The following is a 113101-nucleotide window of genomic DNA, read 5'->3' as shown; positions in this document are numbered from 1 at the left end:
GGGTGGGCTTCGGTATCGCGGCGGCGGCCGCCCGCCACCAGCGCGTCCGCCGCGCCCTGGTGCCGGTCGCGGCACTGCTGGCGGCGATGGTGCTGCACGGGGTGTGGAACGGTTCGGCGACGCTCGGCGGGTACGGCTTCCTCGCCGTCTACGCCCTGTTCATGGTTCCGGTCTTCGGGCTGCTGGTCTGGCTCACGGTCTGGTCCCGCGGCAAGGAGCTGGGGGTGGTGCGGGAGCAGCTCGGCGCGTACCAGGCGGCGGGGTGGCTCACACCGCCGGAGCCGGTGGCGCTGGGGTCGATGCGGGCCCGCGGCATAGCGCGGGACCTGGCGCGGCGCACCCGTGGCGCGGCGGCGGCCCGTACGGTCGCCGAGTACACCGCCCATGCGACCTCCCTGGCCTTCCTGCGGCGGCGTGCCCACCGGGGGCTGGCCGGACCGGACTTCGCGGCCCAGGAGAAGGCGCTGCTGGACCGGCTGTGGGAGCGGCGCGAGGTGGCGCAGCCCGCGCTGGCGCATGCGGCGCTCGCGGTGCCGATCCGGCGGCCGCGGCCGGTCCCCCGGCCGATGCCGGGCGCGGTGCCCCCGGCGTTCTGGCCCGCGGCGCCGTACGGCGGGTACGGAGTTCCGGGGCAGGCGGGTCCGGGCCAGGCGGGTCCGGGGTACGCCGGGCCGGGGTACGGCTACGGATACGGGTACGGCGCCCAGCAGACGTATCCGGGGCAGCCGCCGTACGGGGCACAGCCACAGCCGGGGGCACCGCAGGGTGCCCCTCCGCCGAATGTTGCGCAGGGGCACCCGACCTGGTCAGTTCCCTACGGATCCGGCGGTCCGCAAAGTCATGTGTAACCTCCGGCCCCTTTCAGACGTGCTCTTAGGTAGAAGCGGGGAGCACGCGGGGGGCGCGGGGGACACATGTCGGCACCAACACATCGATCACAACCATCACATCCACCGACACTGTCGGACTTCGACCAGTTCTACGCGGCCACCGCGAAGCGGCTGGTGTCCGCGGTCTACGCCACGACCGGCGACCTCGCGGAAGCCGAGGACGCGGTGCAGGAGGCGTATGCCCGCGCCTGGCAGCGCTGGGACCGGCTGACCGCCGAAGGCGATCCCACCCCCTGGGTGCGTACGGTCGCGCTGCGGCTGGCCGTCAGCTCCTGGCGGCGTGCCCGTAATCGGATGCGGGCCCATTTCCGGCACGGTCCGCCCACCGATCTCCCTGATCTCGCCCCGGACCGGGTCGCGTTGATCCAGGCCCTGCGCCGGCTGAAGCCGGACCAGCGCACCGTCGTCGTTCTGCACCATCTGCTGGATCTGCCCATCGAGCAGGTGGCCCGGGAGACCGGCGCCTCTCCGGGCACCGTCCGCACCCGGCTGAGCCGTGCCCGCAAGGCCCTGGGCTCCCAGCTCTCCGAGCCCTCCTCCGGCACCGGAGGTTCCGGGGGCGCCGCGGCCCCCGCGGATCCTCCGCCCCGTCCCTCCGCCCGCCGTCCGAAGGAGGTGCCCACCCATGGCTGATCTGGACGACCGGCTGCGCGACCTCGCACGGGCCGCCGAGCCCTCCATACGTCTGGCGGGCCCGGAAGCCGCCCGCGCGCGGGGCCATCGGCGCCGTATCCGACAGCGGCTGACGCTCGCGGTGAGCGCGGCGCTCACCGCGGCCGCGGTGGCCATCGGCTCCTGGCTGCTGCTTCCGGACCACAGCTCCTCGCATTCGCGGCCGGCCGCCCCGCCCGCCCCGCGGAAGTCGGTGTCCGCGGCGCGGATCCCGGCGAGCGCACTCCTCCCGTCGTCGGCCCTGCCGTTCAACGGGGAGATGCGGTGGAAGGCCGCCGGCTCCACCGCCGGGGGGCGGACCCCGCTGCTCGACCTCTCGGACAGCTGCCGCTTCGACGGACCGGAGCCGCTGACCCAGCGCAGCCGTGCCTACGACGCACAGCGACCGGGCCGCAAGGGCCCCGGCGCCCGTCACACGATCAATGCCTATACGAGCGAGCACCAGGCCACGAAGGTTTTCACCACCCTGGAGCGGACGCTGAAGAAGAGCTGTGTCTCGCGCAGTCTCACGACGAGCAAGGACCCGGCCGATCACGCTCCCGATGGGCAGACCGTGAGGACCTACACCTGGCCCGGCGGCGCCCCGAAGCACCACGCACAGGTCGTCCTGATGCGCTCCGGCACCGAGGTCGCCGTGCTCCAGACCCAGGGCCTCAGCGCCATGGCCGCCGAATACACCGACGGCCCGTCGGACTACTGCATGTCGGTCTCACTCTGGCGGCTCGACCCCTCGGCGTCCGCCTCTCCCGGTCCCTATGAGCCCAACCCCGAGGAAGCGCAGCGGCGTTGCTGACTCACACTTCCCACCACACCCACAAGAGGTTCACTTTGATCTCCGTACGCTCGCTCCGCATCGCCGCGGTGCCCTCTCTCGCCGTTGTCCTCCTCGCCGCCTGCCAGTCCGGCTCCTCCGATTCGGTGGACCCGGCCAAGACCAAGCCGGCCAAGATATCCATCACCCCGAACAGCGACTCCGGTGCGATAGCCCCGGACGCCAAGGTCAAGGTGAACGCCTCGAACGGCACCCTCACCAAGGTCCGCATCACGCCCGACGGCGCGGGTTCCCAGGCCGTCGCGGTCACCGGCTCGCTCTCCTCCGACAAGGACAGCTGGCGCTCCAACCGGACCATGACCCCGGGCACCACCTACACCGTGGAAGCCACCGCCACCAACGACGCGGGCCGCACCGCCACCCAGCGCTCCACCTTCCGCACCCGCGCCGCCCAGCAGTTCAACGGTGTCACCGTCACCCCCTCCAACAAGACCACGGTCGGCGTGGGCCAGCCGGTCTCCGTGGCCTTCGACCACCCGGTCACCGACAAGGCCGCGGTCGAGCGCCAGCTCTCCGTCTCCACCTCGCCCAAGACCGAGGGCTCCTGGGGCTGGACCAAGGACCCCCTCACCGGCACCGAGCGCGTCGACTGGCGCCCCGAGTCCTACTGGCACAAGGGCACCAAGGTCACCCTCCGCGCCCGCCTCAGCGGCGTCGACACCGGCAACTCCCGCTATCTCCGCCGCGATGTCTCCAGCACCTTCACCATCGGCACGGCCCGTGTCTCCAAGGTCGACCTCAACAAGCACACCATGACCGTCTTCGAGGACGGCAAGGAGCAGAAGTCCATCCCGATCTCCGGCGGCCAGCCCTCCTACCCCACCTGGAACGGCAAGATGGTCGTCCTCGACAAGGCCCCCATGGTCAATATGACCAGTGAGTCCGTCGGCATCGCCGACCCCTACAACAAGGACGTCCCCTGGGCCGTCCACCTCACCACCTCCGGCACCTACGCCCACGCCGCCCCGTGGAACGAGGGCCGCGGCTACTTCGGTCGCCAGAACATGTCCCACGGCTGCGTCGGTATGTCCGAAGCCGACGGCAAGTGGTTCTACGACCGCGCCACCCGCGGCGACGTCGTCGAGGTCACCGGCTCCACCCGCGAAACGGTTGCGACCGGCAACGGCATCGGCGACTGGAACCTGTCGTACTCCGCGTGGAAGAAGCTCAGCGCCCTGGACTGAGGCCGCACACAGCCCGTGCCCCTCTCTCCGCCTCGGCGGAGAGAGGGGCACAGCCCTGAGTCATTGAACAGACGGACCACGCGCGGGCAGGAGCCGCATGCGCAGCCGTCGTGCGCTCCGACGCCCGCGCCGGGTCGCACCGCAGGCGGATCCACAGTCGGTCGGGCAGGGAAACAGATCGCGGCGCGAAAGGACAGCGGGTCGTAGGACACTGGGATCATGCATGGAGCACACCCGTCCAGTCCCGAAGTATCGGCCCGAATGAGCCGGCAGGCCAGCCGGGACACTGGTACCGAACGGGCAGTGCGGCAGCTGCTCCATGCCTCCGGATATCGCTACCGGATCCACTATCCGGTGCCGGGCATGCCCAGACGGAAGATCGACATCGCGTTCACACGAGCCAGGTTGGCCATCCTCATCGACGGCTGCTTCTGGCACAGCTGCCCTGAGCATGCCACCAGTCCCAAGGCGAACGCGGAATGGTGGCGGCAGAAGCTCCACCGCAACGCCGAACGGGACCAGGAGACGAACGCGCAGCTGGAGGCCGAAGGCTGGATAGTACTGCGCTTCTGGGAGCACGAATCACCGGACACCGTCATGCGGCAGGTGGCGGCAGCTGTCGACCGGGAGAAGGCCGACAGAGGGAGACGACGCCGAGGGGGCGACAGCCGATGAGCGAACTGGGATTCGTCGATCTGTGCACGGGAGCAGGTGGACTGGCTTTAGGGCTGGAACAGGCGGGCTTCGCGCCCGTGCTGCTCCTGGACGAGAAGTCCGTGGCCTGCGACACACTGCGCATGAACCGACCGGCGTGGCAGGTTCTCCAAGCGGATCTGCTGGATTTCTCCCCTTCGCGGCACCAGGAGATCTACGACGTCGATCTGTTGTCGGCCGGGCTGCCCCGTGTGAAATCCAGCGCGACTGTCGCCCGGACCGAGACCGAGGCGGAACTGCGTTTGCTGGAGGCAACCATCTATCTGGCGCACGCCGTCCAGCCCCGAGCCCTGCTCATCGAGAACGTACCGGGGCTGGCGGAATCGCCCGACTACGAGCCGATACGGGACTTCATCCGCAAGGAACTCGATCACCTCGGCTACCGCTTCCGGTGGTTCGTCCTGAACGCAGCCGATTTCGGTGTGCCGCAGGAACGGAAGCAAGGGGTGCTCGTCGCATTCAAGAAGCGCCACTTCGACGCGTTCCGCCCACCGGAGCCGACAGTGCGCGAGCACCTGTCCGTCGGGCGAGCTCTCCGCCGATCCATGGCCATGGGCGGCTGGCGGGATGCCGACCGATGGGCAGCACAGGCAATCAGCGTGGCACCGACTCTCGTCGGTGGCTCGGACAGGCGAGGAGGCGCAGATCTGGGGCCGACAGGGACGAAGAAGGCGTGGGCACGCATGGGCGTCGACGGCGGCACCGTGGCCGACAAGGTTCCAGGTCCGGAGTTCGCCTGGGCACCGGAGGCAGGCCGGTACGGGATGGTCAGGATCACGACGGAACAGGCCGCACTCCTACAGGGCTTCCCGTCCGATTGGGGATTCGCAGGGAAGAAGACGGCCCGCTACCGCCAGATCGGTCACGCTTCACCACCGCCGGTGGGCAAGGCGCTCGGGCTGGCGATCCGAGCCGCGCTCGAGGCGCCCGCGGACCCGGTCGCTGGCTACACTTCAACCCCATGAACAACCCGGGAACGCATGCTCACCATCTCGACGATGTACGCATTTTGGACCTTTTCGCAGGTCCTGGCGGACTCGATGTGGCGGCGCACTTCTTGGGCTTCAAGAGCCTCGGGATCGAATGGGACAGGAACGCGTGCGAGACGCGTTACGCAGCAGGGCTGCCGACGATTCACGCAGATGTGAGCGTCATGCGTGAGACCCGCTTCGACGAAATCCCCAAATCGGTCGACGTGCTCGCCGGGGGGCCACCCTGCCAGTCCTTCTCCGTCGCCGGCAACGGCGCGGGACGGCGAGCGCTGGACACAGTGGAGAAATTCATCCACCGCCTTGTCGATGGAGAGGGCGAAGCCGGTATCGACGAGGATCTGCATTCCCTCGGCGACCCACGTACTGCGTTGGTCCTCGAGCCCCTCCGTTGGCTCATCAAGGCGATCGAAACCGAAGGACGCAATCCGTACAAGGTGATCGTCCTGGAGCAGGTCCCCGAGGTCCTGCCCCTCTGGGAGGTCTATGCGAAGCTCCTGCGGGGCGGCGAAGGGCGACTCGCGGGCGTCAAGTACGAAGCGGAATGCTGGAAGTTGAAGACTGAACAGTTCGGAGTGCCGCAGACACGCACACGCGCCGTACTCGTCGCCCGACTACCGGGCGAGGGAGCCATCGAACCGATCGAAGCGACCCACCTGCCCTTCGACCTGAACCGTGGGAAACGCAGTGCGGCACAAGCGGATATGTTCTCGACTGATTTCACGATCTCCGGGGTCAAGCAGCAGTGGATCTCCATGGCGGAGGCGCTCGATACGGCGAGCAAGCTGAAGGACTCCCCGGTGGATGCATCCCGGCTCCGAACGGGAAGTGAAATGAAGTTCTTCATCGTGTCGAATTACGGGTCCGGAGGCGACCCGAAGAAACGAGGTCGCCGCCAGTCCTCGGAGCCGGCCTTCACTGTCACCGGCAAGATCTCTCGAAACAAGATCTACAAAAGCCTAGATGACCATGAAGCCGACAGGTTCCACCGCTTCACCATTCCTGAATCCGGAGTCCTCCAAAGCTTTCCGCACAACTTCCCGTGGTCCGGAAACGATCAAGCCCAACAGGTCGGCAATGCCGTACCTCCGCGACTGGGCATGCACGTATTGAGCAGGGCGTTGCGGGGAGACAACCCTTCGGACGCAGAGTTGACGGCCTCAAGCACATGGCCGAGCGTGTCCCGAGCCACGACGGAAGAACTGCGTCGCCTGGGCTGCGGTGATCAGGGTCAATGCCCCCCGGAGTCACACAAGATCAGTCCCCTTCGCCGGAAGTCCGCCCCCTGACCTGCGCGTCCGCGAACAGTTCCGCGAAGTGACCCACCAGTCGCTCAACCGACTCGATCGGGGCTCGCTGCTCTTCCGGGCCTTCGGGCAGGTTGCTCCTGGGCGACGGAAGGGCTGACTCGGCGGCGGCGATCCAGTCCCGCAGCGGCTCTCCGTCACGTCCCACATCCGGGGCTATGACGTCGTACATCAGAGTTGCTGCGGCGGCGTTGATCGCGGGCGTCATGGCGTTCACTTCGCGGCCGGTCCGAACGGTCCCTCGCTCCATCATCCTGACGAGAGCGAGAGCGGTGGGGCGGTGGTCGATGACATCCAGCCGGAGAGCGGAGTTGAGCATGTCCTGATTGCCGCAAGCCACGACGACGGGGCGGTAGTCCGGGCCGTCGCGGAAGAGTTCGGCCGCCCACCAGAGCCGAGCGAACGTCTGCTTGTATTGCGGACCGACGAATCTGTCCCGTGCAACTCGTCCAGGCGAACCATCCGCCTTCGGTTCGGACAGGTGTCGCCAGACGACGTAATCCGGGGCCACCCCGAGGGCCATGTACGTCCAGAACTCCTTGTCGGCCGCCTCCTGACGAGTCAACCGAAGCGTCTCGTGCAGACGCGGCGCCAGCCACGCGTCCGCCGTCGTGGGACGTTCGTCGTGGAACCTGGTCATGGTGTCGTCGATCAGATCTCGTACCCGGTCCAACCGTAGCCGTGCCTCGTCGCCGGGCAAGGTGTCGGCGGACTTGTTCAGCGCGATGGAAGGGACGTCCTCGCTTCCTTCCAGCAGCCCTGAGGAGATGTACTCGGCAGCCTTCAGGTCGGAGATGAGAGCAAGCCGCTCCGGCAGGTACTCCGGGCGATGAGTCACGCGTGGGTCCCCTGGTCGATTCGTTCGATGTCACGGACGGCGCCGGCCAAGGTTTGGGCAACCTCGGCGCGACGGGCGGCCGCGTACTGAATACGCGCTTGGAGGTCGGTCCAGCTCCCCTCGCCGGTACGGCGGCTGTGCACCTCTCGGAGAGCGTTCTCCTCCGACTGTCCCGGAACGACGTCCGGGAGCATCTCGCGGAGCACCGCGCCCCGCCAGTCAGGCGGGAAGAGCGGGGTTCCGTCATCCTCGATCTCCAAATCGCCGATGGCGGTGTGGAAGACCGCTGTCCACACTTCGGAGGACATCTGGGCCAGGAGCATCTCGCGCAGGATGCCCTTCACCGTGGAGCCCTGGCTTTCCACGAGCGCTACAAGCCCCTCGAAATCCGAGTTCAGACGGACGGTCGGCATCCGCCCGGCAGTGTCCAAGATCCAGGGGGCGCCCTGGAAACTCCGCAACCGTTCGCCGCCACGGGTGAAGCTGACCGTGTTGACATCGAGTTCGCGATTTCTGAGCGGCTCTTCGGCCGTCACGTCGATCATCCACTCCTGGTCCGGATCGGTCGAGGCGATGATCCGCCCCTCTACTCCACCGACCGTGGCCACCACGTGCACAGCGAGGGAGGCACGATCCAGATGATCGTGCCGGTTCAGTTCGATCTCCCCCGTCCAGTCCTTGCCACCCTCCGGACCGGGCATCAACCGCGCGACAGTACGTGCATTGGTCGCACCCTCCGTCAGAACCGCGACAACCGCGACATCGGACCAGTGGCCCTTCTTCTCGATCTCAGAAGCCGGTACGGTCGCTTTCAGAGCAAGCCGCGCGCTCTGCCACTCTGTGCGCTCGGCCATTCCGAGCGCCACCACACGCTCGACAACCGAGCAGGCCTTGGCATCCAACTGCTCTCGGGCATCGCCCGGGCCGCGCAGCCGCACGCCCCCGATCCGGGCCGTCACCGGCCCGGTCAGACGGTGATACGGGTATGCCCTCACGCGGCACCTCCCTTGCTCTCGTGCAGTTCGACGAAAAGACCGGTCAGCGCGGCTCGCACCGGATGTGTGGCGACGTCGGTGACGCCTCGGAAGACGGCACGGTGGGCACCTGGCGGAAAGTGCAGAATTCCGTCGGCCAGTTCACAGTTCGCGACAGCGACGAGTTCGGCCCACTTGACCACTGGACGAGGACCGGATCGGACATCCAGCTTGGCGACCGGACTCATACGCCAGGGCCCTCCATCGGGGGACACCTTGACCTCGGCGGTGATCTCCCACGCACCGGAGGGGCCGATCACTGCCTCCAGATCGTCCAGTTTCGGAGGTGTCACCGTCCCTCTGATCTTGGCAGCGGGCCTACCCGAGATCGGGAGCCGCTTGCGCACCTTGCCCACGCCGCTCGGCTTCTTCTCCTTGGGGAGCGCGACAAGTTCGTGCACCGCCTTGTTGGTCTCCGACGTCAGCATCGCAATCCGTCGATGGGCCGAGGGCGAATAGCGCATCCGCAATTCTTCTGTCTGGCCCCACTTGTTGTGCTCCGGGGGCTCGGAGGATCGCAGAAACTCCTCTGCCTCGGCCGCGAATGGCGCGTCGTCTCCCGCCGCACGGCCCGCGAGCAGAACCGCCTGGAACGGGTTGGCCGACGTAGGGAGGCCGGGCACCCAGCTGGTCTTGACCGTCATGCGATTTCCACGCATCGCAGTCACCCGATTGATCTTGCCATCGGCATCAGTGGCCTCGGTGACCAGCAGGACCGCACGATGCTCGCCGTCCGTACCGGCAAGGCCGTCCCTCGCGGGAACCTTCAACGGCACAGTGATCCGTGCCACCTGCCCGGCCTGGGTGAGGCGGTCCACCGTTGTCCCACTCAGAAATGCCTGAAGAGCGCGCGATCGAGCGGGCTGGTGCACGTGTGGCTCGACGCGCTCGTCATCAATGATCTCCACGCCATTGCGCAGCGTGCGCACCGATGCCTCAAGCAACGGCTGGTGATCTCCACCTCCCGTCATCGCAGCCCAGAAATTGCGGCCGAGAGCGCGAACCAGCCTCTGGTGCATGCGCTCCAGGCTGTCTTCGTCGTCACCCGGATCGCCTTCTTGGTCCAGTCCGGCCTCGACGAGACTGGCCACGTCGTGCGCTCCGACGATCAAAAACGATGTTCCGGGATCATCGCTGTCACGGGTGAGATGCAGGTTCTCGACCGTCGCTTCGTCAGCCCACCAGGAGCGGACCACTTCCGCGTTGTCCGACGCCGCGTCCGGCCTGCCCAGCCAAGCGGGACCGGCGAATCGCCGGCCGTCCACCTCTCGCCAGGGCAGATCGAGCCGTCCGATCAGGCGCCGCCGAGTGCGTCCCTCGTGTGGCTCGGAGAGCGTGGAATTCATGAGGACGAGACCCAGCCGGCTGGTCGCCCACAGCGTGGCCTTTCCGAGGCCGTATGAACCGCCGGCCGAAACGTCCGACTTGCGGCTGTCGAGTTGGCGGCGCACCACGGCCGCGAAGCGGCCGTCCTCGTAGTCGTCACCGGTCAGCCCATTGGCGTTGTAGTCGTCGACGCGAAGAAGGACCAAGCGATCCCGTTCGAGCATCTCCCGCAGGCCGGCGCCTATGACACGTCCCACCTTCTGGTCCTGCGCGGCGGCCGCCTGGTAGTGCGAGTGGAGATCGTGCCAGCTGATCGCGGCGAGGAACCGGGCAAGACAGTCACCCGTCAGTTCATGCAGGGTGTAGCGAACCCTGACCGGCTCGCCGTTTCTCCTGTCGCGCTCGTCCAGACTGTTCTGGGTAGCCTCACGGGCCAGGACCTCCAGGTCGGCCTCGAAAGCGAAGGCCGCCGCGTTGCCGAACTCCCGGCCGCCGTCGTCGTGTCCGGGACGGTGGTACCACACCGCCGCTGTCCGACCGGCCTCCCGCTCATCCGACGGCGCCCCGGACTCCGGTGTCAGACCCTCGACAGCCAGGATCTCGCGCACCATGACCATGTGCTCCGGGCGCGGCTTCGAACGGTCATCGAGCCACGCTTCGACGGCCGCCGGAGTCACCCCCAACCGGTCCGCCAGTTGGCGCGCATCCATCCCCTTTTCCCTCATCCGCCCGGCCAGCCACCGACCGAGTTCCGTTTCCTGCGAGGTCACCGTTCCCTCTCTCCTGTCTGAACTGCCTTCCGCCCGCGGCATGCCGGCACTCCCGTTCGTCATCGACGCACCGGCCTTCTTGTGCTTCCGCTCTTCCAGGCCTCCACGACGCGTCATCGCTTCAGCGATCTTTCGAGTGGCCTGCGAGCGCCTGCGTTCCGCGAGGGCGTTGTCAGGTTCCAGCCCCAGGTGAATCCTCAAATCCGTCAGCGCATTCTTCTCGATCTGCCGGATGCGTTCACGCGTAACGCCGAATCGCGCCCCGATCCGATCCAACGTCCATGGTTCGCCGTCGATGAAGCCGAACCGCAACAGAACGATTTCCCGAACTCTGTCCGTGAAGGAGCACAAGGCGAAGAACTGGAACATCTCCTGGCGCTCAAAGGTGAATCGCAGCACCTGTTCCGGTCCCGGTACAGGACGAACTGTGTCGACGACCAGATCTCCGAGGGTCGTGTTCTCGCCGACCGGCTGCTCGAGCGACAAGAGCGCCCGGTGTAACAGGCGCATGTACTCCATCACCTTTGCGGGGTTGAGCTCGCATGCCAGAGCCAAGTCGTCGACGTTGGGATTCTTCCCTCGGTCAAGAAACTCCCGCTCCTTCTTCCGCAGCCTCTCCACGTCGGTCCACACATGTACCGGGAGCCGAATGGCAGACCCCTCGTTCATCACCGCGCGACTGATGTGCTGTCGAATCCACCAAGTGGCGTAGGTCGAGAACTTGCACCCCATGGAGACATCGAACTTCTCCACCGCACGCATGAGCCCGATCATCCCGTGCTGCGCGAGGTCCTCGTGCATGGGGCCGCCTACCCATCCCAGTCCGTGCAGGATCTTGAGGACGAGAAGCCGATTGTGGACAACCATCGCGGAGAAGGCCTGATACGCCTCGCCGTTCCGCGGAAGCGCCGCAACGTACCCATCGGGCAACGGCTCCGCCGGTCCTTCCGCTCCCCGGAACAAGAGGCAGAGCCCCACCTCCTCCTCGGCACTCAGCAGATATCGGTGCGGTGCGCCGCGACGCCTGTCGGCGACGAGTACCTCACGGGCGCTGCGCCGCGCCGCTTCCATGTCGTACACACGGACCGTCCCCCGAAGGGATTCGAGATCCGGAGCATCCTCCTCCGCAGAGTCCAGATCATCGAAGGTGAAGGCTTCGTCTCGACCCGCACCACCGTCGGGGGCCGCCCTCCACCGAGCGTCGGCCTCCTCATCGGCAACTTCCGTCGCGATCACGGCTTCGTACAGAGACTGCGTCTCCTGCTCGTCGAGACGCGCGGCCCTCATCACCTGCCGCAAAGCCGTACGGCGCTCAAGTCCTTCTGCGCTGAATCGCCGTATGAGGCGGACGAGCAGATCCCGTCCGGCGACGTTCATCCCCCAGCCGGACGCGCCACCCCGTTCCGCCGTCATCACGCCCCCCGCGATCCGTCTCCGCTCCCCATAGTTCATCATCCATCCGGCCGTCGCGGCCAGCTCCCGATGACGGGGGCAGGTGTCCTGATGATCCATCACTCGGTATTTTTGAAACCGGGTTGGCGTGACCATGGGGAGAGTCGATGCGCATCATTCCGAGCGAGATCTCGAACAGCACCAGGAGCCAGGCGGAGCGGAGCGTGTTCGCGGCGCTCAAGGCGATTCCGGATGACGAGAGCGTCGCGCTGCACACGGTTCATCTCCCCCGACACCACAAGAAGCGCGTCGGCGAGATCGACTTCGTCGTCTTCATGCCTGGCCTCCTGCTCTTCATCGAGGTCAAGGGTGGTGGGGTCCGCCAACGTGACGGGAAGTGGTACTACGGTCCGCCCGACCGCGAGGACGGCCCGAAGGAGAGCCCTTTCGCGCAGGCCAGCGGCAACATGCATGAATTCGAACGTGCGCTCGGTGAACAGATCGGCAACCTGAGGGACCACGGTGTCCCCAGCGGATACCTTGTGATCACCACGGATGTCGACATCCAACGCACGACCGAGTTCCAGCCCGACCAATATCTCGGTGCCACCGCGTATGCCGGTGGACGGGGCCTGGCACAGGGCATCGAACGTGCCACGCGCTTCTGGCTCAGGCGGAACAAGTGGGCCCGAACTCCCATCTCAGCCTCCCTCCGCAAGAAGATGGTCAACACCGTCCGCCCGAACTTCGACCGCGTACCCAATCTGCAGTCCCGGCTGTCCCACCTCGATGTCACCTTCGAGCGCCTGACGAATGAACAGTTGGACAGGCTGGACGAATTGGAGTCCAATCCACGTCTCATCTGGACCGGTGGAGCGGGCACCGGCAAGACGTTCCTGGCGGCCGAGGCCGCCCGTCGAAGGTCTGCCCACGGCAGTGTCCTGTTCACGTGCGCGAGCGCCACCCTGGCGACCCATATGGCGCGCATACTCGACGACGACGCGATCACCGTCCTGCCCTTTGACCGCCTCGATGAGGTTCGGGGTCGCTTCTTCGACCACTTGATCGTGGATGAGGCGCAGGATCTGATGACGCTCGAGAGTCTCGACACCCTGGAGGCTCTGGTCCCGAGTGGCCTCGCCGAGGGGCGATGGATCTTCATGCTGGATCAGAACAACCAGCTGCTGAATCCGGATACCTACGATCCGGACGCCTGGCAGTATCTGCAGTCGTTGGGTCTGGTGTACGGGCCCATGAGGCGTAACTGCCGCAATACGGTGCAGATCGTCAACCAGGTCCGTCTCTACACGGGTGCCGACCTGGGAGTCGCCTCCGCCGGTGAGGGCGGGCCTGTCCGCTTCACAGACGTGCGCGACGCCCAGGACGAGGCCGCCGCCCTCGACGCCTATGTGAATGAACTGGTGCAGGGGGGAGTCTCAGCTCGGAAGATCACCCTTCTCTCCGCCACCGGGGACTGGGACAGCAGCTCGGCCCGTCTGTCACAGCGGGCCTCCAAGATCGAGCGGTTTACCGAGGTCGTCGGCACCGATTACACGAAGCGGCGTCCCAACTGGTCGTCCATTGCGGACTTCAAGGGCCACGAGAACCACGTCGTGTGTCTGATCGACCTCGAGCCCGGACACCTCGAGGACGGCCTCGACGCGCTCTACGTCGCCTGGACCAGGGCTCGCGCCCAGCTCTGGGTCGCCTGCCGGCCCGGCACCCGCCAGACGCTGAAGGATCTGGGCATGGCCGCACTGAAGCGGGAAGGGCATCTCAAGTGAACGACACCGCATCGCCGCTTTCCGAGCACCGCGCCGGATTCGTTGCGTACCTGCGCCGGCAGTTGGTCGGCCCGGCGGACACCGAGGACGAGACGCTCGTCGACCCGCCCGATCGGCGTTATCTGATGGGCACCTTGTATCCGCGTGGCGCGCCCCTGCTGGAGCACGCACAGGACGATGGCGAACACGAAGTCAGCGAGACCGCGGCCGGAAACGGTGAGGAGGACACCTTCGCCGACGATCCCGTGGCCGAGGCCAACGCGTGGCTTCCGTCATCGCTCGGCTTCTCCTTCTTCACCGATGCCCGGAGCATCGAGGTGACGTGCGAAGCGTCTCGCTACGTCACACAACGCGAGGGGGGTCGCCGCAGTTGGCAACGCCAACCTCGGCTCTCCACGATGTCCACCGTGACCACGGAGCAGAGGGCCCCGATCCCCGTTCTGGACGGGCACGGTCGTCTCCACGTTCGTTGGCGTCCCTTCGCGGCGGGCCATCTCGTCACCTGCGTACTTGCCAATGCGCACGACGAGGAGGAGAGCGCCCACAAGGAGCGGGACCTGATGCTCTTCCAGGTGGGTGTTGCGGCAAGGACGATCGAGGGCCGGATCCTCGAGTATCCGAACAGCCGCCTCAACAGTCGCGACGAGGAGGAGCAGGAGCTACGCGTCCAATACCGGGACATCGTGACGAGAGCCGTCGGTCACGGATGCGCCGTCGAATGGGACGACGGGCACGACCAGGGCCAGGTCACCACCGTGCGAGCACAGGTCATGCCGCAGCAGATGGTGGCGCACATCAAACCGGATGGGCCCAAGGACCTGCCGGTACTCAACCTCAAGCACCTGTCACGGCCGGAGTTCTCGGCAGACGACCTCCGCCGAGAGCTGCAGTCGTTCGTCTCGGGGTATCGCGAGTGGTTCGATGTCCAGCAGGCGCAGCAGAAGGATCTGCCGACCTGGGCCGCAGCGCCTGCGGAACAGATTCTCAACCGCATCAAGACCGCGCTCTGCCGCATGGAGTCAGGCGTGGATGTGCTCACCGCGCCGACCTCATCAGGGGAGGCCGCACGTATCGCCTTCCAACTGGCCAATCGAGCCATGGCGCTCCAGATGCTCCACAGCGGTCCGGATATGGCGGGCCGCCGGCGCCGCAGGAACAGCGATGTCGTGGAACTGAGGGAGCCCAAGTCCGACTACGCCTGGCACCCGTTCCAGCTCGCCTACTTCCTGCTCGTAGTCGAGGGCCTGATGAACCCCGAGCACGAGGACCGGAAGACTGTCGACCTCATCTGGTTCCCCACAGGTGGAGGTAAGACGGAGGCCTACCTGCTCACCGCCTGCTTCGAGATCCTCTGGCGGCGCCTGCGGTTCGGTGCCGCAGGCGGCGGCACGGCCGTTCTGAGCCGATATACGCTGAGTCTGCTCACCACACAGCAATTCCAGCGCACGGCTACGGCCATCTGCGCCTTGGAGTACATCAGGCGAGGTGATGATGGGGCATTGCCCCACGATCTGGGACAGGAGCCCATCTCCATCGGTCTGTGGGTGGGCAAGGAGACGACACCGAACAAGATCTCCGATGCGGAGGACGAGCTCGCCACTCTGAAGCAGATAAGCGAGCCAGACGATCGATTCCTCTTGGAACGCTGCCCGTGGTGTGGAACCGAGATCGTTCCGGAACGACACGGCCAGGACAGGGACTTCGGCATCCGGGCGGACGGCGTCAGCACGTCGTTCTTCTGTCCGCGTGAGAGGTGTCAATTCCACCAACGGCTCCCGGTCTCCGTGGTGGACGAACAGATCTATGAGGAACCCCCGACGTTCCTTCTCGGGACCGTGGACAAGTTCGCGCGCCTCGCGTGGGAGCCGAAGGCGGGCAGCCTCTTCGGGAAGGACGGCAGGCGCGCACCCTCGCTGGTGATTCAGGACGAGTTGCATCTGCTCGCAGGCCCTCTGGGCACGACGGTCGGCTTGTACGAGTCCGCCATCCTCGAACTGTGCGCCTGGCGAGGCACCGCCCCGAAGGTCATCGCGTCGACAGCGACCATCCGACGGTCCCAGGACCAGATCCGGGGCCTCTACGGTCGGCCCGCTCAACTCTTCCCCCCGCCCGGGCTCACGGCGGGACAGTCCTACTTCGCCTCGCCGGACAAAGAGAAGCCCGGACGCCTGTACGTGGGCGTCATGGCTCAGGGGCACACCGCCTCGACCTCGACGGTCCATGTGGGTGCCGCAGCCCTGCAGGCACCGATGGACATCTGTGACGAGGAGGCCCTGCGCGACGCATACTGGACCACGGTCGCCTACCACAACAGCCTGCGCGAACTGGGTCGAACCATAACGATCGCCAGGGACGACATCCCCGCGCGTCTCGAGCATCTGACGAAGGACGCCAGCCGACGGCGCGAGCTCGACGAAGATTCCGTGGTCGAGCTCACCAGCAACATCCCACGCGCCGCACAACCGCGCCTGCTCGAGCGCCTGGGCAAGGGCTTCAAGGAGCGCGGCAGCGTCTCGTTCCTCGCCACGACCAACATGCTGTCCGTCGGGGTCGACGTGAAGCGGCTCGGCCTCATGGTCATGAACGGGCAGCCCAAGACCACATCCGAATACATCCAGGCGACCAGCCGCGTCGGCCGTAGTGATGTACCGGGTCTGATCATCACGCTCTTCCGCTCGACCAAACCGCGCGACCGTTCCCATTACGAGTCGTTCGGTGTCTATCACCGCGCGCTCTACCGGCACGTGGAACCCACCAGTGTCACCCCGTGGTCCTTGCCTTCTCGCAACCGCGCGCTGCACGCGGTGCTCGTCATCCTCGTGCGACACGGACTCGGGCTGAACGCGGAGGACAGCGCGGGAGACATCCTCGATCATGCAGAAGGAGTCGCGCGGATTCGTGACCTCATCGTGCACCACGTGCGACAAGCCGACCCGGAGGAAGCCGAAGCCGCGGCCGAGAGACTCGACCATCTGATCGAGACCTGGCAGCAAGAAGCCCAGTCCATGCGTGGCCAAGGTGACAGCCTCTATTACCGACCCCAAGGGCGCTCGTACACGGCGCTCCTCACCGACTTCGGCAAGCAGGGCGGTGTATGGGAGACGCCACAGTCGATGCGCAATGTCGATCGTGAGTGCTTCGTCCGGGTGAAGGGAACCTGAAAGCAGTGAAGGATATTCGCCGCAAGGTCCGCAGAGCACAGACCATCGTTCCCTTCGGCGTCGGGGGAATTCTCGACATCCGAGGCGAATCATTCGTTGCCGCCGATATCCGGAGCTGGGCAGCGAGCGCCGAACGGGTTGAATCACCTCGGCTCGCACAGAAACTGGGGGTCCAGGAATTCCGGGCGGCACCTGTCATCCCCTCCGGCAAGGCCGCCTTTGCAAGCCGCATCGGACCCACCTATGTCCGGTTTCCCAAGTGGCTCTTCTGCCCTCGATGCAGGAACATGCTGCTCTGGCACCCCGGTCGCGAGGTGCGGGACGGACAGCCTGCCTGCGGGCGTTGTTCGGAACGGCCGCAACTGGCACCGATGCGTTTCATCCAGCTGTGCAAAGCAGGCCATATGGCCGACATCGACTGGCATCGATGGGCCCATTCCAGGAGCGAAGGACATTCCCAGCGGCAATGCCAGGCTCAACGACTCCGCTTCCTGGCCAGTCCTGATTCGTCCGGCCTGGAGGCCCTGCGCGTCGTTTGTGCTATCTGCCCGGCGGGGCGCAGTCTGGCGGGGATCAGTCAAAAGAATATCCTGGCACAGACCGGTCTTTCATGCCCCGGAACTCACCCATGGGACTCAGAATCCGACGAGGCCGATCCCTGCGAGGAGAAGCCTCGAGCAGTACAGCGCGGCGCCTCCAATGTATACTTTCCAATCACACACTCCGCGATCGACATTCCCGCGCCCGAAGGTCTGTCCGAGGACGACGAAACCGTCCAGAAGATCGTCAACAATCCTCTCTGGCCACACTTCAAAGACGCGGACGGTGGGCCGGTATCCGATAACCTGAAGGCTGCGATCGCCCTCCAGTGCGACGTCCCGGAGGCGTTCGTGGAAGCCGTGCGACGTCGGCATTTTGATGAGGTCACAACGGTGTCATACCCCACCGACTTCGACCATGACCTCAGCATCGCCGAATGGGCTGCCTTCTCCGAGCCGGAATCGGTCACCAACTCGAAGACATTCTTCGTGCGCCGCGTCGATTTGGGGATCGGGCCCGACGATCCGGAATCCCTGCGGAAGCTGCGAGCGGGCTTCTCGGCAGTCGTCGTCGCGGACCGAGTGCGTGAAGTGCGGGCGCTCGAAGGGTTCTCGCGGTACGAGCCCGTCTCCGGCGATGGCGAAGAAGAGCAAGGCGGCCGTTTCGTGTCGGTCAATACGCACCGCCGAGCCTCATGGCTGCCCGCAGTCGAGACCTACGGTGAAGGCATCTTCATCGCCGTCGACGAGGAACGCGTAAGCGCTTGGGAGCAACTTCCGTCGGTGCGTGATTGGACCCGAAACATCGAGACCAATCTGGGCGCCTCTTTCAAGGCCGACCGACTGAGAGGCAAGTCGGGCCCGATTCTCCTGCCGCGCTTCGTGATGCTTCACACCCTGGCCCATCACTTCATCCGTCAACTCTCCTATGACAGCGGGTACAACGCGGCATCCCTACGAGAACGCGTCTACGCCCGAAGCCACGCCCCGGGTCTCGATCTGGCGCCCCAGGCCGGCGTGTTCATCTACACCGCCGCCGGTGATGCCGAAGGCACCCTTGGCGGACTCGTCCGCCAAGGGCAGCCGCCGAACCTGGCGGAGACTCTCATCAGGCTGCTCGAATCGGCACAGTGGTGCTCGCAGGACCCCCTGTGCGCCGACTCCACCGGCAGGTCTCTGGCGAACCTCAACCGTGCCGCCTGCCACGCGTGCACGCTGCTTCCGGAGACTTGCTGCGAGATCGACAATTCCCTCCTGGACAGAACGCTGTTGATCGGTGAAGGCGATGTCCCGGGTTTCTTTCGGGACGTCCTCCAGGCCGCCCTCGAGGAGTCGGCCGGAGCCGTCGATCCGTCATGAGAATCCCTTCACTCCTCGATCTCGAGACCGAGCAACACGCCGTCGCGGACCTCCCTTTCCACGGAAGCCACGTCATCATCGGAACACCTGGCTCCGGAAAGACCGTGATGGCCGTCTATCGCGCCTGGGCGCTGGCGACCGCCGGCCGTGACGTCACCCTTCTCACCCGCTCCCATCTGCTGCATCAGTACCTCGCACAGATGGCACCGGACCTCACGGAAGCTCTCCACACCACGACCTTCCACCGGTGGATCCGGGACTTCTGGCGCGGGCACTTCCGGATCGACCCCCCACACATCGACGATGAGGGATGGTGCTACGACTGGGCCGATATGCAGAGAGACTGCGTTCTTCGCGAGGTCAGATCCACCGCATCCCTCGTGATCGACGAAGGGCAGAATCTGCCTGTCGGCTTCTATCAGCTCTGCCGCCTGCTAGGTGTCAACGTCACGGTGTTCGCAGACGAGGCCCAGCGGATCGGCGACGAGGAGAGTACCGTATCCGAGATATCCCGATGCCTCGGAGTGCATGCAAATCCGCTCGCACTGTGGGGGAATCGCCGGAACAGCCGGGAAATCGCGATGCTGGCATCGGAGTTCCGAACCCGGAACCAGTGCGAGATGCCTGTCCCGACTCGCACCGGCAGTACCCCCACCGTCCTGAAGGTGCCTTCCTTGGAGTACCTCCTCACTGGAATCTCTCGGTACTTCGGCGCGCATCCGGAGCGGAGCATCGGAATCGTGTGCCGGTCGACTCGCTTGGTGCGGTATGTACAGAGCGGGCTGACTCGATTGGGGCTATCCCAATACACACAGGCCTATGTGTACGACGACCGTTACCGGAAGACCGTCGACTTCTCGACCCGCCCCATCCGGATCGTGAACACGGCGAGTATGAAGGGCTTGGAGTTCGACAGCGTCTTCGTCCCGGACATGGACGCGTACACGGAGGACCCGACAGGAGTGGACGCGCGTCTTCGTCTCTTCGTGCTGTGTACGCGCGCTCGCGAGGACCTTCACTTCGCCCACCGCGGGCCTCGCGAGCCCGCCATCCTGTCCAGCATCCCGGAGTCGTTGTTGGCCCGGCACGTCGGTTGATCTCGCAGCGCGCCGACGATACGGCCGTACGGCTGTACACCGTCACGCCGCCCGTACATGACTCGAAGTGTCCCGGCGCAGCCATGTCGGGACCCCCGCCCTCGTACCCGAGTGGAGCTGAGGTACAGCTCACCTGGGAGTTCTGGTGTCCGTGCCCGGCGTCACGGGGTGCTGCGTAGGGTCGGGGCAACGACGAGCGGGAGGTATCGGGATGGCTGGTGTTCCGGCGGGTGTGGTGGCCGCGGGTGGGTTGGTCGGCGGGTACGGGGTGGCCCGGTGGACCAAGCGGCGGCCGCTGGGGGGCGTGGCGTTGGCCGCCGCCGGGGCCGCGGCCGCGCGGGGGTGGCGGGAGAAGGCCGGGAACGGGACGGCGGCGGCGCTGAGCGGGATGTACGTCGCGGCGTTCGCCGGCTCGCATCCCCTGGCCAAGAAGATCGGGGCCTGGCCGTCGGTGTTCGCCGTCGCGGGTGGGGTCGCCCTCGCCTCCTGGGCCCTCGCCGACCGGCGTTCGTAGCGGGCGCCGCGGCGGCCGCGGCGGGCGGAGCCGTTTCCGCCCGCCGCGTGCGCGGCTCAGGCCGAGGCGCTGGTGAGGAGATCCAGCTCCGGCGGGGTCAGATGGAGGTCCGCCGCCGCCAGGAGGGGCGGGAGTTGGGCGAGGTTGCGGGCGCTGGCGATCGGGGCGACGACCGTGGGCCGGGTGGCGAGCCAGGCCAGGGCGACCGTGGCGGGTTCGGCTCCGTGGTGTGCGGCCACCTCGTCGAGGGCCGCGAGGACCTTCCGGCCGCGCTCGGTCTCCAGGTGCGCGGCCGCACGCGGGGAGCGCGCGCTGTCGACCGCGGTGCCGGGGCGGTACTTGCCGGTGAGGAAGCCCGCGGCGAGCGCGAAGTAGGGGACGGTCGCCACACCGTGCCGGATGGCCACATCGGCCAGCGGGCCCTCGAAGGTGTCGCGTGAGACCAGGTTGTAGTGGGGCTGGAGGGCGGCGTAGCGGGCCAGGCCCTCCTGGGTGGCGAAGGCCAGGAAGGAGTCGAGCCGTTCGGCGCTGACGTTGGACGCGCCGAGCTCGCGCACCTTCCCCTCCTTCACCAGTGCGTCCAGGGTGGTGGCGATCTCCTCCACGGCCACCGACTCATCGTCGTAGTGGGTGTAGTAGAGGTCGATGTAGTCGGTGCGCAACCGCCGCAGGGAGTCCTCGATCCCGGCCCGGATGGTGGCCGGGGAGAGTCCGCGGCGCTCCGGGGCGCCGCCGACCTTGGTGGCGAGGACGACCTCGGAGCGGTTGCCGCGGGAGGCGAACCAGTTGCCGAGGACGGTCTCGGACTCGCCGCCCTGGTTGCCGGGCACCCAGGCCGAGTAGACATCGGCCGTGTCGATGAAGTTGCCGCCGGCGGCGGCGTAGGCGTCGAGCACCCGGAAGGACTCGGCCTCGTCCGCGGTCCAGCCGAAGACGTTCCCGCCGAGGGAGAGCGGGGAGACGGAGAGGTCGCCGATCTTCTGCTTGTTGTCAGCCATGCGTTACTCCAACGCACCTGTGGGTGACGTTGTTCCAGGGCGGACGGCGGCGCGCACACAGCTTCCGGACGTGAACCGGCGGCCCTGGCGTCAAGGGGGGAGAGAGCGCCAGGGCCGCCGGAGTATGCGGATATCAGGAGTGCGTGGGCATCAGGGGTGCGTACGCATCACGGGTTCTGTCCGTGCTCGCGCAGCCACGGCATCGGGTCGATCGGGGAGCCGCCGCCCGGGCGCACCTCGAGGTGGAGGTGGGGACCGGTCACATTGCCGGTGGCGCCGACGCGGCCGATCACATCGCCGGTGGTCACCTTGCCCGAGGTGACGACCATGGACGACAGGTGGCAGTACCAGACCTCGGTGCCGTCATCGAGCTTGAGCACGATGCGGTAGCCGTACGAACCGGCCCAGCCCGCCTGGGTGATGGTGCCGCCGTGGACCGCCTTGACGGGCGTACCGGTCGGAGCGGCGAAGTCCTGTCCGGTGTGGTCGGCGGACCACATGTCGCCGGCCTGGCCGAAGCCCGCGGTCAGGGTGTATGAGGCGACGGGGAGGGCGTACGCGGCGGCCAGCTTGGCGCGGCGCTCGGCCTCGGCCTTGCGCTCGGCGGCCTCCTTGGCCTTCCGCTCGGCTTCCTTCTTCTTGGCCGCGGCCTCCGCCTTACGCTCGGCCATCTCGTCGGCGACCTTGTCCGCGGCCTTCTGGGCGGCGGCCTCGGCGGCGGCGGTGCGCTTCTCCTCGTCGGCGGAGTTCTGCTGGTTCTCGGCCTGCTGGAGGATACGGGCGCGCAGCGCCTCACCGGCGTCGGTGGTGCCGCTCGCCTCGTCCTGGGTGGTCAGCCCGGCCTGGGAGAGGGGGGCCGCGTCGGTGGTCGCGGAGCCGTCGTCGTCGGAGATCAGCGAGCCGATACCGGGGATGTTCCCGGCGTCCGGGAGCCGGTCCTTGACCTCGTCGGCGACGTGGGCGAGGTCGGGCATGGAAATCGGGGCCGCCGGACGGTCCTTGGCGCTGGCCATCCCGCCCGCGCCGACCGCGGCGATGACACCGACGCCGAGCACGGCGCCGCTGCGCGCCATCGTGCCGCCCCGCTGCTTCACCACGCGGTGCCGACCGCGTACGGAGATGGACTCCTCGGTGGGGTTCCACTCTTCCCAGGTCTCGCCGTCGGGCCCCGGGCCCGCCGGGCCCTCGGCGCCGTTCACCGCGTACTCCCCCTGGTCGGCGGCGAAGCTCGCCTCCTCGGCGAAGCCCCCTTCAGTGGCGAATCCGCCACCGGACCTCACGCTTCCACTCGCATCGAAACCGGGGCCATAGGCGGTGGCGGTGCCGGAACCGACGCCCGATGCGCGGTATGGAGCCTCGTCCAGGACAGACCTGTTGGACGCCACTGGGGCGCACTCCTTTCCTTCCCTCTCGCCTACCGGGTTAGCTGACGGGTTCGGAGCAGGAAGGTCTCCTACGGGTCAGGTTCGACCCGATTCACCCCAAGGTGGTGGTTCCCCGGTTCCCTTGGTGCTGTTGTGGTGCAGTGCTACTGCTGCCGCTGTGCGTTACGGGATTCGGCGACGGCGCACGGTGCCGCCCTTGCGACGGTTGTGACGACCGCGCTGCGTTATCGAACGTTAATAGAGAGCGCTATGTGATTCCAAGCTGTTCTGAGGAATCAGCACAGCTTTGGTCTGAACTTAGCCACCAATTCTGGACATAAAGGGGCGAGTTACCCCCCCAGGGAAAGGGTGTGCAAAACCCTGGAACCGCTGATCGTGCATCAATTGTTATGCGTAGAGGACATGGTCAACTACGGTCCGTGGCCGGGGTCCTTCACGAGTCCCTCACCATTGCCGTCACCACCGCCACCGCCACCACCGTTGCCGTTGTTGCGGTGGCGCAGTGCGAGCAGCGCCATGTCGTCCGACGTCCCGCCGCCGGTGTGCAGCTCGACATCGGCCACCAGCGCGTCCAGCAGCTCACCCGGTCCGTCGAAGCGGCGACCGCGCAGCCGGTCCTCCGGGTCGTAGAACACACCCTCCCGGTCGCGCGCCTCCGTCACCCCGTCCGTGAAGAGCAGCAGGGTCGCGCCCTCGGTGAAGCGCAGCTCGGTCACCCGGTCCGGCCAGCCGCCCAGTTCCCCCATCCCCAGCGGCAGCGCCGACGCCGCCGGGTCGACCCGGCGCACCGTGCAGCCGCCCCGGTCCGTCCGGCCGCCGTCGGCCCCCTCCAGCAGCAGTGGCGGCGGATGGCCGCGGTTGATCACCCGGAGGGTCGAGTCCCCGCGCGGGATCTCGGCCAGGACCGCCGTGGTGAACCCCTCGAACCCCTCGAGGTCCGCCCGCCGCGCACCCTCGCGCTGCAACGCCCGCTCCAGCCGGCCCGCCAGCCCCTCCAGCGTCGTCTCCTGCTCCGCGGCCTCCCGGAAGGAACCGATGAGGATCGCGACCGTCTCGACGGCCTGGAGCCCCTTGCCGCGGACGTCGCCGACGACCAGCCGAACGCCGTGCGGGGTGTCCTGCACCGCGTACAGGTCACCGCCGATCGCGGCGTACCGCTCGGCCGCCACATAACGCGCCGCGACGTCCAGCCCGGCCAGCCGGGCGGGCGGTACGGGCAGGACGGCCCGCTGGGCCGCCTCGGCCACGCCGCGCGCCGAGGCCAGCCGACGGTCGCTGCGCCGCACCAGGCGGTTGATCAGGAGCGCCAGCAGGGTGACGGTGGCGACGGTGATGATCTCGGACAGGGCCTGGCTGGGGTCCTTCACCCCGTGGAACTCGGCCAGCGTGACCGCCGCGGCGATCGCGAGGACCGCCGTGAGGACGGTCTCCCACAGCCCGAAGAGCGGAGCGGCGACCAGCGGGGCGGCGGAGAGGAAGGGGCCCGCGGTGTAGTTGGCCGGGGAACTGAGGTCGAAGATGATCCCGCCGACGATCAGCAGCCCGGGGATCCAGCGCGCCAGCCGCCGGCCCAGGGCCGCCCTGGGCGGCTCATCGGCCGACGCGCCGCCCGCGGTGGCCCCGGCGGGCCCGTTGGCGGCGTTGGTGTCGACGAGCATGTGGAGGCGGCTCCGGGGGCGCGAACGGGACCGGGACAGGCGCCCCGAGGTCGCTCCCCGCTCCGTACGGGCGCTCGTACGAGCCCCGTTCCCTCGCACCCGCACCGGTCTCTCTCGCTTTCGCTGGTCCGCAGCCGGAGCGTCCGGTCCTCACGGCCGCCGTCCGTCACCCCAGGCTTCCGGCTGACGGGCCGCCGGGCGAGCCGGTGTCGTCCATGTGGGTGGGCGGGTGGCGGACCGGTCCACGGGCGGCTCCGGTCGGTCCGGGCGGCCTTCCGCGGAGCCGGAAGGAGCGGGGAGGGGTGGGAAGACCCGAGGGCGGACGCGCGGGCGTCCGGTGGCCGGGGCGTGGGTCAGAGATCGACGCCGAGCGCGCGGGCGTGCCGGTCCGCCGCCAGTTCGGCGGACACCTCGTCGAGGTAGACCTCGCACACCAGACGGCCGTCGTGGGTCAGATTGTGCTCCAGCTCCCACAGCACGATCTCGTCCCCGCCGGCCAGCAGGAAGGCGTGCTCGTAGAAGCGGCACCAGGTGGTGTCGGGGCCGCCGGAGCGGCGGCGCGGCTTGGGTGCCAGCGCGATGTCATGGGCGAACGCGGTCTCCAGCAGCCGCTCGGTCTCCCCGCCCGGCCGGTCGGGGTTCTCGGCGCGGCGCAGCACCCGGCGGGCGTGGTCGGCGGAGTTGTCGGCCACATAGGTACGGGGGGACTCCACCGGCTCGGTGGCCTGGTGCAGCAATTGCTCGGGCAGCCAGAGGGGTAAGCCGTCGAGCTCGTCCCAGCGGGTGCCGCCGATGCGCTCGTGGACCCGGCGCTCGGCCAGCGCGAGGGCGTCCTCGTCGGCGTAGAGCTCGTGGTGGGGTCCGTCGCCCGGACCGGTGCTGTGCTCCAGCTCCCACAGCAGCAGGCTGCTGCCGTCCGGGAGCAGGAAGACATGGCGGTAGGTGCTGTAGCCCAGCGGGCCGGAGGGATCGTTGCACTGGCGACAGGAACGCAGCTCGGACTGGTGCATCAGGGCGCATCGCGCCCGGGTCAGCACCGCTTCGCCGATCTCGAACCCGTTCTGCGCGCGGGCGAGCAGCCCGTCCATCAGCTCGGCGGGGGTCCCGCCCGCTCGTGAGTGCCCCATGTCCGTCCTCCCGCCTCCCGGCCTTGATGCGCCGCGCCCCCCGGGCGACTGCTTCGCGCACTTAGCGTAGCGGCGTGAACACGGGCCGCGCTGCGGTTCGGCGAAGCTGTCGATGTGACTGTGCCTCACCTACGTCAGCGTCACCGCACCCGGATGTATCACTCGTCCGGCCCGGCCGCGGGGACGGCGGTCCGCGCCCGGTGATCGTGACCTCATGGCGCGGGCCGCGGTGACGGCGCCGGCCGAGCGGCTCGCGACCCTTTCTTTTATAAGGAGGCACCGGCGCTCCGCACTGCTCCAAATGCCACTCGTCCCGGTATCGATTGCGGGAATCACCGGGAACACGCACCGCAGAAGTCGCGCTATGCCGGACGGGTGAAGCTGAGTGGTGAACCGAAGCTTTAACTGATGAGCTTCGTTGAGTCAGACGTCCGTGAATTCGCGGAGCAACCCAGACGGAGGAATTAAGTGAACATCGGCAAGAAGGCAATTCTCCTGACCGCTGCTGCCGGCGCCCTGGTCATCGGCGGCGCCGGCGGCGCCCTGGCCCACGACGGTGGCGACGGTTTCGTCGCGCAGCTGAACCACTGCGACGTGGCCACCGGCACCATCGCCACGGTCGGTGGAGCCGCCCCGACCGGCGACACCAACGTCGGCGCCGACTGCATCAACTTCACCAACAGCTCCGGCCACGTCTTCCAGAGCAACGAGTGCGACACCGCGACCGGCCTCATCGCCCCGGTCGGTGGCCTCGCCCCGACCGGTGACGTGAACGTCGGCTCCAAGTGCACCAACATCGCCATCGACGACTGAGTCGCTGACCCGTTCGCGGTGTTCCCGCACCCAGCCGGAGCTCCGTGACACATCCCCCCGTTGGGACCCGCGGCCCTGGAAGCTCCCCTTCCAGGGCCGCTGCCACGTAAAAGGCTTTCAGCGACCGCCGTCTTTCGTCAGATGCTCGCTGAGATCGCCAAGCATCCACTTGGAGGCTCTTAATGCACATGCGCAAGAGGACGGCGCTTCTCGTAGCGGCCATGGGAGTGCTGCTCGTCGGCGGCGCGGGGGGTGCCGACGCCGCCGACAAACCGGCGCGCCAGGCCCTCCCCACTGACGGAGGCAGCCAGAAGAACCGCTGTGACACGAGTTCGGTCATCGGCGGGATCAACCTGGTGACCTCATCGGACGCCTCGACCGAGACCAATTGCGTCAACTACGCCGAATCCGGTGTCTCCGAGCAGAGCAACCGCTGCCGGACCCATTCGGTGATCGGCCCCGTCACCGTCAATCTGAGCGGTGAAGACGTCACGCATCGGACCAACTGCGTCAACATCAGCAAGTCGGGTGCCGTGTCCAAGCAGTCCAACGACTGCAAGACGACCTCGGTCATCGGCCCGATCTCGATCGGCCCCGGCGAGGTCACCCAGGAGACGAACTGCACCAACCTCGCCGGGGTCGACCCCGCGAACGGGAAGGCGAAGCAGAAGGCGGGCGCCGCGGCCGGCACACAGGGCCGCTGACGGCACCATCGCGGCTCCACCCGGACCAGGGCTCATCGGATCCGTCTTCTCACCTTTCTCATCATGAACGCGACCCCCGGGACTTCAATGCCGGGGGTCGCGTTCCTGTGTTTTTCCAGAACCCGGCCACCGGAAATCTGAATTTCAACCGCACACGCCGACTGAATATACCTTTACTGTGGCATTCGGGTGATGGGCCCGTACGCACCGGATCCTGCTGAACGCATATCTCGTTGATGGGAATGTCTGCGGATCACTCGCGGAGAACCTGATATGGAGGCACCAGCACGATGCAGATCAGCAAGAAGGTAGCTCTCATGGCCGCGGCGGCCGCGGGCACGATGGTCGTCGGTGGCGCAGGCAGCGCGAGTGCTTATGGTCTGTTCCCGCACAACGACGGGGTCCAGCAGTCCAACAGCTGTGAGCTGAACCTGGGCACCGAGGCCGAGCTGCCCCTGCTCTCGACCACCGGTGACTTCGACCCGAACCCGGACTGCGTCAACTTCACCAACCGGCACAGCGTGAAGCAGAGCAACGACTGCGACACCAACGCCGGCCTCGGCGCGTACGCCCCTGTCCTGGCCCCGACCGGCGATGTCGACCTGGGCCCGAACTGCACCAACGTCGCGGTCAAGCCGCCGGTGGTCCACAAGGACAAGGTGGTGCACAAGGACAAGAAGGTGAAGGTCAAGAAGGAGACCAAGGCCCCGGCCAAGAAGCACGCGAAGGCCAAGGCCAAGGTCGTGAAGGCCAAGGCGAAGCACAAGGACTGCTGAGCCCCGCCTCTCCACATGCGCGCCGCGCCCCTGGAAGCGATGCTTCCAGGGGCGCCTGGCGTTCGATGACCGGCCCTCGCGAAGACCTGGCCGTCGGATCAGGTCGTGCAGGTGCCGATGGACGGCTGGCAGTTCGCCGGGTTGTTGGCGAGCACCATGGTGGAGTTGAGCGTCACCGTACCGCCGTCCATGAAGATGCCGCCGCCGGTGCTCCCGGGGCCGCCGCTCGCCGTGTTTCTCGTGATGAAGTCCCCGGTGAGCTGGGTGGCGCCCGCGTGGTTGAACAGCCCGCCGCCGTTCAGGGCGGCCGTGTTGTCCCGCACCGAGGTGCCGGAGACGTTCAGCGTGCTGCCGAGGTTGGCGATCCCGCCGCCGAAGCTCCCGGCGGTGTTGTTCGCGATGGTGCTCCCGCTGATGGTGAGGGGCCCGGTGGACGTGACCACGCCACCGCCTTCGAAATTGGTCGTCTTGTTTCTCTCCACCGTCACGCTGCTCAGCGTCGTCATGCCGTAGTTCGCGACCCCGCCGCCGGTGTTCACGGCGGTGTTGTCGGAGATGTTCCCGCCGCTGACGAGGGCACTGCCCAGGGTATTGATGTGAATGCCGCCGCCGTCGCCCGCCGTATTGCCCGTCACATTCGTGGCCGAGAGTTTCATGGTGGCGCCCGAGGCGACCTCGATACCGCCGCCGAGGTTGCTCGCGGTGTTGCCGGTGACGGTCGCCCGGCTCATGGTCAGGTTGCCGAGCACGAGGACACCGCCGCCGTCCGTCGCTCCCATGTCCGTGGCGTGACCATTGGCCAGGGTGATGTTGTTGACGGTGAGCCTGCCCCCGGCGGCCACCTCGGCGATACGGAAGTTGTCAGCGGCCGCGCTGCGCTGGATGGTGGCACCGAGGCCGGTGAGGGTCACATTGCCGGTGATGATGGGCAGCCCGTCGGGGCCGTTGGCACCGGTGTCCGCCTCGTCGGTCAGCGTGTACAGGCACCCCGTACCCAGGGCCACGGTGCCGCCTGACGGCGCGCTGTTGGCGTCTTCGATGGCGGCGATCAGCGCATCCGTGTCGCCGCAGGGGACGGGGGGCTGGCTCGGTGCGTTGCCGCCGCCTCCGCCCCCGCCCCCCATGTCCTGGGCGGAGGCGGGGACGGAAAGCGCCCACGCCGATACGGCCAGTGCGATGACGGGGATGAAACCGCGGGTCGTTGTCACGCGTCGCACGAGGTGTCTCCTTAAGCGTTCTGAGCGAGCCGAGCAAGCAGAGATCAGCAGCTTCAGACTGTGCGGAGGGATCGCCTTCGGCATCCGCGCGGACCCCGGTCGGGCGATCACGACGTGCGGCGATGGCAGCCGTCCGCACCGGGACGGCCGTTCCTGACCGCGGTCGCGCGACCGTCTGGGGCATGGGAAAACCCCAGGTCAACGACTGAACCTACGGGCATATCGGACGGGTCGTCAGGTATGTGGAGCACACATCGGAAAATTCGCACCTCCGCGATAGGCCGATCGGGGCGGGCCGTTCCGGAAGGGGCGTCAGTTCTCGTTCATGACTGGGGGATGGCCGCCCGGGCCGGCCAAGGCGGCGTAAGCCGGACCGTCTTCAGCGGGACCCGCCGTCGTCCCCCGACGCGGCGGCACGGGCCTTGATCCGCTCCCACGCCTCGCCGGCCGTCAGATCGGTCAGGCCCTCGGTCAGCGGCAGGTGCGCGGCGCAGAACCACTCGGCGTTCTCCGGATGCCCGGTCCAGCCGTCCTCGTACCGCACGGTCGGGCGGAAGTAGACCACGGTGAATCCGTCGTAGCCCTCGTCGCGCGACGGTCTCGCACGGCACACCATGCAGATCGGTGGCATCACGGCCCGGCTCCCCCTGCCCGCTGCTGTCGTCCGCCCTGGTGACGTCCGAGGCCCGTGCCGGGTGATCCCGGCACGGGCCTCTTCGGTGGGTCATCAGGGGCTCGAACCCTGAACCAATGGATTAAAAGTCTGCGGTATTCCCATCGCGGGGTGTTCCGCCTCATCTCGTCCAGTGTCGCCCTGTGCCGAAGAGTCTCGGTTTCCGCTGGTCAGGATACCGCTCGTCATGCCGTCTCGTGCCGCACGGTCCGTCACGTATCGGCGTGTTCCGAAGCGTTCGGGCCAGCAGCGGGCCAGCAGAAAGGCCCCGCCACCTGCGGTGACGGAGCCTCGTTCGTTCCCCTTCAGGATACCGCCGGGGCGCCCCAACTGTCAGCGCCCGGCCGTACCGTGGGTCTCGTCCCTATCCACGCTGCGGGCTGCTGCGTGACTCGGGTGCGCGTACAAGGGCCGGACCTCAGCCGAGGTCCGGCCCTTCGCCGTGCTGGTCACCGCCAAGGGTGGGCACTGACGCCCACCCTTCACTGCTCGACGGGCGCCGGCGCCTTCCGGGCCCGCGGCACCACCGCGGCCGCCCTCTCCGTCAGCTCATCCTCGTACTCCTGGAACATCGCCATGTACGTGTCCGACGTCAAGGTGATCGTGGAGTGACGCAGCTTCACCTTCGCGTCGTGCAGGTCCCCGCCACCCGCCTTCACCAGCCCGGCCGCGCCATGCCGCAGATCTCGGAGGTTGATCGGCGGCAGGTCGGCCGCCTCGTAGATCTTCCGGAACTCCTTGCTGACGACGTCGGGGTGCAGCCAGGTCCCGTCCTCGGCGGTGAACACCTTCCCGGTGTCGGCCCAGTCCGGCGTGTCCCTGCCCGCTGCCCGCTCGCGTGCGGCCTGCTCGTTCCATGCTTCGCGCTCGGCGAGCTGGCGCACGCGGTGCTCGCGCAGCACCACCACCGTGCCGCTGTCGATCTTCACCGAGGACATCGAAGCGTCCGTCTTCGGCGCCGTCTCGATAGGCGTCCACCCGTCCACCACGATCTCGGCCGTGACGTCGATGCGCTTCTCCTCGAGGTGGGCGTCCGGCCACCCTTGGCCAACGCCCTCGCCGCGGCGGAACCCATGATGGGCAACCAGGTGATAGAAGGCGTACAGCCTGTGTCCCTCGGCCTCGTCGAGGAACGCGCCAAGCTGGGCCGGAGTCCAGACCATGACGGGGCTCGGCCTCTCGCCCGTCGCCCGCCAACGTCTCACCCGCTCGTCGGTCCACAGAAGACCCGTCGGCCGCTTCCCGCTCTCCAACTCGACATGCGCGGCCGGGTTGAAGGTGATGAGCTGCCGGGCGATCGCGGCGTTCAGCGCGGCCCGCAGCGTGCGGCGGATGCTCTGCCTCGTCGCCGCCCCGTTCGTCTTCCGGAACGGCTTCATCTCAGCGAGCCGCGCCCGCTCCTCGGCCAGCTGGGCGCGCACGGCAACCGGCGGCCGCCCCGGCTTGGACCAGCGGCAGCGTGCCTCCTGCTCGCGGCGGGCCTGGTTCTCTGCCTCGATGGTCTCGCTGTCCTCGGCGATGGCGTCGAACATCTCCACCAGGTGGCCGACGTTCAGCCGGTCGAGCCGTAGGTGCCCGATGCGGGGCTTCAGGTGTACCCGAATGTGTGAGCCGTAGCCGTTGTTCGTGGTGGGGCGCGTCTTCTTCGAGGCGATCCACACGTCCAGCCACTCGCCCACGGTCATCTTGCCGTCGAGCTCCACGCCCACGCCGAGCTTGCGGGAGACCTCGACCGGCTCGGGGATGGGTCCGCGGCTCTTCATCAGCCCGGCGAGCAGATCGCCGACGCGGCGCTGCGCGTCCTCGTCGTCACCGGCAAGGTCGAGGATGGCGCGGATGCGGTCGAGGTCGGCCTGCGCCTCCGTGACCCTGCCGTAGCCGGTGCGGCGGAAGGGGCGTCGCTTGCCGTCGGCGTCGAGCGGGAGTTCCTGGCGGACCTGGAGTGAGCCGTGGTTCTTCTTGGCCAGCTGGGGGCACGAGGTTCCGAGCAGCTTGCCGTCCGTACCGCGGCACTCGCAACGCTTAGTCACGCCACCGCCGCGCCTAGCTGTAGCCATGCCGCCGCCTCTCTACTCTGACCACTTCGTACTTCGTCAGCAATTCCTCTGGCGAGATCCCAACGATACGCGCAAATGCCTTAATGTACTCCTGCGCTGCCCGAGGGAACGAGTGCTTGAAATAATCACCCCGTTCAATCGCCGCGACGAGCGACGCGTCATGCACACGCATCATCTCTGCGACCTCTTCCACGGAAAGACTTGCTCGAATTCTAGCTTCGCGAAGTTGTTCACCAATGAAGCTAGCGGCAGCGACTGCATCGACGTTCTCGTCGAAAGCCTCGATCGCGTCTCGTCGCTTGACCTCAAACCTAGTTCTTGCCGCTTCCCCTCGCGCCCGGCGGTCCCATTCTGTCAGCAGATCTTGGTGGTCCCAGATTGCCCTGACCGGAGAGAAGGCCCGCTCAATCTCAGGCCAAACCCTGTGAGCCTCCGCTTCAAGCTCTCCCACCAACTCGCGAGTCACGTGCCCTTTCACACTCTGGAGCGCCCGCCCTTCAAACTCGCCCCTAGCGCTTGCTCGATGATCGCGCTCGTCAGCGATGGATCGCCCCCAGAGCCCTAGAGATAGGACCGAGACGAGCCCCCAACTTGGCGCCACCTCTGCAGGCAACTTAATTCGCTTCGCGATTTTTGCCACAAGTTCAGGATCTTGCATGGCCCCATCTTCGGCATCGCGGTATCGAAAGGATGGGTAGGTTCGGCTGAGGAAAAGATCCCACGCCAAGGCTTCCGCGTGCATTCTTGCAGACGTCAAGCTATCGGACGCCTCGTCCTCGCCGGACACCCTGACCCCAGCGACCATGCCGTCGAAAGGGTTGGTGTTGGGCAGAGTGCTAATTGTCAGACGTGAAGCACATGACGCGATCTGGGATGCGGGGATGAAGCGCGTTTTGGAGAGGGGAATTGCGGCCTCGGGCGGGAGGAGCGGTTGATCCCAGCCGCCCAGCTCAGAGACAACGAAGGGCAGCAGCAGCAGCTCCTCGACCGAGAGGTTGCGCGTTCCCGCTTCCAGGGACGCGATGCTTGAGCGACCCCATTTCAGCCCCCAGGCCGCCGCCGCGCTGGCGACGTCCGCCTGCCGCAGCCCGCGATCCTCCCGGAACTGCCTCAGTCGCTCACCAAGCGTCACGGCTAGTGGCCGTTGCTTGTCGTCCTTCGTCATGCGACCACCGTACGAGGAGTGCAGCGTCCAGCGCCAGACGCTCGAGGTTGCAGCGTTCGGTTCCGGACGCTTGACACTCCAGTCACGCCCGTGCTGTCGTTGCAGCGTCAGAGAACAAACTCTGGAGGACGGCAAGCAATGCCAACCAAGGAGCAGGCCAGAACTGTGGGCGTCGGCGCCTGCGATCACACCTGGGTCTCCGTCGACGATCTCGCCGAGGAGCTCAAGATCCCTAAGTCCACGATTTACGGCTGGAAGGCGCGTGGCCGGGGTCCCACGTGGGTCCGCGTCGGAAAGCACCTCCGAGCCCGACGCACGCAGGTGGACGCCTGGCTCAACAGCCTCGCTGAGGGGGCGGCGTGACTATGCCCGCTCGCCGCGAGGCGCTCTCGGTTACCGAGGTGCTGGCCCTTCCCGCCATGGTCGACGGCTGGCCGGACGCCGCCGCAGCGTGTGGCGGCATCTCCCGCACTACCTGGTACGAGCTCGTCGCCAAAGACGATGCGCCAGTGCCCGTGGTCCGGATCGGCCGAGCCATCAAGGTCCGCCGGGCCGACCTCTTGGCCTTCCTGAAGATCCAGGAAAACGACGACAGCGCCGGTGAGGCAACACCGACGCCATCTGTCGAGCACGTCAACGAATCTCAGCAGATCGGAACACGCTCATGAACAGCATGGCACAGGCCACGGACAGCGGGGCGACGACCGCGTTGGAACCGGCCACCACCGCCCCGGCTCTCCCGCCCTGCGTCTTCTGCAAGAAGCCCGGCGCCGACCAGCACACCAGCGAGCAGGGAACCCCCTTCACAACCTGCGCCGACTGCACCGGCGCCTACCTGATCAGCCTCACTCCGGAGTTCCGGCGGCTCTTCCGCAGCACCGATGTGAACCAGGTCCGCGTCACCGCGCCCGGCGCCACCGACTCCCTGATCGTCGCCGAGCCCTTCACCGGCGACGGCCCCAACCCGCGCACCGTCGTCTCCGTGTACAGCGAGGCCGACGCGGGCCGCGACCTCGACGCCGCCGGGCTCACCCAGCTGATCAGCCGCATGCAGACCGCGCTGCCCGGCATGCGTGCGCTGCGCGACCAGCTCGCCGCCATCGAGCAGGAGACGCCCGCTGTCCCGGCACTGCCCGTCGCGCCGCCCACCTGGACGATGCGCACGCACGACGGCGACGAGCACACGGAGACCTGCCCGGCCTGGTGCACCACCACAGAGATCCACCAGCGGGAGACGGAAAGCACCATCCACCCGTCCGACATCTGGCACCAGAGCGACCACGTCGCCATGCCACTGGTCCTCACCGAGAGCCGCGAGACGTACGAGGACCTGGTCCTCATCGCCGACGTCGCCGTGATCCCCCACTCCGACGAGCCCGAGCAGCGCATCCCTCACGTCAACGTGCAGATGATCGGGGACCAGGACTTCTGGACTGGCCCCATGGGCCCGGACGAGTTCGGCACTGTCATCGACCGGCTCGCGGCGCACGTCGACCAGCTGCGGGCCGTCCACGCCCGGCTCGTCCAGGCCCGCGCCGAATGGCAGGCCCGCGCGTGACTGGCCTGCGCACCGCCGACGCGGCCGGGGCGCGGTCCCCGGCCGCTCGGCCCATGTCCCCGCACCGGATCGGAGAGCAGCTGTGAACGAGCCCGACCCGCAGTTCCCGTATCCGCAGGTCACCCTCGCCATGGACATCGACCTCACCGCGCCCGGCTACTACTCGGGCCGCCAGGTCTCCGATGACCTGCGCGACCAGGCCCGGTACGCCGTCGAGGGCAGCGAAGTGGTGGTCCGGCTGGGCCGGTCAGCGCTGGACGCCCTGCCCCTGGAGTTCGGGCGTGCTGTGGCGGCCGAGTTCTACCTGACCGCCACCCGCATCACGGTCACCGTCCCGGGCGGGACCCGCCGAGGGGCGTGGCTCGCCGCCGACGTCCGGCGTCACGTCCGGCAGATGCGCGAGGACCACGCCCAGATGATCGCCCGACACCAGGCGAGTACCGGGTAGCACAGGGCGCGCGACCGAGCCCGGCCCTGACCACCAGCAGGCGCCGGGCTCGGCGCGCATCACGAACCCTCCCCTCTCCGGCACGACAGAAAGCCACCGTTCGTGAACCCCAGCGCTACCGGGCACCAGGTGCCCACCCTCCCCGGGCTCGACGAGGACACCGCCGAGCAGCGGCAGCGCGACGCCCCCGCCCCGGAGCAGCGGCCCGCCGGTCTCCGCCCGGCGGCCTCGCGTCTGGTCCCGACCAGCAGCCAGGACATGGCCGACCCGCAGCGGCGGCCGCTGCTCCACCTCGTCGTGGACTGCCCGTTCTGCGACCACCAGCACATCCACCCCGGCGGACACGTCGGGGCATCCCGGCCCTGCCCTCGCCGCTCACGCTGCGTCGGTCAGCCCGGCGGCATCTACTACTTCCCGGCGGTGCAGCCGTGACCGAGGCACCGTCCACCGAACGAATCGTCGCTGACGAGCAGCTCGTCCACGCCTCGCTGGCCTACCACTTCCAGGACGTGCCCGGCCTGGTCAGCATCTGCTCCGACGCCGACCGCTGGGCCGGACGCCGGTTCACCACGGACGAGACCGGGATCGCGGCCGCGACGCGGTACGCCATGGAGCTGGACTCCCGCGCGCCGAAGGGCATCTACACCCAGGTCACCACGCTGCGCGAGCACCCCGCCAAGGGGCGCGGCGGGAAGGACCTCGCGCACGGCCTCACCTTCCTCTGGGCTGACGGCGACTACGGCACGACCGGGCACAAGCCCGGTCTCGACGACATGCCCCACCCGGTCGACGCCGACCACGTCCGCGAGATCGTCACAGCGTCCGGGCTCCCCGAGCCCAGCGGCTGGTGGCACTCCGGCGGCGGCTACAACCCCATCTGGGCCCTGGCCGAGCCCCACATCATCGGCGGCGAGGACGACCGAGCGGCAACCGAGCGGCTCACCATGGCCGTGCAGGCCATCCTCGGCGCGTCCGCGTACTCCCACGGCTGCTCCTGGGACACCCAGATCGGCAACCTCGACCGGCTCATGCGCGTGCCCGGCACGGTCAACCGGAAGGCCGAGGCCCGGCCCACGGGCAGCTTCCCCGGGACCGGCGAACCCGTCGACCTGGCCCTCATGCGGGAGGCCGTCGCCCGCCTGGAGCCGGACGCCCAAGCCCTGCTGGAGAAGGCCGCCGCCGAGAAGCGCGCGCGGCACGACACACGGACCGGCCGCACCGCGGCGCCGCCCGCCCAGCGCCGCCCTTCCTTCCCCCGCTCCGGCGGCGGAACCAGCGTGTTCGACATCCTCGCCAGCGAGCTGGCGTTCCGAGACATCCTGGAGCCCGCAGGCTGGACGTATCGCGGCACCGCCGCCGACGGCCGCGAGAAGTGGCTCCGCCCCGCCGGGGCCGAGGGCCAGGCCGACAGCGAACACAGCCTCGTCTGCGACGACCACGTGGCCGTGAACTGGTCCGAGCGATCCGGCCTCCCCGTCGGCCAGCAGCCCGCCGGGCGGAAGCTCACCGTCCCCACCCTCTGGGCGCACGTCCACTACGGCGGCAACGAACGCGAAGCCACCCTCGACGTGCTCCGGGCCGCGTTCGACCAGGACGCCCACCCGGCCGCCCGGGGTCTGCCCACGGCCGTGCTCACCCGCGTGCGCCAGCACTGCCGGCCGCCCGCGCAACCACGCGCCACACCGCCCCCGCCGCCCGCCGAGGACATGTGGGCCGGTGACGCGCTCGAGGACTCCCCGCCCGGGGAGGAGACTGCCGATGACGAGGAGACACAGCGGCCGCGCGGCCTGCTGCCCGAGACCTTCTGGGCGCGGCGCCCGGTGCACCAGCACATCCGCCAGGCCGCGCACGCCGAAGGATCCAGCGGCGACGTGCTGTTCTACTCCCTGCTCGCCCGACTCTCCGCGATGATCTCCCACCACATCGCCGCCGTCTCCGGCATCGGCGGCCGCGCCTCGCTCAACACGTTCGCCGCCATCGTGGGCCCGTCCGGCGGCGGCAAGTCCATCGGCACCAAGGTGGCCCGCGCGCTGCTGCCGCCGCTCGACCCCGAGTTCCGTGACGGCCTGCCCATCGGCTCCGGCGAGGGGATCGCCGAGGCGTTCATGGGCACGGTCGACGAGGAGACCGGCGAGATTCACGCCAAGGGCCCGCTCAAGGGCGACCCGGTCACCCGCAAGGTCCGCAAGCAGGTCCGGCACAACGCCTACTTCTACGTGGACGAGGGCCAGACCCTGGCCCGGCTGGCCGAGCGAGCGGGCAGCGTGCTCGGCGAGACGCTGCGCCGCGCGGCGATCGGCGAGACCCTCGGCCAGACCAACGCGTCCGAGGAGCGCACCCGGTACGTGGCCGCAGGCTCGTACAGCCTGGGCATGGTGGTCGGCTTCCAACCCTCGACTGCCATGCCGGTGCTCGCCGACGCCAGCACCGGCACCCCTCAGCGCTTCCTGTGGGCGTGGTCCGCCGACCCGTCGATCCCGGACCGGCCCCCCTTCTCTCCGGGCCCCTTGCCGGTGAACCCGGCCGCGGTGCAGCCCGGCGACAGCCTCGACATCGTGCTGCCCGAGCGGATCCGCTCGGCACTGTGGGTCGAGCACGTGGCCCGGAACCGGGGCGAGCTGGAGATCAACGAGCTGGACGGGCACGCCAACCTGATGAAGGTGAAGCTGGCGGCGCTCCTGGCGCTCCTGGACGGCGGGCGCACCGACGTGACCGAGGAGGACTGGGAGCTCGCCGAGGTCGTCTGGAACTCGTCCTGCGCCGTGCGGGACACCCTGATCCAGCGGGCGGAGCGGGAGGCCGAGGCCGCGCGCCGGAGGGAGGCGGACGCCAAGGTCGCTCAGGAGCTCCGGGCGCACCAGGCGAAGACCGACACGGACCGCACGCTGGAGCGGATCGCCCGGTTGGTGAAGAAGCACTCGAGCGTGGTCGGGGGCATCACGTTCGGCGAGCTGAACCGTCGTCTCCGGAGCAGCGATCGGGACTTTCTGCGCCGGGCGGTTGAGGTCGCCGAGGCTCACGAGTGGGTGTTCGTGGAGGGCGACCGGGTCTGTGTCCAGACGGGTTGAGCGATGTGGACGTGTGGACATGTGGACGTGCGTCCACGTCCACCCGTCCCGCCATCGGGCGCACTCCCAATTAGTACTTAAAGGGACAAAACAAAGATCTATTTCACTCACGCGACGCGAGACAGGGGGATGTGGACGCCGTCCACGTTGTCCACGTCCACATCCCGCGTCCACATCCACACCCACCCGGAGGAAGCCCGATGGACTGCCAGCTGTGTGAGCGCGAACTGCACGGCGACGCCGCGGCGCACCTGTGCCCCGGGTGCACCCGGGCGACCGGCGAGCGGCTCGACCGCATGCCGAAGCTGTACGCCGCCCTCGCCGCATTCCTCGCCCCGTCCGGGCGCCGCCCCGAGCTCGGCCGCACACAGGCTGTGGACGCACCCCTGCCCGTCGCCGAGCCGGTGCTGAGCCTGCGCGGCCCCGGCGGGATCGTCGGAGTCCTCGAGGACTGGCGCAGCGCCCTGCACGCCGACCTCGGATGGAGCGAGCCGAAGCCGCGGGGCTCGATCGAGGACCGGATCACCGCGGCCGCCGCCGGGCTCCACACCAACGTGCTGTGGATCGCCTCGAGCTGGCCGATGGCCGGAGCGTTCGCCGAGGAACTGCGCGACCTGGAGCGGTCGGTGCTGTCAGTGGTGAACCCGCCGGAGCGGACGCGGCGGCTGGGCAGCTGCATCGCGCTGACGGCCGACGGCTCGCCGTGCGGCGCGGTGCTGCGGGTGGCGCACGGGGTGACCGAGGTGCGGTGCCGGTGGTGCGGGACGGCGTGGCCGCCGGATACGTGGGTGACGCTGGCACGCGCGCCGCAGCCGGTCGACGGCGAGGCTGTGGCATGAAGCCGCTGGCCATGGGGCTGGACGTGTATTACGCACGTCCAGCCCTCGACATGAGGGGCCTACAGCAGCTTGCTGCGCCCACCGGCCGCGGACGCGGGGCGGCGTCCGCGGGCCCGGCGGCCGGGCCGCGGGCGCCGGGGCTCCCCGTCGATGCCGGCCGCGCGGCGAGCCCAGCGGGCCATAACGTCCTCGGGCACGCCGACGCGGGCCACGGCGCCCTCGACGGCGCTCCGGCACTCGGGGAGGCTGCAATGCACGGGACTGGCCTGGTAGTCGAGCCGGGGGTAGGTCATGGACTCCGGCGGCAGGTAGAAGCAGGCGCAGTTGAGGCAGACGTACACGGTGCGCATGTGGGGCTCCTATCCGGTGGTGCCGGTGCCGTTGCAGGTGCCGCAGGGGCCGGTCCAGGTGCGGGTGACGGGCCTCTGCTGTCCATTCTGGTCGGTCTCGACGCTGTGTTCCGTGTGCTCGGTGACGCGGTCGCCGTTGCAGGCGGGGCAGGTGTCGGCCATGGCTCCAGGATGGCGCACTTGCGGGCTGTGCGTGAAGGAGTCGAAACAGTGCGTAGCGGATGGGCGGCCCACTCCTTGACTAGGACACACTGTCCTAGTAGGATCTCGGCTGTGCCAACCTCCGATTGGCGCGAACGTGTTGAGGCCGAGAACCGGCATCAGCGCGAGTTGCGAGCAGAGATCGCGGCCAGCGCCCGAAGACGAGCACAAGCGTTCGAGGACGGTGTCCAGGAGCTCGGCAGCAAGTCCGCAGTGGCCCGAGAGATCGGCCTCGACGTCCGCGCAGTACGCAGAGCGATCAACGAGTACGGACCGGCGACTCCACCGCCTACCGGCTCCACAACTGAAGAACCCAGCAGGTAGCCCCCTCGGCGAAGGCGACTCCACCGCCAGACCGAGGGGACCACCCGACACCCGGTAGGCGCGCGAACGCCGACCCGGGCACTAACCCACGAACGAGACAGGACCTCGTCATGGATCAGCGGCATCTTCCCATGCCCGCGCGCCCCGACGCGCCCCCGCCCGACCGGCGCCTCATCGCCGTCGGCACCATCCGCCACCACGGCGGCCGCACCATCACCGTGCGCGCCACCGAGGCCGGCGTCACCGGCACCAGCCGCCCGGCGGTGAAGCCGTGACCCACAACATCCCCGAGCCCACCGCCGACCTGCTGCGCGCGGTCCTCGAAGCGCTCGACATCCCGTACCCCGCCACCATCGGCGACGGCGAGATCCACGACCGGCTGATCGCCACCCGGGCCATGCACGCCAAGATCGCCCTGCACAACGTCCTCGACGACGGCCCGGACCTCGGCATCGAGTGGACCACCGCCTACCTGCGTGCCCGGCTCGCCGAGCACCCGCCCACCGGCTACCGCGCCGTCGGCGACCGCCGCCCGGGGGGTGAGCGGCCGTGAAGCTCCCCACCTACGTGCCCCCGCTGCACATCGCGATCGACACCGCCCGCGAGTTCCTCGCCCAGGCCGAGGCCGTCAACATCCACGACCACGGCCGCGTGATCGAGTCCCACGGCTCCCTCACCGTCAGCCTCGCCGCCCTGCTCGCCGCCCTCGACGCCGAGAAGAGCCGCGGATGAGCGCCCGGTCTTGCCCCGACTGCCAGGGTGACGGCGGGCGCACCGAGACCACCCGGGACGGCGGCGTGACCCGTCAGGCCTGGCGCACCTGCGCCACCTGCCGCGGGACCGGGAGCCGGTCGTGACCGGCCCGCGCACGGTCACCGTGCACACCCGCGACCACGGCCCCGTCACCCTCGTCTGCCCGGCCTGGTGCACCACCCGCCACGCCGAGCAGAACGGCGGCTACCGGGTCGACCTCTTCCACGAGGGCGACGAGACCGGCCTCACCCTCGACACCACCCGTGGCCGCGTCTACCTCATGCCGACCTTCCTGGAGCAGCGCCCGTTCATCGAGCGGCCCCCGGGCCGCGGCGTGTTCGTCAACGTCGGCTTGGAGGGCGACTTCTACCCGTCCGACCCCGCGCAGCTGCACGACATCGCCGAGGCCCTGATCCGGCACGGCGCCCAGCTGCACGCGCTCGCCGGGCACCTCGCCGCGCTCCTCACCGAGGAGGGCCCCTGATGCTCCGCCTCGCCGTCGGCGTCCTGCTCATCGCCGAACTCGTCCTGCTGGCCGTGGTCGTCGTCCTCCGCGCCACCGCCTGATCCACCCTGCCCCGGGCCTCGCCCCGCCGTAGGGGCGGGCCCGGCCTCCATCCGGAGACTCACGTGAACCATCTCGAACTTCCGCCGTACCCGGCCGTACCCGCCGTACTCGGTGGCGTACTCGTGGCCGTACTCGTCGGCGTACTCGCACGCCGCCGCCGCGCACCCAGGCGCGCCCCGGCCGCCGTCCTCATGGCCGCGCTCGGCGCCCTGCTCTGCACCGCGTACTCGGGCGACACCTCATGGCGTTTCGCCCGCGACCACCTCGACATGGCCAGTCGCGGCGAACGCACCATGATGTTCGCCGCCGCCGAGATCGGCCTCTTCGCCATGGCCCTCATGGCGCGGGCCAACCTCAACGACCCCGACAAGAACGGCCCCGGCGCACCCGGGGTACTCGTATGGGTCGTCACCGGAGTACAGGTCATCCCCGCGTACTCCGAGTCCGGGGCCGTAGCGGGTACGGTCCGCGCGTTCGTCGGCCCCGTCATGGCCGCCCTGCTGTGGCACCTCGCCATGGGCATCGAGCTGCGGCACCGCACCGACCGCACTTCCCAGTCCTTGCCAGCGATCCTCGCCCGGGAGGCACGCGTTCGGCTCCTCGCCCGCCTCGGCCTCGGGGTCCGCGGCCTGGACGCCCAGCAGATCACCCGCGACCGGTGGACCCGCATCGCCACCCGCCGCGCCGCGCGCCTCGCCGACCTGAAGACCGCCAAGGCCCGGTCCCGCCGCCTGGCCAGCGCCCGCACTCGACTGGCCCGCGCCGTGGACCGCACCGACGCGGCCGTACTCCCCGAGCAGCAGGCCGTACTCGTGGACCGCATCGCGGGCTACGTGCACGCCGAGGAGCTGGTGGCAGTCGCCGGGCGCTCCCCGTGGCAGCCGGTCGCCCCGGCGCCCGAGCGGGTCGAGCTGGAGCCCGTACCCGAGGCACCGGAGGCGTACCCGAGTACGCCCCGGCCCGTACCCCCGGCCGTACCCGCCAGGGCCCGCCTGCTGCCGATCATCGCCCGGCCGCAGCCGACGCAGTACCGCCTCGATGCTTTCGCCAGGCAGTGGGTGCCCGCCGAGCCGCAGCGCGTACTCGCCGCCGAACAGCCCCGTACCCGGCCCGAAGTACACGCCGAGTACGTACCCGATGAGCCCGAGTACGACGTACCCGACCCCGATGACGAGCCGGTGGACGACAGCCCGCCGCCCCCGGCCGAGGACCTCCTGACCGCCCGCGCCCGCGCTGACTTCGACGCCGAGCTGGCCAGCGGCGACCTCCCGACCTATCGGGATCTCAAGGAGCGGTACGGCATCGGCCAGAACCGCGCTACCCGCATCCGAGGCGAACTCGCGGCGGCACGATGACCGAGCCGCGCATCGTTCCGCCGCCGCCGGACTATCCGCCCACCGCAGGCCGCACCACCTGGTGGACCAACACCCCACCCGAGCCCACCGTCATCGTCATGACCCCCGAGGCCGCCGAGGAAGCGCCCCGCCGGCGCCTCCTCCCCGACTGGCAGTGGCGCCCCGGCGCGGCCGCCGCCGCCATCACCCCCGGCATCTGGTGGGCCCACACCCTCACCGACCCCGAACTCACCACCAGCGGCGCCTACGTCATCGCCGGACTGGCCCTCGCCATCACCGCGGCCCTCGACCACACCCGCGGCTGGTGGATCACCCGCACCGCCCTCTACGCCACCACGCTCGGCGCCACCCTCGCCCTGCCCGCCCGCCCCGCCTTCACCCTCGCCATCTACCTCATCACCGGAGCCACTTCATGAACGTCAACCTCACCGCGGGCGGCATCCTCGTCGGACTCGGCCCCCTCGTCTGGTACGGCTCCCGCTGGGCCAAGGCCAACATGAGGGCCAAGTCGAAGGACTGGAAAGCCCTCATCCCCCTCGCCTATGGCTTCGGCCTCGGCATCCTCGGCGCCATGTGCGTCGGCGGACTGCTGGGCAAACTGTTCGGCCGCGTCCGCCAGACCGCCAACGGCGTAGGCGGCAAGGCTCTCGGCGCCACCACCGGCACCGACACCACGACCATCGCAGGCGCTCACGTCCAGCCGCTCACCCAGGGCGGCTCCATCCTCGTCGTGCTCGCCTTCCTCGCCCTCATCGCCCTGTGGAAGAAGATCCACAAGGACGACATCCGCATGATCGGCGCAGGGTCCTTCTCCGGCTGCACCGTCGGCACCACCGCAGGCATCGGCGGCACCGGCGCCCTCGCCCTCGTGCCGTTCGTCAACAGCCTCGGCGACTCCCTGCTCCACAGCGTCTGATGGCCACCCTCCGCGAGACCGGCAGCCGCATCGAACGCGGCTCCGGCATCCTCGCCCGCCGCATCGGCCGCGCCCTCACACCCGAGGGCCGGCCGGTGCTGGCCACCATCCGCATCGGCATCGTCTGCCTCGCCGTGCCGCCGCTGTATGCCGCGATCGAACGCTCGCCCCTGATCCTGGCCCCGCTCGCCATCGGCATCTGGTGCCGCCGCGCCTGGCACGCCAGCGCCCCCGTCCCCCTCGACCAGGAGCAGACGCGCCGCCAGCTCGTCGAGGCCGTGCTGGAGATGGTGGGCGACCGGCCCGGCATCCACCTGTCCGAGCTGTACCCGCGGATGCTCGCCAGCCCGTGGGGCGCGCACCTCGACGAGACCCGGCTGCGCGCCGCCCTCACCGACGCCCGCATCACGATCACCCGGTCCATGCGCGTGGGGGACGTCGAGGGCTGCTCCGGCGTCAAGCGGGCCGACCTCGAGGCCCTCCTGCGCCCCGCTCCCCCCTCTCCGGAGCCCAGCCCCTCTCCAGCCGGTGGAGACGCAGGTCAGGCACCGCCGGAGAGCGCCGGAGAGCGGGCGGGAGAGCGGCTGGAGACCGCCTGAACCAGCCCCTCCCAGAAGGGGTTACGTGCGCCACTCAACTACCGAACCGGAGGCACCCCATGGAGTACTGCGAAGAGTGCGGCTGGTGGACCAAGCCGCACTGCGGACACTGACGCACTCAGGCTTTGAGAGCCAGCGCCGCGCTCACGAGAGCGTTGACCAACGTCAGCCACGCGATCCACTGCGTGCGCTTGTCGACCCCCAGGGCCAGCTTCCGCACCTCCGCGACATCGTTCCAAGTGGAGGGCCGAGCCGCTTCCCTGCGCTGATCGCGCACGCTGAGCACGCCGAGAACCGCAGCGACCAAGGCGATCAGCGCGGCGACGATTGCGATCAAAATAGTGACCTTCATCGGGCCAACATACGGGCGACGCACGGCCAATGACGCCGCCCGTCACCACGGAACGGCCAAGCCGCCCTGCCCGTTGAATGGTTGAGACCACAGACCCCGGCGGGTGCTGGTAACACCCCCGGGGCACGGCCGATCTGACAAGGAGATCGACATGTACGAGGGTAGCCCTCACATCTGGAGCGACGAAGGCGTAGGCCGCCTCGGAGACGACGCCCCGACCGCCCGCCTCGCCGACCTCATCGACCCCAACGACCCGGCCCTACAGCACATCAGCCAGGCCCTGACGAACTTCCGAGCGGCAGACGTCTCCCTGACCGAAGAGATCGTGAAGGCAGCGATCAAGCTCGGCCGTGCCGAGCACGCCCGCTGGAGTGCGGCCGATGGCAACGGATTCAAGGCCGCCCCACTCCCTCGGCAGGGGGCACACGCTCCCGTCGTCTACTACGTCCGGCGCGGCACCATGGTGAAGATCGGGACCACCACGAACCTCCACGAACGCATGCGCGCCATCCTGCCCGAGGAGATCCTGGCGACCGAGCCGGGCGGCCAGAAGACGGAGTTCGCCCGGCACCGGCAGTTCTCCGCGCTGCGAGTCGACGGCCAGCGCGAATGGTTCCACGCAGGCGCGGCACTGCAAGACCACGTACAGCGAGTCCGCGCGCAGCACGGCGCACCGGAACACTCCCTGCCCGTCCTGCCCACCTGAGCCACACTGGGGCCATGGAGTACCTGTCACTGCTGCCCGGCCGCCTCACCACCTCCATGGCCGCCATGGCCACCGGCAAGCAGCCCGCAACCATCCGCGACTGGGTCCGCCGTGGCATCCTCACCCGCTGCGGCGGCACCCCGAAGCGCCCCATCTACCGCCTCGACGACGTCATGGCGGCCCAGGAGGCAGCCAAGCCCAGTCGCCCCGGACAGCGCGCCGCTTGACACCGCTCAATCCACGCGCCACGATCTCGGTGAACAGCTGTGCCCGAAACATGGCTGACCTAGACATCGAAGGCCCCGACCAACTCACCCGGTCGGGGCCTTCGCCATTCCCCAGACCACCCGGGCCGGGTGGGTGCAGGGATGGTCACCCGGGCAGCGGGGCGCACCCGGGTGACCATCCTCCAGGAGGTGGCACCCAGTGGCAGCCAACCCCCGCAACGGACGCCCGTACAGACGCCTCTGCGCCATGCAGAAACGCCTGGGCCTACCCTGCTGGCTCTGCGGCCACGACATCGACCCCACCCTCGACCCACGCGACCCATGGTCCTGGACCCTCGACCACGCCGTACCCCTCAGCCGCGGCGGCAGGCTCCTCGACCCCACCAACGCCCGGTCAGCACACCGACGGTGCAACTCGGCGCGGGGCAACCGGCTCACCATCCCCCAGCCCCGAGCCTCACGACGGTGGTGACGATGACCCACAAAGCCACACTGCAGCCCGGCCGGGCACCCACCCCGCCGCCTCCACCATCGCCGCAGAAGTGCCCGTGCTGTACGTCGTGACCGGACCGCCGGCCGCAGGCAAGTCGTCGTGGATCGACTCGCACGCCAAGCCCGAGGACATCGTCATCGACCTGGACCGCATCACCGTCGCGCTCACAGGCCCAGGCGCACCCCACTGGAACCACGCCCCACTGCAGCAGCGCGTTGCCCAACGAGCCCGCTACGCAGCCATCGACGAAGCATGCCAGCACCTCGACAAGCTGGACGTCTACCTGATCCACACCTTGCCCAGCCCCAAGGCCCTCGCCAAGTACAAGCGGCTGAAGGCCCGCATCGTGGTGGTCGACCCCGGGCGGGACATCGTCGCGCAACGTATCGCCGCCATGCGATCACCGGAGATGGGGCGTGTTGCTGCCCGCTGGTACAACGCGCGACGGTCTCAGCCTCGGGGCGCCATGCCTCAGGCATCCCGGCGGTGGTAAAGCAGGACAGAAACGGACATACGCGGTCCATTCTTTGGATTCCGGACCGGGCGACCCAAACGCCCTTGTCGCCCGTTTTTTTGCTTGCCCTGTATGAGTCAAGATCAACTCGCGGGAGCGTCACCCTGAGTGACTTGACCTTGATGGTCTCCTCAACCGCGTGCCTTAACCATACCGCACCATGGGCCCAACTTGCAACCCTCTATTGGCGTTTGTGGTGATTTGTCTTGGGGGTTGGCATGGGGGCTGTCGCTGGTGCTGTCGCCGCCGAGGTCGATCAGCTGAAGGTCGCCCAGACGTCGCCCGGTCTGGCCGAACTCGCGGTGAGCCTTGCTGAGGCCGTCGACGATGCGGATGCTCCGGCGGCACGGGCCGCGGCAGCCCGCGAGCTGCGTGCCGTCATGTCTGACCTGCGGAAACTTGCTCCGGTGGAGTCGAAGGGGGATGCGGTCGATGACGTCAGTCGTAAGCGAGCCGAGCGTCGTGCCGCACTCCAGCAGCAGGCCGGTGGCTGACGGGCCGGCGTATGGCCAGCAGCGGCCCCGTCTCCTGGCCGTGCCCAGCACGTTCCTGTCGAGCGCCGGCATGGAGGCCGTCGACCTGGCGGCGAGCGCCGGGCTGCGGCTGGATCCATGGCAGCAGTTCGTCCTCGACCAGGGCATGGGCGAGAAGGCGGACGGCAACTGGTCCTCGCCCGAGGTGTGCGTCAACGTCCCGCGCCAGAACGGCAAGGGCGGGATCATCGAGGCCCGCGAGCTGTGGGGGCTGTTCATCGGCGGCGAGGAGTTGATCCTCCACTCGGCGCACGAGTTCAAGACGGCGAAGAACGCGTTCAAACGGATCGAGCGCCTGATCCGCGGGTGCCCTGACCTGCACAAACGCGTCAAGCGGTACTGGCAGACCGTGGGCGAAGAGGGCATCGAGCTGCACACCGGGCAGCTGCTGCGCTTCATCGCCCGCTCCGGGGGCAGTGGCCGGGGCTTCACCGCGGACTGCATCGTGCTGGACGAGGACATGATCCTGGGCGATGACGCCATGGCGGCGCTTGCGCCGACGCTGGCGGCGGTCGCCAACCCGCAGACCTGGTACCTGGGGTCGGCCGGGGTCGGCCATCAGTCGGTGCAGCTGGGCCGGTTGCGGCGCCGGGCGCTGGCCGCGCTGGAGAGCGGGCATGCGGATCCGACGCTGGCGTACTTCGAGTGGTCGATCAACGAGCATCGGGACGAGTGCGGCCCGCAGTGCCGGGAGCATGACGATGTGGCGGCCTCTGAGTCGGTGCTGAAGGCGAACCCGGCGGTCGGGTACCGGTTGACGCTGGAGAAGTGCGCGAACGAGCGGCTGACTCTGGGGGACACGCTGTTCGCCCGTGAGCGGCTCGGCGTGGGCGTCTATCCGTCCGATGGCACTGACACCTGGCAGGTCATCGCGGAGGACGTGTGGCGGGCCCTGGCGGACGCCAGTTCGCGCCCGGAGGATCCGGTCGCCTTCGCCATCGACACGACTCCGGAGCGGTCGCACAGTGCGATCGGGGTGGCCGGCGTCTCGGGGGCGGCGGTGCATGTCGAGGTGGTGGACCACCAGCCCGGTACGGGGTGGGTGGTGGAGCGCGCGGTGGAGCTGGACGAGCGGCACTCGCCGCGGTGCTGGGTGGTCGACGAGGGCGGCCCGGCCGGATCCCTGGTCCCGGCGCTGCGGGCGGCGGGGCTGCTGGTTGTCTCGCCGAAGGCGCGGCAGATTGCGCAGGCGTGCGGCCAGTTCTACGACGCGGTGGCCGAGCAGGCGATCGTGCACATCGACAACGCGCCCCTGGCCGCGGCTCTGGCGGGCGCGCAGCAGCGCCCCTTGGGGGATGCGTGGGCGTGGGCCCGGCGGGGCGTCTCGGTGGATATCAGCCCGCTGGTGGCGGTGACGCTGGCCAAGTGGGGGCTCGAGGCGGAGATGGACGAGGAAGAGCCGGCCGAGCCGCTGGAGAACATCTGGTGAGAGGGGACCCCATGACGTGGGCCAAGCGGGCCGCCGAGGCCCTGGCGGGGGCCGCGGGCGCAGCCACCGCCAGGCTCCCGGGCCTGGCCGGCGCCGGGCTGGTCTCCGCCGCCGGATGGATGGTGTACGAGCCGCTCGGCCTGGCGATAGCCGGGGCGTTCTGCCTGGCGATGGATTGGCGGATGCGATGAGCCTGTTCTTCCGCCGCCGTGAGCAGCGTGCCCCGTTCGCTGAGCCGCCGATTCCCCGGCCGTCCGAGGCTGCGTCGACGTTCGCCAGCATCAACCTGTCGCGGGCTGAGAGCAGCCTGCAGAAGGTCGCGGTGTGGGCGGCGGTGGACCTTCAGGCGTCGCTGTTGTCCACGCTGCCGCTGGATGTCTACCGGGGTGAGGGGGCGGCGCGGCAGGCGTTGCCCGCCCCGGCCCTGCTCACGGACCCCTCGGGCGAGGGCTTCGGTGTCGAGGACTGGCTGTACCAGTACATGATGTCGATGCTGCTGCGGGGCAACGCCTACGGCACCGTGGCCGCCCGGGACCCGATGGGCCTGCCGACCCAGGTGGTGCTGTACCACCCGGACGAGGTGCAGGGCTGGCGCGACACCGATGACGGCCTGCCCCGCTGGCGGGTGTCCGGCAGGGAAGCGCCGTCCGCGCAGATGTGGCACCGGCGCGCATACTCGGTGCCCGGCCGTCTGCTGGGGCTGTCGCCGGTCGCACACCACGCGCTGACGATCGGGCTCGGGCTTGCGGCTACGCGGTTCGGGGTGCAGTGGTTCGAGGACGGGGCGCACCCGTCGGGGCTGCTGACGAACGAGGAAGCGCTCGATCAGAAGCAGGCGACGACCGCGAAGCAGCGGTTCATGGCCGCATTGCGCGGCACCCGGGAACCGGTGGTGCTGGGCAAGGGGTGGAAGTACCAGCAGATCCAGATCGCGCCGGATGAGTCGCAGTTCCTGGAGACGCAGCAGTACAGCTCGGCGGAGTGCGCGCGCATCTACGGGCCGGGCATGCCGGAGATCCTGGGCTACGCCACCGGCGGGTCGATGACCTACGCCAACGTCGAGCAGCGCTCTTTGGACCTGCTGACGTACACGCTCGATCCGTGGCTGACGCGCACCGAGCGGATGTTCACGGCGATGCTGCCCGAGGGCGTGTACGTGAAGTACAACCGTGCGGCGCTCGCGCGCACGGACCTGCTGACCCGCTACCGGGCGCACGCGATCGCACTGCGCAACCGGTGGACGGTGGTCAACGAGGTGCGCGACATCGAGGACATGGGCCACGTGCCGTGGGGCGCCGAGCCGAACGAGCTGGCCGGGTCCGAGCCGGACCTGAGCGAGAAGTGAAGGGGGCGCGAGATGGGCGTCAAGAGCGACCGGGCGAACGTGTCCGGGACCGTGCGTCGCGCGTTCCCGGTCCGGCTGGAGGTGCGTGCCAAGCCGGGCGCCTCCGGCACCTCCAGCGTGACCGGCTACGCCTCGGTCACCGAGGAGCCGTTCGAGATGTGGGACTGGTACGGGCCGTACACCGAAGTGATGCGCTCCGGCTCGTTCACCAAGACGCTGGCGGAGACGCCGCAGGTGCAGCTGCTGCTGAACCATGGCGGGCTGGCCATGGCCTACACCAAGGCCGGGACGCTGCGCCTGGCGGAGGACTCGACGGGTCTGCATATGGAGGCCGACGTCAACGCCAAGCGGTCGGATGTCCAGGACATGCTGGCTGCGCTCGAGGACGGCGACGTCGATGAGATGAGCTTCGCGTTCCGGGTGACGCGCCAGCAGTGGTCCCCGGACTACGACCAGCGGGACATCCTCGAGGTGGACCTGCACCGCGGCGATGTGAGCGTCGTCAACTTCGGGGCGAACCCGGCGACGTCGGTCAGCGCGGTGCGCGCGGCTGACTTCGACCGCCTGGCCGAGGCGGACGCACGGGTGCTGTACGAGCGCCTCAAGCGGCGTCTGGAGCCCGCCCCGGCGGCGGTCCGGCATCCGCTGTCCCTGTACGTGGCTCAGGCCGACGCACTGTCCCTGTAGCCGACCCCTCCGCCTGCCTTACCTGACGCGCCGGAGCCCACGCCGGAGCGGCACTTTGTGCTGCCACCACCTGGGCCACCACCCGGACGGCCAGCAGGCGCGACCCAACCCGACACCCAACGACAAGGAGCGAGTGATGCTCGCATTCCTGCGTAAGCAGATGCAGGACCTGCTCGAGCAGCGGGCCGCGCTGAAGACCGAACTCGACGGTGTGCTGTCCACCCCGACGACCGAGCAGCGTGACCTCACCGATTCTGAGCAGGCTACGTTCACCGCCAAGCGCGAGGAGATCCGCGCGAAGGACGGGGAGATCGAGAAGCTCCAGGCGCGCATCGGCGAGCTGGAGGAGGACGAGCAGCGGGAGCAGCGCGCTGCCGAGCTGCTGGCCCAGAACGGGCAGGCCGGCGAGCGGCGCGAGCGCGTGCAGGTCACGTCCGAGCCGGAGACCTACCGCAAGGGCGGGCAGACCTCGTACTTCCGCGACCTGTTCCGGGCGCAGACGAAGGGCGACAGCTCCGCCGCCGAACGTCTGACCCGCAACGACCGTGAGGTGGCGAGCCGCCTTCAGCGGATCGCCCGCGGCGCTGAGAAGGCGCTGGAGGGCATGGAGGCCCGTGCCCTGACCACGACCGACGGTGCGGGCGGGGAGTTCGTCCCGCCGCTGTGGATGGTCAACGACTACATCGCGCTCGCGCGCGGCGGCCGCGTGGTCGCCGACCAGGTCCGCCCGATGGCGCTTCCCCCGGGGACCGACTCCATCAGCCTGCCGCGTATCGCTTCCGGCACGGCGACCGCCGAGCAGACCACGCAGAACACCGCGGTGCAGGACACCGACGCGACCACCGGCTCGGTGACCGCGAACGTCACGACCATCGCGGGTAAGCAGGTCGTCTCTCAGCAGCTGCTGGACCAGTCCCCGATCAACATGGACCAGATCCTGCTGGCGGACCTGGCGGCGGACTACGCGGTCAAGGCGGATGTGTTCGTCATCAGCAACAACGCCACCAACAAGGTCGGTCTGCTCAGCGTCTCCGGCGCCAACGCGGTGACCTACACCGACGCGTCCCCGACCGTGGCCGAGCTGTACCCCAAGGGCGCGGATGCGGTCCAGCAGATCCACACCGGGCGGTTCCTGCCTGCGGATAAGCACTTCATGCACCCGCGCCGGTGGGCGTGGATGACCGCGGCCGTGGACACCGCCGGCCGCCCGCTGGTGGTGCCCGCGGCGAACCTGCCGCAGAACGTGATCGCGGCGATGGGCGAGGTGGCATCGGAAGGCTTCGTCGGCACGTGGCACGGCCTGCCGGTCTACGTGGACCCGAACATCCCGGCCAACCTCGGGGCAGGCACCAACGAGGACCGGATCATCACTCTGCGGTCCAGTGACGTCATCTTCTTCGAGGGCACCCCGCAGGCCGAGGCGTTCCGCGAGACGAAGGCGGACCAGCTGTCCGTGCTGCTGCGGTTCTACAACTACGCGGCCCTGCACGCCTCCCGGTACCCGAAGTCCATCAGCGTGATCGCCGGTACCGGCCTGGTCACCCCGACGTTCTGACCCGCCCGGGCGCCGGACGGCACGCCGCTGCCCGGCGCCCCGCTGGAGGTACCCATGAGTCAGAAGCAGACAGCTACGAACGTGCGCACCGGGGAGAGGACCGAATCCGAGGTGCCCACAGCGGACGAAGCGTATGTGTCCGCCCTGCTGCGCGAGCGGGAGGGCTACGCCACCTACGGCCGCGAAGACCGCGTCCAGGCGGTGGACGAGGAACTGAAGCGGCTCGGGGTGACCCGGGCCGACGCCCACAAGGGCACCGAACGGGCTGTGACCAAGCCTCGTGAGCGGCGTGGCACCAGCCGGTAAGGAGACCCCGCCATGGCTCTGCTGACCCTTAACGAGGCCAAGGCCCAGCTGAACATCACCACCGCCACGCACGACGCCGAGCTACAGGCATACGTCGAGGCGGTCACCGCGATGGTCGAGTGGTACGTCGGGCCGGTGGAACCCCGGACGGTCACCGAGACGGTCAACGGGCGGGGGCTCACCCTGGCACTCGCCCAGATCCCGGTGGTGTCGCTGACCTCGATCACCCCGCTCCTCCTGGGCGGCCTGGTCCTGGACGTGGCCGACCTGGTCCTGGACAACGAGAACGGGATCATCCGCCGCGTCACCGGTGATCCCTTCTGCGGCGGGCCGTGGGAAGCCGTCTACGCCGTGGGCCGGGGCACCATCCCGCCCACGCTCAACCTCGCCGGGCGCATGCTGGTACAGCACCTGTGGCAGACCCAGCAGGGCCCGGGCAGGCCGTCGCTGGGCGGTGACGACTTCGACGTCAACCAGCCGGTACCCGGCTTCGGGTACGCGGTGCCGAACCGCGTCCTCCAGCTGTTGCAGCCGTACCGTCTTCCACCGGGGGTGGCGTGACCCATGGCTACCTCGCGCGTGCCCGCGGCCATCGCCGCGCTGGTCGCTTTGCTCCGCGGCGCCGCAGGTCTGGACGGCGTGCAGGTCATCGACGGCCCGCCCACGGGCGGCATGGAGGAAGCCGACTACGTCGCCGTCGGATGGGACCCCGGTGGCGAGGCGGCCGTGGTGATGGCCCAGGAGTTCGCCGGCGCCGGCGCCCGGACACGCGACGAGGAGTTCACCATCACCTGCTGCGTGGACGCGTGGACCGGTGGCGATGACATCGCCTCGGTCCGGCATCGCGTATTCGAGCTGCTGGGCGCGGTCGAGGACGCACTGCGCGCCTCGGCTCCCAGCCCGGACGCGCCCTCCTTGGGCGGCACGGTGCTGTGGTCGCACTTGACCAGCGGCTCACTCACACAGGCCAACACGTCCCAGGGCGTGCGGGCGCTCATCACGTTCGCCGTCTCCTGCCGCGCCCGTATCTGATCAACCCCACCCCGAATCGAGGGAGTTTTGCCATGGCGCGTGTGCGCTTCATCGGGCCGGAGCCGGTGACGGTGCCGGAGCTCGGTGACCGGCTGATCGAGCCGGATCAGGTCGTCGAGGTACCGGACCACAGGTTCGAGGGCTACGTCTGCCAGCCCGGCACCTGGGAGGCCGTGGAGGAGCCGGGCTCGAAGTCGGCTCTGGCGAAGAAGACCGCGGCGGCCAAGGCGCCGCAGAAGGAGGAGGGCTGATCCATGGCGATCGGATCCGGTCTCGGCGCCCAGTTGGGCATCAGTGCCGAGAGCACGTACGGCACGTTCGTGGCCCCGAGCAAATTCCTGGAGTTCACGAAGGAGAGCCTGGTCCTGAAGAAGACCACGGCTCAGAGCTCGGGCATCGCGGCGGGGCGTCTGCTGGCGCTGTCCTCGCGGCGTGTGCTGACCCGCCGCGAGGTCTCCGGCAGCATCGATCTGGAGGTCACCAACAAGGGCATGGGGCTGCTGCTCCAGGCGCTGATGGGTACGTCGGTTACGCCGGTGCAGCAGGGCGTCACGGCCGCGTACCTCCAGACCCACACCCTGGCGGACACGGCGGGCAAGAGCCTGACAATCCAGAAGGGCGTGCCGCTGACCACGGGCACGGTGACGGACAAGAGCTTTCTGGGCTGCAAGGTCGTCTCGGCCGAGTTCAGTTGCGAGGTGGGCGGCATGCTCACCGCCAGCTTTGAGTTCGACGGGAAGGACTGCGACGAGGGGCAGACGCTGGCCACGGCCTCGTACTCGTCGATGAGCCCGTACCACTTCGGGCAGATGGCCGTGAAGACCGGCGCCTACGGCAGTGAGGCGGCGCTCGACGGGATCCGCAAGGTGTCGGTGAAGATCGAGCGGCCGCAGCACACGGAGCGGTTCTACGCCGGTCAGTCGGGGCTGAAGAAGGAGCCGATCTCCAACGACCAGGTGAAGATCACCGGCACGCTGGAGACGGACTACGTGGGCACCGCCCTCGATGACCTGCACACCTCGGACGCTGCGACGTCGCTGGTGTGGCAGTTCGTCGGACCGAACATCGCGAGCACGTATGACGAGACGTTCCGGATCTCGCTGCCCGCGATCCGGCTGGACGAGGGCCCGCCAGTCGTGGACGGCTTCGACGTGGTCAAGCCGTCGTTCCAGTTCACGGGCCTGTACGACGGCACGAACCTGTCGAAGATCGAATACATCAGCACCGACGTCACCCTGTGAGGTGTTCCCGTGCGTGATGTGCGGATCACCGGCACTGGGCAGTTGCTTAACCTCTCCCGCGATCTGCGCCGGGCGGGCGGGGCCCGGTTGCAGCGGAACTTTGCCCGCAGGATCCGGCGGGCGGCGGAGCCGTTGCGCGATGACCTCCAGACCGCGGTCCGCAGCCTGCCGGTGCGCGGGCAGGGCGCGGCCAAGCGCGGCGGTCCCTCGCCGACGTCGCGGCCGCTGCGGGCCACGATCGCCGCGGCGGTCCGGATCAGCGTCCGCGCCACCGGTAACCCCGGTGCCCGGATCTGGATCGACCGGGCTGCCCTGCCGCCGGACATGCGGAACATGCCCAACAAGTTGGACGAGGGCCGCTGGCGGCACCCGGTCTACGGCAACAAGCGCCGCTGGGCCACCCAGTACGCCTCGCCGTGGTGGGACGTGACGATCCGCCGCCACGCCTCCCGTATGGCCGCCGAGGTCGAGCGGGTCCTTGATGACGTCCAGCGTGACCTGAGCTGAAACGAGAACCCACTGTGATCATCGTTTACGTACCCGAGGACGGCGAAGAGCGCCGCTGGGATCTGAAGACCGCCCGCATCACAGCAGTCGAGGCCGAGGCGGTGGAGCGGGCGACCGGCCTGGAGTGGGAGCAGGCCAAGGCCAAGGTTCTCAACGGCTCCATGCTGGCCACGCGGGCTGTGGCCTGGGTGCTGTTGAAGCGCGACCAGCCGACCTTGCGCTACGTCCAGTTCGTGCCCGCGGCGAACGAGCTGGGCTACGACCTGGACGCGGAGGAGATGGCCGCGATCCGCGAGGGCATCGAGAACAACCCGGACCTGGACGAGGACGAGCGGGCGGCCGCTCTGGCCCAGCTGGACGCCGCGTCCACCGCCACCGACGAGCAGCCCGCCGACGGAGCGGATGCGGACCCGGAGACGGTCCCAAAAGACCCGGCCGTCGCAGCATCGCCCGTCGCCGTCTGAGCTACGAGCCGCTGCTCGCGCACCTGTTGCACATCCGCCCGTGGGAGATCGAGCTGCTGACCATCGAGCAGTTTGAGCGGGCTATCGCCTGGATCGACGACCACAACCGGCAGCAGGAGGTGAGCGATGGCTGATCGGCGGATGCGGTTCACCCTCGACGGCAACGACCGGCTGTCCCGGGTTCTGAACCAGGCCGGGGACTCGGCAGACCGGCTGGGCCAGCGGCTGCTGAAACTCGGGGCGATCGGCGGTGCCGCACCGATGGGCGCTGCGGTGCTGGCCGGTACGGGGGCCATGGTCGCGGCGTTCGCCTCGGCGGGGGCTGCGGCCGGCGCGTTCGGCGCGGCCGTCAAGCCGCAGCTGGCCGACGTGACCGAGGCGTCCGAGCTATACACCAAGGCTCAGGAAGCGGCGGCCGAGGGCGGGCAGAAGGCGGCCGACGCGCAGAAGGCGTACAAGGACGCGCTGGCCAAGATGCCGCCTGCGACGCGGGATACGGCGAAGGCGTTCATCGGGCTGAAAAGCGATTTCGGAAAGTGGTCCGACAGCCTCAGCAGCACCACCATGCCGATCTTCACCAAGGGCCTCGGTGTGCTGCGGAACATGCTCCCCAGCTTGACGCCGCTGGTGAAGACAGCGGCGGCGGGGCTGGGCGGGTTCGTCGACCGGATCGACCAGGCGGTCAAGGGCGGCGCGTTCGACCGGCTGGTTCAGCGGCTGGACGGCGCGGCGAAGACGACGTTCCCCGCGTTCCTGAATTCCGCGAAGGACATCGCTGTTGGCATCGGCGGGATCGTGAACGCCTTCCTTCCCGCCTCGGGAAAGATGTCCACCTCCATCGAGGACCTGACGGAGAAGTTCGCCCGCTGGGGTCAAGGGCTCGGGCAGAGCGAGGGCTTCCAGAAGTTCCTGGACATGGCGGGCAACGGAGCCGGAGCACTGGGCAACCTGGGGGCGGCGGCGGGGAACCTGCTGGTGGCGCTCGGCCCGCTCCTGGGGACGACCGCGACGTTGGCGAACGCGTTTGCCAGGGTGATTGCGGCGCTGCCGCCGGAGACGCTCCAGTTCCTGGCTACCAGCCTGATTGCGATCCGGCTGGCCACGATGGGCTGGGCTGCTGCCCAGATGGTGCTGAACGGGGCGTTGACCGCGAACCCGGTGGGGGCGGTGGTCGCAGGGGTGGTGCTGCTGGGTGCGGCGTTCATCACCGCGTGGAAGAAGAGCCAGCGGTTCCGGGAGATCGTGACCGAGGTGTTCGCCGGGCTGGGCGTACCGGTGCTCCAGTTCGCGAAGATCGCGTTGCAGGGGCTACAGCTCGTGGTCGGCGGCATTCTGACCTTCGTCTCCTCCGTCACCGGTATTGGTGCCAAGGCGTTCGGCTGGGTGCCAGGGGTCGGCAAGTACTTCAAGAAGGGCGCGGCCGCGGTCGAGCAGTTCCGCAAGGACACCGACGCCTCGTTCGACAAGGCCATCGGCAAGGTCGACGGGTGGAAGCGCTCGCTGGACAACATGCCGAAGAAGGTCCGGCTGCAGGGCGACATCTCGGATCTGAAGGACAAGATCTCTGAGGCGCGGAACAAGCTCGACGACAAGAACCTGAGCAAGGAACGCAAGGCCAAGCTGGGCGCCGACATCCGCGAGTGGACCAAGAAACTGCACGACGCGCAGCGCAGGCTGGACGAACTCGACGGGAAGAAGGCCACCCCGAAGATCGGGGCCAGCCCCTTCGATCTGTTCAGCGCGGTCAAGCGGTCCGCCGCCGCCCTGAACGGAATCAAGGGCCGAAAGCCCACGATCAGCGCGGAACCGTCCGGCCTGTTCGGCGCGGTGAAGCGGTCGATCTCCTCGCTCAACACGGTGAAGGGCCGGCGCCCTGCTTTGAGTGCGGACCCCAGCGGGGTGTATGCCGGGGTATCCCGGGCCCGCTCCTGGATCGCCTCTGTCACTGGCAAGACGGTTCCGATCAATGTCGTCACCGTAGGACTGGGTGCGGCCCGGGCGGCGATCGCGGCGCTCGGCGGGCCCGGGTTCGCGCGCGGGGGCCTGGTCCGCGGCTACGCCTCCGGCGGCCCGGTCCAGGGATTCCCCGGAGGCGGGGCAGTCCGCGGGCCGGGCAGCGGCACCTCGGACTCCATCCTGGCGATGGTCTCCAACGGCGAGTTCGTCATGCGGGCGAAGGCCGTGGCCCGGTACGGGGTGCGGTTCATGCAGGCCCTCAACGAGGGGCGCCTGCACCTGAGCGGCGCCCGCGCGGCCGCGACCAGTTCGGCCGCCGGATCCGCAGCCAGCAGGACCGGCGACGTGCGCGCCGCGGGCGTGGACATGGTGCGCGGCCTGATCACGGGCATGGCCTCCCAGGCCGGGGCGCTGCGGGCCGCGGCTGGGCGGACCGCGGGCGCTGCGCTGCTGGGTGTGCGGGCCGAGTTGGAGATCGCCTCGCCCTCGAGGAAGATGCAGAAGCTCGGCCGGGACGCCGGGGCGGGCATGATCAAGGGGCTGACCGGTACCAGGTCCCAGATCGCCTCCACGGCGAAGAGGCTCGCCGGAGACATCTGGGATGCGTTCTCCGGCCGTAAGGACAACCGGCTGGTCGGCCAGCTGAACCGGACCACCAAGCGGCTGCAATCGCTGGCCTCGCAGCGGGACGCTCTGGCGAAGCGGATCGCGGATGCAAGGAAGTTCGCCAGCGAGACAGCGTCCACGGCGAAGAGCAGCGCGCAGCTGTCGAATCTCGGGATCGACGAGGGACAGGTGACCGCGGGCAGCATCAAGGCCGGACTCGCCAGCAAGCTCGCACAGATCAAGCAGTTCACCCGGTATGTGGACATGCTCGGCAAGCGGGGCCTGCACAAGACGGTGCTGCGGCAGATCCTCAACATGGGCCCCGAGGCCGGGTACGCCTACGCCTCCGCACTGGCCGGGGCGGACAAGGGGACCCTGGGGACGATCAACTCCCTGCAACAGCGGATCAACACCGGGTCGGACAACCTCGGCCGCCTGGGTGCGGACCGGCTGTACGACTCGGGGAAGAACGCCGGGAAAGGCTTCCTCAAGGGCTTGGAGGGTCAGCAGAAGAACATTGAGAAGCTGATGCTCAAGATCGCCAAGGGGATGCAGAAGTCGATCCGCCGGGCGCTGGGCATCAAGAGCCCCAGTACGGTCATGGCGGAGATCGGCCGGTACTCCACCGAGGGCCTGGCCCGCGGCCTGCTGGAGCGTGTGCCGGTGCTGGAGTCGGCCATGGGCAGCGTGGCGGGCACGGTCTCCGCCGTCCGGCCTGTGGTCGGCAAGCCCGCCGCAGCGCCCTCGGCGAGGGGCTCGGCGCGGCCGAGCGAGGTGCACATTCATGTCGATGTGACCGGCGCCCTGGACCCGCACGCCACCGCGAGGGCGATCCGCAAAGAGCTGCTGAAGTTCAAGCGGGATCTGGGCGGGATGAATCTGGGGGTGAGCCTGTGATCCGCATCGCGGTAGAGGCCGCGTTCGGCTACGCGCCGACCGCGGCCGCGGTCACCTGGACGGACATCACCGGCTGGGTCAACCTCGGCGAGGGGGTGAAGATCGACCGGGGGGCGTCCGATGAGCTGTCCGAGACCCAGCCCGCCACCGCGACCCTGGTCCTGGACAACTCCGACGGTCGCTTCACCTCGGGCAACGCCGCCTCGCCGTACTACCCGAATGTGCGGCGCAACTGCCCGATCCGCGTCCAGGTCGTCAGCACGGCGAAGAACCTGGTGCGGCACCCCAGTTTCCAGGACGAGACGGGGGACCAGGATTCCGGCGGCTGGGACTACGGCAGCCCCGGGCCGCTGTCGTCGTTCAACGACGACACCCGTTCCCACTCCGGCACCTGGTCCCGCCTGGTCAACTGGGACGACTCCGGGACCGGCGGCCTGTACGGGCAGACGCTGTACGGGCTGAACATCGGCGTGACCCACACCGCCAGCGCGTGGGTGTGGGTGGCGGCCGGTGACCCGCCGGTGCGGCTGGTCATCGACGGCACCACCGCAGGCGCCCCCTCGACCACGACGGGAGCGTGGCAACAGATCACCGTCACCTGGACCACGACGGCCGCCGTGCACCGGCTGGACGTCACCACCTCCCTCACCTCCCCCGCGGCGGGAGATCAGGCGTGGGTCGATGACGTCCAGGTCGAGGAAGGCGCGGTGCCAACAGGGCTGGACGGCGACGGCGCGCGGCTGCATCCGCGGTTCCGGGGCATGGTGAATCAGTGGCCGATCTCCTGGAACGGGCTGCTGTCCAAGGTCACCATCACCGCCACGGACCTGTTCAAATGGCTGGCCCGGCTGCCGCAGTTGCAGCCGCTGCTGGTCGAGGAGGTGCTGCGGCTCGGGCCTTCGGCGTACTACCCGATGTCGGAGCCGGCCGACTCCACCACGGCCGGGGACATCTCCGGCCTGGGCGCAGGATCCATGCGGCAGATCCAGGGCGGTACCGGCGGCACCGTCACCTTCGGTGAGACGGCCGGCCCGCCGGCCACCGGTCAGAGCGCGGCGCAGTTGACCCCGGTGTCGGCGACGTCGGGGCGGTATCTGCGCGGCGACCTCGGCCCGCAGACCGAGGCAAGTGGCACCCCGCTGTTCTTGGAGGCGTGGTTTAACACCACGACCCGCGGCCGCCTCATCTGCGCGGCCGCGTCCAGCGACGGCCAGTACCAGCTGCATTTCCTTCTCGACGGCAGCACCGGTGCGCTGGGCATCGAGTACACCAGCTCCGGCCTGCCCCGGACCGCGGTATCGGTGGCCACCGGTGCGCTGGACGACGGGGCGTGGCATCACCTGCTGTACGACCAGGGGGCGGGCAGGGTCTACCTCGACGGATCCACCTCCGGCTACACCGTGTTCGTCGACAGCATGCTGCAACTGCGGACCCTGTGGGTGGGCGGCTATGGCGCCAATCGCATCTGGTCCGGTGCACTGGCCCATGTCGCTGTGCACCTGCCCCTGGATCCGTTCGCGCTGACCGATTATCTCGACCACTACGCGGCCGGTGCGGCCGGGTTCGCGGGTGAAGACGCCGGGGGGCGCGTGGAGCGCCTGGCCGGGTACGCGGGCATCAGCTCTGTCACCGTCTCTGGCACCTTCGATGAGATGGCTTCCCAGGGGGAGGGCGGCAAGTCCGCGCTGGAGATGATGCGGGAGGTTGAGGCCACCGAGTCCGGGCGGCTGCTGTCCGACCGGGACGCCGCGGCGCTGGTGTTCCAGGGCCGGGACCTGCGCTACAACCCGGCGCCCGCAGTGACCCTGGCCTACGCCGATCTCGAGACGGACGGCGTGGAGTTCGCCGACGATGATCAGAAGCTGGTCAACTACGCCACCGGCAGCCGGCCGGGCGGCGCGACGCAGACCATCACCGGCCCCGCGTCCATCGCCGCCTTCGGCCGGTACGAGCAGAACGTCACCGTGTTGAAGAACGACGACGACCGCGTGCTGTCCGCGCTGCGGTGGATGGTGCACCGCTACGCCAACCCCCTGCCCGAGCTGCGGCAGATCGCCGTCCAGGCATACAGCCTGCCCCTGGCCACGTATCGGGCGCTGCTGGACGCGGACGTCTCCACCGCGCTCACCATCACCGGCCTGCCCGCCGAGGCCCCGACCAGCGAGACCACGGCGTTCTTCGAGGGCTACTCCGAGACCCTCAGCCTTGCCGGGCACCAGCTCGACATCCACACCAGCGCCGCCGACACCGACACCGTGTGGATCCTCGGCGACCCCACCTACTCGGCGCTGGGCCTGACCACCCGCCTGGCCTACTGAAAGGGGGTGCTCGCGTGGGCGCGATCGTCCGCAGCGAGACCTACTACCGCCGCCCCTCCACCTGCACGCAAGCGAAATGGGACGCGGCCACGTGGCCCGAGCGGGCCCTGATCTGTCTCGAGTACGTCCTGCGCATGCGCATCCCCCGCCCCGAGGGCGACAACGGGCTGAGCGCGTGGGCGCGGATCGACTCCGGCCGCTGGCTCGCCGAATGCCCCACCTGCGGCTCGGCGCAGATCGTTACCCCCACCGACCCGCGCATGACCTGCTGCCGGGACTTCACCGGGTGGACGACCCTGCTCATGCCGGCCGACCCGGACGCGGTCGAGGCGCCGCTGGCGGGCCTGCCCACCCGCGAACAGTTCTGGTGGGCCGACGACGATCCTGCGAATCCCGCGAACCAGCAGCCCACCGCCCCGGGCCCGACCGATCCCGGAGGTGAGCTGTGACCTTCGCGCCCCGCACATGGAACGCCGGTGAGACCGTCACCGACACCATGCTGAACACCGAGGTCCGTGACCAGTTCAACGAGATGTTCGCGGCCTGGACCTCGTACACCCCGGCCTGGACGGCGGCCACCACCAACCCGGTCCTGGGCAACGGCACGCTGGCCGGCCGGTATCTCAAGGTCGGCCGCACCTGTACAGCGCACATCAACCTGATCACCGGCTCGACCACTACCTACGGGGCCGGGAACTACGCGTGGGCACTGCCGTTCGCCGCGGCCAACGCCGGGTGCTCCTACGTCGGGCATGCCCACCTGCTGGCCGGTACCCGCTGGATGGGGCAGACGGTCATCAGCCCGGCCGCGACCACCGCATCACCGTTCTTCCCCACCAACTCGACCACCACCACGGCATCGTTCCTTCAGCCCACCGTGCCGGTCACCCTCGCCTCCGGCCACCAGCTGCGCATGACGTTCACCTACGAGACCGCCAGCTGACCCGAGAGCAACCGCCGCCCCGCGCCGCCCGGCCGGGGCGTTTCGCATGCCTGGAGGATCCATGAGACTCATTCACCGCTCCCAGTGGGGAGCACCGGCCACCTCGGCGGCCACCTACATCGCCTCGACCCGAGGGGTGAAGGTGCACTACCTCGGCGAGCGGTACACCAGCCGCTCGCACGACCGGTGTGACGACTACGTGCGGGACATCCGCGCCGCGCACCTGGCGAACAAGAAGGAGAACTACTCCGACATCGCGTACTCGATGCTGGTGTGCGAGCACGGGTACGTCTACGAGGGCCGAGGCGCCCACAAGCGCACCGGCGCCAACGGCAACTACGCCCTCAACAGCAACCACTACGCCGTCTGCGCGCTGCTCGGCAGCGAGGGCATGACCAAGCCCACCGACGCGATGCTGAGCGGGATCCGGGACGCCATCGAGTACCTGCGCACGCATGGCGATGCGGGGGACGAGATCCGGGGCCACCGCGACGGATACGCGACGGCTTGCCCTGGCGGACCGCTGTACGCCTGGGTGAAGAAGGGCGCGCCCCGACCCGGCGGCCAGGACCGCGACACGGATCCGCCCCCGGCCGGGAGCGGCACCAGGTACCAGCCGCCCGCGTTCCCCGCCGGCCTGCGGCCGAACTCAAAGTCGCCGTCCGCCCGCGGTCTCCAGAAGGTCATGAAGAAGCTCGGGTTCCTCGCCGCCTCGGTGCCCTACGCCGACAACTACGGGCCCCAGACACAGGAGGCCGTGGCCCGCTTCCACAACAAGTACACCCAGTTCCGGGCGCCCGGGCTCAAGCACGACACCGCGATCGGCCCGCGCGGCTGGGCGTTCGCCCACACCAAGGCATACGGAGGAAAGTGATCATGCTGACTCGCGGCTTCTGGAAGGCCACCGTCGAACGGGTCGTCAGGACGTTCGCACAGGCCGAGCTCGCTCTCCTCAGCGGGGACGGCCTCGGCATCCTCGACGTCGACTGGGGCCAGGCGCTGTCCGTCGGCGGACTGGCGGCGGTCCTGGCGCTGCTGACCGCTGTGGCATCGTCCGGCGGGACGGAGGGCCCGGGGCTCACTGAGACCGTGCGGCGCCGCCTGTGACACCCCAGGACCCGGGCGTGTTCATCAGCTCGGCACAGATGTACCAGGAGATGAGGTCACTGCACGATGCCGTCACCAGAGTGGATTCCAAACTCGAGGCATTGACGGGACAGACCGCGCAGCTTTCCGATCACGAGAACAGGATCCGCTTGCTGGAGCGTGGCCGCTGGCCACTGCCCACTATCGCCGTGCTGGCTGGTGTGGCTGGTGCCGCGACCGGCCTGATAGCCCTCTTCCAGCATTGACGAACGTGCCCCCTCTGGCCTCCGGGCCGGAGGGGGCTCTTCGTCGCGCGCAGCCCTCGCCGCTTCCTTGGTGTTACCGGTCGTGTCCGGTTGGGTGCCAAACGGCCCTGGTGCCCTTACGCGGAGAAAGCCCCCTGAATTGGGGGGAAGCCAACATGTGGTGCTGAGGAGTCGCATAGCTGCGCGTGCCCTACACCCCGAGGCCAGGGCGCGACGGGAAGAGCACGGACGGGTGGACGCGCGCTGCGTTTGTAACGAATGGGCAAAACGCGAGGACTCATGCGTCGGTGCCCCGTCCCTCATATCACAGGAACCCGGCTTGGCTTCACGTGACTGTAAGCCCCGGCTCAACATCCGACAGCACAGCGAGAGGAAACTCCCGTGTCCATTCGCGTACTCCGACGAGCAGGAGTCGCCCTGGCGGCCATCGTTGCCATCACGGTGCCGTTCACAGCAGGCGCCGCCGAGCCGAAAGGCGCGTCCCATTCTGCCACCGCGACCGAACAGCAGCGGGACGGCAACAGGCCCATTGACACCGTCATGTCCGGCAAAAGCTCCGCTTCCCATGCCTCCACGACCGAGTACCACCGGCCCCGGCCCAGGTGGGAATACCACCTCAAACCCATGTGTAGGGAATTCGCGGCAGATATCCGCAAGGGTGCGAACTACTGGGGCGGAGGCGTCGAGACAAAGTCCAGCGGCACTTCCGTGGACTGCATACCCGCTTACGTCAGCTGCGGTGGGCGCCAGGCGGCATACGGTTGCAACTCAGGCGGGAAACAGATCATGCTCTGCACGAAGCCGCGGTGCCCCGGGGACTTCGCCCTGCTCGCCGCCCACGAGTTCGGCCACAACTGGTACGGCCACTCGGGCAAGGGCGAAGGTGACTGGAGCAGCCCCGCAGCGGTGATGCGTACCGGGAACAAGTAGTCCTCACCAGACGCAGTGGGGCCGACTGCCTGGGCAGGCGGCCCCACTGTGGCGCGTATCTGGCCATGGTCACGGTTGTGGGGCCGTCACCATGCCGGGCGTGCCGTCAAGGATGGCGATGCGAACTGGAATCGTGTGGCGGCTACCCGGACTCGGAGGTCACGGTCGTGCTCGCCCGCTGACGCCCTACAGTCTCACCCTCTCGTCTAGCCTCCGGGCTGGGCGAGGGGGCATTCGTCATGTCTGCACAGCGCGACGGCCCCCACCGAAGTGGGGGCCGATCAGCCGTACCCCCGGAGCCGACCGCGGGTACCGTTCTGAGTGTCTACGTCAGAACGGAGCTCAGTATGCCCGAAATCTTTGACGTGCCGGAGAGCGCACAGACGAATGGCCAGAGGCTCGCCCGTCTGCGGATGCGCCGCCGATGGGATCAGCGCAGGCTGGCGCAGGAGAGTGGCTACTCTCTCTCGTCCGTGAAGAAGTTCGAGCAGGGGAAGCGGTCGTTGGACCGGGCCGACGTGATCCTCACGTTCGTCAAGGCGCTCGACTGCCACCCCACCGAGATCACTGGTCAGCCGTACACGCCGACTGACTCGGACCTCGACGGTCAGGCCGCGGTCGCTGCCGTCGCTGCGGTGCGGCGTGCACTCCTACGTCACGGCCGCCCTGCTCGGCCTTCTGATCAAGAGGCCGCCGAGGTAGACCTTCCCGAGCTCCGCGCGCGGGTCTCTGAAGCGAATCGGTACCGGCAGACTGCCGCGCTCGCGAAGAGCGGGAACCTGCTGCCGGCGCTGCTACGTGACCTGCAAGTCGCCGTCGACGTCTCCACAGGAGACGAACGCCGGGCGGCATACGACCTGTTGGCGTCCGGCTATGAGTGCGCCATGCAGTACCTGTACAAGCTCGGCCGCAGCTCGGATGCGACCCTCGCCACCGAACGGGTTGTGTGGTCCGCGGAGCAGACGGACGACCCGCTGCGCGCGCTGTCTGCCCGCTGGTATGACGCTGGCGAGTTCCTGAGTATCGGCGAGCATGACGAGGCTGGCGCCATCATCGATGAAGCCCTCACCAAGCTGGGGCGCATCGGCAGCGAGCAGCCGGAAAAGGTCTCCCTCACCGGGGCCTTCCACCTCAAGGCGAGTCTGAACTATGCACGGGCCACGGCGGGGAAGGCGGCCGAGGCCGAGTTGCAGAAGGCGGAGCGGCTGGCTGCTCAACTGCCCGGGGACCGCAACGACTACCAGTTGCAGTTCGGCCCGACCAATGTCGCCATCTGGTCCGTCTCGCTGCCTGTGGAGATGGGGAAGGGCCGGGATGCGGTGCGCCGCGCGGAGCACATGGCGGGCAAGTTCCCGGCCAAGTACGCGCAGGAGCGGCGCTCGCACCACTACATCGACGTGGGCCGGGCGCGCTACTACAACGGGCAGCACGACCATGCCCTGGACTCGTTCCTCGAGGCCGAGCGGCTGGCGCCGCAGGCGACGCGGATGCACGCGGGGGTTCGCGAGACCACCAGCACCATGCTGAACACGAATCGCAGTCGAGCGCTACTGGAGTTCGGCATGCGCCTCGGCGTGGTCTGATCGAGGTAGGGACACAGTTTGTGTCCCTACCTCTGTTACGGCGCCCTTACGGTCAGTCATCACTTGATAGTCGATGACACCCGGGGGCCACCGTGCCGACGAATACCCAAGCCCTGCTGTGGGCACCGCCGCCCGCGGTGGACGTAGAGCCGTTACCTGTGGGGAAGTGGTGGGACGCCGTCCGCGTCACGTCGCCCGTCGGCGAGCGCGCCCTTGAACTCCTCGGCGACGACACCGGCGCCGTCATCCAGGACAGCTACGGCACCCTCTACTGGCTCATCACCATCGGCTCGGCTGCCAGCTGGCACCTCCGCGGGACCCGCGTCCTGTGCGAACTGGCCGACGAAGCCACATACCTGGGCGTGCCGCCAGTCGACTGGACCGAGCCCACGCGCAGGGGCCACACCCACTGGCGCGTACCCCTCGGCCCCGACCGGTACCTGACCGACACCCGCGCGCTGTGGCAGGCACTCGCGGCCGCGGACCACGCCGAGCTCGGACCCCGCGTCGAAGGACGCCAGCTCTGCGTCCGCTGCCAACTCCCCACCGACGAACCGGTCCTCGTCGGGGAGGAGGGCGGCAGCCTCGGCAGTGCCGTCTACGTCTGCCCCCGGCACGCCCCCGAGTACCGGCGGCACGACCCGCTGGCACTGATGGTCGCGCTGCGCCGCGGCCCGGACGCCTGATGGGCGGCCAGCAGACCCCCGTCCTGCCCGCGGCCGAGGAAGAGTGGCGGGCAGCGATCGAGCACGCCGCGGCCTGCCTCGCCTGCCGCACCCCAGGCACCGTATGCGAGACCGGCGAGACCCTGCTCGCCGCCTACAACGCGGCCACCCGCCGGGCCCGCGAGGCCACCCCCTAGACCGGGTGGGCCGCTGGGTGGTCCGGGCTTCCCCCGTACCGGACAGATGTCCCCAGCGGTCCACCCTCCAGACCCCCGCCCCGGTCGCTCGCTGATGGTGAGGACGGTCGGCCGGGGCGGGCCGCAAGACGGCGCGGGGACCGACTCCCCGCAGCACTGCGAAGGGACACACACCATGGCCGGACCGTCGTTCGACTTCGTGAGCACAGCGTTCTGCCGCGACAAGAAGGTGGGCAACTGCCCGCAGGTCGCGCTCAACGTTCCCGGCGTCGTCGCGCTCCGGGACAGTGAGCGGCCCGGGGAGGTCGTTACCATGACGACCGATGCCTGGCGGCAGCTGACCGACGCCGTGAAGGCTGGCGAGTACGACCTGAGCGCCTGAGAGCAGGACCCCGTGAAGTGTCCCCGCTGTTCCGATGAGTGCCCTACGGACCCTGAGAGCGGAGTGCCGTGGTGTCCTCGGTGCGGGGCACACTTCGGGCTCGCGCCGCCGAAGTGCCGGGGGTTGTGGTCGCGCCGCAACGCGGCCACCCGTACCCCAGTTCGGCGACGGGAGCACTGAGCGGAAGTCGGCCCCGCCCGCATGTCACTCCGGTGACGCGCGGGCGGGGCTTTCGTGTGATTGAGGACACATCCCCCCTGGGTGAAGGGGAGTTCAGCCCGCCCCTCCCCGGCGCCCCGCCAACCTAGATCGTTTTCCTTCCGGGCCAGCAGCGGGCCAGCTAGCGATCTCCACGGGCCTCCGGAATGGCAGAAACCCAGGACGGATGGTCTCCGACCTGGGCTCTAACGGTGGGTCATCAGGGGCTCGAACCCTGAACCAATGGATTAAAAGTCCACTGCTCTGCCAATTGAGCTAATGACCCGCACCCCCGCAGCATAGCCCGGACGGGGGCCAAGACCCGAGCCAATACCCTCCAGGAGCGAAAGGCCGTGCAACAGCGCGGTGTTGCACGGCCCCGAGCCGCTCCGGGCGGACGCCCGGGTCAGCCGTTCCGATCAGCCGTTGCGCTTCCAGCGCGGCTTGTCGGCACGGCGGTCGGAGGAGCGGTCGTGCGAGCGGTCGAAGGACCGGCCGCCGGTGCCGCCACGGTGGTCGTCACGGCGGGCCGGACGCTCGTCGCGGCGGTCCCGGTTGAACGGACGGTCCCCGCCGCGGTGGGCGTGGTCACGGCGCTCGAACGGACGGCCCGGACGGTCCTCACGACGGTCGTCGCGGCGGTTGAAGCCGCCACGGTCGTCACGGCGCTCGAAGGAACGGCCACCACGGTCATCGCGGCGGTTGAAGCCACCGCGGTCGTCACGGCGCTCGAAGGAACGGCCACCACGGTCATCGCGGCGGTTGAAGCCGCCACGGTCGTCACGGCGCTCGAAGGAACGGCCACCACGGTCGTCACGACGGTCCCGGCCGAAGCCACGGTCGCCGCGCTCGCCACGGTCGTCACGGCGGTTGAAGCCACCGCGGTCGTCGCGCCGGTTGAAGCCGCCACGGTCGCCCCGGTCACCACGGTCACCGCGGTCGTCACGGCGGTCGCGGCCGAAGCCACGGTCGTCGCGGCGGTCACGGCGGTCGAAGTTGCCCCGCTCGTCACGGCGGTCGTACGACGGACGGCGCGGCGCGTCGTCGGCACCGGCCGACTCGGCGGCGGGAGCCGTCGCGGGCTCGTCCGTGCGCTGCGCGGGAACGGTCGCGACGGCCTCGGCCGCCTCTCCGGACGCCTGGGCCGTGCCCGCCGCGTCGGCCGCCGGGGCCGCCTCGGTGGTGGTCACGGTCTCGCCGCGCTCACGCGCCGCGCGCACCGTCAGGCGGTCGGCCTCCTCGCGCAGCTCGGTGGCGCGCCGCTGGACCCGCTCGAGCTGCCGGGCGAGGTCCTGGACCTCACGCTCGGCCTGCTTGGCGGAGTTGGCGGCCGCCTCGGCCTGGACCTCGGTGAGCGAGCGGGCGCCGGTGATCTGGGCCACGTCCTCGTCGAACGCGCCCGCCCCGCCCACGATGTGGCGGGAGGCGTCCACGCCCGCGTCCTCCATGAGCCGGAAGATCTGGCGGCGCTGGTGCGGCAGGGCGAGCGAGACGACGGTGCCGCTCTGGCCCGCGCGGGCGGTACGGCCCGAGCGGTGCAGGTAGTCCTTGTGGTCACCGGCCGGGTCCACGTTGAGCACCAGGTCGATGCCGTCCACGTGGATGCCGCGCGCGGCGACGTCCGTCGCGACGAGCACGTTGACGTACCCGTCCTTGAAGTCGGCCAGGGTGCGGGTGCGGGCGCCCTGGGTCATACCGCCGTGCAGCGCGTCGGCCCGTACGCCCGCGTCGCAGAGCTGCTCGGCGACGCGGTCGGCGCCCAGCTGGGTCCGGACGAAGATGATGGTGCGGCCCTTGCGGGCGGCGATGGCGGCGGTGACCGGAGCCTTGTCCTTCGGCTTCACCACCAGCACGTGGTGGGTCATGGTCGAGACGGCGCCCGCGGACGGGTCGACCTCGTGGGTGACCGGGTTCACCAGGTAGCGCTTGACCAGCGTGTCGATCTCGTTCTCCAGCGTCGCGGAGAACAGCAGCCGCTGGCCGCCCTTGGGCACCAGGTCGAGGATCTCGGTGACCTCGGGCAGGAAGCCCATGTCGGCCATCTGGTCGGCCTCGTCGAGGACCGCGACCTGGACCTTGTCCAGGGAGGCGGCGCCGCGGTCGATGATGTCGCGCAGCCGGCCCGGAGTGGCGACGAGGATGTCGACACCGCGCTCCAGGGCGCTGATCTGATTGCCCATCGAGGTGCCACCGCAGACGACCTTGAGCCGGAGGCCCAGGACGTCGCCGTACGGCTGGAGCGCGTCGCTCACCTGCATCGCGAGCTCACGGGTCGGGGTGAGGATCAGACCGCGCGGACGCTTCTTCTCGGTGTGGCCGCCGGACAGCGTGGTCAGCAGCGGGAGGCCGAAGGAGAGGGTCTTGCCGGAGCCGGTGCGGCCACGGCCGAGGATGTCCTTCCCGGACAGGGCGTCGGGGATGGTCGCGGCCTGGATCGGGAAGGGCGTGGTCACGCCGTTCTGCGCCAGCTTGCGGACGATCTGCTCGGAGAGCCCGAGGTCCGCGAAGGTGATCTCGGGGGTCTTCTCGTCCTGCGGCTGGTCCTGCTGCTCCGGCTGAGCCTGCTCGGGCTGCTCGGGCTGCTCGTCGTGAGCGGGCATGACGGCGTGATCAGTGGAAACGGACATGCGAAATGCGAAACCTTCCGGAGTCTCGGCACGCGCCCAAACTCCGTGTGAGTCGCAAACAACCGCCTCAATGCGGTCAGCCACAGGATGGGAAGGAACGCGCCTCGCGGCGCACTTCAATGAGGCGCCGGGCAAATGGGATCAAACGATCTACCACCATACGCACTCCCACCCCTCAAGAGCAAATCAGCTCCCATTGTGATCCACTCGCCCGCCACCTCGGCCGATGTGTGCTCCGCGCGCGCCCAGCACGCGCTCCAGCGGGCCTCCGGCGCCGCTCCAGCGCCGCTGGAGATTTCCATCACCCCGCCGGGGCGTCCGTGGAGGCCGGCGGGGAGGTGGGCTCGGGCGGGGTGGGCTTGGGCTCGGAAGCGGTCGGCGGTGCGGTGGTGGGGTGCGGCTCCGGGGCCGGATCGGTGGGCGCGTCACCGCCCGGCTGGGGCGGCGGGGACGGCTCGGGGTGGTCCTGGGGCGAGCCGTGGTTCTTCTTCCCGGACGACGGCGTGGACGACTCCTCCGGGTCCGGCGCGTCATCCGGCGACTTCCCGCGCTTCTCGCCCTTCTTCCGCTTCTCGCCCTTCTTCCCGTCCTTCCCGTGCTTCCCGTCCCGCTCGTGATCGGGGTACGGATGGCCCTTGCCGCCCGAGCGCACCACCGAACCGCCGGACTCGTCCGTCCCGCCCTTCTGCTGTGAGCTGCGGTGCTTGTCCGGCCGCTCGGGGTCGTCCGAGATGCTCATACAGCCGCCCAGGGACATCGCCGCCACCGCGAGGCTCACCACCGCGGCGGCGCGCGCCGTCATGCGCGGCGTGCGCCCGGCGCGGGACGCGCCCCGTCCGGCGGGCGCCGGACGGCCGGTCCGGGAGGACCGGTGCGAGGGATCGTCGGTGTGGGGAGCGGGGGATCCGGGCATGCGCGGGACACCTCCAGGCCGCAGGGCTGTGACGCACTGCCCAACTGGCCCCGCCCCGCCCAGGACACGCGTCCCGGCACGGCTGGTACACGAGTGATACACGAAGCGCCGCGGCCACGGCGCGGCGCTGGCGGCGGCCCGGCCCTACGGGGCGGAGGCCGGGCCCACCGGGGCCGGGACGACGCTCAGCAGCCCGGCCGCACGGCCGGGCCGGGTCCGTCCCCCGGGCCGGCTCCGACGGCCGGACCCGGGGCGCTGCGGGCCCGCGCCGTCGCTCACCCGTAGCCGAGGGCGTGCAGCCGCTCGTCGTCGATCCCGAAGTGGTGGGCGATCTCGTGGACGACGGTCACCTCCGTCTCCTGGACCACCTCCTCCCGCGTCTCGCTCATCCGCAGCGTCGGCCCGCGGTAGATGGTGATCCGGTCCGGCAGCACGCCCGCGTACCACTCGCCCCGGTCCGTGAGCGGCGTCCCCTCGTACAACCCGAGCAGCTCGGGGTCGTCGGCCGGTGGCTCGTCCTCCACGAACACGGCGACGTTGTCCATCAGCCGGGTCAGCTCCGGCGGAATCCGGTCCAGCGCTTCGGCGACCAGTTCCTCGAACTCCTCGCGCGTCATCTCCAACACGTGGCCATTGTCGGGCAGCGGGGCCCGGAAAGGCGCGGTGCGCGGCCCACTTCGTCGAACTGCGGACGATCCCGGAAGATCCCGTCCGGCGACCGGGCCGCCTCACCCGTCCGAACACGGTGCCGGGCACCGGTCCGGGAATGCGGTCCGGGCGGCTGGGCATACGGGCCCCATGGCCCGCGATCCGCTCCGGCTGCTCCGTGCCACCGCTCAGCGCGCACGGGCCGTGGTTCCCTCCCCGTTCCGCCGCCACCGCAGCCACCCGTCCCCTTCCGCCCCCGCTGCCGCCGCCGCACGCCTCATCCGCCGCGGGCGCCCCGGCCACCCCCTCGGCCTGGATACGTCCGCCCGCCCCCGGCCGCTGGTGCGGGCCGCCGGGCTGGCCGTCGTGACCGTCATCGGGGCATGGATGGGGCTGCTGGTCGTCGGCAGTGTCCACACCTCCATCGGCCCCATGGACACACGGATGGCGCTGCGGCCCTCCTTCGTCGGCGGAACCAGGATCAATGTGTCCCCGCTGGGCGCGCTGGAGCTCGACAGCCATCACGCGCCGGTACGGCTGGACGTCGATGTGGACCGGCTGGACCCGGTCCGCTCCGAGGCGCTCGTCGATCATCCCGAGCGGCTCTCCGGCCTCCAGGAGGAGGTCGCGAGCGATGTCGCCCACGGCACCCTGGACCTCGCGGTGCGCTCCTGCACCGCCGTCGTCTTCGGCGCCACCGCGCTGGGCCTCGCGGTCTACCGGCGCCCGCGCCGGGCGCTGGCCGCCGGAGGCCTCGCGCTCTCGCTGCTCGCCGCGTCCGGCGCCGCCGCGTACGCGACCTGGAACCCGAAATCGGTGCTGGAGCCGCGCTACTCCGGACTGCTCTCCAGCGCACCGTCGGTGGTCGGCAACGCGCGCAGCATCGTCACGGAATTCGATGTCTACCAGCAGGAGTTGGCCAGGCTGGTGACCAATGTCACGCAGCTTTACGAGGTCACCTCGACGCTTCCCGCGTACCAGCCCGATCCGACGACCATGCGGGTGCTGCACATCTCGGACGTCCATCTGAACCCGGCCGCCTGGCACATCGTCGAATCGCTGGTCCGGCAGTACAAGATCAACGTGATCGTGGACACCGGCGACACGATGGATCACGGCACCGCGGCCGAGAACGGCTTCCTCGATCCGGTCTCCACACTCGGTGCGCCGTACGTCTGGGTGCGGGGCAACCACGACTCGGCGACGACCCAGCGCCACCTCGCCCGGCGCAAGAACGTCCATGTCGTCGACGACGGGAGGGTGGTCACCGTCGGCGGACTGCGGATCGCGGGCATCGGCGACCCCCAGTTCACCCCCGACCGCTCGGTCGCCGCCTCCGGCGCCGCGGCCGAGCACCGCGCGGGCGAACGGCTGGCCCGCGCCATCCGGGCCCGCGAGGCGGCGGGCGACCCGCCCGTGGACCTCGCCCTCGCCCACAACCCGGACGCGGCCCGGGAGACCGACGGCACCGTCCCGCTCGCCCTCGCCGGCCACGTCCACCACCGGCGTACGGAGGTCCTGCCGGGCGGCACCCGGCTGATGACGGAGGGCTCCACGGGCGGCAGCGGACTGCGCGCGGTGGACGACGGCGACCCCGACAAGGTCCAGGCGTCGGTCCTCTACCTGGACCGGGACACCCACCGGCTCCAGGCGTGGGACGAGATCGACCTCGGTGGGCTGGGTCTGTCGAAGGCCGAGGTCAGTCGTCATCTCCCGGCCGAGAACGCACCGGGGGCGACGTCGACACCCGCCACCGGGTAAACCGTTTTGGCGAACTTCCCCGGCATCCCATATGCTTCTCGCGTCCCCGAAAGCGCCGCCAGGCGCCCAGGTGAGCCATCGGCCCTCATCGTCTAGTGGCCCAGGACGCCGCCCTTTCAAGGCGGTAGCACGGGTTCGAATCCCGTTGGGGGCACAGATTCTCTATATCGCCGCAGGTCAGACCCCATAGCGGGGCGACCTGCGGCTTTTTTTGCATCCCTGCCCCGACGGCCCGGAGCCCCTTCTCCGCACCCTTCCACCCCCTCCCCCACCCGGCCCCGTGAGCGGTCAGAACACGCCCCGAGGTCTGATACGCTGATCCAGCGACAACGACGCGGCGGAGCCCGAAAAGGCCCCTTCCGCAAGGGTCGCGGGGAATGTGAATCCACCGAGAGAAATCCCGTTGGGAAAGCATGCCCACCCTGTGCGAGACTCGTGCTCGTACACGCAAGGTCCTGTGGAGCAGTTTGGAGTGCTCGCCACCCTGTCAAGGTGGAGGCCGCGGGTTCAAATCCCGTCAGGACCGCTGCGGCTGGGTAGCTCAGTTGGTACGAGCGTCCGCCTGAAAAGCGGAAGGTCGCCGGTTCGACCCCGGCCCCAGCCACCGCAGCCCTCATCAGGGCAAAGCCCCCTCCGGGTTCTTCCGGAGGGGGCTTCTTCGTTGTCCGTGACCGGAGTTGCCGGCGGACCGTGCGCCGCCGCGCCGGCACCGGGGCCGCGCCGTACGCTGGCGGCGTGACGCGGCTGATCGTGGCGGGCGGTGGTGGCGGGGACGCGGTCGCCGCTGCCGTACTCGACCGCGTGCTGTACCGGGTGGACGACCCCGGAGGCGAACCGGCGGTGATCCTCAGCTACTCCTGGGACCGGCTGATCGTCGATCCCTTCCCCGGACCGCGCGGCACCGCCGGATTCACCGGGCTGCGACGGCTGACGCCCCATGTGTACGCCGTGCCCGCCGACGCGGTGCCCGTACCGCCGGGCGGGGCCACACTGCCCCGGCTCGCCCGGGAGCTTCCGCACACCTTCGCGCTGATCGATCCGCACCACGGGGTCGAGGGCATGATCCGGCAGCTCGAGGAGCTGGTGGAGCGGCTGGCCCCGGACTCCGTCGATCTGCTGGACGTGGGCGGCGACATCGTGGCGCGGGGCGATGAGCCGACGTTGCGGAGTCCGCTCGGCGACGCGCTGTCGCTCGCCGCCTGCGCCCAGGCCAGCGCGGAGATCCGGCTGCTGGTCGCCGGGCCCGGGCTCGACGGGGAGATTCCGCCGGAGGTGCTGCGGGAGCGGCTGGGACCGGTGGTCCACACCCTGCGGGCGACGGAGGTCACCCCCGTCGACGGCGTCATGGAGTGGCACCCGTCGGAGGCCACCGCCATGCTCATCGCCGCCGCGCGGGGCGAACGAGGGCTGTGCGAGATCCGGGACGCCGGGCTGGCGGTGCCGCTCACCGACGGCTCCCCGGCCGTCCACGAGGCCGACCTCGACGCCGCCTTCGCACGCAATCTGCTCGCTCAGGCCATTGTCACGACCACCGGTCTGGACGAGGCCGAGCGGTACAGCCGCGAGCTCTTCGGACACTCCGAGATCGACGGCGAACGGGAGAAGGCCGCCCGGCTGGAGCGCCGCCCCGGCACCGCGCCGCCCGACCCCGACGAGGCACTGCGGCGGCTGGCCGCGTTCGAGGACGACGCCCGGGCCCGCGGGATCACCCACACCACCTTCCGCCGTCTCACCGAGGCCCTCGGAGTGCCCGGTGAGCACCGCACCGCCCTGCGCTCCTTGTTGATCGCCGCCCACCCCGAGCGGTACGCCGCTCCCCTGTGGCGGCTCTGAGCACCGCGCGGTTTTCTTCCGATGATCGGAATGGGGTACAGTTGATCTCGCAACGCCGCCCCAGCGGGCGGGGTTTGATGCGTCGGTCGTCTAAGGAAAGATGCTCGTCTCCAAACGAGAGATGTAGGTGCAAGGCCTGCTCGGCGCTCCAGTGAAGATCCCCCTCTGACAGCAGAGGGGGATCTTCTGTTTTCACAGCACCCCTCCGCCGCGCCGTCACCCCGTGCGCGACGGACGCTCCGGGGTCGCCCTCGGCGGCCGTCCGCCCGGGTGCCGGTAGCGCCAGCCCCAGAAGACCGCCGCCGAGAGCACGCACCACCCGGCGAGCACCAGGAAGGGGAACGCGTGCTGATGCTCGCCGAAGTAGACCGCGGTGTGCTGGGCGTTCACCGAGGCGCCCGGCGGCAGCCAGCGGCCGATCCGGCCCAGGAGGGACGGCAGCAGGGGCCAGGAGACCGCGCCGCCCGAGGAGGGGTTGCCCAGCAGCACCATCAGCCCCCAGGTCGGGATCAGCGCCCAGCGCCCGAAGAGCACGTTGAACATCGAGAAGACCAGCCCTGACGTGAACATCGTCAGGGCCAGGATCGACCAGGACTCCAGGAACGGGAGGTCCAGCGTGCCCAGCCCCCAGTCCACGACGGCCGCGATGGCGAAGCCGCCGAGCAGCGAGTACGCGATCATGAAGCCGACGCGTTCGGCCGGTCCGAGCCCGGCGGCGTTCACACTGAGCTGGATCGCGCCCAGGAAGCCGATGATCACCGCGGCGAGCGTGATGTAGAAGATCGCGAGGCCGCGCGGATCGCCCTCCTGGAGCGGTTTGAGGTCCCTGACCCGGACCGGTACGTCCACCGCCCGGCCCACCTTGTCCGCGGCCGAGGTGAGCACCTCGGCGACGGAGGCGCCCGCCGCGGCGGAGACGTCCAGCTCGACGACGTGGTCGTGCACCCGCAGCACGGCGAAGACCTTCTGTTCCTCCACGGCCCAGCGGGCGGCGCCGAACGAGGGGTACTCATGCAGCCGGAGCGAGGCGTTGAGCGCCCGCTCCATCCCGCCGATGAACTCCATCCGCGAGACGTCGCCCCGGTCGCTGGGGATCACCGCGGTGGGGATCTGGCGCGGGGTGGGGTTGGCGAACGCGTAGGTGTACGAGCCCGCGAAGAGACCCGCGCCCGCCGAGATGATCAGCACGATGACGGCGGCCGGGAGATACACCGAATGCCTGAAGCGCTCCCAGACCGATGACGCGGCCCCCGTCCCGGCCCCGGCCCCGCCCGCGGAGCGCGGCCGCCGCCCGGGGTCCGGACCTCCCGACCTGTCCGCTGTGTCATCCGCCATGCGCTCACGCTAAAGCGGCATCCCGGGCATAGCTCGCAACACGGCCTGAAGAGAAATGGTTCGCCAGCCGATTTCCGGAGGTGAGATCCTGGGGTCTGTATGTCCACCACGCCTGCCCCCGCCCTGCCCGCCCTGCTGGAGCGGCTCCCCGAGCTCATGCTGCGTGACCAGCAGCGGCTGGGTCGCCGGCTCGACGGCGCGCGCCGGATCCGCAAGACCGAGGCCCGTACGGCCGTCCTCGGCGAGATCGCCCAGGAGGTCGAGCGCGCCGAGCTGCGGGTCGCGGACCGCCGGGCGGCCGTACCGGACGTCACCTATCCGGAAGAACTGCCGGTCAGCCAGAAGAAGGACGACATCCTGGCCGCCGTGCGCGATCACCAGGTGGTGATCGTCGCGGGTGAGACCGGCTCCGGCAAGACCACCCAGATCCCCAAGATCTGTCTGGAGCTGGGACGCGGGGTGAAGGGGCTCATCGGCCACACCCAGCCCCGGCGTATCGCCGCCCGTACGGTCGCCGAGCGCATCGCCGAGGAGATCGGGACGCCGCTGGGCGAATCGGTCGGCTGGAAGGTCCGCTTCACCGACCAGGTGAGCCAGGACACCCACATCAAGCTGATGACCGACGGCATCCTGCTCGCGGAGATCCAGACCGACCGTGAGCTGCGCCAGTACGACACGATCATCATCGACGAGGCGCATGAGCGCAGCCTCAACATCGACTTCCTGCTCGGCTACCTCGCCCAGTTGCTCCCCCGCCGCCCCGACCTCAAGGTCGTGATCACCTCCGCGACCATCGACCCCGAGCGCTTCTCCCGCCATTTCGGCGAGGCGCCGATCGTCGAGGTCAGCGGGCGTACGTATCCGGTCGAGGTGCGTTACCGGCCGCTGCTGGAGGAGGGCGGCGAGGACAGCGACCGCGACCAGATCACCGCGATCTGCGACGCGGTCGACGAGCTCCAGGCCGAGGGCCCGGGCGACATCCTGGTCTTCCTCTCCGGTGAGCGGGAGATCAGGGACACCGCCGACGCGCTGAACAAGAAGCGGCTGCGGTCCACCGAGGTGCTGCCGCTGTACGCGCGGCTGTCCCACGCCGAGCAGCACCGGGTCTTCCAGCGGCACACCGGCAGACGGATCGTGCTGGCCACCAACGTGGCGGAGACCTCCCTGACCGTCCCCGGCATCCGCTATGTGATCGACCCGGGCACCGCCCGGATCTCCCGCTACAGCCACCGCACCAAGGTCCAGCGGCTGCCGATCGAACCGGTCTCGCAGGCCAGCGCCAACCAGCGCAAGGGCCGTTGCGGCCGTACCAGCGACGGCATCTGCGTCCGGCTGTACTCCGAGGACGACTTCCTCACCCGCCCGGAGTTCACCGACGCCGAGATCCTGCGGACCAACCTCGCCTCCGTCATCCTCCAGATGACCGCCGCCGGGCTGGGCGACATCGAGAAGTTCCCGTTCATCGACCCGCCGGACCGGCGCAACATCAAGGACGGCGTCCAGCTCCTGGAGGAGCTGCACGCGCTGGACGGCGCGCAGAAGGATCCGCGGAAGCGGCTGACCACGGTCGGCCGCAAGCTGGCCCAGCTCCCCGTGGACCCGCGGCTGGCCCGGATGGTGCTGGAGGCGGACCGCAACGGCTGTGTGCGCGAGGTCATGGTGATCGCGGCGGCGCTGTCGATCCAGGACCCGCGCGAACGCCCCTCCGACAAACAGCAGCAGGCCGACCAGCAGCACGCCCGCTTCAAGGACGAGTCGAGCGACTTCCTGGCCTTCCTCAACCTGTGGAAGTACATCCGGGAGCGGCAGCGGGAGCTGTCCTCGTCCGCGTTCCGCCGGATGTGCCGTCAGGAATTCCTCAACTACCTGCGGATACGCGAGTGGCAGGACATCTACAGCCAGCTCCGCACGGTCGCGAAGACCATGGACATCCAGCTCTCCGAGCAGGACGCGGCGCCGGACCACATCCATCAGTCGCTGCTGTCCGGGCTGCTGTCGCACATCGGGCTCAAGGATGCCGAGAAGAACGAGTACGTGGGCGCGCGCAGCGCCAAGTTCGCGGTCTTCCCCGGATCGGCGCTGTTCAAGAAGCCGCCGCGCTGGGTGATGTCGGCCGAGCTGGTGGAGACCTCCCGGCTCTGGGCGCGGGTCAACGCGAAGATCGAGCCCGAGTGGATCGAACCGCTCGCCGAGCACCTGATCAAGCGCACATACAGCGAACCGCACTGGGAGCAGAAGCAGGCCGCGGTGATGGCGTACGAGCGGGTCACGCTCTACGGCGTGCCGATCGTGGCCCAGCGGAAGGTCAACTACGGCCGGATCGACCCGGAGACCTGCCGTGATCTGTTCATCCGCAATGCCCTGGTCGAGGGCGACTGGCGCACCCACCACCAGTTCTTCCACGACAACCGGAAGCTGCTGGGCGAGGTGGAGGAGCTGGAGCACCGGGCCCGCCGCCGCGACATCCTGGTGGACGACGAGACCCTCTTCGACTTCTACGAGCAGCGCATCCCCGAACACGTGGTGTCCGGAGCGCACTTCGACTCCTGGTGGAAGCACAAGCGGCGCGAGGAGCCGGAGCTTCTCAACTTCGAGAAGTCGATGCTCATCAACGAGCGGGCACAGGACGTCACCAAGGACGCCTATCCGGACTCCTGGCGGCAGGGAAACCTCAAGTTCCGGGTGACGTACCAGTTCGAGCCGGGCGCGGACGCGGACGGGGTGACCGTCCACATCCCGCTCCAGGTGCTCAACCAGGTCACCGCGGACGGGTTCGACTGGCAGATCCCGGGGCTGCGCGAGGACCTGGCGACCGAGCTGATCCGGTCGCTGCCCAAGCCGGTGCGGCGCAACTACGTCCCGGCGCCCAACTACGCCCAGCGCTTCCTGGAAAGCGCTGTCCCCCTCCAGGAGCCGCTGACCACCGCCCTCGGGCGGGAGCTCCAGCGGATGGTGGGCGTACGGATCGAGCCGGAGGACTGGGACCGGTCGAAGGTCCCGGACCATCTGAAGATCACCTTCCGGGTGGTCGACGAACGGCGCCGCAAGCTGGCCGAGGACAAGGACCTGGAGGTGCTCAAGCAGCGGCTGAAGCCGAAGACCCGGGCCGCGATCTCCAAGGCGTTCGAGTCCTCGAAGGAGGCCGTCGGCATCGAGCAGCGCGGCGGGCTGACCTCATGGACGGTCGGCTCCCTGCCGCGCACCTTCGAGACCCGCCGCGGGGGCCAGCCGGTCAAGGCGTATCCGGCGCTGGTGGACGAGGGCGCCTCGGTGGCGCTGCGGCTCTTCGACACCGAGCCCGAGCAGCGGCAGGCGATGTGGCGGGGCACCCGCCGGCTGATCCTGCTCCAGCTGCCGTCCAGCCCGGCCAAGTTCGTCCAGGGGAAGCTGACCAACCAGGCCAAGCTGGCACTCTCCAGCAGCCCGCACGGCAGCATCGCGGCGCTCTTCGAGGACTGCGTCTCCGCGGCCGCCGACCGGCTCATCGCGGCGCGCGGCGGGCCGGCATGGGACGAGGAGTCGTTCCGCAAACTCTTCGACGCGGTCCGGGCCGATATCGCGGACGCCACGCTGGACACCGTCCGGAAGGTGCAGGAGGTGCTGGCGGCCTGGCAGTCGTGCGAGCGGCGGCTGAAGGCCACCACGAGCCCGGTGCTGCTGTCGTCCGTCCAGGACGTCCGGGAGCAGCTCTCACGGCTGGTCTCACCGGGTTTCGTGACCGCCCACGGGGTGCGCCGCCTCCCGGACCTGATGCGCTACCTGGTGGCCGTGGACCGGCGGCTCCAGCAGCTCCCGGGCAACGCCGAGCGGGACCGCACCCGGATGGCCAAGGTGCACGAGATGCAGGACGAGTACGCCTGGCTGCTGGAGCAGTTCCCGGCGGGGCGTCCGGTGCCCCAGGAGGCGCTGGAGATCCGCTGGATGATCGAGGAGCTGCGGGTGAGCTACTTCGCCCACGCCCTGGGCACCGCCTATCCGGTCTCCGACAAGCGCATCGTGAAGGCGGTCGACGCGGCGGCTCCGTGAGCCCGGGGCCGTACGGCGGGCGCGGGCCCGCCACGCGGCTCCCAGGGCCCTTCAGGGGCCGCTGGAGCGGCCGCCCGGGTGGCCGCGGGAGGCCGCGGGACGGGCGTTCCGCGGCGGTTTCCCGGGGCGGCGAGGGCCCGTCGGCCGCCCGCCGGGAACGAGTTCGACCGCACCCCCTGACCTGCTGTAGAGTCTGGGACGCAAGCGCACACCAGCGCGGCGCACACGGCCAGTCCGTAGGCGTCACTGTTGGTCCTGTGGAGCAGTTTGGAGTGCTCGCCACCCTGTCAAGGTGGAGGCCGCGGGTTCAAATCCCGTCAGGACCGCATCGCAGAAGGCCCGGATCCCCAGTGGATCCGGGCCTTTTGGCATCTTGACTGCCCCCCGCGGCCGGAGGTACCCAGGTCAGGAAGGTGTGTGGGGGCGCGCGGGAGGTGCGGCGTATGACGGCGTCCGCAAAACATGAGACGAGGGCGCTGCTGCGCGCCCATCTGGCGGCCTCGACGGGCTACCGCCATCTGACCCGGCACTGCCCGATCTGCCATCGGCTGCTGCGGCTGGCGATGGAGCCGACGGCGGCCGGTGAGGCACGGGATGCGGTCCGGGAGGAGCCGCCGGCTCCGGCGGACCCGGCGGCGCGGGAGCCCGGCCGAGAAGCGGAGTCTTCAGCTCCGTCCTCAACTCGGTAAGCCCTTACCGCAGTTGCCCATTACCGCAGCGGTAAGGGCAGAAACAAGTACCCAATAGTGTGACGGGAGTCACCGCATGGGTTTCCGTCGGGGCGGAACTTATGCCCCGCTCACAACGGGTCAATTTAATATGTGCAATTGCACCCTCTGTCCGAGGCGCCGCCGGAGCCCCTCCGGGACCGCCCGACCGGCCCGGACCGGCACCCCCCGGGAGGGTGCGACGACACTCGGCGACACCTCCGGGAGACCCATCATCCCCCGGTCCGCAACCCCGCCTCGGGGCCTCCGGGGTACCGGGAAGCGGACACAAAAAAGATCGCGCTGGACCCGGCGGAGTCCAGCGCGATCGACGACGCACCCATGTCGAGCGGTGATTGGCCTGTTGGGGCAGGCACCCGTCGTGTGGAGCCATTACAGGCGAAAACCGGGCTGGGGGGCCCGGAAATGCCCGGTTATGCGGTTGTTCAGGCCTCGCTGCGCTGCTGCGGGATGCCCGCCAGAAGTGCACGGACCTCCGCTTCGCGGTAGCGCCGATGCCCTCCGAGCGTGCGGATGGACGTGAGCTTGCCTGCCTTCGCCCAGCGCGTGACCGTCTTCGGGTCCACGCGGAACATCGTGGCAACCTCAGCCGGGGTCAGCAGCGGCTCGGCATCAGGGGTGCGAGCGGTCATGAGCGGCCTCCTCGGGAGAACCGAACCATCACGGTTCTTTCCTCTAAATTCTGCACCTTGACCCACGTTGCCCGAAATGGCAGACGCGGGCCGAGTCGGTTATAGGACGAACGGCTTGTCCTCGGCACTACAACTACACCATCTGTCCAGCCCCGTCGGCCAAACCGATGGAATTGCCCTCTCAGGTGTTCAACCTCGACGGAAGCCGATGGACCATGCCATAACGGACAGTCACGCGTCCGTGACGATCAGTCACAACAGGATCAGGGGGCACCAGATCCATCAAGGAGTGCAATACCGAAGAATCCGCCCATACTTAGGCGGAAGGAGCCCTTCCCGGACTCCTTGTCCTATTTTGACACGAGGGTGGGGGATTGCCGCAAGGCCCGAAGTCAGTGCTTTAGGTCACGATTGAGGCAATGGCCCGGATCGGGACCATCGTCCCCATGTACTCTCCGGCCCGGCCCGCGTTCAACTCGCGTGCTGCCGTCCGCGTACATCGGTCCACCGGTCGGTCAGCCGCTCATAGACGCTTCCCGCCCGCTCCCCGTCGCCGTCGCGCAGCGCCGCGAGCCCTTCGGCCACGTCCGCGGCCGAGCGGTCGTCCTCCAGATGTCCGGCGGGCAGCGCGTGCACCAGACCGCCGTAGTCCAGCTCGACCAGGGACCGGGGGTGGAATTCCTCGAGCCACCGGCCGACATCCATCAGGCCGTCGATCAGCGGTCCCTCACCGAGGGATTCCTTCAGTACTTTAAGGCCACGCGCGACCCGCCTCCTGGCCTGGACCATTGGGGTCCGGTAGCGCATCAGCGGACCGCCGTCACCCTTGGTGTACTCGCGCTCACCGTCCGCGAAGAGCACGAACCAGCGCACCGGAACGTGCCAGGTCGCGGTGCGGATCCAGGGCCGGGCGTCCGGGTTGCGCTCCAGCCACTGCTCGTAGTCGGAGGCCGCCTGGCGCCGCACCACCGGGGGCAGCACCGCGTCCAGCAGCGGACCCGGGAGCTGCTCGGACAGCTCCTCCAGGGCCAGCCAGCCGCGCAGCCGCGTCCGCCAGGGGCAGACGCAGGTGACGCCGTCCACGACCGCCACGAAGGCGTCCGCGCTCTCGTGCACGGGCACCGCGACCGGGGGCACCGGCAGCAGATCGGCCAGTGAGCGGCGCAGCTCGTCCTGCGCGCCCGGGATGTCGTCCCGTTTGGCATAGCGCGCCCAGTGCGACCGCTCCGGCTCGGGAAAAGCAGCCAGTGGTTCATAGACCCGGAGATACGCCGCATACGGGACAATCACCGAAGACGCCAAGGTCACTCGCGCTCCCTCAAGGCTGAGACCACCGCCAGGAGTTGTCTGCACCCGGCTGACCGCATCGTCCCATGACCGCCATGCGGACTCGTCGTGGACATGAGCGATCCGCCGGCCGCCCAGGGCTTACCCTCTTGCCCATCGGCCCTCCCCACCAGCAAGGAGGGCATCTACCCCGACCTATGGGAGTCACCACCGTGACCGACGTACGTCACACCGTCAGCGCCGACGGTCCGACGGTAAGTCGCGTGCCGAACCCTCTGACCCCGCTCTCGATACTGTTCCGGTCCGACCTGGGCGGACATGAGCAGGTCCTGCTCTGCCAGGACCGGGAGAGCGGTCTGAAGGCCGTCATCGCCATCCACTCCACCGCCCTGGGCCCGGCCCTGGGCGGCACCCGTTTCCATGCCTACGGCTCCGAGGAGAACCCCGAGGAAGCGGCGGTCCTCGACGCGCTCAACCTCGCCCGCGGCATGTCCTACAAGAACGCGCTGGCCGGTCTCGACCACGGTGGCGGCAAGGCAGTGATCCTCGGCGATCCCGATGAGATCAAGACCGAGGCCCTGCTGCTGGCCTACGGACGCTTCGTGGCCTCCCTCGGCGGCCGTTACGTGACCGCCTGCGATGTCGGCACCTATGTCTCCGACATGGACGTGGTCTCCCGCGAGTGCCCCTGGACCACCGGCCGCTCGCCCGAGAACGGCGGCGCCGGCGACTCCTCCGTGCTCACCGCCTTCGGTGTCTTCCAGGGCATGCGGGCCAGCGCCCAGGCGTCCTGGGGCGCGCCCACCCTGAGCGGCCGCCGGGTCGGTATCGCGGGCGTCGGCAAGGTCGGCCACCACCTGGTGGAGCACCTCCTCGTGGACGGCGCCGAGGTCGTGGTGACCGATGTGCGCAACGAGTCGGTCGACCAGGTGCTGGCCCGTCACCCGCGGGTCCAGGCCGTCCCCGACACCGACGCGCTGATCCGCGCGGACCTCGATGTGTACGCGCCCTGCGCGCTCGGCGGCGCGCTCGACGACGACACGGTGCCGGTGCTGACCGCGAAGGTGGTGTGCGGAGCGGCCAACAACCAGCTCGCGCACCCGGGTGTGGAGAAGGACCTCGCCGACCGCGGGATCCTCTACGCACCGGACTACGTGGTGAACGCGGGTGGCGTGATCCAGGTGGCCGACGAGTTGCACGGTTTCGACTTCGACCGGGCGAAGGCCAAGGCCGCCAAGATCTTCGATACGACTTTGGCCATATTCGATCGGGCAAAGACCGACGGCATTCCGCCCGCCGCGGCCGCCGACCGTCTGGCGGAGCACCGGATGGCCGAGGGCCGCGCAAGCGCCTGAGGGTCCGGGAAAGCGCTGGGAAGCCGCTGAGGACCGCCCGGACAGGCCGTGCGGGGTCCTTCGGGACGGATACGCGCGGGGCCGCGAGAGCCCCCGCGGAGCCGTCGACGAGAGATCCCTCACGGCCCGTCGGCGGGTCGGCGCACAAGACGCGTTAAAATCGCAGCTGACCAGCGGGGAAAGGGCTCCCCGACGGTCATGCCTCGTGGCACGTCATGCGGGCGACGTACCGTATGGCCACAGAAGCAGGTACCGTTGAAGCCCTACGGACCGGTCTCTCCCAGGGGAGTCCGCTCCAAGTGATGAACGTGAACGCGTGTCAAGACTCTGGGGCCGTCGAGCCCCGTCGTTGAGGGGGTCGAGCCATGGGGCGCGGCCGGGCCAAGGCCAAGCAGACGAAGGTCGCCCGCCAGCTGAAGTACAACAGCGGTGGGACTGACCTCTCACGCCTGGCCGAGGAGCTGGGCGCATCGACATCGAGCCAGCCGCCGAATGGCGAGCCGTTCGAGGACGATGAGCTGGACGACGACCCGTACGCACAGTACGCGGATCTGTACAACGACGATGAGGACGAGGACGACGAACAGTCGGATCCGTCCCCGCAGCGTCGCCGCGCCTGAACCACTCGTTCCAGGCGTCCGGCTTTTCGCCGCACCTCCGCCGGTCCGGGGCCCTCGCCTCGGACCGGCTTCTGTGCTGCCCGCGCAGTGCGCGGGGCCCGCTCAGCTCGCGTAGTCACCGGTCAGCGTCACCGCTTCGGTCTCGCCTGCCGCGCGGTCGAGGATCTCGCCGCTGACCCAGGCGTCCATCCCGCGGTCCGCGCATGTGGCCAGTGCCACATCCACCGACTCGGCAGGGACGACGGCCATCATGCCGACGCCCATGTTGAGGGTCTTCTCCAGCTCCAGCCGCTCGACCGAACCGGCCTCGCCCACCAGCCCGAACACCGGACCCGGGGTCCAGGTCGAACGGTCGACCACCGCGCGCAGGCCGTCCGGGATCACCCGGGCCAGGTTGCTGGCCAGCCCGCCGCCGGTGATGTGCGAGAAGGCGTGCACCTCGGTGGTGCGGGTCAGGGCCAGACAGTCCAGCGCATAGATCCGGGTGGGCTCGAGCAGTTCCTCGCCGAGGGTGCGGCCCAACTCCGGCACCTCGCGGTCGAGCGTCCAGCCGGCCTTGTCGAAGAGCACATGACGGACCAGTGAGTACCCGTTCGAGTGAAGTCCGGAGGACTTCATGGCGATGACGACATCACCCGTTCGGATACGGTCCGCGCCCAGCACCCGGTCGGCCTCGACCACGCCCGTACCGGCACCGGCGACATCGAAGTCATCGGCGGCCAGCAGCCCGGGGTGCTCGGCGGTCTCGCCGCCCACCAGGGCGCAGCCCGCGAGCGAGCAGCCCTCGGCGATGCCCTTGACGATGGCGGCGACCCGCTCGGGGTAGACCTTGCCGACGCAGATGTAGTCGGTCATGAACAGCGGCTCGGCGCCGCACACCACGAGGTCGTCGACGACCATGCCGACCAGGTCGTGGCCGATGGTGTCGTAGACGCCCATTCGGCGCGCGATGTCCACCTTGGTGCCCACGCCATCGGTGGCGGAGGCCAGCAGCGGACGCTCGTAGCGGGCCAGCGCGGAGGCGTCGAAGAGTCCGGCGAACCCGCCGAGACCGCCCACGACCTCGGGTCGGGACGCCTTCTTCACCCACTCCTTCATGAGCTCGACGGCGCGGTCGCCCGCCTCGATGTCGACGCCCGCGGCGGCGTAGGTGGACCCGAACTCGGACCGGGGTGTCATGGCGTTGAGATCTTTCCTATCGGGGAGGGCAGGCGGACGGGCCTACGGGCGGCGGAGCGCGTCGGCGCCGCCGACCCCGGCGGTCAGCGTCCGCACACCGTCGGCGTCGGCACTGGCGGCGGCCTGGGTCTCGGACTCCAGCAGGTGCTTGCCCAGCAGCTCGGGGTCCGGCAGATCCATCGGGTACTCGCCGTCGAAGCAGGCGCGGCAGAGGTTCGGCTTGGCGATGGTCGTCGCCTCGATCATGCCGTCGATGGAGATGTACGACAGCGAATCGGCGCCCAGCGACTTGCCGATCTCCTCGACCGAGAGGCCGTTGGCGATCAGCTCGGCGCGGGTGGCGAAGTCGATGCCGAAGAAGCACGGCCACTTGATGGGCGGCGACGAGATGCGGATGTGCACTTCGGCGGCCCCGGCCTCGCGCAGCATCCGCACCAGGGCGCGCTGGGTGTTGCCGCGGACGATCGAATCGTCGACGACCACCAGGCGCTTGCCGCGGATAACCTCCTTGAGGGGGTTCAGCTTGAGGCGGATGCCGAGCTGGCGGATGGTCTGCGAGGGCTGGATGAAGGTCCGGCCCACATAGCTGTTCTTGACCAGTCCGGAGCCGTACGGAATTCCGCTGGCCTCGGCGTAGCCGACGGCGGCGGGGGTGCCGGACTCGGGCGTCGCTATGACCAGGTCGGCGTCGGCCGGGGCCTCGGCCGCCAGCTTGCGGCCCATCTCGACCCGGGAGAGGTAGACGTTCCGCCCGGCGATGTCGGTGTCGGGGCGGGCCAGGTAGACGTACTCGAAGACGCAGCCCTTGGGGCGGGCCTCGGCGAAGGTCGTGGACCGCAGCCCGTTCTCGTCGATGGCGACCATCTCACCGGGCTCGATCTCCCGGATGAAGGACGCTCCCACGATGTCCAGCGCGGCGGACTCCGACGCCACCACCCAGCCGCGCTCGAGGCGGCCGAGGACCAGCGGGCGGATGCCCTGCGGGTCACGGGCGGCATAGAGCGTCTGCTCGTCCATGAAGACGAGGCTGAAAGCGCCCTTGACGCGGGGCAGGACGATCGGGGCGGCCTGCTCGACGGTCAGCGGCTTGCCGTCCTCGTCGGCCTGGCCCGCGAGGAGGGCCGTGACGAGGTCGGTGTCGTTGGTCGCCGCGACCTGAGTGGCCCGGCCGCCGTCCCGGGGCAGGGCCGCGACCATCTCGGCGAGCTCGGCCGTATTGACCAGGTTGCCGTTGTGGCCGAGCGCGATGGAGCCGTGGGCGGTCGCCCGGAAGGTCGGCTGCGCGTTCTCCCACACCGAGGCTCCGGTGGTGGAGTAGCGGGCATGGCCCACCGCGATATGGCCCAGCAGGGAGCCGAGGGATGTCTCGTCGAAGACCTGTGAGACCAGGCCCATGTCCTTGAAGACGAGGATCTGGGAGCCGTTGCTCACCGCGATGCCCGCGGACTCCTGTCCACGGTGCTGCAGCGCATACAGCCCGAAATAGGTGAGTTTGGCGACCTCTTCACCCGGTGCCCAGACTCCAAAGACGCCGCAAGCGTCCTGGGGGCCCTTCTCACCGGGGAGCAGGTCGTGGCTGAGTCGTCCGTCACCACGTGGCACGGCATCGAGTCTAGGACAGTTCCCGGGCACGTCCGAACGAGGGACCGGCCCCCGGGGTGTATGTCACATTCGCCCGGCCCTTCCCAGGGGTGCCGGACCCCGCTCCCACCAGGGAACGACGGGGTGGGACCGGGGTGAGTGGGGCATCGGTCACATCTGCCGCGAACAGGCCGGACGGCCTCTGAGCGGGGTCTAGGCCAGGACCGGGAGAAGGTCCGTGAGATCGGCCCGCTCACCGCCGGCCGACACCTCGGCGGCGTCCAGCGCCCGGGCCCAGCCGGTGCGGCCGGTGGCCAGCCGCACCCAGGTCAGCGGATCGGTCTCCACCACGTTGGGCGGGGTGCCGCGGGTGTGCCGGGGCCCCTCGACGCACTGGACCACCGCATACGGCGGGATCCGGACCTCGACCGAACCACCGGGCGCCTTCGCCGCGAGGGCATCGGCCAGCATCCGAACGGCCGCGGCCATCGCCTGGCGGTCGCAGGGCACCGGGGTGCCGAGGGCGTCGGCCAGGTCGTCGGAGTGCACGACCAGCTCCACACAGCGGGTCACCAGGAAGTCGTCCAGCCGCATGGCCCCCAGCGGCACCGCCAGCAGCCGGTCCCCCGGCGCCACGGCGGCCAGCTCGGCGAACCGGTGCTCGGCCCGCTCCAGCAGCACCAGCGGGTCCGCGTCCCGTGCCGCCTTGCGGGTGCCCTCGTCGACCGCCCCGGCGAACGACGCGACAGCCGCCGCATAGTCGTTCACCCCGGCCTCCTGGGCGGGCGGCGCGGGGGCCTCCAGCAGCCGGGCGACCGCGTCCACGGTGGCCGCCACATGGGTCAGCAGCTCGCGCACGGTCCAGTCGCCGAGCCGGGTCGGGGCCCGGAGACCCTCCTCGTCCAGTCCGGCCGCGGCCTGGCGCACCTGGCGAAGCTGCGTGGTCACGGCGGCGCGGATCCTGGCGGAGTCATAGGTGCGGGCGCGGGCACGGGTCGGCATGGCGCCGAGCCTATCGAGCGCCGTGGACAGCGGGGCAGGGTCGGCCGACGATGGAGAAGAGCGGGGGAAACAGGGCAGAAATCTATCTATCAATGCGAAAGGTGTGAATTGCCATGGCTGAGCACCCGGATTGTGCCCTGGTGCGGCGCGCCTTCGAGGCGTTCATCCGAGGTGACATGGACACCCTGTCGACGTTCATGACCTCCGACGTCGTCCACCACGTACCCGGTGACAACACGATGTCCGGGCACCACAAGGGCCTGGAGGCGTGTATCCGGCTGTACCGGCAGTGGGGCAGCCCGGACGGCAGCAGCAAGGCGATCGAACCCGAGATGCTGACCGCCGACGGCCGCGGCCATGTGATCTTCGGCTACCGGTACCGCGCGCGCAGCGCGGACGGCAGCCGCTCCTTCGACATGAAGGCCGCCCAGTTCATCACCGTCATCGGCGGGAAGATCTCCGACATCGACGAGTGCGTGGAGGACATCGACGCGCTCAACGCCTACTGGAGGTGACCGGAAGGACCGCGCGGCCCAGCCCCCGGCTTAAGGGGCGGGGCCGCGCGACGCAGGTCCGGAAGAGCGCCGATCAGGCCAGCAGACCCGGGATCGTCGCCTCGTACGCCTCCCGCAGCTCGGCCAGCGGGAGCGAGAACTGGCCCTGGACGTCGATCGCGTCGCCGTCCACCACACCGATCCGCACCGCCGGCAGCCCGCGGGCGCCGCACATGTCGTTGAAACGGACCTCCTCGCTGCGCGGCACCGAGACGACCGCCCGGCCCGCGGACTCCGAGAAGAGCAGCACGAACGGGTCGAGCCCGTCCGGGACCACGATCCGGGCGCCCTTGCCGCCGCGCATGCAGGACTCGGCCAGCGCCTGGATCAGACCGCCGTCGGACAGGTCGTGCGCCGCGTCCACCATGCCGTCGCGCGAGGCCGAGATCAGGATCTCGGCGAGCAGCCGCTCACGCTCCAGGTCCACCGCGGGCGGCATACCGCCGAGGTGGTCGTGGATCACCTGGGACCAGGCCGAACCGCCCAGTTCCTCCGCGGTGTCCCCGAGGAGGTAGAGCAGCTGGCCCTCCTCCGCGAAGGCGATCGGGGTGCGGCGGTTCACATCGTCGATCACACCGAGGACGGCCACCACCGGCGTCGGATGGATGGCCACCTCACCGGTCTGGTTGTACAGCGAGACGTTGCCGCCGGTCACCGGAGTGCCCAGGATCTGGCAGCCGTCCGCGAGACCGCGGGTGGCCTCCGCGAACTGCCACATGACCGCGGGGTCCTCCGGCGAGCCGAAGTTCAGGCAGTCGGAGATCGCCAGCGGCTTGGCACCGGACGCCGCCACATTGCGGTAGGACTCGGCGAGCGCGAGCTGGGCGCCGGTGTACGGGTCCAGCTTGGCGTAGCGGCCGTTGCCGTCGGTGGCGACGGCGACACCCAGACCGGTCTCCTCGTCCACCCGGACCATGCCGGAGTCCTCGGGCTGGGCCAGCACCGTGTTGCCCTGCACGAAGCGGTCGTACTGGTCGGTGACCCAGGACTTCGACGCCTGGTTCGGCGAGGAGATCACCCGGAGCACCTGTGCGCGCAGCTCCTCACCGGTCGCCGGGCGCGGCAGCTTGGCCGCGTCATCGGCCTGGAGCGCGTCCTGCCACACAGGGCGGGCGAAGGGGCGCTCGTAGACCGGGCCCTCGTGGGCGACGGTGCGCGGCGGCACATCGACGATCTGCTCGCCGTGCCAGAAGATCTCCAGCCGCTCGCCGTCGGTGACCTCACCGATCACCGTGGCGATGACGTCCCACTTCTCGCAGATCTCCAGGAAGCGGTCGACCTTGCCGGGCTCGACGATGGCGCACATGCGCTCCTGCGACTCGCTCATGAGGATCTCCTCGGGCGAGAGCGTCGCATCACGCAGCGGCACGGTGTCCAGCTCGACCCGCATACCGCCGGAGCCGGCCGAGGCCAGCTCGCTGGTGGCGCAGGAGAGCCCGGCGCCGCCGAGGTCCTGGATGCCGTCGACCAGGTCCTCGCGGAAGATCTCCAGGGTGCACTCGATGAGCAGCTTCTCCTGGAAGGGGTCGCCGACCTGGACGGCGGGGCGCTTGGTGGGCTTTGAATCGTCGAAGGTCTCCGAGGCCAGCACGGAGACGCCGCCGATACCGTCACCACCGGTGCGGGCGCCGTAGAGGATGACCTTGTTGCCCGTGCCGGACGCCTTGGCCAGGTGGATGTCCTCGTGCTTCATCACACCCACGCACAGGGCGTTGACCAGCGGGTTGCCCTGGTAGCAGGGGTCGAAGACGACCTCGCCGCCGATATTGGGCAGCCCCAGGCAGTTGCCGTAGCCGCCGATGCCCGCGACCACACCGGGCAGCACCCGCTTGGTGTCGGGGTGGTCCGCGGCGCCGAAGCGCAGCGGATCCATCACGGCGACCGGGCGGGCGCCCATGGCGAGGATGTCGCGGACGATGCCGCCCACGCCGGTGGCCGCGCCCTGGTAGGGCTCGATGTACGAGGGGTGGTTGTGCGACTCGACCTTGAAGGTGACCGCATAGCCCTGGCCGATGTCGACCACGCCCGCGTTCTCACCGATGCCGACGAGCAGGGCGTCGTTCTCCGGGGCCTTCTCGCCGAGCTGCCGCAGATGGACCTTGCTCGACTTGTACGAGCAGTGCTCGGACCACATGACGGAGTACATGGCGAGCTCGGCACCGGTGGGACGGCGGCCGAGGATCTCGCGGATGCGCGCGTACTCGTCCTGCTTGAGCCCGAGCTCGGCCCAGGGCTGCTCGGCGTCCGGGGTCTGCGCCGCGTGCTTCGTGGTGTCCAGGGTCATGCGCTGACCAGCCTCTTGAGGATCGAGGTGAAGAATCCGAGACCGTCGGTGCGACCGGTGCCGATCAGCGGTTCGACGGCGTGCTCGGGATGGGGCATCAGACCGACGACATTGCCCGCCGCATTGGAGATGCCGGCGATGTCGCGCAGGGAACCGTTGGGGTTCATCTCCTGATAGCGGAAGACGACCCGGCCCTCGGCCTCGAGTTCATCCAGGACCCGCTCATCGGCGACATAACGGCCGTCGATGTTCTTCAGCGGGATGTTGATCTCCTGGCCCTGCTCGTAGGCGCGGGTCCAGGCGGTCTCGGCGTTTTCCACTCGCAACTTCTGGTCGCGGCAGATGAAGTGCAGATGGTTGTTCCGCAGCATCGCACCGGGCAGCAGATGGGTCTCGGTGAGTACCTGGAAGCCATTGCAGATGCCAAGGACGGGCATACCGGCCTTCGCCTGCTCGATGACCGACTCCATTACCGGCGAGAAGCGGGAGATCGCTCCGGCGCGGAGATAGTCGCCATAGGAGAAGCCGCCCGGCAGGATCACCGCGTCGACCTGCTTCAGATCCTTGTCGCGGTGCCACAGCGGCACCGCTTCGAGACCCGCGGTGCGGACCGCGCGCTGGGTGTCGCGGTCGTCGAGCGTGCCGGGGAAGGTGATGACTCCGACGCGTGCGGTCACGACTCCGCCTTCACGGCGGTGCTGTCGGCACCGTCGCCGACCTCGACCTTCACGGAGAAGTCCTCGATCACGGTGTTCGCGAGGAACGTCCCGGCGATCTCATGGATACGGGCGAGGGCGGCGTCGTCGACCGGGCCCTCCACCTCGAGTTCAAAGCGCTTGCCCTGACGGACGTCGGCGATCCCCTCGAATCCGAGGCGGGGCAGTGCTCGCTGCACCGCCTGGCCCTGGGGGTCGAGGATCTCCGGCTTGAGCATGACGTCGACTACGACGCGTGCCACTGGCACTCCCGGTGGTGTGGTGCTGGTGCGTAAGGCGGTGCGCCAAGCCTACCCCGAGGAAAAATCTACGCGGGTAGATATCGCATGACGGGGAACCCTTCGGTCACGTTTAAGCATCGTCAGGGGCAACGGCTGGGGAAAGAACCGGGTAAACCGTATGGTCCCGATTGCGGTGTGACACGCGGGCAGAATTATCAGGGCTTCACAATGCATTGTCGTCCGCTGTACAAATGAAAAAGCATTGTTCGCTTACAACTGGACAGCTGTCATCTTTGCACGTCAACGCAACGATGCAGCCCGAAAGGACCGATTTTCGTGGCGCAGCGCGTAGTAGTCACGCTCTCCGATGACCTCGACGGCGGGGCTGCCGAGGAGACGGTCGCGTTCGGGCTGGACGGCAGGTCGTACGAGATCGACCTCAACGCGGTCAACGCGGAGAAACTGCGTGACGCCCTGGCCCCCTTCGTCGAGGCCGGCCGCAAGCGCTCCCGCTCCGGGAAGACCTACCGCCGCACCTCCGTCGCCCCGGATCCGGCCGCGGTGCGCGCCTGGGCCCGGTCGCACGGCATGGAGGTGCCGCCGCGCGGCCGTATCCCCAAGAAGGTCTACGAGGCGTTCAACGCGTCGAGCTGACCGACCCGTTCGGCCGAGTTGCACAGCACCCCGGGTGATCCGCTAGAGTCTGGAGCACGCCGAGGGGCGAAGCCGGAAGGCAAAACCCCGAGGAAGACACCATGCGGGTGTAGCTCAGTAGTAGAGCGCCCCCTTTCCAAGGGGGAGGCGCAGTGTGCGATCCCTGTCACCCGCTCTCATCACCTGACCGTTCCATGGAAGTGGATCAGGTAGAGTGATGCACGCGCCGTTCGGTGAGAGCCGTTCGGAGGCATGCGGACGTGGCTCAGTTGGTAGAGCATCACCTTGCCAAGGTGAGGGTCGCGAGTTCGAATCTCGTCGTCCGCTCCATTCAGATCAGGCCCCGGTCGATTTCGACCGGGGCCTGATCCGTTTTCAGCGTTCCCCCGCCGTACGCCCGATGACATTTGTCATCGCAGCCGGTGACAGCTCGCACTGCCGGAGCCGCCGGGGCGACGGAAACCTGGAAGCCATGCATGTCGGTGACAACGCGATCAAGGTGAACGAGCTGCGGCGGAGGTACGGTCCCGCCGGGGCACAGGGCTTCGACGCGGTACGGGGCGTCTCCTTCGAAGTGGCGCGGGGCGAGTTGTTCGCCCTGCTCGGCACGAACGGCGCGGGCAAGACCTCGACCGTCGAACTGCTGGAGGGGCTGGCCGCCCCGACCGGTGGTGCGGTGCGGGTGCTCGGCCACGATCCGTACCGGGAACGGGCCCTGGTGCGGCCGCGGATCGGGGTGATGCTCCAGGAGGGCGGCTTCCCCAGTGAGCTGACGGCCGTGGAGACGGTGCGGATGTGGGCGGGGTGCACCAGCGGCGCCCGGCCGGTGGACGAGGCCCTGGAGCTGGTCGGGCTCGCCCGGCGGCGGGCCGTACGGGTCAAGATGCTCTCCGGCGGGGAGCGCCGGCGGCTGGACCTGGCGCTGGCCCTGCTGGGCCACCCCGAGGTGCTCTTCCTCGACGAGCCGACCACCGGTCTGGACGCCGAGGGCCGGCGGGACACCTGGGAGCTGGTGCGGACGCTGCGGGACCAGGGCACCACGGTGCTGCTGACCACGCACTACCTGGAGGAGGCCGAGGCGCTGGCCGACCGGCTCGCGATCATGCACCGGGGGCGGATCGCCACCTCGGGCCGGGTCGCGGAGATCGTGGCCGAGCGCCCCTCCCGGCTGACCCTCACCCTCCCGACGGACGTCCACCCCGGGGACCTGCCGCCCGTGGAGCTGCTGGCGGCCGACGCCATGGAGCTGCCGGGCATGCCGGACGCGGCGGGCCGGACGACGGTCCGGCTGAGCACCCGGGACCTCCAGCGCACCGCCACCGAGGTACTGCTCTGGGCGCGGGACCGGCGGATCGGACTGGCCGGTCTGGACGCCCGGTCGGCCTCACTGGAGGAGGCGTTCCTGCATATCGCGCGGGGACTGGACGACGAGGACGGCGAGATGCCGCAGGAGCGGACGATGGAGGGGGCGGCACGATGAGCACCGCGCTGACGGGAACCACCACGACCACCGGGCGGGCGCTGGCCCTCGGCCGCGCCGAACTGACCCTGCTGCTGCGGAACAGGGCGGCGCTCTCGTCCGCCCTGGTGCTGCCCGGGATGCTGACCCTCAGCATGTCCACCTTCACCGGGGACATCGACCTGAAGGGCACCGGACTGTCGCCGGGCACCCTGGTGCTGCCCGGTTCCATCGGGCTGGCGCTGGTCCTCGCGGTCTATACGAACCTGGTGGGCGTCTATGTGATCCGGCGTGAGGAGCTGGTCCTCAAACGGCTGCGCGCCGGGGAGGCCACCGACACCGAGATCCTCACCGGGGCGGCGGTGCCCGCGCTGCTGATCGGGCTGATCCAGTGTGTGGTGCTGGTGGTCTCGGTGAGCCTGGCGATGGACGTTCCGGCGCCGGAGGCCCCGTATCTGACCGTGCTCGGGGTGGCGCTGGGGCTGCCGCAGATGGCGGCGCTGGCCGCGGCGACGGCCGCGTACACCAGGACCGCGGAGTCCGCACAGCTCACCCCGATGCCGATGATGCTGCTGTCGATGCTGGCCAGCGGTCTCTTCGTACCGCTGGAGGTACTGCCGGACCAGGTGGCCGAGTTCTGCGAACGGCTCCCGCTGACACCTGTGATCGACCTGGTGCGGGCGGGCTGGACCGGGGACATGGGCGCGGGTGAGGCGCTGGCCGCGGTGGTCACGGCGGCGGCCTGGACGGCCCTGGCATGGTGGACCGTGCGCCGCCGGTTCCCGTGGGAGCCGCGGCGCTGAGTGACGGCATACGAGACGGAGCAGACGGGGGCAGTCGTGATACGGCCATGGCGGGGGCGCAGCCGCCTCACCAAGGTGGAGTTGTTCACCCGGTGGACCTTGTACGCGGTGCCCTGGATCTACCAGCTCGCGGTGGTGGGCGCCAAACCACCGCTCGCGCAGGACGCCCCGCCCGCGCTGCTCGGCGCGCTCGTGGGGGTGACCTCCGTGCAGAACCTGCTGGCCGCCCCGGTGCTGCGGCGGGGTCTTGACCACCGGCTGCGCGGCGGCCCCACAGCACCGCGGCTCACGGGGGTGGCGGCGGCGCTGATGGTGGCGGGGCTGGGGGTCTGTGTGTCCCTGGAGGCCGCCGGTGCGCTGCGCGCGCCGGGTGCGTCGGTGCTGGCTATCGCGCTGTGCGTGGGTCCGTTCAGCACCGGTTACGCGCTGCTGGCCTCGACGCGCCGGTTCTGGTCCGTGCACGCGGTCATCGCGGTGACGCTCGCGGTGGCGATGGGGACGGCCGGGCGGGATCCGATCGCCGCGGTGTCGGCCCTGCTGGCCGTCCCGCTGGTCGGGGCGCTGTTCCTGTCCACGGTGCGCAGTTCGAACTGGGTGCTGGTGGTGATGTGGGAGGTGGACGCCAGCCGGGAGACCCAGGCCCGGCTGGCCGTCGCCGAGGAGCGGCTGCGCTTCGCCCGGGATCTGCACGATGTGATGGGACGGGATCTGGCGGTGATCGCGCTCAAGAGCGAACTGGCGGTCCAGCTCGCCCGGCGGCAACGGCCGGAGGCGGTGGGGCAGATGGAAGAGGTCCAGCGGATCGCCCGGCAGTCGCAGCGCGAGGTGCGGGAGGTGGTGCGCGGCTACCGGGACGCGGATCTCCAGGCGGAGCTGGCCGGAGCGCGGTCGGTGCTGACGGCGGCCCGGGTGGACTGCCGGATCGAGGACGGCGGCGCGGCGGAACTACCCGAGGCGGTGCGCTCCGCCCTGGGCTGGGTGGTCCGGGAGGGCACCACGAACGTGCTGCGGCACGCGGAGGCCGCGCGCTGCACGGTGCGGGTGCGGGTGGACGGAGCGGAGGCGCCGACGGCGGTGCTGGAGATGGAGAACGACGGGGTGGGCGCGGACGGGACGGGGGCGCTTCCGGCACCCGCCGGGGAGGGCGGGACCACCGGCGGCAGCGGACTCCCGGGACTGCGGGAGCGGCTCGCGGCGCTGGGCGGGAGGCTGGAGTCGGGGCCCGGGGAGCGGGGCACCTACCGGCTGCGCGCCGAACTGCCGCTGGAGGCCACGTCATGACGCGATCCACGGATCCGGCGGAGCCGGCGGTGATCCGGGTGCTGCTGGCCGACGACGAGCATCTGATCCGGGGTGCGCTGGCCGCCCTGCTGGCCCTGGAGGAGGACCTGGTGGTGGTCGCGGAGGCCGCGTCCGGGCCCGAGGCGATGGCGATGGCGCGGGCGCACCGGCCCGATGTGGCGGTGCTGGACCTCCAGATGCCGGGAACGGACGGGGTGGGGGTCGCCGCGGCGCTCCGCACGGAACTGCCCGATTGCCGCTCGATGATCGTGACCAGCCACGGCCGTCCCGGCCATCTGAAGCGGGCGCTGGAGGCGGGGGCCCGGGGCTTCGTGCCCAAGACGGCCTCCGCCCAGCGGCTCGCGGAGATCATCCGCACCGTGCACCGTGGAAGCCGCTATGTGGATCCTGATCTGGCGGCGGACGCGATCAGCGCGGGCGACTCCCCGCTGACCGCGCGCGAGGCGGAGGTGCTGGACCTGGCCGCGGACGGGGCGTCGATCGCGGATATCGCCGGGCGGGCCGGGCTCTCACCGGGCACGGTGCGCAACTATCTGTCGTCGGCCGCCATGAAGCTGTCCGCGGAGAACCGGCACGCGGCGGCCCGGATGGCGCGGGAGCGCGGCTGGCTGTGACGCTGGGAGGGACGCCGGGAGGAGGAGACCATGTCGGCACCCACAGTGATCATCTGGGTCATCGCCATCGTGATCGTGGCGGCCATCGCGCTCAACGTGTCCAAGAAGGGGAAATGAGCACCGAGGGGGCGTGGTAGTTCCCCCGCCGAGGGTTTGGTTATAGTAGAGGCGCGCCGTACGGAATGTGCGGCGTATGCGGACGTAGCTCAGTTGGTAGAGCGCAACCTTGCCAAGGTTGAGGTCGCGAGTTCGAGCCTCGTCGTCCGCTCAGAGTGAAGGGCCCCGGTCGTCTCGACCGGGGCCCTTTCGTATGCCGTGCGCCGGTATGCCGTGCGCCATCCGGGGGTGTGGGGTGTGCCACACCCCCGGTGCGCGGGGCGGTCACGACCAGCGGTTGCCGGTCAGCCGCTCGAACGCCTCGATGTACTTCGCCCGGGTGCGCTCCACGACCTCGTCCGGCAGCGGGGGCGGCGGCTGCTCGCCGTGCCGGTCCCAGCCGGAGGCCGGGGAGGTCAGCCAGTCGCGGACGAACTGCTTGTCGAAGGAGGGCTGCGCCCGGCCGGGCTCCCAGGAGTCGACGGGCCAGAAGCGGGAGGAGTCCGGGGTGAGCACCTCATCCGCGAGAACCGGCTCGGCGCCCTCGGCGCCCACCGTGGCCGGTGCGTAGCCGAACTCGAACTTGGTGTCGGCCAGGATGATGCCGCGCTCACGGGCGATGTCACGGGCGCGGGCGTAGATCGCGAGGGTGGCCTGGCGGAGCTGGGCGGCGGGTTCGGCGCCGATCCGGTGGGCGACCTCCTCGTAGGCCACGTTCTCGTCGTGCTCACCGACGTCGGCCTTGGTGGCCGGGGTGAAGATCGGGGTGGGCAGTTCGGAGCCGTCGGTCAGCCCCTCGGGGAGGGCGAGGCCGCAGACGGTACGGGTCTCGCGGTACTCGGCCAGGCCCGAACCGGTCAGATAGCCGCGGGCGACACATTCGACCGGGGCCATCTCCAGGGACCGGCAGATGAGGGTGCGGCCCTCCCAGTCGGCGGGCGCCCCGGCGGGCAGCTCGGTGGAGAGCACATGGTTGGGGGCCAGATCGGCCAGCAGGTCGAACCACCAGAGGGAGAGCTGGGTGAGGACCCGGCCCTTGTCGGGGATCTCGGTGGGGAGCACCCAGTCGTAGGCGGAGATCCGGTCGCTGGCGACCATCACCAGCTCGCCCCGCTCGTTCCGGTAGAGGTCGCGCACCTTGCCGGTGTGCAGGTGCTCAAGGCCCGGGACCTCCACCGGCTCGGGCTTTTCCACGAATCCGGACACGCTGCCTCCTGGTGGTTCTGTCCAAGCCACCCCGATTCTGCCGCACGTCACGGCCGTCTCCGGACCCGGCCCGCCCTCACACCCGCTTGCAGATGCGGTCCAGCAGATTGGCGGTGGCGCGCTGCACCCGCTCGTCCCGGTGGCCGGGGCGGTCCAGCGCCGGTGACCAGGCGAAGGTGCCGGAGGCGAAGACCAGGGCGCCGCTGGGGGCCCGGTAAAGGGACGTCTCCTGGTGCCGGGTGGCGCCTTCGGCGTCCTGGTACGGGGAGTGGGCCAGCAGGATCCGGCCGTCGTGCTCGGGCAGTGAGGTGCGCGGGAAGTAGCGGTCGGCCTCGCCCGCGACCAGTCCGGGCAGTTCATCGCCCTCCTCGGCGCCGGTGGAGTCCCACAGCCAGTGGCTCGCGTTGCGCACGATCATCGGACGCGGTTCGGGCACCCGGCCCGCGTACTGGATGCCGATGAGCTGCTGTTCGGGTGTGGTCTCCCGCCACAGCGCGGAGCGGCCGGGGCCGCGGCGCTTGCGGCAGGTCAGCAGCCGGTCCGGTCCGGAGGGCGAGGGGGCGAGATCGACCTGCCAGTACATGGTGTTGGCGGAGAGGAAGACCAGCGAGGTGCCGCGGTCACGGGCGCTTTCCACGGTGCGGCGCAGCGGCGCCGACCAGTACTCGTCATGGCCGGGGAAGACCAGGCCGCGGTAGCGGGTGGGGTCGATGGAGCCGGCGTGCAGATCGCGGGTCTCGGCGTAGGCGAGGTCATAGCCGTAGCGCTCGGCCCAGCGGATGAAGTCGTAGGCGTGGCCCACATGGAGGGGCAGCCCCGCGCCCGCGTACGGCCGGTCGAAGGAGACCGTGACCGCGGCCTCGGACTCGCCCAGCAGCCGCCCCCGCTCGTCCCAGGCGTGGTAGAGGCTGGCGCCGGTGCGGCCGTCCTCCGGGTAGAGGTTGTACGCCTGCCAGGTGAAGTCCGGGAGGACCAGCAGCAGATCGGCGGGGTGGCTGTCGCGCACGGTGAAGGGGATGTGGCTGCGGTAGCCGTCGGCGGTGGTGAGCACCGCGACGTAGGCGCCCAGCTTCCAGTAGTGGGGGATCTGGAGCCGCCAGGACAGCCACCAGTGGTGGCAGGAGACGGTGCGGTCGGCGGTGAGCGGGGCGGGCTGGACGATGCCGGACAGCCGCGGACTGGTGGTGATCTTCGAGGCGCCGTCGCCGCCGTAGTGACCGATCCGGTAGATGTCCACGCTGAACTGCTGGGGCGGGTCGACCGTGATGCGGAAGTCGATGGCCTCGCCGGGGGCCGCGGCGGAGGCGGAGGTGAAGCCCTTGATCTGCCGGTGGACGTCATCCGCGGTACGGGGGCCGGGGACCCGGGCGGCGCGGCGGTCGCGGGGCCGCAGCGCGGTCCGGTCGATCGCCCGGTCGATGGCACCGGGGGTGTGGACGTGGTCCACGTACCACGGGACCACCTGCCCGGTGTCGTCGAAGTAGTTCTCGCTGCCGCGCAGCCAGGGCAGTGGACCCTGGCCGAAAGGATCCGTCACCGCGTGGGCGAGCGCGCCCGACTCCCAGCGCCGGATCTGGTCCGTCCCCATCCCCTGCTCCCCTCCCTGCATACCCCGGCGGCAGCTCGTAGCCATCCCGCCTCACACCCGCGCCCCCGTGGTCCGGCCTTGTGGGCCGGGCCGCGTGACCGGTCGGTGGACCGGGCCTGTGGGCCGGTCCGCTGGGCCGGGTGACAACGACCGGTCCCAGCACATCACATTACGCACCCACTCCGTCACCCATAGTCGCTAATTTGCTGGAACGAGAACCGAACGAGCGACAGTCGAGGGAATATGTGTCCGATTCCGGAGGGGCCGGAACCGGTCACACCAGACGGACCGGCTTCTCCGGGCGCACGCCCACCTCAGCCAGCCAGGCGCGCAGCGGCCCGTCGTCCCCGTCCTCGACCAGGCTCAGCACCGGATTCGCCAGATCCGCCCGGCGCCGTCCGTCCACCAGCAGGGCGGGCCCGTCCAGCCAGTCCAGACCGGGACTGGCACCGGCGGTGTCCACCGCGGCGCAGCAGACCATCGCGGTGACATGGTCGGCGAGCAGCTCACGGCCGGTGCGGGGCGGCTGGAGCGGGAACAGCGGGGCGAAGCCGTCGAGCCAGGGGTCACCACCGCCCGCCGCGCCGCCCTCGGCGGCCGCACGGGCCAGATGCGCCCGGCTGGCCTCCTGCTGGACGGCCTCCTCCCGGGCCAGCTCCACGCTGAGCCGGGCCGCGAGCCCGGGGCCGCGCTCCTCGGTCTCCGGCCCGGCTTCCCGGCCGTCACCGCCCGTGGTGGTGAAACGCTCTATGACCCGGGCGAGGGTGGGCGGGGTGGGCGGATCCGCGGGCCCCGGCGGGGTGTCCGACGGTCCGGACCGGCCGTCCAGGACCCGGTGCAGCCGGGCCGCCTCCAACCGCCATTTGCGGTCGACGACTTCCTCCGGGTACTGCCCCCAGTCCACCGGGGACCAGTCGGGGCCGGGCTCCGGCGGGCCGCCGTGGAAGAGCCGGGCCGCGAGCAGCGAGGTGGCCTCGTCGATCAGACCGGGCTCCTCCAGCAGATCGCAGGCGGGCCGCTCGCTCAGCCGGGAGGCGAACCCCTCGGCCAGCCGGTCCCGGCGGGAGAGCTCGGTGAGCGCGGAGACCACGCCCGCGTCCAGCCTGGCGGGCCAGCGGCCCATCCGCCAGGCGGGCAGGGCGACCCGGGTGAGCAGCCGGTCCCAGCCCGCGTAGGCCAGCCCCACCTGCTCCTGGGCGACGATCCGCAGCCCGTAGTCGACCGTCCGGGCCCGCTCGGAGGCGGCCGCGGCGACCGCGCGCTCCATCTGGACGGCGTGGTCCCGGCAGCCGCGCAGCAGCAGCCGGGCGACCCAGCCGACGAAGGCGAAGGCGGGACGGCGCACCGCCCGGCCGAGCGCCGCCACGGCGGCGGGTGCGGCTCCCGGCCGCGGACCGGGTCCGTACGGGGAGGCGGACACGGGCTCGCCGCCGCGGGTGGCGACGGCCACGGCGGCGTCCAGCCCCCGGACGAAGCGCCGGGCGGCGGCTATGTCGGGGTGCACGGACGGGCCGGTGCCCGCCACCACGGGCGCGAGCAGCGCCCGCAGCTCGGCGACGCGCATCCACCACAGGAACGGTGAGCCGATGACCAGCACCGGGGCCTGTGGGGCGCCGCGCCGCTCCCGGCGGTCCGTGAGCCGGTCGTCCCCCGCGGGTCCCGGCGCCCCGGGCAGACCCGTGCCGGGGACGGCCCGGGTGCCGTCGGCCGAGAGCGAGCCGCGGTCACCGCGCCCCCGGCGGGAGGCGTACGCGGGATGGGTGCGGTCCTCCAGCCAGCTGTCGCAGTCCGGGGTGAGCGCTATCGCCGAGGGCGCGGGCACCTCCATGCGCTCGGCCAGATCGCGGACCAGCCGGTAGAGGTCCGGGGCGGTCTCCTCGGCGATGGGCACGGTGGGGGTGACCGCGGGTCTGGCCCGGACGATCACGGCGGCCACCGCCGCCGCCAGCAGCAGGACCAGCAGGGCGCCGCCGACCACGATCCAGCGCAGCGCGGTCCAGCCCTCGTCGTGCGAACCGCCGATGCGGCCCATGGCGCTGCCGGCCAGCAGCACGACGGCCGCGGCCGCCGGGAGGAGCGCGACCGCGAGCGCGGTGCTCCGGATCCGCAGTACCGCGAGGGCACGGGCGCGTGCCGCCAGTGCACCTGCTTCGGGACCTGCCACGGTTCTCTTCACCCCCTACGGTCCAGCCCGTGTGTGGACGGCGGACGACGGCGGCGTTGTCTTGACCCCCACTCTCGCACCGGCCACCGGCATCGCAATGCCGGTGGGCCAGTTGCCGCACCTCGCCTGAGCGGCACATTAGTTGGGGGCCGGGCGTGCGTCAGCAGGATGGGGAAGCGCTCACCCGATGGAATGGCCTTGGGCAGAACCAGGAACCCCGCGATGTGCGACGTCAGTCCTGCTGTGGACGACGTGTACGAGAACCGGGCCGGGGCCCGCGCGGTCAGCCGGAGGGCGTCTCCGAGGCCGCCCGCGCGGCGATGTCGGTGCGGTGGTGGGAGCCCTCCAGACCGATCCGGTCCACCGCCCGGTACGCCCGCTCGCGCGCGGTGGCCAGGTCGGATCCGGTCGCGGTGACGGAGAGCACCCGGCCGCCCGCGCTCACCACGGCGCCGGACCCGGCGTCCTTCTTGGTGCCCGCGTGCAGCACATACGCCTCGGGGGCGTCCTGCTCGGCGATGTCCGCCAGTCCGGTGATCGGGTCACCCGTACGCGGTGTGCCCGGGTAGTTGTGCGAGGCCACCACGACCGTCACGGCCGCGCCGTCGCTCCAGCGCAGCGGGGGCAGGGCGGCCAGGCCGCCGGTGGCGGCCGCCAGCAGCACCCCGGCCAGCGGGGTCTTCAGCCGGGCGAGGACCACCTGGGTCTCGGGGTCGCCGAAGCGTGCGTTGAACTCGATCACCCGCACACCGCGCGAGGTGATCGCCAGACCCGCGTAGAGCAGCCCGGAGAAGGGCGTGCCACGGCGGCGCAGCTCGTCCACGGTGGGCTGGAGCACGGTGGCCATGACCTCGTCCACCAGCTTGGGGTCGGCCCAGGGCAGCGGGGAGTACGCACCCATACCGCCGGTGTTCGGGCCCTCGTCGCCGTCGAGGGCGCGCTTGAAGTCCTGGGCGGGCTGGAGCGGGACGACGGTCTCGCCGTCAGTGATCGCGAAGAGGGAGACCTCGGGGCCGTCCAGGAACTCCTCGATCACCACGCGGCCGCAGGCCAGCGCATGCTCACGGGCGGCCTGGACATCACCGGTCACCACGACGCCCTTGCCCGCGGCCAGTCCGTCGTCCTTGACGACATAGGGGGCACCGAAGGCGTCGAGGGCCTCGTCGACCTCGGCGGGGGTGGTGCAGACGTAGGAACGGGCGGTGGGCACGCCCGCGGACGCCATCACGTCCTTGGCGAACGCCTTGGAGCCCTCCAGCCGCGCCGCCTCGGCGGACGGCCCGAAGACCGGGACACCGCGACCGCGCACGGCGTCGGCCACGCCCGCGACCAGCGGGGCCTCGGGGCCGACGATCACCAGGTCGGCCGAGAGGCCGGTGGCGAGGTCGGCGACGGCACCGCCGTCGAGGGCGTCGACGGCGTGCAGCTCGGCGACCTCGGCGATGCCGGCGTTGCCGGGGGCGCAGTGCAGTGCGGTGACGTCGGGGTCGAGAGAGAGTGCGCGGCACAGGGCATGTTCGCGGGCGCCGCCGCCGATGACGAGGACCTTCACGGTGGCCACCCTACGGCCTCGGCGGTGTGCGGCTCCCTCGTGGGGCCGCACACCGCCTTGTGGATCACAGCTCGCCGGACAGCACGCCCTTGCGGAAGGCGTCCCACTCGGCGGCGGTGTAGCGCAGCGCGGGGAAGTCGGGGTTCTTGGAGTCGCGGAGGGCGACACCGCCGCCGGGGAGATCAGTGATCTCGACACAGCCATTGGCGCCGTCGCTGAATGAAGACTTGCGCCATGGCGCCGTGCTCAGATCTATGTCGTAGAGATCGTCTTTGCGGCCGGTGATGCTCACGTGGCGTTCCTCTCCAGCAAGTACTTGATGGTCTCCCAAGAATCATCCACCGACAGCGCCGCCGCGACGATGCGCTCGAACGCCGTCTCGAAAAGCTTGACGTCGTCGATACCTTCCACGAAGTCACCGCCCCGGATGTTCTCCAGGTAGGCCACGGTGGGCCATGGCTGAGGGAAGCGCACCACGTGGAAGAGCCCCATCATCCCGGGGTGCGGGGTGGCGGACAGCGGCATGATCTGGATGGTGATGGTCGGCAGCTCCGCCATGTCGAGCAGATGCCGGAGCTGCTCACGCATCAGGGACGGGTACGAGACGAAGCGCTGATGCAGCGCGGCCTCGTGGATGACGGCCCAGAGTTTCATCGGCTTGTCCGGCCGGGTGAGGATCGCCTGCCGCATCTTGCGGACCTCGGTGAGGGCGATCGCCTCTTCCGGGGTGCGAGACATGTCGATCGCAGGGATGATCTCGCGTGCGTAGGCCCCGGTCTGGAGCAGACCGGGAATCAGTCCCGGGGCGTAGATGTGCGTGCTCTCCGCGTCGGACTCCAGCGTCAGGTAGTCCTTGTACGCCAAGGGCACGACATCGCCGTACGCCCGCCACCAGCCTTGTTTCCCGGCGTCCCGGGCCAGGTCGATCAGCGCCGACACGACCTCGGGATCCGTCACGTCATACAGCTTCAGCAACTTCCCGATGTACTGCGGAGGCATGCGGGCCTTTGCGTTCTCGATGCGGGACAACTTGCTGTCGTCCCACCCCATCGCCTCACTGGCCCGTTCCAGGCTCATCCCGGCGTTGCGGCGGTACATGCGCAGCGCCTCACCAAGACGGCGCCTTCTTAACGTTGGTACTGCTCGTGAATTCGGCATGGTGCTTATTCCCCTCCAAAGGTGCACCAGACTGCACCCCGGGTTGAGTTTCACATCGCAAGGTGCGCAAGTCGATAGAACACCTTTTCTTCTTTCTGTGAATTGATGCTCCAACGTTGCCAGTTACGGCTTCACCAGGGCATTCTGCGGCAACGAAATCCGAGCACTCATGCCGCTGGAGCCCCCATGTCCGCGCTGAGCACCTACAGCCAGACCCTCCCCTGCGCACCCGAATCGGCCCGCCGCGCCCGGCTCCTGGTCCGGGCAGCCTGCGATACCTGGCAATTGGCCGACCTGGCCGACCCCGCGGCCCTGGTGATCTCGGAGCTGATCGGCAACGCCGTGGCGCACAGCGGCAGCCGATTAGTGCGGGTGAGCGTCTCCCGGCCAGAGCCGTGCCGGGTACGGCTGGCCGTCGTGGACAAGTCCCGTACGCGGCCCGCGCAGCGCGACGCGTCCGCCGACGACGAGCACGGCCGGGGCCTCACGATCGTCGAGGCCATGTCCGACCGCTGGGGAGCGGATCCGCTGGGCTGGGGAAAGCGGGTGTGGGCCGAGCTGTGTACCAAGGACGACCAGTGACCAGTCCGCGCGCCTCCGGCGCGCACCCGTGCGCCCTGTTCGACCGCCGCAACCTGCTCGTGGAATCGGTACTGACCAGCAGCCCCATCGCGTGCGGCGACCATGGCACAGCCACATTCCTCAGAGAGGAGGACCATGAGCCAGCAGACCAGGACACCGTGGGGTCTGACCCGCATGGAGCCCTATCCCACCCTCGTCAAGGTCACAGGCACGGCGATTGCCCTTGCCCCGGATACGCAGACCACCGTCTACGGGGATGCACAAGGACGCCGGGTGGAGATGGGCAAGCACGGTACGGGCACCGGGAAGGAGACCAGGACCCGCACCAGCCAGGGGGATGGCAACGGCCCATCGAACGCCGATGAAGGCCACGACCAGGAATCGGACCAGGACTGACGATGGCACCTCACCGTCCGGTCGTCGTACTCACCGAGCTGGATGATCTGACGGCGGACTGCGTCATCACCGAGCTGCACGGCCGGGGTATCCCGGTCGTGCGACTCGATCCGGGTCCACCGGGCACCGTGACGTTCTCCGCCTACGCGGGTGCCGGCCGAATCTGGCACGGCCCGCTCACCACCCCCAGCCGCACCCTCGACCTGGAACACGCCAGGGCCGTGTACTACCGGCGGCCGTCCCCGTACACCTCCCCGGAGGACCTGGACGCCCAACAACGCGAGTTCGCCACCGCTCAGACCCGGCACGGCCTGGGCGGCGTACTCGCCGCCCTCACCCACTGCTTATACGTGAACCATCCACACCGGAACTGGGGGGCCGAGTACAAGCCCCGCCAGATCGCCGTGGCCATGCAGGCAGGACTGGACGTTCCCCCGACGCTGATCACGAACGACGCGGAAGCAGCCCGTACGTTCGCCAAGGTGAACGGGCCGGTGGTCTACAAACCCCTGCGGTCCACGGAATACCGGGAGAACGGCGACCTGCGCACGATCTGGGTTCGCCAGGTCGAGGCCGATGAGATCGGCGACGGTGTCGCCACCTGCCCGCATCTGTTCCAGCAGGTGGTCGCGAAGACAGCGGACATCCGAGTGGCGGCTGTGGGCCGGGACCTGTTCGCGACGCGCATCGCGATCGACGGCGATCATCTTGACTGGCGGCTGGACTACGAACGGATAGCGTTCTCCCCTGTCGATGTCCCGGGTCCGGTGCGGCGGGGCATCCATTCCTACATGGACACCCTCGGCCTGAGCTTCGGCGCCTTCGACTTCGCGCTCGACCACAGCGGGGCGTGGCGGTTCTACGAGTGCAATCCCAACGGACAGTGGGCCTTCGTGGACGACGATACGACCAAGGCCATCACCACGGCCCTCGCCGACCTGCTGGGGAAAGGACACCCCGCGTGACCGAGCCCTCCCCCGCGTCCGTGGACGAACAGCGCGCCGCGCGCCTGCGCCTCGGTTTGGCCGACCAGCTCGAAGAGGGCGGCCATCTGCGCTCGCCCGCATGGCGGGCCGCGGTGGAGACCGTTCCCCGGCACCTTTTCACCTCCGCCTTCTTCCGACGGACCCATAGCCCCCGGGGCACATTGTGGACACCGGTCACCCCGGAACTGGTCGGCACGGATACCTGGCTCGAGGAGGTGTACGCGGACAGCACGCTGGTGACTCAGCTCGACGGCCGCACCCACCCGGCTGACGCCGACGGACCGGTCCCGGGCGACCCCACCTCCTCCTCCACCCTGCCGAGCCTGGTGGTGCGCATGCTCGAAGACCTGGACCCGCAGGACGGTGACCGGGTCCTGGAAGTGGGCACCGGCACGGGCTACTCCACGGCGCTGATGTGCCACCGGCTGGGGAGCGGGCAGGTGACCTCCATCGAGTACGACAGCGCTGCTGCCGGACGCGCACACGCGGCCATCACCGCAGCCGGATATACACCGACGCTGATCAACGGGGACGGACTGCTCGGCTTCCAGGACAACGCCCCCTACGACCGGCTGATCGCCACCTGCTCGGTGCGCACCGTGCCGCTGGAATGGCTCCGGCAGGTCCGGGCCGGTGGCACCATCCTTGCCACGCTGTCCGGCTGGCTGTACGGCTCCGGCCTGCTACGGCTCACCGTCGGAGACGACGGCACCGCCGAGGGCACGTTCCTGCCCGGCACCGTCTCGTTCATGATCGCCCGGCCGCAGGCGGCCCCCGCGCTCAGCCACGTCTCCGACCCCTTGGACCAGCCCGCCGACGAGCGGCCCACCCGTTTCGGCCCTGAGGTGCTGAGTGAGTGGCTGCCTCAGTTCATCGCGCAGCTTGCCGCGCCGAGCGCTCAGTATCTGGGGATCAGCACTGACGGCGGCCCCATGCTGGACCATCTGGTCGACGTTTCGCGGAGGTCATTCGCCACGCTCCTGCCCGACGGCCAGGGAGCGTTCCTTGTGCGCCAGGGCGGGCCTGCCCGCCTTTGGGATGCCGTCGAGGACGCTCTCGGAACGTGGCGGCGGGCCGGGTCGCCTCCTCAAACCGCGTTCGGCCTGACCGTGACCCCGGAGCGACAGCGGGTGTGGCTCACAGACCCCGGCGGGCCGAGTTGGCCTCTGCCCATTTGACCGGAACGGGGTACCGTCGGTGGCCATGAACCCCGAACCGGCCGACTCCGCCGATCCTGCGGACGAGCCCCTGGACGCCTGGGCCGCGCGGCGCGAGGCGCGGCGGGCGGCGCACCGGGAGATGGTGGGACACCGGCGCGTCGTGGCCCTCGGCGATGGGGCACGGGCGACACATGTCGCGCCGCACGAGCCCCGGCTGCTGCTGGAGTGGGACGGCACCGCATGGGTGACCGTCGGCGTCGCGGAGAACGCGGACCGGGCCAGGGAGTTCCTGGGACATCTGCCGCCACCCACCGATGCGAGCGTGGCGGGAGACCGGCAGCCCCGGCTCGGCAAGGGCACGGGACGGCACCGGCGCACCTGACGCTCGTCGGGGGACACTCTTTCGGGTGAGGGGGTGGGGGCGCCTATATCCGATGTGCCACCACTAATGGGCGGAAATCCCTTCATCGGGTCCGCGTGGCCAGCCGTTCGGCGGTAGGAATGGGGGCCGCGCGGCAGCCGCGCGCCAGGGATACGCCAGAGATACGCCGCCGCAGAGGGAGCGCACGGGTGAGTCAGCCGGAGATGCAGCCCGAGGGGCTCCCTCGGCCGGAGGGTGCGAGGAAGCAGGGGGACCTGCTCGGTCGCCCCTTCCCGCACGGCGACTGGGGCGAGCCCGCGGAGCGCCTCGACGAGGTGTACCAGTGGGTCGAGGAGGGCGCGCTGCGGGTGGCCGAGTGGTATCTCGCCGACCGGCTGTGGAAGCGGCGGACCGCGCAGGGCCTGCGGGTGGGGGCGGCCGCCGGGGCGGTGGTGGGGGCGGCACTGCCGCTGCTGGATCTGGCCGGGGTGCTCGGACGGGGCGCCGGCTGGGGCGCCTTCGCGCTGCTGCTGGCCGTGGCCTGCGCGGGGGCCGACCGGTACTTCGGGCTGACCTCGGGCTGGATGCGGGACATGGCCACGGCGCAGGCGGTGCAGCGGCGGCTGGAGACGCTGCAGTTCGACTGGGCGTCGGAGAGCGTACGGGAGGTGCTGGGCCCGACCGAGGGCACCGCGAGCGAGGCCGTGGAGCGGTGCCTGACGGTGCTGCGGCGGTTCTGCGAGGACGTGTCCGAGCTGGTGCGGACCGAGACCTCGGGCTGGATGGTGGACTTCGGCTCCGGTCCGGCGCCGCTGTTCAGCCAGGCGCTGGTGGTCCAGGGCCCCCGCCCGGACAGCGGGAGCCCCGCGAGCCGCTTTCCGCTGCCGCCGAGCACCCGGCCCAATATGCCGCGGCAGCGGCCTCCGGAGCCGCCCCGCTGAGCGCTGGCACACGCCCGGCGGAGCGCTCAGCTGAACACGATCATCGACCCCTGGCCCAGACTGCGGGTCGCCGCCGCGTGCAGCCCCAGCCACACATGGCGTTCCCGTGCGAACGGGCTGTCCTCGTACGGCGCCGGGACGGCCGGTTCCTCCAGGCTGGTGGGCCGGGACGGGGGCGCGGGGGCGGGCGGGGGGTTGGCGGCGTCGATGCCCAGCGCCGGTGCGACCGCTTCCAGTTCGCGCAGCAGTCCGTGGCTGGAGCCCAGCGGGCCGCCGCCTTCAAGGAGTTCGTCGTTGGACAGCGGACTGGGGAAGTCGACCGGGACATAGGCACCGGCGTGGTCGTAGTGCCACACCAGGTGCGACTGCTGGGCGGTGGACTCGAACATCTCCAGCAACTGCTCGTAGTCCCCGCCGAGTTCGTCCACCGGCGTGACCGCGAGTCCGCACAGTTGCAGCATGTAGGCGCGGCGCAGGAAGTGCAGCGCGTCGTAGTCGAAGCCCGCGACGGGGGCGACATCCCCCGACAGTCCGGGCATATAGCCGAAGACGGGCACGGGCGGCAGACCCGCTTCACCGAGTGCCTTGTCGTACGCGGCGATCTCCTCGGCGAAGGGATTGTCGGGGCTGTGGCACAACACGTCGACGAGGGGGACCAGCCAGAGGTCACATGCCACGCGATCTCTCTCTCGTATCCGTACGGTCGGTGGTCGGCCCAGCGTAGTGCCCCGCGTACGCCGCGCGAAGAGTGCTGACCACCGGTCGGCCACCGGTCCGCCGCCGCGCCCGCCTCAGCCCGTACTACTGGGGAAGTTGGTGGCGGAGGGGTTGAAGAAGCCGGTGTTGGGAGGGTCGGAGACATCCGAGCCGCTCGTGCTCGGGGTGTCCGTCGGCGTCGGCTCGGTGGACGATCCGGACGGCGACGACGACGGCGACTCCCCCGGCGACCCGCTCGGGCTCCCGCTCGGCGACCCGCTCGGCGACCCGCTCGGGCTCCGGTCCGAGGTGGCAGGACCGGGCCCCGGCACCCGGTTGGCGGGCGGGGCGCCGCCGTCGCCCGGCAGGACCCGCACGGCCAGCGCGAACACCATGGCCACCAGCACCACCGCGAGCGCCGCCGCCACCGGTACCGCCACCTTGCGCCGGCGCACCCGGCGCTGCCCGCGCCGCACCGCACGGGCCACGTCCACCCCGGGTGCGCCGGCCCCCGGTTCCAGACCGCGCAGCGGGGCGAGCAGGCGATCGGCCTCCCGCTCCAACTCTTCGTCACGCATGGCCGCTACTCCTTCCTCTGCCCCACGGTGGTCACGGACGAGGGCGGTTCGACACCGAGCTGGGCCCGCAGCCGGACCAGACCGCGCGCGGACTGGCTCTTCACGGTGCCCTCCGAACAGCCGAGGATCCCGGCCACCTCGGCCACCGGCAGATCGCACAGGAACCGCAGCACCAGCACCGCCCGCTGGCGCGCCGGGATCCGGGAGAGTGCGGTGTGCACGACCGTGCGGGTCTCGACGTCCGGTCCCCCGGCGGCGGGCGGCAGCCCCGGGGTCTCGTGCGGCGCCCCGGACAGCCGTACCCGCGCCCAGCCGAGCCGCTGTTCGTTGAGGAAGCAGCGCATCAGCATGGTGTGCACATAGCGGTCCATGTCGGTGGCGGCACGGGCCCGCCGCCAGTGCACATACAGCTTGGTCAGCGTGGCCTGTACGACGTCGTCGGCGCGGTGCGGGTCCTTGCACAGCAGATGGGCGATCCGGCGGAGCGCGGGCAGCCTCGCGGAGACGTACGCGGTGTACGTCTGCTCCACTTCCGCCTCGGCCTCCGCCCGCGGCCCGGACCGCCCGGGTGCCGCGACGGGCCCGGTCTCGCTCCCGCTCACGTGCCCCCGCTCACCCCCTCTCCGGCCACCTGCCAGACCCAGACGCCACCGATCCACTGCCCCGGCCGCCCCAGCAGCCGTTCCAGGAAGACACGCAGCGCGCCCTCGGCCGGTTGCGGGGCGAGCACGACCGCTCCCGCGCGCCAGAAGCGCAGGTCCTCCGCGGCGGCGCGGCGCTCGGCGGGACCGACGCCCAGCGGTCTGCCGGTGCGGACCACCTCGCTCAGGAGACTGGCGGTGTCACGCGGCACCGGACCGTAGATCCCGGTCCGGTCCGGGCCGTAGGGGCCGTTGAAGTAGCCGCCGGGCAGCGCGAAGCCGAACCCGGCGGTGACCTGCCAGTGCAGCGGTTCGGCGTACGCGGGGTCCGGCACCGGAACGGGCACGAGGGTGCGGCCCTCGAGGACGTACGCCCGCCACATGCCGTCGGCGACGAACGGGGGCACCGGAACCCGGTCGATGGTGGCCAGCGGGGTGGGCACGAGCGGCAGCAGGGCGGCCAGGACGACCGCCCATCCGGCGATCCGCCGCGGACGGTTCCGGCCCTCGCGCACCAGCCGGTCGACGGCCAGGGCCAGCAGGATGGCGAGCGCGGGCACCGCGGCCAGCGCCACCCGCGACTCGATGACCGACTCCAGCAGCGGCAGCCGGGCGAGGGGCCGCCACGGACCGGGCAGCGTCCGGTCGGTCCCCGGCAGCGGGATCGAACGCCCCAGGGAGAGCACCATCATGGCGAACGCCGTCCACGCCAGCGCCCGGACCCGCGGCTCCCGCCACCGCCACACCACCACCGCGGCGGTGAGCGCGAGCAGCGGCCGGCCGAAGAAGGCGTTCTGCTCGGTGCGGTTGTGGGCCAGCCCGTCCGCGGTGGCCGGATCGCCGCCGAGCGAACGGCCCGCGAACTCCACCAGCGCGCCCGGCGGATGGCCCGCCGGGCCGTGCAGCACGCTGACGTAGGACTGGGCGCCGAAGAACTGCCGGTACAGCGGATAGGCGAGCAGCGTCACCGCGACGCCCCCGGCGACGGCCAGTCCGCGCAGCAGCGGACCACGGGCGGCACGGGCCGCGGCGGGGTGGGCGACCGCGTAACCGAGTGCGAAGAACAGCAGCCCCAGGGCGGCCAGCAGCAGCGCCTCCTCGCCCAGGAACACCTGGTAGGTGAGGAACAGACCGAGGATCACCCCGTCCCGTACGGCACGTGCGTCCGGTTCGCACAGCCGCAGCAGCCGGTCCACGATCAGCGGCAGCATGAACAGCACCACGAAGTTGGGGTGGCCGTTGGCGTGGGAGACCATCCCCGGGGCGAACGCGCACAGCGCCCCGCCGAGGGCCGCGGCCGGGCGGGAGGTCACCACGCGCCGCAGCAGCAGCCAGTACCAGGCGGCGGCGGTCGCGGCGAGTCCGGCGGTCAGCACCAGCGCCCAGGTCAGGGCCGGACCGCACAGGACGGTCACGGGCGCCAGCGGTACGGACAGGCCCGGCATGGTGGTGTTGGCCATGAGGTTCACCCCGGACGGGACGTTCTGCAG

General features: G+C 69.8%; 113 protein-coding genes, 8 tRNA genes and 1 riboswitch (2 of these 122 only partly in view). Of the genes, 84 read left to right on the top strand and 37 right to left on the bottom strand.

The genetic code is table 11. The features are described from left to right. The 7 genes from NMK44_RS19965 to NMK44_RS19935 form a co-directional block, all read left to right on the top strand. Positions 1-848, top strand: the 3' portion of a protein-coding gene (locus tag NMK44_RS19965) for a PrsW family intramembrane metalloprotease (protein ID WP_374215307.1). The gene continues 847 nt to the left of window position 1, outside the view; only the last 848 of its 1695 coding nucleotides appear in the window; its start codon lies off the left edge, out of view; it ends in the stop codon at positions 846-848. A 66-nt stretch (positions 849-914) separates the two neighbouring features. Continuing rightward, positions 915-1523: a SigE family RNA polymerase sigma factor gene (locus tag NMK44_RS19960; protein WP_254744960.1), complete on the top strand. Its 609-nt coding sequence runs from the start codon at positions 915-917 to the stop codon at positions 1521-1523. Next, positions 1516-2355, top strand: coding sequence for a hypothetical protein (locus NMK44_RS19955; protein ID WP_254744958.1), 840 nt, complete (start codon positions 1516-1518; stop codon positions 2353-2355). Before NMK44_RS19960 ends, NMK44_RS19955 begins: the two co-directional genes overlap by 8 nt. Before the next feature lie 35 nt (positions 2356-2390). Next, the gene (locus tag NMK44_RS19950) at positions 2391-3578 is read left to right on the top strand and encodes a L,D-transpeptidase (RefSeq protein WP_254744956.1); all 1188 of its coding nucleotides are present in this window, start codon (positions 2391-2393) and stop codon (positions 3576-3578) included. 219 nt (positions 3579-3797) lie between these two features. Then, entirely contained in the window at positions 3798-4253 is a 456-nt protein-coding gene (locus NMK44_RS19945) for a very short patch repair endonuclease (RefSeq protein WP_254744954.1), read from the top strand. Beyond that, positions 4250-5257, top strand: a complete 1008-nt coding sequence (locus tag NMK44_RS19940) for a DNA cytosine methyltransferase (protein WP_254744952.1) — start codon at positions 4250-4252, stop codon at positions 5255-5257. Before NMK44_RS19945 ends, NMK44_RS19940 begins: the two co-directional genes overlap by 4 nt. Continuing rightward, entirely contained in the window at positions 5254-6570 is a 1317-nt protein-coding gene (locus NMK44_RS19935) for a DNA cytosine methyltransferase (protein ID WP_254744950.1), read from the top strand. The genes NMK44_RS19940 and NMK44_RS19935 overlap by 4 nt, the downstream gene beginning before the upstream one ends. Here the strand turns inward: NMK44_RS19935 and NMK44_RS19930 are convergent. From NMK44_RS19930 to NMK44_RS42705, 3 genes are read right to left on the bottom strand one after another with little or no spacing between them, the layout of a single operon-like run. Continuing rightward, positions 6539-7426, bottom strand: a complete 888-nt coding sequence (locus tag NMK44_RS19930) for a DUF6339 family protein (protein ID WP_254744948.1) — start codon at positions 7424-7426, stop codon at positions 6539-6541. The two genes, NMK44_RS19935 and NMK44_RS19930, sit on opposite strands and share 32 nt — an antisense overlap. Beyond that, on the bottom strand, positions 7423-8421 hold the full coding sequence (locus NMK44_RS19925) for a hypothetical protein (RefSeq protein ID WP_254744946.1): 999 nt from the start codon (positions 8419-8421) through the stop codon (positions 7423-7425). The genes NMK44_RS19930 and NMK44_RS19925 overlap by 4 nt, the downstream gene beginning before the upstream one ends. Then, on the bottom strand, positions 8418-12104 hold the full coding sequence (locus tag NMK44_RS42705) for a sigma-70 family RNA polymerase sigma factor (protein ID WP_374215306.1): 3687 nt from the start codon (positions 12102-12104) through the stop codon (positions 8418-8420). Before NMK44_RS42705 ends, NMK44_RS19925 begins: the two co-directional genes overlap by 4 nt. Positions 12105-12115: 11 nt before the next feature. Between NMK44_RS42705 and NMK44_RS19910 the strand changes: the two genes are divergently transcribed. The 5 genes from NMK44_RS19910 (at position 12116) to NMK44_RS19890 (ending at position 20402) form a co-directional block, all read left to right on the top strand. Continuing rightward, positions 12116-13732, top strand: coding sequence for a nuclease-related domain-containing DEAD/DEAH box helicase (locus NMK44_RS19910; protein ID WP_254744944.1), 1617 nt, complete (start codon positions 12116-12118; stop codon positions 13730-13732). Beyond that, positions 13729-16893, top strand: coding sequence for a helicase-related protein (locus NMK44_RS19905; RefSeq protein ID WP_254744942.1), 3165 nt, complete (start codon positions 13729-13731; stop codon positions 16891-16893). Before NMK44_RS19910 ends, NMK44_RS19905 begins: the two co-directional genes overlap by 4 nt. A gap of 5 nt (positions 16894-16898) precedes the next feature. Beyond that, complete coding sequence (drmB, locus tag NMK44_RS19900; protein ID WP_254744940.1) at positions 16899-18791, top strand: DrmB family protein; 1893 nt, start codon at positions 16899-16901, stop codon at positions 18789-18791. Beyond that, entirely contained in the window at positions 18788-19888 is a 1101-nt protein-coding gene (locus NMK44_RS19895; RefSeq protein ID WP_254744938.1) for a DEAD/DEAH box helicase, read from the top strand. Before drmB ends, NMK44_RS19895 begins: the two co-directional genes overlap by 4 nt. Before the next feature lie 211 nt (positions 19889-20099). After that, the gene (locus NMK44_RS19890) at positions 20100-20402 is read left to right on the top strand and encodes a hypothetical protein (protein ID WP_254744936.1); all 303 of its coding nucleotides are present in this window, start codon (positions 20100-20102) and stop codon (positions 20400-20402) included. 56 nt (positions 20403-20458) lie between these two features. Here the strand turns inward: NMK44_RS19890 and NMK44_RS19885 are convergent, their stop codons facing one another. From NMK44_RS19885 to NMK44_RS19870, 4 genes are all read right to left on the bottom strand, one after another. After that, positions 20459-21400, bottom strand: coding sequence for an aldo/keto reductase (locus NMK44_RS19885; protein ID WP_254744934.1), 942 nt, complete (start codon positions 21398-21400; stop codon positions 20459-20461). A gap of 167 nt (positions 21401-21567) precedes the next feature. Then, positions 21568-22785 (bottom strand): M23 family metallopeptidase, encoded by a 1218-nt coding sequence (locus NMK44_RS19880; protein ID WP_374215305.1) that lies wholly within the window; start codon positions 22783-22785, stop codon positions 21568-21570. Between the two features lie 11 nt (positions 22786-22796). Further along, positions 22797-22933, bottom strand: a riboswitch (cyclic di-AMP (ydaO/yuaA leader). Between the two features lie 262 nt (positions 22934-23195). Next, positions 23196-24443, bottom strand: coding sequence for a PP2C family protein-serine/threonine phosphatase (locus tag NMK44_RS19875; RefSeq protein WP_254744932.1), 1248 nt, complete (start codon positions 24441-24443; stop codon positions 23196-23198). A 353-nt stretch (positions 24444-24796) separates the two neighbouring features. Then, positions 24797-25570 carry a DUF6227 family protein gene (locus NMK44_RS19870; RefSeq protein ID WP_254744930.1) on the bottom strand — a complete coding sequence of 258 codons (774 nt, stop codon included), beginning with the start codon at positions 25568-25570 and terminating at the stop codon, positions 24797-24799. A 468-nt stretch (positions 25571-26038) separates the two neighbouring features. Between NMK44_RS19870 and NMK44_RS19865 the strand changes: the two genes are divergently transcribed. The 3 genes from NMK44_RS19865 to NMK44_RS19855 all read left to right on the top strand — a co-directional run bounded on the left by NMK44_RS19865 (position 26039) and on the right by NMK44_RS19855 (position 27863). Next, on the top strand, positions 26039-26383 hold the full coding sequence (locus NMK44_RS19865) for a hypothetical protein (protein ID WP_254744928.1): 345 nt from the start codon (positions 26039-26041) through the stop codon (positions 26381-26383). A 188-nt stretch (positions 26384-26571) separates the two neighbouring features. Then, positions 26572-27087 (top strand): hypothetical protein, encoded by a 516-nt coding sequence (locus tag NMK44_RS19860; protein WP_254744926.1) that lies wholly within the window; start codon positions 26572-26574, stop codon positions 27085-27087. Between the two features lie 290 nt (positions 27088-27377). Next, on the top strand, positions 27378-27863 hold the full coding sequence (locus NMK44_RS19855) for a hypothetical protein (protein WP_254744924.1): 486 nt from the start codon (positions 27378-27380) through the stop codon (positions 27861-27863). A gap of 98 nt (positions 27864-27961) precedes the next feature. Here NMK44_RS19855 and NMK44_RS19850 read toward each other — a convergent pair whose 3' ends face one another. From NMK44_RS19850 to NMK44_RS19835, 4 genes are all read right to left on the bottom strand, one after another. Continuing rightward, positions 27962-29080, bottom strand: coding sequence for a right-handed parallel beta-helix repeat-containing protein (locus tag NMK44_RS19850; RefSeq protein ID WP_254744922.1), 1119 nt, complete (start codon positions 29078-29080; stop codon positions 27962-27964). Between the two features lie 379 nt (positions 29081-29459). Beyond that, positions 29460-29714: a hypothetical protein gene (locus NMK44_RS19845; RefSeq protein ID WP_374215304.1), complete on the bottom strand. Its 255-nt coding sequence runs from the start codon at positions 29712-29714 to the stop codon at positions 29460-29462. 521 nt (positions 29715-30235) lie between these two features. Next, a complete protein-coding gene (locus tag NMK44_RS19840; protein ID WP_254744920.1) occupies positions 30236-31810 on the bottom strand; it encodes a site-specific integrase in 1575 nt (524 codons plus the stop codon). Beyond that, positions 31797-32975: a helix-turn-helix domain-containing protein gene (locus NMK44_RS19835; RefSeq protein WP_254744918.1), complete on the bottom strand. Its 1179-nt coding sequence runs from the start codon at positions 32973-32975 to the stop codon at positions 31797-31799. The genes NMK44_RS19840 and NMK44_RS19835 overlap by 14 nt, the downstream gene beginning before the upstream one ends. Before the next feature lie 138 nt (positions 32976-33113). On the opposite strand from NMK44_RS19835, the gene NMK44_RS19830 reads away from it, so the two are divergent. The 7 genes from NMK44_RS19830 to NMK44_RS19800 all read left to right on the top strand — a co-directional run bounded on the left by NMK44_RS19830 (position 33114) and on the right by NMK44_RS19800 (position 38888). After that, positions 33114-33338, top strand: a complete 225-nt coding sequence (locus NMK44_RS19830; RefSeq protein ID WP_254744916.1) for a helix-turn-helix transcriptional regulator — start codon at positions 33114-33116, stop codon at positions 33336-33338. Between the two features lie 2 nt (positions 33339-33340). Further along, a complete protein-coding gene (locus tag NMK44_RS19825; protein WP_254744982.1) occupies positions 33341-33643 on the top strand; it encodes a helix-turn-helix transcriptional regulator in 303 nt (100 codons plus the stop codon). Next, entirely contained in the window at positions 33640-34533 is an 894-nt protein-coding gene (locus NMK44_RS19820; protein ID WP_254744914.1) for a DUF6907 domain-containing protein, read from the top strand. Before NMK44_RS19825 ends, NMK44_RS19820 begins: the two co-directional genes overlap by 4 nt. A gap of 82 nt (positions 34534-34615) precedes the next feature. Next, entirely contained in the window at positions 34616-34981 is a 366-nt protein-coding gene (locus tag NMK44_RS19815; RefSeq protein WP_254744912.1) for a hypothetical protein, read from the top strand. Positions 34982-35083: 102 nt separating this feature from the next. Next, the gene (locus tag NMK44_RS19810; protein ID WP_254744910.1) at positions 35084-35413 is read left to right on the top strand and encodes a hypothetical protein; all 330 of its coding nucleotides are present in this window, start codon (positions 35084-35086) and stop codon (positions 35411-35413) included. Next, positions 35410-38049, top strand: a complete 2640-nt coding sequence (locus NMK44_RS19805; RefSeq protein WP_254744909.1) for a hypothetical protein — start codon at positions 35410-35412, stop codon at positions 38047-38049. Before NMK44_RS19810 ends, NMK44_RS19805 begins: the two co-directional genes overlap by 4 nt. Before the next feature lie 200 nt (positions 38050-38249). Continuing rightward, entirely contained in the window at positions 38250-38888 is a 639-nt protein-coding gene (locus tag NMK44_RS19800) for a hypothetical protein (protein ID WP_254744908.1), read from the top strand. A 59-nt stretch (positions 38889-38947) separates the two neighbouring features. Here NMK44_RS19800 and NMK44_RS19795 read toward each other — a convergent pair whose 3' ends face one another. Next, entirely contained in the window at positions 38948-39238 is a 291-nt protein-coding gene (locus NMK44_RS19795; RefSeq protein WP_254744906.1) for a hypothetical protein, read from the bottom strand. A 9-nt stretch (positions 39239-39247) separates the two neighbouring features. After that, on the bottom strand, positions 39248-39400 hold the full coding sequence (locus tag NMK44_RS19790; protein WP_254744904.1) for a hypothetical protein: 153 nt from the start codon (positions 39398-39400) through the stop codon (positions 39248-39250). A gap of 473 nt (positions 39401-39873) precedes the next feature. Between NMK44_RS19790 and NMK44_RS19785 the strand changes: the two genes are divergently transcribed. The 8 genes from NMK44_RS19785 (at position 39874) to NMK44_RS19750 (ending at position 43954) form a co-directional block, all read left to right on the top strand. Continuing rightward, positions 39874-40038: a hypothetical protein gene (locus NMK44_RS19785; protein WP_254744902.1), complete on the top strand. Its 165-nt coding sequence runs from the start codon at positions 39874-39876 to the stop codon at positions 40036-40038. Further along, on the top strand, positions 40035-40316 hold the full coding sequence (locus tag NMK44_RS19780) for a hypothetical protein (protein ID WP_254744900.1): 282 nt from the start codon (positions 40035-40037) through the stop codon (positions 40314-40316). The genes NMK44_RS19785 and NMK44_RS19780 overlap by 4 nt, the downstream gene beginning before the upstream one ends. Continuing rightward, positions 40313-40495, top strand: a complete 183-nt coding sequence (locus tag NMK44_RS19775; protein ID WP_254744899.1) for a hypothetical protein — start codon at positions 40313-40315, stop codon at positions 40493-40495. The genes NMK44_RS19780 and NMK44_RS19775 overlap by 4 nt, the downstream gene beginning before the upstream one ends. A gap of 121 nt (positions 40496-40616) precedes the next feature. After that, complete coding sequence (locus NMK44_RS19770; RefSeq protein ID WP_254744898.1) at positions 40617-41000, top strand: DUF6907 domain-containing protein; 384 nt, start codon at positions 40617-40619, stop codon at positions 40998-41000. A gap of 146 nt (positions 41001-41146) precedes the next feature. After that, the gene (locus tag NMK44_RS19765; protein ID WP_254744897.1) at positions 41147-42439 is read left to right on the top strand and encodes a hypothetical protein; all 1293 of its coding nucleotides are present in this window, start codon (positions 41147-41149) and stop codon (positions 42437-42439) included. Continuing rightward, complete coding sequence (locus NMK44_RS19760) at positions 42436-42855, top strand: hypothetical protein (protein ID WP_254744896.1); 420 nt, start codon at positions 42436-42438, stop codon at positions 42853-42855. The genes NMK44_RS19765 and NMK44_RS19760 overlap by 4 nt, the downstream gene beginning before the upstream one ends. Beyond that, positions 42852-43355, top strand: coding sequence for a hypothetical protein (locus tag NMK44_RS19755; protein WP_254744895.1), 504 nt, complete (start codon positions 42852-42854; stop codon positions 43353-43355). Before NMK44_RS19760 ends, NMK44_RS19755 begins: the two co-directional genes overlap by 4 nt. Then, positions 43355-43954, top strand: a complete 600-nt coding sequence (locus tag NMK44_RS19750; protein WP_254744894.1) for a hypothetical protein — start codon at positions 43355-43357, stop codon at positions 43952-43954. Before NMK44_RS19755 ends, NMK44_RS19750 begins: the two co-directional genes overlap by 1 nt. Before the next feature lie 118 nt (positions 43955-44072). On the opposite strand, the gene NMK44_RS19745 is transcribed toward NMK44_RS19750, so the two are convergent. Continuing rightward, on the bottom strand, positions 44073-44306 hold the full coding sequence (locus NMK44_RS19745; RefSeq protein WP_254744893.1) for a hypothetical protein: 234 nt from the start codon (positions 44304-44306) through the stop codon (positions 44073-44075). Positions 44307-44457: 151 nt separating this feature from the next. Between NMK44_RS19745 and NMK44_RS19740 the strand changes: the two genes are divergently transcribed. The 29 genes from NMK44_RS19740 to NMK44_RS19600 all read left to right on the top strand — a co-directional run bounded on the left by NMK44_RS19740 (position 44458) and on the right by NMK44_RS19600 (position 67174). Beyond that, complete coding sequence (locus NMK44_RS19740; RefSeq protein WP_254744892.1) at positions 44458-45012, top strand: GIY-YIG nuclease family protein; 555 nt, start codon at positions 44458-44460, stop codon at positions 45010-45012. Between the two features lie 14 nt (positions 45013-45026). Further along, positions 45027-45239 (top strand): hypothetical protein, encoded by a 213-nt coding sequence (locus NMK44_RS19735; RefSeq protein ID WP_254744891.1) that lies wholly within the window; start codon positions 45027-45029, stop codon positions 45237-45239. A 247-nt stretch (positions 45240-45486) separates the two neighbouring features. Continuing rightward, positions 45487-45711, top strand: a complete 225-nt coding sequence (locus tag NMK44_RS19730) for an HNH endonuclease (protein ID WP_254744890.1) — start codon at positions 45487-45489, stop codon at positions 45709-45711. A gap of 76 nt (positions 45712-45787) precedes the next feature. Then, positions 45788-46225 carry an ATP-binding protein gene (locus tag NMK44_RS19725; protein ID WP_254744889.1) on the top strand — a complete coding sequence of 146 codons (438 nt, stop codon included), beginning with the start codon at positions 45788-45790 and terminating at the stop codon, positions 46223-46225. A 239-nt stretch (positions 46226-46464) separates the two neighbouring features. Then, positions 46465-46740 (top strand): hypothetical protein, encoded by a 276-nt coding sequence (locus NMK44_RS19720; RefSeq protein ID WP_254744887.1) that lies wholly within the window; start codon positions 46465-46467, stop codon positions 46738-46740. A gap of 40 nt (positions 46741-46780) precedes the next feature. Beyond that, a complete protein-coding gene (locus NMK44_RS19715) occupies positions 46781-48208 on the top strand; it encodes a terminase large subunit domain-containing protein (RefSeq protein WP_254744885.1) in 1428 nt (475 codons plus the stop codon). An 11-nt stretch (positions 48209-48219) separates the two neighbouring features. Continuing rightward, complete coding sequence (locus NMK44_RS19710) at positions 48220-48399, top strand: hypothetical protein (protein ID WP_254744883.1); 180 nt, start codon at positions 48220-48222, stop codon at positions 48397-48399. Continuing rightward, entirely contained in the window at positions 48396-49553 is a 1158-nt protein-coding gene (locus NMK44_RS19705; protein ID WP_254744881.1) for a phage portal protein, read from the top strand. The genes NMK44_RS19710 and NMK44_RS19705 overlap by 4 nt, the downstream gene beginning before the upstream one ends. 12 nt (positions 49554-49565) lie before the next feature. Beyond that, positions 49566-50240, top strand: a complete 675-nt coding sequence (locus NMK44_RS19700; protein WP_254744879.1) for an HK97 family phage prohead protease — start codon at positions 49566-49568, stop codon at positions 50238-50240. Between the two features lie 136 nt (positions 50241-50376). Beyond that, the gene (locus NMK44_RS19695; RefSeq protein WP_254744877.1) at positions 50377-51795 is read left to right on the top strand and encodes a phage major capsid protein; all 1419 of its coding nucleotides are present in this window, start codon (positions 50377-50379) and stop codon (positions 51793-51795) included. Between the two features lie 54 nt (positions 51796-51849). Then, positions 51850-52101 (top strand): hypothetical protein, encoded by a 252-nt coding sequence (locus NMK44_RS19690; protein WP_254744875.1) that lies wholly within the window; start codon positions 51850-51852, stop codon positions 52099-52101. Positions 52102-52113: 12 nt separating this feature from the next. Then, a complete protein-coding gene (locus NMK44_RS19685; protein WP_254744873.1) occupies positions 52114-52662 on the top strand; it encodes a head-tail connector protein in 549 nt (182 codons plus the stop codon). Positions 52663-52665: 3 nt separating this feature from the next. Continuing rightward, entirely contained in the window at positions 52666-53133 is a 468-nt protein-coding gene (locus tag NMK44_RS19680) for a hypothetical protein (protein ID WP_254744871.1), read from the top strand. A 32-nt stretch (positions 53134-53165) separates the two neighbouring features. Next, the gene (locus NMK44_RS19675) at positions 53166-53384 is read left to right on the top strand and encodes a hypothetical protein (protein WP_254744869.1); all 219 of its coding nucleotides are present in this window, start codon (positions 53166-53168) and stop codon (positions 53382-53384) included. A gap of 3 nt (positions 53385-53387) precedes the next feature. After that, positions 53388-54374 (top strand): phage tail tube protein, encoded by a 987-nt coding sequence (locus NMK44_RS19670; protein WP_254744866.1) that lies wholly within the window; start codon positions 53388-53390, stop codon positions 54372-54374. Between the two features lie 9 nt (positions 54375-54383). Further along, positions 54384-54881, top strand: coding sequence for a hypothetical protein (locus tag NMK44_RS19665; protein ID WP_254744864.1), 498 nt, complete (start codon positions 54384-54386; stop codon positions 54879-54881). A gap of 14 nt (positions 54882-54895) precedes the next feature. Next, complete coding sequence (locus NMK44_RS19660; RefSeq protein WP_254744862.1) at positions 54896-55345, top strand: hypothetical protein; 450 nt, start codon at positions 54896-54898, stop codon at positions 55343-55345. Positions 55346-55471: 126 nt separating this feature from the next. Then, positions 55472-58804 (top strand): phage tail tape measure protein, encoded by a 3333-nt coding sequence (locus NMK44_RS19655; RefSeq protein ID WP_254744860.1) that lies wholly within the window; start codon positions 55472-55474, stop codon positions 58802-58804. Then, a complete protein-coding gene (locus NMK44_RS19650) occupies positions 58801-61122 on the top strand; it encodes a LamG-like jellyroll fold domain-containing protein (protein WP_254744858.1) in 2322 nt (773 codons plus the stop codon). The genes NMK44_RS19655 and NMK44_RS19650 overlap by 4 nt, the downstream gene beginning before the upstream one ends. 14 nt (positions 61123-61136) lie before the next feature. After that, a complete protein-coding gene (locus NMK44_RS19645) occupies positions 61137-61571 on the top strand; it encodes a hypothetical protein (RefSeq protein WP_254744856.1) in 435 nt (144 codons plus the stop codon). Further along, a complete protein-coding gene (locus NMK44_RS19640; protein ID WP_254744854.1) occupies positions 61568-62065 on the top strand; it encodes a hypothetical protein in 498 nt (165 codons plus the stop codon). Before NMK44_RS19645 ends, NMK44_RS19640 begins: the two co-directional genes overlap by 4 nt. 61 nt (positions 62066-62126) lie before the next feature. Then, the gene (locus NMK44_RS19635) at positions 62127-62939 is read left to right on the top strand and encodes a peptidoglycan recognition protein family protein (protein ID WP_254744852.1); all 813 of its coding nucleotides are present in this window, start codon (positions 62127-62129) and stop codon (positions 62937-62939) included. A 2-nt stretch (positions 62940-62941) separates the two neighbouring features. After that, positions 62942-63172, top strand: coding sequence for a holin (locus tag NMK44_RS19630; RefSeq protein ID WP_254744850.1), 231 nt, complete (start codon positions 62942-62944; stop codon positions 63170-63172). A 17-nt stretch (positions 63173-63189) separates the two neighbouring features. Further along, a complete protein-coding gene (locus tag NMK44_RS19625) occupies positions 63190-63417 on the top strand; it encodes a hypothetical protein (protein WP_254744848.1) in 228 nt (75 codons plus the stop codon). Positions 63418-64203: 786 nt separating this feature from the next. Then, complete coding sequence (locus NMK44_RS19620) at positions 64204-64347, top strand: hypothetical protein (protein WP_254744846.1); 144 nt, start codon at positions 64204-64206, stop codon at positions 64345-64347. A gap of 347 nt (positions 64348-64694) precedes the next feature. Continuing rightward, on the top strand, positions 64695-65930 hold the full coding sequence (locus NMK44_RS19615; protein WP_254744844.1) for a helix-turn-helix domain-containing protein: 1236 nt from the start codon (positions 64695-64697) through the stop codon (positions 65928-65930). 92 nt (positions 65931-66022) lie between these two features. Continuing rightward, the gene (locus NMK44_RS19610; RefSeq protein WP_254744842.1) at positions 66023-66616 is read left to right on the top strand and encodes a hypothetical protein; all 594 of its coding nucleotides are present in this window, start codon (positions 66023-66025) and stop codon (positions 66614-66616) included. After that, positions 66616-66792: a hypothetical protein gene (locus NMK44_RS19605; protein ID WP_254744840.1), complete on the top strand. Its 177-nt coding sequence runs from the start codon at positions 66616-66618 to the stop codon at positions 66790-66792. Before NMK44_RS19610 ends, NMK44_RS19605 begins: the two co-directional genes overlap by 1 nt. A gap of 175 nt (positions 66793-66967) precedes the next feature. Further along, a complete protein-coding gene (locus tag NMK44_RS19600) occupies positions 66968-67174 on the top strand; it encodes a DUF397 domain-containing protein (RefSeq protein WP_254744838.1) in 207 nt (68 codons plus the stop codon). Between the two features lie 411 nt (positions 67175-67585). Here the strand turns inward: NMK44_RS19600 and NMK44_RS19595 are convergent. The 4 genes from NMK44_RS19595 to NMK44_RS19580 form a co-directional block, all read right to left on the bottom strand. Further along, positions 67586-67658: transfer RNA gene (locus NMK44_RS19595), tRNA-Lys, on the bottom strand. A gap of 133 nt (positions 67659-67791) precedes the next feature. Beyond that, positions 67792-69999 (bottom strand): DEAD/DEAH box helicase, encoded by a 2208-nt coding sequence (locus tag NMK44_RS19590; RefSeq protein ID WP_254744836.1) that lies wholly within the window; start codon positions 69997-69999, stop codon positions 67792-67794. Between the two features lie 301 nt (positions 70000-70300). Beyond that, positions 70301-70912, bottom strand: coding sequence for a hypothetical protein (locus NMK44_RS19585; RefSeq protein ID WP_254744834.1), 612 nt, complete (start codon positions 70910-70912; stop codon positions 70301-70303). Between the two features lie 275 nt (positions 70913-71187). Further along, complete coding sequence (locus NMK44_RS19580) at positions 71188-71538, bottom strand: metallopeptidase family protein (protein WP_254744832.1); 351 nt, start codon at positions 71536-71538, stop codon at positions 71188-71190. A gap of 172 nt (positions 71539-71710) precedes the next feature. On the opposite strand from NMK44_RS19580, the gene NMK44_RS19575 reads away from it, so the two are divergent. The 5 genes from NMK44_RS19575 to NMK44_RS19555 all read left to right on the top strand — a co-directional run bounded on the left by NMK44_RS19575 (position 71711) and on the right by NMK44_RS19555 (position 75154). Next, complete coding sequence (locus NMK44_RS19575) at positions 71711-73321, top strand: metallophosphoesterase family protein (RefSeq protein ID WP_254744830.1); 1611 nt, start codon at positions 71711-71713, stop codon at positions 73319-73321. A gap of 81 nt (positions 73322-73402) precedes the next feature. Next, a tRNA-Glu gene (locus NMK44_RS19570) sits at positions 73403-73475 on the top strand. A gap of 297 nt (positions 73476-73772) precedes the next feature. Next, positions 73773-73847, top strand: a tRNA-Asp gene (locus tag NMK44_RS19565). Positions 73848-73851: 4 nt separating this feature from the next. Next, a tRNA-Phe gene (locus NMK44_RS19560) sits at positions 73852-73925 on the top strand. A 131-nt stretch (positions 73926-74056) separates the two neighbouring features. Beyond that, the gene (locus tag NMK44_RS19555; RefSeq protein ID WP_254744828.1) at positions 74057-75154 is read left to right on the top strand and encodes a DUF1152 domain-containing protein; all 1098 of its coding nucleotides are present in this window, start codon (positions 74057-74059) and stop codon (positions 75152-75154) included. Positions 75155-75370: 216 nt separating this feature from the next. Here the strand turns inward: NMK44_RS19555 and NMK44_RS19550 are convergent, their stop codons facing one another. Next, positions 75371-76489, bottom strand: coding sequence for an ABC transporter permease (locus NMK44_RS19550; protein WP_254744826.1), 1119 nt, complete (start codon positions 76487-76489; stop codon positions 75371-75373). A gap of 99 nt (positions 76490-76588) precedes the next feature. Here NMK44_RS19550 and hrpA point away from each other — a divergent pair, with 99 nt between their 5' ends. From hrpA to NMK44_RS19535, 3 genes are all read left to right on the top strand, one after another. Next, positions 76589-80515, top strand: a complete 3927-nt coding sequence (gene hrpA / locus NMK44_RS19545; protein ID WP_254744823.1) for an ATP-dependent RNA helicase HrpA — start codon at positions 76589-76591, stop codon at positions 80513-80515. A gap of 251 nt (positions 80516-80766) precedes the next feature. Then, positions 80767-80841: transfer RNA gene (locus NMK44_RS19540), tRNA-Asp, on the top strand. Positions 80842-80958: 117 nt separating this feature from the next. Further along, complete coding sequence (locus NMK44_RS19535; protein WP_254744821.1) at positions 80959-81204, top strand: DUF6274 family protein; 246 nt, start codon at positions 80959-80961, stop codon at positions 81202-81204. Positions 81205-81668: 464 nt separating this feature from the next. On the opposite strand, the gene bldC is transcribed toward NMK44_RS19535, so the two are convergent. Beyond that, positions 81669-81875, bottom strand: coding sequence for a developmental transcriptional regulator BldC (bldC, locus tag NMK44_RS19530; protein ID WP_003949541.1), 207 nt, complete (start codon positions 81873-81875; stop codon positions 81669-81671). 471 nt (positions 81876-82346) lie between these two features. Further along, positions 82347-83183 (bottom strand): DUF8083 family protein, encoded by an 837-nt coding sequence (locus NMK44_RS19525; protein ID WP_254744819.1) that lies wholly within the window; start codon positions 83181-83183, stop codon positions 82347-82349. A gap of 176 nt (positions 83184-83359) precedes the next feature. On the opposite strand from NMK44_RS19525, the gene NMK44_RS19520 reads away from it, so the two are divergent. After that, the gene (locus tag NMK44_RS19520) at positions 83360-84517 is read left to right on the top strand and encodes a Leu/Phe/Val dehydrogenase (protein WP_254744817.1); all 1158 of its coding nucleotides are present in this window, start codon (positions 83360-83362) and stop codon (positions 84515-84517) included. Between the two features lie 365 nt (positions 84518-84882). Beyond that, entirely contained in the window at positions 84883-85137 is a 255-nt protein-coding gene (locus NMK44_RS19515) for a DUF3073 domain-containing protein (protein WP_176181587.1), read from the top strand. 102 nt (positions 85138-85239) lie between these two features. On the opposite strand, the gene purM is transcribed toward NMK44_RS19515, so the two are convergent. The 3 genes from purM to NMK44_RS19500 all read right to left on the bottom strand — a co-directional run bounded on the left by purM (position 85240) and on the right by NMK44_RS19500 (position 88899). After that, a complete protein-coding gene (gene purM / locus NMK44_RS19510) occupies positions 85240-86316 on the bottom strand; it encodes a phosphoribosylformylglycinamidine cyclo-ligase (protein WP_254744815.1) in 1077 nt (358 codons plus the stop codon). A gap of 42 nt (positions 86317-86358) precedes the next feature. Then, positions 86359-87918 (bottom strand): amidophosphoribosyltransferase, encoded by a 1560-nt coding sequence (gene purF, locus NMK44_RS19505; protein ID WP_254744813.1) that lies wholly within the window; start codon positions 87916-87918, stop codon positions 86359-86361. A gap of 192 nt (positions 87919-88110) precedes the next feature. Beyond that, the gene (locus tag NMK44_RS19500) at positions 88111-88899 is read right to left on the bottom strand and encodes a maleylpyruvate isomerase family mycothiol-dependent enzyme (protein ID WP_254744811.1); all 789 of its coding nucleotides are present in this window, start codon (positions 88897-88899) and stop codon (positions 88111-88113) included. A 113-nt stretch (positions 88900-89012) separates the two neighbouring features. On the opposite strand from NMK44_RS19500, the gene NMK44_RS19495 reads away from it, so the two are divergent. Further along, positions 89013-89414 carry a nuclear transport factor 2 family protein gene (locus NMK44_RS19495; RefSeq protein ID WP_254744809.1) on the top strand — a complete coding sequence of 134 codons (402 nt, stop codon included), beginning with the start codon at positions 89013-89015 and terminating at the stop codon, positions 89412-89414. Between the two features lie 73 nt (positions 89415-89487). Here NMK44_RS19495 and purL read toward each other — a convergent pair whose 3' ends face one another. Genes purL through purS form a run of 3 tightly spaced genes read right to left on the bottom strand, consistent with a single transcriptional unit; the run spans position 89488 to position 92695 of the window. After that, positions 89488-91737, bottom strand: a complete 2250-nt coding sequence (gene purL, locus NMK44_RS19490) for a phosphoribosylformylglycinamidine synthase subunit PurL (protein ID WP_254744807.1) — start codon at positions 91735-91737, stop codon at positions 89488-89490. Beyond that, entirely contained in the window at positions 91734-92414 is a 681-nt protein-coding gene (gene purQ, locus NMK44_RS19485) for a phosphoribosylformylglycinamidine synthase subunit PurQ (RefSeq protein WP_254744805.1), read from the bottom strand. The genes purL and purQ overlap by 4 nt, the downstream gene beginning before the upstream one ends. Beyond that, positions 92411-92695 carry a phosphoribosylformylglycinamidine synthase subunit PurS gene (gene purS, locus NMK44_RS19480; RefSeq protein WP_254744803.1) on the bottom strand — a complete coding sequence of 95 codons (285 nt, stop codon included), beginning with the start codon at positions 92693-92695 and terminating at the stop codon, positions 92411-92413. The genes purQ and purS overlap by 4 nt, the downstream gene beginning before the upstream one ends. A 315-nt stretch (positions 92696-93010) precedes the next feature. Between purS and NMK44_RS19475 the strand changes: the two genes are divergently transcribed. From NMK44_RS19475 to NMK44_RS19440, 8 genes are all read left to right on the top strand, one after another. Continuing rightward, positions 93011-93328: a histone-like nucleoid-structuring protein Lsr2 gene (locus NMK44_RS19475; protein ID WP_254744801.1), complete on the top strand. Its 318-nt coding sequence runs from the start codon at positions 93011-93013 to the stop codon at positions 93326-93328. 103 nt (positions 93329-93431) lie between these two features. Next, positions 93432-93503 (top strand) — tRNA-Gly (locus tag NMK44_RS19470). A 79-nt stretch (positions 93504-93582) separates the two neighbouring features. Then, positions 93583-93658 (top strand) — tRNA-Gly (locus tag NMK44_RS19465). A 142-nt stretch (positions 93659-93800) separates the two neighbouring features. Next, entirely contained in the window at positions 93801-94808 is a 1008-nt protein-coding gene (locus NMK44_RS19460; RefSeq protein ID WP_254744799.1) for an ABC transporter ATP-binding protein, read from the top strand. After that, on the top strand, positions 94805-95590 hold the full coding sequence (locus tag NMK44_RS19455; protein ID WP_254744797.1) for an ABC transporter permease: 786 nt from the start codon (positions 94805-94807) through the stop codon (positions 95588-95590). Before NMK44_RS19460 ends, NMK44_RS19455 begins: the two co-directional genes overlap by 4 nt. 36 nt (positions 95591-95626) lie before the next feature. Beyond that, complete coding sequence (locus NMK44_RS19450; RefSeq protein WP_254744795.1) at positions 95627-96871, top strand: sensor histidine kinase; 1245 nt, start codon at positions 95627-95629, stop codon at positions 96869-96871. Continuing rightward, positions 96868-97506 (top strand): response regulator transcription factor, encoded by a 639-nt coding sequence (locus tag NMK44_RS19445; RefSeq protein ID WP_254744793.1) that lies wholly within the window; start codon positions 96868-96870, stop codon positions 97504-97506. Before NMK44_RS19450 ends, NMK44_RS19445 begins: the two co-directional genes overlap by 4 nt. A gap of 195 nt (positions 97507-97701) precedes the next feature. Then, positions 97702-97774, top strand: a tRNA-Gly gene (locus NMK44_RS19440). Between the two features lie 113 nt (positions 97775-97887). Here the strand turns inward: NMK44_RS19440 and NMK44_RS19435 are convergent. The 6 genes from NMK44_RS19435 to NMK44_RS19410 all read right to left on the bottom strand — a co-directional run bounded on the left by NMK44_RS19435 (position 97888) and on the right by NMK44_RS19410 (position 105270). Further along, positions 97888-98808 (bottom strand): phosphoribosylaminoimidazolesuccinocarboxamide synthase, encoded by a 921-nt coding sequence (locus NMK44_RS19435; protein WP_254744791.1) that lies wholly within the window; start codon positions 98806-98808, stop codon positions 97888-97890. Between the two features lie 76 nt (positions 98809-98884). Then, entirely contained in the window at positions 98885-100396 is a 1512-nt protein-coding gene (locus NMK44_RS19430; protein ID WP_254744789.1) for a N,N-dimethylformamidase beta subunit family domain-containing protein, read from the bottom strand. 274 nt (positions 100397-100670) lie between these two features. Then, complete coding sequence (locus tag NMK44_RS19425) at positions 100671-102560, bottom strand: hypothetical protein (protein ID WP_254744787.1); 1890 nt, start codon at positions 102558-102560, stop codon at positions 100671-100673. Positions 102561-102843: 283 nt separating this feature from the next. After that, positions 102844-104112, bottom strand: coding sequence for a phosphoribosylamine--glycine ligase (gene purD / locus NMK44_RS19420; protein ID WP_254744785.1), 1269 nt, complete (start codon positions 104110-104112; stop codon positions 102844-102846). 64 nt (positions 104113-104176) lie between these two features. Beyond that, positions 104177-104404, bottom strand: a complete 228-nt coding sequence (locus tag NMK44_RS19415; RefSeq protein ID WP_254744783.1) for a DUF397 domain-containing protein — start codon at positions 104402-104404, stop codon at positions 104177-104179. Then, complete coding sequence (locus NMK44_RS19410) at positions 104401-105270, bottom strand: helix-turn-helix domain-containing protein (protein ID WP_254744781.1); 870 nt, start codon at positions 105268-105270, stop codon at positions 104401-104403. Before NMK44_RS19410 ends, NMK44_RS19415 begins: the two co-directional genes overlap by 4 nt. Before the next feature lie 186 nt (positions 105271-105456). On the opposite strand from NMK44_RS19410, the gene NMK44_RS19405 reads away from it, so the two are divergent. From NMK44_RS19405 to NMK44_RS19380, 6 genes are all read left to right on the top strand, one after another. Continuing rightward, entirely contained in the window at positions 105457-105852 is a 396-nt protein-coding gene (locus NMK44_RS19405; RefSeq protein WP_254744779.1) for an ATP-binding protein, read from the top strand. A gap of 135 nt (positions 105853-105987) precedes the next feature. Further along, complete coding sequence (gene tgmA, locus NMK44_RS19400; RefSeq protein WP_254744777.1) at positions 105988-106248, top strand: putative ATP-grasp-modified RiPP; 261 nt, start codon at positions 105988-105990, stop codon at positions 106246-106248. Between the two features lie 2 nt (positions 106249-106250). After that, positions 106251-107213: an ATP-grasp ribosomal peptide maturase gene (tgmB, locus tag NMK44_RS19395; RefSeq protein ID WP_254744775.1), complete on the top strand. Its 963-nt coding sequence runs from the start codon at positions 106251-106253 to the stop codon at positions 107211-107213. Further along, the gene (gene tgmC, locus NMK44_RS19390) at positions 107210-108412 is read left to right on the top strand and encodes an ATP-grasp peptide maturase system methyltransferase (protein ID WP_254744773.1); all 1203 of its coding nucleotides are present in this window, start codon (positions 107210-107212) and stop codon (positions 108410-108412) included. The genes tgmB and tgmC overlap by 4 nt, the downstream gene beginning before the upstream one ends. A 25-nt stretch (positions 108413-108437) precedes the next feature. Beyond that, a complete protein-coding gene (locus NMK44_RS19385; RefSeq protein WP_254744771.1) occupies positions 108438-108776 on the top strand; it encodes a DUF6087 family protein in 339 nt (112 codons plus the stop codon). Between the two features lie 188 nt (positions 108777-108964). Beyond that, entirely contained in the window at positions 108965-109696 is a 732-nt protein-coding gene (locus tag NMK44_RS19380; protein ID WP_254744769.1) for an SLATT domain-containing protein, read from the top strand. A 26-nt stretch (positions 109697-109722) separates the two neighbouring features. Here the strand turns inward: NMK44_RS19380 and NMK44_RS19375 are convergent, their stop codons facing one another. The 4 genes from NMK44_RS19375 to NMK44_RS19360 form a co-directional block, all read right to left on the bottom strand. Further along, positions 109723-110373: a putative DNA-mimic protein gene (locus NMK44_RS19375; protein WP_254744767.1), complete on the bottom strand. Its 651-nt coding sequence runs from the start codon at positions 110371-110373 to the stop codon at positions 109723-109725. A 114-nt stretch (positions 110374-110487) separates the two neighbouring features. Further along, positions 110488-110970 (bottom strand): hypothetical protein, encoded by a 483-nt coding sequence (locus NMK44_RS19370; RefSeq protein ID WP_254744765.1) that lies wholly within the window; start codon positions 110968-110970, stop codon positions 110488-110490. Positions 110971-110975: 5 nt separating this feature from the next. Continuing rightward, the gene (locus NMK44_RS19365) at positions 110976-111572 is read right to left on the bottom strand and encodes a SigE family RNA polymerase sigma factor (protein ID WP_254744763.1); all 597 of its coding nucleotides are present in this window, start codon (positions 111570-111572) and stop codon (positions 110976-110978) included. Then, on the bottom strand, positions 111569-113101 hold the 3' portion of the coding sequence (locus NMK44_RS19360) for a glycosyltransferase (RefSeq protein ID WP_374215303.1). The gene runs 1011 nt beyond the window's last position; only the last 1533 of its 2544 coding nucleotides appear in the window; its start codon lies beyond the right edge, outside the window; the stop codon is at positions 111569-111571. Before NMK44_RS19360 ends, NMK44_RS19365 begins: the two co-directional genes overlap by 4 nt.

It is taken from the genome of Streptomyces cucumeris (assembly GCF_024295805.1).
Taxonomy (GTDB): domain Bacteria; phylum Actinomycetota; class Actinomycetes; order Streptomycetales; family Streptomycetaceae; genus Streptomyces; species Streptomyces cucumeris.
Note: the sequence above shows the minus strand (reverse complement) of the source record. Positions and strands in the feature narration are given on the sequence as shown.

Bases quoted from the DNA above. Each gene is read 5' to 3' on its own strand.
- NMK44_RS19885 (WP_254744934.1), bottom strand. From the start codon at position 21,400: ATGGCTGACAACAAGCAGAAGATCGGCGACCTCTCCGTCTCCCCGCTC.
- NMK44_RS19685 (WP_254744873.1), top strand. From the start codon at position 52,114: ATGGCTCTGCTGACCCTTAACGAGGCCAAGGCCCAGCTGAACATCACC.
- NMK44_RS19520 (WP_254744817.1), top strand. From the start codon at position 83,360: ATGGGAGTCACCACCGTGACCGACGTACGTCACACCGTCAGCGCCGAC.
- NMK44_RS19495 (WP_254744809.1), top strand. From the start codon at position 89,013: ATGGCTGAGCACCCGGATTGTGCCCTGGTGCGGCGCGCCTTCGAGGCG.
- NMK44_RS19835 (WP_254744918.1), bottom strand. From the start codon at position 32,975: ATGACGAAGGACGACAAGCAACGGCCACTAGCCGTGACGCTTGGTGAG.
- tgmB (WP_254744775.1), top strand. From the start codon at position 106,251: ATGGCACCTCACCGTCCGGTCGTCGTACTCACCGAGCTGGATGATCTG.
- NMK44_RS19785 (WP_254744902.1), top strand. From the start codon at position 39,874: ATGGATCAGCGGCATCTTCCCATGCCCGCGCGCCCCGACGCGCCCCCG.
- NMK44_RS19460 (WP_254744799.1), top strand. From the start codon at position 93,801: ATGCATGTCGGTGACAACGCGATCAAGGTGAACGAGCTGCGGCGGAGG.
- NMK44_RS42705 (WP_374215306.1), bottom strand. From the start codon at position 12,104: ATGGTCACGCCAACCCGGTTTCAAAAATACCGAGTGATGGATCATCAG.
- NMK44_RS19855 (WP_254744924.1), top strand. From the start codon at position 27,378: ATGCAGATCAGCAAGAAGGTAGCTCTCATGGCCGCGGCGGCCGCGGGC.
- NMK44_RS19740 (WP_254744892.1), top strand. From the start codon at position 44,458: ATGTACGAGGGTAGCCCTCACATCTGGAGCGACGAAGGCGTAGGCCGC.
- purL (WP_254744807.1), bottom strand. From the start codon at position 91,737: ATGACCCTGGACACCACGAAGCACGCGGCGCAGACCCCGGACGCCGAG.
- NMK44_RS19680 (WP_254744871.1), top strand. From the start codon at position 52,666: ATGGCTACCTCGCGCGTGCCCGCGGCCATCGCCGCGCTGGTCGCTTTG.
- purM (WP_254744815.1), bottom strand. From the start codon at position 86,316: ATGACACCCCGGTCCGAGTTCGGGTCCACCTACGCCGCCGCGGGCGTC.
- NMK44_RS19890 (WP_254744936.1), top strand. From the start codon at position 20,100: ATGGCTGGTGTTCCGGCGGGTGTGGTGGCCGCGGGTGGGTTGGTCGGC.
- NMK44_RS19960 (WP_254744960.1), top strand. From the start codon at position 915: ATGTCGGCACCAACACATCGATCACAACCATCACATCCACCGACACTG.
- NMK44_RS19670 (WP_254744866.1), top strand. From the start codon at position 53,388: ATGGCGATCGGATCCGGTCTCGGCGCCCAGTTGGGCATCAGTGCCGAG.
- NMK44_RS19750 (WP_254744894.1), top strand. From the start codon at position 43,355: ATGGCCACCCTCCGCGAGACCGGCAGCCGCATCGAACGCGGCTCCGGC.
- hrpA (WP_254744823.1), top strand. From the start codon at position 76,589: ATGTCCACCACGCCTGCCCCCGCCCTGCCCGCCCTGCTGGAGCGGCTC.
- NMK44_RS19615 (WP_254744844.1), top strand. From the start codon at position 64,695: ATGCCCGAAATCTTTGACGTGCCGGAGAGCGCACAGACGAATGGCCAG.
- NMK44_RS19585 (WP_254744834.1), bottom strand. From the start codon at position 70,912: ATGCCCGGATCCCCCGCTCCCCACACCGACGATCCCTCGCACCGGTCC.
- NMK44_RS19940 (WP_254744952.1), top strand. From the start codon at position 4,250: ATGAGCGAACTGGGATTCGTCGATCTGTGCACGGGAGCAGGTGGACTG.
- NMK44_RS19755 (WP_254744895.1), top strand. From the start codon at position 42,852: ATGAACGTCAACCTCACCGCGGGCGGCATCCTCGTCGGACTCGGCCCC.
- NMK44_RS19600 (WP_254744838.1), top strand. From the start codon at position 66,968: ATGGCCGGACCGTCGTTCGACTTCGTGAGCACAGCGTTCTGCCGCGAC.
- NMK44_RS19575 (WP_254744830.1), top strand. From the start codon at position 71,711: ATGGCCCGCGATCCGCTCCGGCTGCTCCGTGCCACCGCTCAGCGCGCA.
- NMK44_RS19695 (WP_254744877.1), top strand. From the start codon at position 50,377: ATGCTCGCATTCCTGCGTAAGCAGATGCAGGACCTGCTCGAGCAGCGG.
- NMK44_RS19840 (WP_254744920.1), bottom strand. From the start codon at position 31,810: ATGGCTACAGCTAGGCGCGGCGGTGGCGTGACTAAGCGTTGCGAGTGC.
- NMK44_RS19820 (WP_254744914.1), top strand. From the start codon at position 33,640: ATGAACAGCATGGCACAGGCCACGGACAGCGGGGCGACGACCGCGTTG.
- NMK44_RS19515 (WP_176181587.1), top strand. From the start codon at position 84,883: ATGGGGCGCGGCCGGGCCAAGGCCAAGCAGACGAAGGTCGCCCGCCAG.
- NMK44_RS19620 (WP_254744846.1), top strand. From the start codon at position 64,204: ATGCTCTGCACGAAGCCGCGGTGCCCCGGGGACTTCGCCCTGCTCGCC.
- NMK44_RS19655 (WP_254744860.1), top strand. From the start codon at position 55,472: ATGGCTGATCGGCGGATGCGGTTCACCCTCGACGGCAACGACCGGCTG.
- NMK44_RS19875 (WP_254744932.1), bottom strand. From the start codon at position 24,443: ATGCTCGTCGACACCAACGCCGCCAACGGGCCCGCCGGGGCCACCGCG.
- NMK44_RS19675 (WP_254744869.1), top strand. From the start codon at position 53,166: ATGGCGCGTGTGCGCTTCATCGGGCCGGAGCCGGTGACGGTGCCGGAG.
- NMK44_RS19825 (WP_254744982.1), top strand. From the start codon at position 33,341: ATGCCCGCTCGCCGCGAGGCGCTCTCGGTTACCGAGGTGCTGGCCCTT.
- NMK44_RS19635 (WP_254744852.1), top strand. From the start codon at position 62,127: ATGAGACTCATTCACCGCTCCCAGTGGGGAGCACCGGCCACCTCGGCG.
- NMK44_RS19700 (WP_254744879.1), top strand. From the start codon at position 49,566: ATGGGCGTCAAGAGCGACCGGGCGAACGTGTCCGGGACCGTGCGTCGC.
- NMK44_RS19745 (WP_254744893.1), bottom strand. From the start codon at position 44,306: ATGAAGGTCACTATTTTGATCGCAATCGTCGCCGCGCTGATCGCCTTG.
- NMK44_RS19830 (WP_254744916.1), top strand. From the start codon at position 33,114: ATGCCAACCAAGGAGCAGGCCAGAACTGTGGGCGTCGGCGCCTGCGAT.
- NMK44_RS19500 (WP_254744811.1), bottom strand. From the start codon at position 88,899: ATGCCGACCCGTGCCCGCGCCCGCACCTATGACTCCGCCAGGATCCGC.
- NMK44_RS19410 (WP_254744781.1), bottom strand. From the start codon at position 105,270: ATGCCGAATTCACGAGCAGTACCAACGTTAAGAAGGCGCCGTCTTGGT.
- NMK44_RS19860 (WP_254744926.1), top strand. From the start codon at position 26,572: ATGCGCAAGAGGACGGCGCTTCTCGTAGCGGCCATGGGAGTGCTGCTC.
- NMK44_RS19405 (WP_254744779.1), top strand. From the start codon at position 105,457: ATGTCCGCGCTGAGCACCTACAGCCAGACCCTCCCCTGCGCACCCGAA.
- tgmA (WP_254744777.1), top strand. From the start codon at position 105,988: ATGAGCCAGCAGACCAGGACACCGTGGGGTCTGACCCGCATGGAGCCC.
- NMK44_RS19800 (WP_254744908.1), top strand. From the start codon at position 38,250: ATGGACTGCCAGCTGTGTGAGCGCGAACTGCACGGCGACGCCGCGGCG.
- NMK44_RS19730 (WP_254744890.1), top strand. From the start codon at position 45,487: ATGCAGAAACGCCTGGGCCTACCCTGCTGGCTCTGCGGCCACGACATC.
- NMK44_RS19630 (WP_254744850.1), top strand. From the start codon at position 62,942: ATGCTGACTCGCGGCTTCTGGAAGGCCACCGTCGAACGGGTCGTCAGG.
- NMK44_RS19550 (WP_254744826.1), bottom strand. From the start codon at position 76,489: ATGGCGGATGACACAGCGGACAGGTCGGGAGGTCCGGACCCCGGGCGG.
- NMK44_RS19710 (WP_254744883.1), top strand. From the start codon at position 48,220: ATGACGTGGGCCAAGCGGGCCGCCGAGGCCCTGGCGGGGGCCGCGGGC.
- NMK44_RS19935 (WP_254744950.1), top strand. From the start codon at position 5,254: ATGAACAACCCGGGAACGCATGCTCACCATCTCGACGATGTACGCATT.
- NMK44_RS19385 (WP_254744771.1), top strand. From the start codon at position 108,438: ATGAACCCCGAACCGGCCGACTCCGCCGATCCTGCGGACGAGCCCCTG.
- NMK44_RS19910 (WP_254744944.1), top strand. From the start codon at position 12,116: ATGCGCATCATTCCGAGCGAGATCTCGAACAGCACCAGGAGCCAGGCG.
- NMK44_RS19535 (WP_254744821.1), top strand. From the start codon at position 80,959: ATGACGGCGTCCGCAAAACATGAGACGAGGGCGCTGCTGCGCGCCCAT.
- bldC (WP_003949541.1), bottom strand. From the start codon at position 81,875: ATGACCGCTCGCACCCCTGATGCCGAGCCGCTGCTGACCCCGGCTGAG.
- NMK44_RS19720 (WP_254744887.1), top strand. From the start codon at position 46,465: ATGGGGGCTGTCGCTGGTGCTGTCGCCGCCGAGGTCGATCAGCTGAAG.
- NMK44_RS19795 (WP_254744906.1), bottom strand. From the start codon at position 39,238: ATGCGCACCGTGTACGTCTGCCTCAACTGCGCCTGCTTCTACCTGCCG.
- NMK44_RS19430 (WP_254744789.1), bottom strand. From the start codon at position 100,396: ATGGGGACGGACCAGATCCGGCGCTGGGAGTCGGGCGCGCTCGCCCAC.
- NMK44_RS19605 (WP_254744840.1), top strand. From the start codon at position 66,616: ATGGGCGGCCAGCAGACCCCCGTCCTGCCCGCGGCCGAGGAAGAGTGG.
- NMK44_RS19895 (WP_254744938.1), top strand. From the start codon at position 18,788: ATGAGAATCCCTTCACTCCTCGATCTCGAGACCGAGCAACACGCCGTC.
- NMK44_RS19690 (WP_254744875.1), top strand. From the start codon at position 51,850: ATGAGTCAGAAGCAGACAGCTACGAACGTGCGCACCGGGGAGAGGACC.
- NMK44_RS19870 (WP_254744930.1), bottom strand. From the start codon at position 25,570: ATGGGGCACTCACGAGCGGGCGGGACCCCCGCCGAGCTGATGGACGGG.
- NMK44_RS19705 (WP_254744881.1), top strand. From the start codon at position 48,396: ATGAGCCTGTTCTTCCGCCGCCGTGAGCAGCGTGCCCCGTTCGCTGAG.
- NMK44_RS19735 (WP_254744891.1), top strand. From the start codon at position 45,027: ATGGAGTACCTGTCACTGCTGCCCGGCCGCCTCACCACCTCCATGGCC.
- NMK44_RS19945 (WP_254744954.1), top strand. From the start codon at position 3,798: ATGCATGGAGCACACCCGTCCAGTCCCGAAGTATCGGCCCGAATGAGC.
- NMK44_RS19760 (WP_254744896.1), top strand. From the start codon at position 42,436: ATGACCGAGCCGCGCATCGTTCCGCCGCCGCCGGACTATCCGCCCACC.
- NMK44_RS19455 (WP_254744797.1), top strand. From the start codon at position 94,805: ATGAGCACCGCGCTGACGGGAACCACCACGACCACCGGGCGGGCGCTG.
- NMK44_RS19790 (WP_254744904.1), bottom strand. From the start codon at position 39,400: ATGGCCGACACCTGCCCCGCCTGCAACGGCGACCGCGTCACCGAGCAC.
- NMK44_RS19445 (WP_254744793.1), top strand. From the start codon at position 96,868: ATGACGCGATCCACGGATCCGGCGGAGCCGGCGGTGATCCGGGTGCTG.
- NMK44_RS19370 (WP_254744765.1), bottom strand. From the start codon at position 110,970: ATGCGTGACGAAGAGTTGGAGCGGGAGGCCGATCGCCTGCTCGCCCCG.
- NMK44_RS19590 (WP_254744836.1), bottom strand. From the start codon at position 69,999: ATGTCCGTTTCCACTGATCACGCCGTCATGCCCGCTCACGACGAGCAG.
- NMK44_RS19955 (WP_254744958.1), top strand. From the start codon at position 1,516: ATGGCTGATCTGGACGACCGGCTGCGCGACCTCGCACGGGCCGCCGAG.